Origin of the sequence: Streptomyces sp. NPDC001315 (genome assembly GCF_042896175.1) — a bacterium.
GTDB lineage: Bacteria > Actinomycetota > Actinomycetes > Streptomycetales > Streptomycetaceae > Streptomyces.
On record NZ_JBIAWZ010000005.1, the window covers coordinates 55886 to 171228 of the forward strand.

The window sequence follows — 115343 nt, forward strand, 5'->3', positions numbered from 1 at the left end:
TCGCCTCCGTGACCGAAAGAAGGACGCCGATGTCCCTCACCGCCGCCGCACCCGGCCGTGCCTGGCTGTCCGCGCAGGACTGCGACCTCGACGCCTTCCGCGCGCTCGTCGAGCGGACCACCGACCTCGCCGCCTACCCGTACGCCGCCGCCGTGGAGCGGAACGTCCTTCTCTATGACAGTGAGCGGCTGCGCGAGGCCGAAGAACCCCGGGAGGTGCAGGCGGAGCTGGTCCGCGCCCTCGACGAGGGTCCGGGCGTCGTCGTCTTCCGGGGTGCCTTCGCGGACCCGGCGGTCGTCGACCGGGCGACGGCCGCGTTCGACGCCCTGATCGCCGAGCAGCGCGCCTCGGGCGCGGGCGGCGGCGACCATTTCGCCCGGCCGGGCGCGAACGACCGGGTGTGGAACGCGCTGGAGAAGGCGGCCCTGTACGACGCGGAGGTGTTCGCCGACTACTACGCCAACGACATCCTGGCGCTGGTCTCGGCTGCCTGGCTCGGCCCCGGCTACCAGGTCACCTCGCAGGTCAACGTGGTCAACCCGGGCGGCGCCGCCCAGACCGTGCACCGGGACTACCACCTGGGCTTCCTCACCGACGAGGCCGCGGCCGCGTACCCCGCGCATGTGCACCGCCTCTCCCCCGTGCTCACCCTTCAGGGCGCGGTCGCCCACTGCGACATGCCGGTCGAGTCCGGCCCGACGATGTACCTGCCGTACTCGCAGCGGTACGAGCCGGGCTACCTGGCGTGGCGGCGCCCGGAATTCCAGGCGTACTTCGAGGCCCACCACGTGCAGCTGCCGCTGGCGAAGGGCGACGCCGCCTTCTTCAACCCCGCGCTGTTCCACGCGGCCGGCACCAACCGCACGGCGGACGTCCGGCGCATGGCCAACCTGCTCCAGGTCTCGTCCGCGTTCGGGCGCGCGATGGAGACGGTGGACCGGGAGGCGGTGGCGAACGCCGTCTTCCCGGTGCTGCTGAAGCGCCGGGCCGAAGGCGTGGGCCAGGAGTGGCTGGAGAACGTGGTCGCGGCGAGCGCCGAGGGTTACCCCTTCCCGACCAACCTCGACAGCGACCCGCCGGTCGACGGCCTCGCCCCGCCCTCGCAGGCGGACGTCCTACGGCGGGCCGTGCGCGAGGAGTGGACCCCGCAGACGCTCCGCGCGCAGCTGCGGGCCGGTGCACAGCGACGCGAGAGCTGAGGAACGACGACATGGGACTTCTTGACGACAAGGTCGTCCTGGTCAACGGTGGCAGCCAGGGCGTGGGCGCGGCGGTCGCGCGCGCCGCGGTCCGTGAGGGGGCGGTCGTGGCCGTCACCGGGCGGCGCCCGAAGCCCGGTGAGGCGTTGGTGGCCGAGCTGACGGCGGCCGGCGGCAAGGCCCAGTACGTACGCGCCGACCTCGCGGACGCCGAGCAGGCGAAGGCCTCCGTGGCCGAGGTGGTGGCCACGTACGGTCGCGTCGACTGCCTCGTCAACTCGGCGGGGCTCACCTCCCGGGGCACCTTGCTGGACACGACGCCGGAGCTGTTCGACGCGCACATCGCGATCAACCTCAAGGGGCCGTTCTTCGCGATGCAGGCGGCGGTCGCGGACATGGTGGAGCGCGGGGAGCCCGGCACGATCGTCAACATCATCACCTCCTCGGCGCACGGCGGACAGCCGTTCCTGGCGCCGTACGTGGCCGCCAAGGCCGGGCTCGCCGGACTCACCCGCAACGCCGCGCACGCCCACCGCTGGGACCGGATCCGGATCAACGGCCTGAACATCGGCTGGACCGCGACCGAGGGCGAGGACGCGACGCAGCGCGCGTTCCACGGCGCGGGCGACGACTGGCGCGAAGTGGCGGCGGCCCGGCTGCCGATGGGCAGGCTGGGCCGGCCGGACGAGATCGCCGACTTCGTGGTGCTGCTGCTGTCCGACCGGTCCGGCGTGGTCACCGGTTCGGTGATCGACTGGGACCAGAACGTCCTCGGCGGCCTCGACTGAGCGCTCCGCCGGAAGCGCGATGCCGAACCCGCGAGCTGGTGGGGACCGGCCGCGCCCACGCGGCGCAGCCGCATATCGACACAGCCCCACGGCCCTTTACGGGGCGCGATACCGCACCGGACTTCGTCAAGGCTGCTCAGACGTCCTCGCTCTCCCCTCCCTCTCCCCTCGCAGGACCCGCACCGCCCGCATCGTCCCCACCCAAGGAGCACCCACCCTCATGCGCATCGGAATCCTCGGCCTCGGCCGCATCGGCGCCTTCCACGCCGAGACCCTCTCCGGACTGGACGCCGTCGAGTCGCTCGTCGTCGCCGACCCGTTCGCCCAGGCCGCCAAGACGGCGGCCGAGCGGTTCGGCGCCGACGTCGCGGACTCGCCCGAGGCGGTGCTCGCCGCCGGGGTGGACGGCATCGTGGTGGCGGCGGCGACCGACGCCCACCCCGCCCTGATCGTGGCCGCCGTGGAGGCCGGCGTCCCCGTCTTCTGCGAGAAGCCCGTCGCCCGCACCATGCGGGAGGGGGTCGAGGTGCTGAAGGCGGTCGAGGGCAGTGCCGTCCCGATCCAGATCGGCTTCAACCGCCGCTTCGACGCCGGCTTCGTCGCCGCCCGCGCGGCCGTCGGGGCCGGCGAGCTCGGCAAGCTGCACACGGTCCGGTCGACCACGCTGGACCCGGCGCCGCCGCCGGCCGCGTACATCGCCGCCTCCGGAGGCATCTTCCGTGACTGTTCCGTGCACGACTTCGACATCATCCGCTGGGTGACGGGCCGCGAGGTGAGCGAGGTGTACGCGGTCGGCGGCAACCGTGGTGCCGACTTCATCAGGGAGGCGGGCGACGCCGACACCACCGGCGCGGTCCTCACCCTGGACGACGGCACGATCGCGGTCGTCTCCAACAGCCGCCACAACGCCCGCGGTTACGACGTCCGCATGGAGCTGCACGGCTTCGAGGACTCCATCGCCGTCGGTCTCGACGACAAGCTGCCGCTGCGCTCCGTCGAACCGGGCGTGACCTTCCCGGCCGGCACGCCGCACGACTTCTTCATGGACCGCTTCACCGACGCCTACCGCGCCGAACTCACCGCGTTCACCGAGGTCGTCGCCGGCACCCGGACGTCCCCGTGCACGGTCGCGGACGCCCTGGAGGCGGGCTGGATCGCGGAGGCGTGCACGCTGTCGCTGCACGAGCACCGGCCGGTGCGGATCGACGAGGTGCGGTCGGTCTGACGGCCGGCTTCCCGAGGGGCGGACCCGCAGGTCCCGCCCCTCGGGTGCCGCCGCCTCGCCTCACAGGCAGTAGCGGACGAGCCACTCGTCCGGGTCGTAGTTGTCCCGCGCCGGGTCCGGCAGGGTGGCCGGCCGCTCTTCGACCGTGTCCTGCGGGCGGATCCGCTCCGGCAGGGCGCCGAACCTCGCCCGCCGCAGGGCCTCGGCGGTCTCCGGTGCCTTCTCGTCGTGCTCCGTGTGCGCCAACGCGTCCTCCCCCTTGTGGTGTTCACCTCGGTGGCCGTGCACGGAGGTGTCCCTCCCTCATGTAACGCGCTTCACCTGCCCGCGGGTTCCGCCGGCAGGTTGAAGACATGGTCCGGGGAGACGATCTTCGTGATCGCGTCACCGAGGACGGTGCTGGGCTCCGAGCCCTTGTAGTCGATGTCGGTGTTCAGCAGCACGACCAGCGTCGCCTGCGCCGACGGCAGGTAGACGGTGAGGGACTCGTAGCCCGGCAGTGAGCCGTTGTGGCCGATCCAGCCCTGGACGTCGAAGATGCCCAGGCCGTAGCCGGCGCCCGGGATCGTCGTCGGGGGCGTGATCAGCCGCTGCTTCTGGGTGACGGGGCTGATGAGGGCGTCGCCGTCGGGCAGGATGCCCGTGGCGACCGTGCGGGCCCAGATCCGCAGGTCGTCCAGGGTGGAGATCATCGCGCCGGCGGACCAGGCCCAGGAGGGGTTCGGAACTGTTGCCCCTTGACCGTGTACGAGTGCGCTTTGGCGAGCATGGGTGAGCGTCGGCTTCGGCAGTCGAGTTTTCGGGCGGGTTTCCGGTCGATGGGAACGGGAGTTTGTCTGTCGAATGCGTGACCTTTGTGGGCGGGGCTCGTTGAGCGGGGTGACGGGATGGCGCAGCGCGTGGGTGGGGGTGACGGGGGTGGGCGGGTTGCGGGAGGTGGCAGCGTCGTTCGTGGTGCCCGGCCCGGCGGGGGTGGCCATCCGGGCCCGGTTGCGGGTGTCGGGGTCGGATGCGGCGGTGCTGGCCGAGACGGGGGTGTTCCTCGGCTCGCTGGCCGCGGGTGATCTCGCGGTGCGGTCCCGGCAGGGGCTGGAGCATGCTGCGGCCGCGTGGGCGGTGCGCAAGCGGGAGCTGACCGGGCTCTGTTCGGCGCGGTGGGCGGGCAGTATCACCAAGGCCACGCACGACCAGTGGGCGCTGGCCCGGCGGGGGCAGGCGGCGGAGATGGCGTGGCTGCGGGGGCAGATCACGTCGATCGAGGCCCGGCTGGCGCGTCCGCTGGGCGCGAAGGCGGACAAGCGGGCGGGGCTGGCGCGGGGGTACGGGTCGCGGGCGGAGTGGCATGCCAAGTCCCGCCGCCTGCACGCGCTCCGGTCCCGGCTGGCCCGGGTGGAGGCCAACTGGGCGGCGGGCCGGGTCCATGTGGTGCGTGGCGGGAAGAAGCTCGCGCACTCGCGCCACCACCTGGATGCGGCCGGGCTGAGCCGGGACGCCTGGGGGGAGCGGTGGCGGGCAGCACGGATGTTCCTGGCCGCGGACGGGGAGTCCGGCAAACGCTTCGGCAACGAGACGATCCGCATCACCGACACCGGACAGCTCTCCCTCAGACTCCCCGCCGCGCTGGCGCACCTGGCCAACGCCCCGCACGGCCGGTACGTGCTCGATGCGACCGTGCAGTTCACGCACCGGGGTGCGGAGTGGCTGGACCGGATCAGCAACAATCGGGCGGTCGCCTACCGCATCCACCACGACGTCCTGCGGGGCCGCTGGTACGTGACCGCCTCCTGGCAGCGCACCCCCACCCCGGCCCTGCCGCTTCAGGCCGCTCTGGCCCGGGGAGTGGTCGCGGTCGACATGAACGACGACCACCTGGCCGCCTGGCGGCTGGATGAGCACGGCAACCCGGTGGGCGAGCCCCGCCGCTTCTTCTACGACCTGACCGGCTCCGCCCAGCACCGCGACGCGCAGATCCGCCACGCCCTCACCAGGCTGCTGCACCACACCCACGCCACCGGCGCCGTGGCCATCGCCGTCGAGGACCTGGACTTCACCGACGGCCGGTGCCGGGAGAAGCACGGCCGCAACAAACGCTTCCGCCGCCTGATCTCCCGCTTCCCCACCGCCAGGCTGCGGGCGCGGCTGGTGGCGATGGCCGCCGAACAGGGCATCACCATCGTCGCGGTCGATCCCGCCTACACCTCCCGGTGGGGCGCCCAGCACTGGCAGAAGCCCCTCACCACCAGCAACCGACAGGTTTCCCGGCACGATGCGGCCAGCATCGCGATCGGGCGACGCGCCCTCGGACACCCGATCCGGCGACGGACGGCACCGCCCCCTGCTCACCAGAGCGATGAACAGGGGCATCGGACCGCCCAGGCCGAACCGGGAACCCGCAGGCGTGAGGAACCCCGCCCCCGCATCCCCGGACCACGGACGAGATCCGTGCCGCCCGGCAGCGGAGCGAAAGCGGGCAACCAGCGTGCCCAACACCGTTCGGGGCACACGGCTGAGCACGAGTCCTGGCAACAGGACTCACTCCCACTCAGTCTCTAGGAACGGTTCCAGTCGGCCGTGTCCTCGATCTTCCCGGTCGCGGTCTGGTCCGTGTATCCCTGGGCGTGCGGGGAGGGGAACTCCGCACCGGTCGGGAAGAGACTGTGGTCCATGCCGGCCGGCTGGAGGACGTGGTCGTGGATGTAGTCCTCGATCTTCTGCCCGGACAGCTTCTCGACGACCAGGCCGAGCAGGATCAGGTTGGTGTTGCTGTAGGAGAACTTCTCGCCCGGCGGGAACAGCACGGGGTGCCTGAACGCGTAGTCGAGCAGCTGCTGCGGGGTGAAGTGCCCTTGCGGATCGGAGGTGAGCACCTTGAAGAAGTCCTCGTCCTCGGAGTAGTTGAACAGGCCGCTGCGCATCCCGGCCAGCTCGCGCAGCGTGATCCTGTCTCCGTCGGGCACGCCGTCGACGTACTTGTCGATCGTGTCGTCGAGCCCGGCCTGCCCCTGGTCGACCAGCTGCAGCAGCGCGGTGACGGTGAAGGTCTTGGTCTCGCTGCCGATCCGCATGTACAGGTCGGTCGACATCCTCCGGCCGTTGCTCTTGTCGGCGACGCCGAAGCACTTCACGTACTCCCCCTTGTCGGGCGTCCACAGCCCGACGATCACCCCGGGGATGTTCGCCTCCCGCATGACGTGCTGCACGGCCGTATCCAACTGCCGCTGGACGGTGGAGGTGAGTTCGCGGACGTCGTTCCCGGAGGGTGGATCGGCGGCGGTTGCGGCGGACGTTGCGGCGCCCGCCGCGGGCAGCGGCACGGCGAGGGCTGCCCCGGCCGCGGCCGGCCCCATCAGCATCCCCACCGCCGTGACGAGGACGGCCCCCCTGCGCAGTCGTGTGCACGCGTGCGTCATGGGCTCGCTCCCGCGTGAGGAGACATGAAGACGGATCCGCCCAGTCGTCGCGCCATGGGGGCAGAGGCCGGACGCCCCCGCACCGACCAGCATAGGAGCGGCCGCGCGCCACCGCCTGTCGACGGCCCCGCAACCACCAACAGGGGAGCGCCGCGACGCCGCCCGTCGACGGCGCACGGCGCTCCTACCCGCGCGCTCGCCCGTTCACGCCCCGCACGACCGCAGGAGCAGGCGGGTGCGCACCGCGATGGGCAGTGGCTTGTCCGGCTCGCACGGGTACATGTCCTGGAGGGCCGAGCCGACCCGGATTCGGGCGAGGGAAGGGACATCGGCCATGTCAAGACGTCCCTTCGGAGGAGGCCGGTGCGGGTGCGGTGAGGTCCTCCGCTTCGGGCAGCTCCTCGACGTCGACACCGCGGACCTGCGCCAACTCGTGCTTCAATGCGGCAAGTTCGGCGCCACCGGCCATGTGGTTGGTGAGTTCCTCGAGGCTGACCTCGCTGCGGTCGGCGCTGAGTTCCATGGTGCCCAGCCGCAGGACGCTGAAGTGGTCGCCGACCATGTAGGCGTGGTGGGGGTTGTGGGTGATGAAGATGACGCCGAGGCCGCGGTCACGGGCGGCGGCGATGTACTTGAGGACCACGCCGGACTGCTTGACGCCGAGGGCGGCCGTCGGCTCGTCCAGGATGAGGACACGGGCACCGAAGTAGACGGCGCGGGCGATCGCCACGCACTGGCGCTGGCCGCCCGAGAGCGTGCCGATGGGCTGTTCCAGGTCGTCGAGGACGATGCCCATGTTGCGCAGTTCCTCGTCGGCGGTCTGCCGCATGCGTTCGATGTCGAGGCGGCGCAGCGGCCAGGGGCCCTTGGTCATCTCGGAGCCGAGGAAGAAGTTGCGCCACACCGGCATCAGCGGGACCGTCGCCAGGTCCTGGTAGACGGTGGCGATGCCCTTGTCGAGGGCCTCACGCGGGGTGCTGAAGCGCACTGGCGTGCCGTCGACGAGGAAGTCACCCTCGGTGTGCTGGTGCAGACCCGAAATGATCTTGATGAGGGTGGACTTGCCGGCGCCGTTGTCGCCCAGGACGCAGGTCACCCGGCTGGGGTGGACCGTCAGGTCGACTCCGTGCAGGGCGCGGATGTTGCCGTAGGACTTGCCGGCGTTGCGGAGTTCGACGACGGGGGCGTCCGCCTGGGGGGCCGTGTCCTCGAGGACGGCTCCGTGCGTGCCGGTTCCGTTGCTTGTCATGGGGTTCACCTCCGGGTCGCCGTGCGGCGGACCCACAGATTGACGAGGGCGGCGACGAGGAGCATCACGCCGAGGAACGCCTTGAACCAGTCGGGGTTCCAGTTGGCGTAGACGATGCCCTGGTTGACCATGCCGAAGATGAAGGCGCCGATGACGGGACCGATCGCGGAGCCGTAGCCGCCGGTGAGGAGACAGCCGCCGATGACCGCGGCGATGATGTAGAGGAACTCGTTGCCGACGCCCTCGCCGGACTGCACGGTGTTGAACGAGAACAGCAGGTGCATGCCGACGAACCAGGCGCCGGCGCCCACCCCCATGAACAGGGCGATCTTGGTGAAGCTGACGGGCACGCCGACCGCGCGGGCGCTGTCCTTGTCGCCGCCGACCGCGAAGATCCAGTTGCCGAACTTGGTGCGCAGCAGCAGCCAGGTCGCGGCCACCGCGAACACCAGCCAGTAGACGATGGTGATCTTGAAGTTCACCCCGCCGATGGTGAACTCGGAGGCGAAGATCTTCTTGGCCTGGTCGAAGCCGTCCATGTCCGCGATCGAGTCGCTGGCGACGTTACCGGTGAAGATCTTGGTGACGGCGAGGTTGGCGCCCTGGAGGATCAGGAACGAGCCCAGGGTGACCAGGAAGCTGGGCAGTCCGGTCTTGATCAGCAGCCAGCCGTTGAAGGCGCCGACGCCGAGGGAGACGATCAGGGCCACGATCACCCCGGTCCATACGTTCACCGAGAGCTGGAAGCTCAGGATGGCCGCGGTCAGCGCGGAGGTGGTGACCGCGACGCCGGCGGACAGGTCGAACTCGCCGCCGATCATCAGCAGGGCCACCGGCAGCGTCATGATGCCCATGACGGAGGCCTGGTAGAGCACGGTGGACAGGGCACCCGCGTCACGGAAGGAGGGGGCCGCCACGAAGAAGAAGACGTACACGCCGATCGCGGCGATGAGTGCGCCCACCTCCGGGCGGGCGAGCAGCCGGCGCCACAGCGAGCGCTGGGCGGTGCGCCCGTCCTTCCGGCCGGCCGGCGAGGCCGGCGACGAGGAACTCGCCGCCGGTGCCGTTGCTTGGGTCATCTCAGCTCACCGGGTGCCCTTCGCCGCGAACTCGGCGATCTTGTCGACGTTGGACTTGTCGACGAAGGCCGGTCCGGTCAGCACCGGCTGCTCCCCGCCGCCGCTGTAGTTGCCGTTGTTCTTGTAGAGCCACAGGGAGTCGACCGCCAGGTAGCCCTGGAGGTAGGGCTGCTGGTCGACGGCGAACTCGATGCTGCCGTCCTTGACGCCCGCGACCAGTTGCTTGTTGAGGTCGAAGGTGGCGACCTTTGCCTTGCTGCCCGCGTCGGACACCGACTGCACCGCCGTCAGCGCGAACGGCGCGCCGAGCGTGACGACATGGTCGATGCCGCTGTCCTGCTTGAGCTTGGCGGTGATCGTCGACTTCACCGAGGGCATGTCGGTGCCGTTGACGTAGAGGGTCTCGGTGGTGCCCTTGAAGGTCTTCTTCACGCCGTCGCAGCGCTGGGTCAGACCGACGTTGCCCTGCTCGTGGATCACGCAGACGATCTTCTTGGCGCCGGTCGCGTTCAGTTTGCCGCCGAACGCCTCGCCCGCGACGCTCTCGTCCTGGCCGAAGAACTCCAGCAGCCCGAGGGACTTCCAGTCGCTCAGACCGGAGTTGAGGCCCACCACGGGTATGCCGGCCTGTGCCGCCTTGCCCACGACGTCCTTCATGGCGTCGGGCTTGGCCAGGGTGATCGCGATGCCGTCGACCTTCTGGTCGATCGCGTTCTGGACCAGGTTGGCCTGGTTGCCGGCGTTCGGGTCGCTGGAGTAGACGAGCTTGACGTTGTCCTTGGCGGCGGCCGCCTGGGCGCCCTTGCGGACGGTGTCCCAGAAGGTGTCGCCGGGCGGGGCGTGAGTGACGAGCGCGACCGTCATACGGGGCGTGGTGGCCTTGCCCGCGGAAGCGTCGTCCCCGCCTTCCTCGGCCTTCTTGCCGCCGGAGCTGCTGGAACAGCCTGCGAGGGTCAGAGCTGCCGCGGCGGCCAGGGCCACCACGGGGGCCAGCCTGCGGGAGCGGACATGCGACGAGCGATCCATCTTTCCTGCACCTCACTGTGCGACGGGGGACCGACGGGAAAGGGGAGTGGATCCACGAAGATCCGGGGCCCGGGACCGGGCCGTGGGAACGGCTGTTGCGTTGGGACCGGATCCAATCCCGTGGCGCGCTCGCTGTCAATACTTTGTTAAGACATCATTTCACAACAAGGTCCGAATGTAAGTACAAATTATTGACAGTCCCGGGCGCCGGCGCCTACACCTGGGAGGCGACCCGATCAAGACTCGCCCGTCGCGATCGATCTACCCGCTGCGGCCGGGCGTACCCCTGAGCGATTGGAGGCGCCCGGTGCTCGACTCCCTGCACTTCGTCCTGGACCGCACCAGCCCGGTTCCGCTGTACTACCAACTCGCACAGCAACTGGAGGCGGCGATCGAGCACGGGGCCCTCGCCCCGGGCAACCTGCTGGGCAACGAGATCGACCTCTCCGTACGCCTCGGACTGTCCCGGCCCACGGTCCGCCAGGCCATCCAGTCCCTGGTCGACAAGGGGCTGCTGGTCCGCCGGCGCGGCGTGGGCACCCAGGTGGTGCACAGCCAGGTCAGGCGCCCGCTGGAGCTCAGCAGTCTCTACGACGACCTGGAGGCGGCCGGACAGGAGCCGACCACCGAGGTGGTGCGCGACGAGGCGGTCCCGGCGGCAGCCGACGTGGCCGCCGCCCTCGGTATCGTGGAGGGCGCCGAGGTCACGGTCCTGGAGCGACTGCGCCGCACGCACGGCCGGCCGGTGGCGTTCCTGTGCAACTACCTGCCGGCCGGCCTCCTGGGACTCGACGAAAGCAGGCTGGAGTCGACCGGCCTGTACCGGACGATGCGCTCCGCCGGCATCACCCTGCACAGCGCCCGCCAGACCATCGGCGCCCGCTCCGCCACCGCCGAGGAGGCCGCCCGCCTCGACGAGAAGGCCGGGGCTGCGCTGCTGACCATGACGCGCACGGCGTACGACGACACCGGGCGGGCCGTCGAGTACGGCACCCACATCTACCGCGCGTCCCGGTACGCGTTCGACTTCCAGTTGCTGGTCAGGCCGTAGCCCCGTCGGTGAACAGAGTTCCCTCGACGGCAAGGTGGCCCTCACACACCGCCGCCACCGCCTCCTGCTGAACGCCCTTCCGGCTACCCGTCGCCCCCGGGCTGGGCCCGGGCCCTGGCGGAGCTGGCCAGGCCGAGTCGGGCGAGGAACTGCTCCAGCGTGAACGCCGCCATGCCCAGCGCCACAGCGTTGCCGGGGACCCGGGACGCCTCGACGGTGAGGTCGGGCAGTGAGCCGGGAAGCACATGGCCGGGGAGTTCGTCGCGTACCGCGGGGACGAGCCATTCGGCCAGTGCGTCGGACGTCCAGCCGGTGAGGGTGATCATCGGAATGTTGAGCAGGTTGACGAGGTCGCCGAGGGCCGCGCCGAGGTAGCGCGCGGTGCGGCCGACGAGATCGCTCAGCGTCGGATCGCCTGCCGCCAGGCCGTCGGCGACCGCCTTGACGAAGTCGCGCTGCCCCGACTGACGGAGCGCGGGATGTTCCGGGGCTGTCTCGGTCAGCGTCATCTCGAGTCCATGGACTCCGAGGTACGCCTCCACACAGCCGCGCCGACCGCAGCGGCACTGCCTGCCGTCCAACTGCAGGAGCGTATGGCCCCATTCACCCGCGTTGTTGGTGACGCCGCGGAGCAGTGATCCCTCGATCGCGATGCCGGCGCCGACGCCGGTGCCGAGGTTGACGACGGCCATGCTGTCGACGACGCGCCCGCCGCCGAACCACATCTCGGAAAGGATCACGGCCTTGAGCGGGTTGTCGACGTACACGGGGATCCGCAGGCGCTTCTCCAGCAGTTCCTCGATGTGGACATCGTGCCAGTCCCAGTTCGGCGCGAAGACCGAGACACCGGCGTTGGGGTGGACGTGGCCCGGCATGCTGACCCCGACGCCGACGATGTGTGCGCACTCGGTTCCGCTGGCCTCGACCGCCGATTCGATGGCACGGACGATGCCGTCGACCACGTAGGACTGGCCGTTCTCGTGCTCGTCGAGGGCGACCTCGCCGTGGCCGAGTACGCCGAGCGCGAGGTCGTACACCGTGGCGTCGACGTAGGTCTCGGCTACGTCGACGCCGACGATACGGCCGCGGTCGGGATTGATGGTGAGCCGCTCGTAGGGCCGTCCCACGGTGTTGCGTTCCACGGTGGCGATGTGCAGCACGCCCTCGGACAGGAACTCGGTGACCAGTGTCGCCACGGTCGCCGGGCTGAGCGCGGTGCGCCGGGCGAGCTCCTGCCGAGTCGACGGCCCGACGTCGAACAGTGCGTGCAGAACTTCGAAGCGGTTCTCACTACGAAGATCACGAGCCGTACGGCGCGCCACCGTTTCCCCCTCACAGGTCGGTCGTCAGCCGGTCCTCAATCGGTCTCCGACTTCAGCCACAGGGTACGTAGCTCTGACTCGCCCTGCCCTTGCACGCCCTGAACGAACAGAGTCAGACCGGACCATCCCGGCGGAATGCAGAGTGAATCCGGGTCACCGCCCGAGAAGGCCGGCCGCTCACCGACCCAGGTCCGGCCGACGCGCTCCGCGCCGGCCCATCCGGTCGCACGGATCCGCGATCCGTCGAGGCACAGCCGGCCGATCCGCGCACCCCCCTTGACGCCGACACCCCCCAGAGTTTTTTATCGATACAAAACCCCGTCACACAGGAGTACTTTCGTGCCCGAAGCCACCGCGGTCATCAACCTCGACATCCCGGGGCCGACGATCAGCCGCCACCTCTACGGCCACTTCGCCGAGCACCTCGGACGCTGCATCTACGGAGGTTTCTGGGTCGGCGAGGACTCGCCCCTGCCCAACGAGGGCGGCATCCGCCTCGACGTGGTGGAGGCGCTGCGCGCCCTGGACATCCCCAACCTGCGCTGGCCCGGCGGCTGTTTCGCCGACGAGTACCACTGGCAGGACGGCATCGGCCCGCGCGAGACGCGCCCCCGCATGGTCAACACGCACTGGGGCAACGTCGAGGAGAACAACCACTTCGGCACCCACGAGTTCATGGCCCTGTGCGAACTGCTCGGCGCCGAGCCGTACATCAGCGGCAACGTCGGCAGCGGCACCGTCCGCGAGATGAGCGAGTGGGTCGAGTACCTCACCCGCGACGGCGACAGCCCCATGGTGCGCCTGCGCAAGGCCAACGGGCGCGAGGAGCCCTGGCGCGTGAAGTACTGGGGTATCGGCAACGAGACGTGGGGCTGCGGCGGCAACATGCGCGCCGAGTACTCCGCCGACCTGGCCCGCCAGTACGCCACGTACTGCCGCGACCACGGTGACAACAAGCTCTACCGCATCGCCTCGGGCGCGTCCGACGACGACTACAAGTGGACCGAGACGCTGATGCAGCAGATCAGTTGCTTCGGCTGCGAGGCCACGCCGAAGAACTTCTTCCAAGGCCTCTCCATCCACCACTACACGATGTCGGGCCCCTGGGAGGCAAAGGGCAGCGCCACCGCCTTCGGCACGGACGACTACTACCGGACGATGCTGTCGGCCAAGGACACCGACCGCATCCTCACCGGCCACTCCACGGTCATGGACCTCTACGACCGGGGTCGCACGGTCGGCCTCGTCCTCGACGAGTGGGGCACCTGGTGGGACGTGGAGCCGGGCACCAACCCGGGCTTCCTGTACCAGCAGAACACACTGCGCGACGCACTCGTGGCCAGTACGCACTTCGACATCTTCCACAAGCACGCGGCGCGCCTGCACATGGCCAACATCGCCCAGACCGTGAACGTCCTGCAGGCCATGGTCCTCACCGACCCGGACACCGACGCGCTGGTCCTGACGCCGACGTACCACGTGTTCGAGATGAACAAGGGCCACCACGACGCCACCTCGCTCGCCGTCCACGTACGCACCGACAACGCCCGCCGCCGGGTGGGGGACGCCGACCTGGACACCGTCTCCGCCTCCGCCAGCGTCAAGGACGGAACGGTCCTGATCTCGCTGACCAACCTGGACGCCGAAGAACCCGTCGACCTCACGCTCGACCTGCGCGGCGCCACGATCGGCGAGCCGGAGGCCCGGCTGCTGACCGCCGACCGGATCCCGGCCCACAACACCCCACAGGAGCCCGCAGCGGTCGCCCCGCGCGCCTTCGACGGGGTGAAGACCACCGGCCAGGGCCTTGCTCTCACGCTGCCGCCGCACTCGTTCCTCACGCTCCGGGCTCCGCTGGCCTGACCACCCCATCGCCTCCAGGCCTCGCACGCCTCCACCCAGAAACGGACCGTCCATGGCCCCCGTCCGTCCCCTGCCCGAACGCTCACTGCGCCCGCCCATGGGCTGGAACAGCTGGGACTGCTACGGCACCACCGTCACCGAGGACGAGGTCCTCGCCAACGCGGCCTTCCTGCACGACCATCTGCTGGCCCACGGCTGGGACACGGTCGTCGTGGACATCCAGTGGTACGAGCCCACGGCCCGCGCCCACGGCTACAACCCGGACGCCCCGCTGCTCCTGGACGCCTACGGGCGACAGCTGCCCGCGCCGAACCGGTTTCCCTCGGCAGCCGACGGCGCGGGCTTCGGCCCGCTGGCCGAGCGGGTGCACGCGCTGGGCCTGCGCTTCGGCCTGCACATCATGCGCGGCATCCCACGCCGTGCCGTCGCCGCCCGACTGCCCGTGGCCGGCACCGAGTTCACCGCCGACGAGATCGCCGACACCGGCTCCGTCTGCCCCTGGAACACCGACAACTACGGCCTGAACCACGACCACCCGGGCGCCCAGGCCTACTACGACGCGCAAGTCGCCCAATTCGCCGCCTGGGGCGTCGACTTCGTCAAGGCCGACGACATGCTCTTCCCGTACCACGAACGGGAGATCGAGGCGTATGCCCGCGCGATCGCCCGCTCCGGGCGGCCGATCGAACTGAGCCTGTCGCCGGGCACGGACGTCTCCGTCGCCCACCTCGACCACCTGCGCACCAACGCCACCATGTGGCGCGTCTGCGACGATCTGTGGGACCGGTGGGAGGACGTCGAGGCGCAGTTCGCCCGCATGGCGCGTTGGGCCCCCTGGCAGGGCGCACAGGGCTGGGCGGACGCCGACATGCTGCCCCTGGGGCACATCGGCATCCGGGCCGAACGCGGCGCCGACCGGCTGTGTGCCCTCACCCACGCCGAGCAGGTCAGTCTGCTCACGCTGTGGTTCATGGCCCGCTCCCCCCTGATGATGGGCGGCGACCTGCCCACCACCCCGCCCGAGACGATCGAGCTGCTGTCCAACGAGGAGGCCCTCGCCGTCCTGTGGCACAGCACCGACAACCGCGAAGTGCTGCGCGAGGACGACCTGGTGCTGTGGACCGCCCGCGACACCGACGGCCGTACCCGCTACGCCGCCGTGTTCAACCTCGCCGACACCCCCCGGCCCGTCACCGTCCCGCTCGGCTCCCTCGGCGCCCGCCCCGACGATCACACACATGAGCTGTGGACCCGCACCGACCACCCGCATGACGGCCGCCACCTCAGCGTCGACCTTCCCGTCCACGGCGCGGCCCTCTATCGGTTCACCCCACCGGCCTGAGGTCTAATGGGCCGGGGCGGATGCCGGCACCACGGCACCACGGAAGAGGGAGGGCCATGGCGACGATCCGGGACGTGGCCAAGGCGGCCGGTGTCTCCGCGATGACGGTCTCCAACGTCATCAACGCGCACCCCAGCGTTCGCCCGGCCACACGCGACAAGGTCCTCGACGCGATGGCCCGTCTCGACTACCGCGTCAACGTGGCCGCCCGCAACCTCCGCAAGGGCCGTACCGGAACCATCGGCTTCGCCGTCCCCGAGATCAACCGCCCCTACTACGGCCGGCTGGGCGCGGCCGTCATCGCCGCCGCCGAGCGCCGCGGCCTCCGGGTGAGCATCGAGCAGACCGGCGCACTGGTGGAGAACGAACTGGCGGCACTGACCAGGTCCCGCAACCGGCTCTATGACGGGCTCGTCATCAGCGCCGTCGGTCTGGGGGCGACCGACGCCGAGTGGTCCAAGGTCGACCACCCGGTGGTCGTCCTCGGCGAGCGGATGTTCAGCGGGCACGTGGACCACATCGCCATGCCCAACGTCGACGCCTCCCGCGCGGCCACCCACCATCTGATCGAGCGCGGCTGTCGGCGCATCGCGTTCCTGCGCGGAGCGGTCGGCCACGACGCCGACGTGTCGAGCCTGCGCCAGTCCGGGTACCGACAGGCCCTGGCAAGCGCGGGCCTGCCCCCTGACCCGGACCTGGAGCAGTGCGTCACCGCGTTCACCATGGATGCCGGAGCACGATGCGCCCGGCAGATGGTGTCCGACGGCCTCGACTTCGACGGTGTGTTCTGCGTGACCGATACCGTGGCCATGGGCGTGCTGCGCGGTCTGGCCGATGCCGGGGTGCGCGTACCGCACGACGTCAAGGTCATCGGCTTCGACAACGTCGACGAGAGCGCGTTCCTCGTTCCTTCTCTGTCCACGGTCGACCCGGACCACGACATGATGGCCGAGCACGCGGTCGCCCGGCTGGTCCGGCGGATCGAGCGGCCCGGACCTGCCGTGGAGCCGGAGGAACGCGTCGGCCGGTTCTCCCTCGTGGTCCGCGAGTCGACGGGCGGGCCGGCCCGGCTCGCGTGAGGGGTGCACGGGGTGCCGCCGGACTCGGCGGCACCCCGTGCGCCTTTTCGTCCGTGGCGCGTCAGCCGGAGCCCCCCCGTTCCGACCCGGCGGTTGCGGGTTCGCCACCCGGAACCGCCGGAAGGTCGCGTAAGCCCGGCGCGACCGGCTACTCGTCCTCGCTCACCAAGGCGAAGCTCAGCTGGATGTCCGGGCTGCGGGTGGGAATGACGTCCAGCCGCAGCACCCCGTCGGTGTCCGGGGACAGACCCCGGTACGCGGAGGCCTCGCGGGTCGAGGTGAACAGCCGCTGCGCCTCCACGACCGTGCCGTTGACCTCGACGCGCGCCGCGCGGTTGGCCCATGGCCACGGGTCGTACCAGCCGGCGTGGACGGTGTACGTCCGCGCCGGGTCCAGGCCCCCGAAGGTGTAGGTCAGCGTCCGGCCGGAGACCGCGTAGCGCAGTGTGGTGTACAGGTCGCCACCGGATACCTTCCGGGCGAGGGCGCCCGCGCTGGTCCAGCCCCACTGCGCGCCGGTCTCCGCGTCGCTGCCGAACGGCTGCTCCGGCGTCGAGTTGAGGACCGTGCCCTCCGTGCGGGCGGCGGTCACCATCGAGGTCCAGTCGCCCGTGGTGTCGCCGCCCGCGTTGACCACGTAGCGCAGGTTGTGCGGCACGGCGAGCACCTGGCGGGTGAACGTGCGGTCCCCGAAGTCCACCAGGGTACCGGTGACCGGGACCATGCCGGGGCGGTCGGCCTCGTCGAGGTTCCAGGTGACGCGGGAGGTGAGGGTGCGGTGGCCGGAGGCGACCCGCACCCGGTTCGGCAGGTCGGCCTGCTCGGCGGCCCCGTCCGCGCCGAGCCAGAGCTGTGCGGGGAGTTGGACGTCGACCGTGTACTGCTTCTGGTCCGCCAGGTCTGCGTCGAGTGTCCAGCTGTCGTGCCAGGTCAGCTCCATGGCGGTGCCCTCGCCGAAGCTGACGGGCAGCCAGATGTACGGGGAGTCGGCCAGGTCGCTGGGGGTCCAGCGGTCGCCCATGAAGATGAACCGGCCGCGCTTCGGCTCCACCGGAATGACGCAGGTCGACTGGGATGTGAAGGTGTCGGCGGCGCCGTCGCCGGAGATCGGGCCGCCGTGGTCCGTCCACTCGCCGAGGATGTCGGTGGCGGTGGCGTACTGGGCCGGGTTGGGTGTCCAGCCGGTGGCGCCTGACGTGATCAGGTAGTAGACATCGCCGAAGCGGAAGAGGGCCGGGGCTTCACGATGCGCGCCGATGTAGGGGCGGATGAAGTCGACGCCCTTGACCGCCTGGTCGGGCGGCGCGGACAGGTAGGTGTAGTCGGCGTCGAGCTTGGAGATGAACAGCGAGTAGTTCTCCTCGCTGGAGTAGATGATGTACGCGGTGCCGTCGTCGTCGACGAACAGGTTCATGTCGCGGGCCATGCCGGGGTTGTCCGGCTGGTAGTTGTCCTCGCCGGCCGGCGCGACGTCCAGGCGGTAGCTGTCGATCCAGCGGAAGGGGCCGTAGGGCGAGTCGGAGACGGCGACCCCGGCACGGGCCTTGGCGTACTGCGCGTTGGAGGTCCCCGACGGCCCGTCGGCGTGCACCCACATCACCCACTTACGGGTGCGGGCGTTGTAGATCACCTTGGGGCGTTCCAGGATGGCCGGATTGACGGTCGCACTGACCTGCCTGGTACCCAAGTCACGGTAGACGGCGGCCTGCTGGTCGGCGGTGCAGTCGCCGTAGAGGCCGGCGAAGTACGGATCGGTGGTGAACTGGTCGGCCGACTCCATCGCCTTCAGCGCCAGGCCCTCGTCGTGCCAGGTGTAGAGGTCCGACGAGGAGTAGACGTGCACGCCGGGGCTGTCGTAGTAGCCGTTGCTGCGGTCTTCCCCGTACCACAGGTAGCGCACACCCTTGCCGGCCTTGGCGCCCTTCGGCACGGCGAACACCTGGCCGCCGTGCGCCTGGATCACGTTCCCGGCGTCGTCCAGCCACGGCTGACCGGGAGTGAACGCCTTCGTCACGACGGCGTCGGCGGCGTCGGCCGACCCGGGGAACGCACCACCGATCCCGGCCGCGACCGCGGCCGCCCCCGTCAACCGCAGGACGGCCCGCCGGCTCACCCCGTACGCCTGCTCCGGCCTGTCTCCAACACCCATGGCGACTCCGCACTTTCGTTCGGCTCAACTCCCTGACGAGCCCGGAATCTAGTCGCCGCCCCCTATTCCCACAACGCTTTGCACAACCCTTGGATAAATCCCCTGCCAGGGAACGCACCCGCCTCTGCGGCACTTTGGGGCAGGGACGATTCCGGCACGCCTCGACGGGTGCTGAAGGACGTCAGCGAACAGCCGTATGAGGCCCACCGACACCCGGGCGGCCGCGGCCCTGGCCACCGACGCGCTGAGCATCGCCATCGGCGGCGACCGGGAGGGCGAGGAGCGGAAGAGGGCTTCCGGTCCGCTCCCAAGGATGGGAGGGGCGACTCCTGCCCGGCGGCGGACTGGTCATACCACGAGGGCGGGAAGCCATGGATCCACCCCGGGATCCGCTCCACCCGGGAGCGGGAGAAAAACAGAAAAAGGACCGTTCGAAAACGGTCCTTCACCTGCGACGTTCGATGGTTCGAACTAGTCGGGACGACAGGATTTGAACCTGCGACCCCTTGACCCCCAGTCAAGTGCGCTACCAAGCTGCGCCACGTCCCGGTGCGTCTCCCGCGGCGAACCGCGTGATCATGCGGACAGTACTTTACCCCACGCCGGGCCCTGCACCGAAGGGGGCGTCCCGCGCGGGACAATCGGAGTATGAGCAGCACATGGGGTACGGACGGCGCACGGGACCGGGACGGCGAGGGGCGGGCCCGCAGCGCCCGGCCCCGGGACGGGCTCGGACGGCCCCTGCCGTACGGCGCGGCCGGAGTGGAGCGGCAGCCGGAGGGTGTCCTGCGCACCCCCGAGCAGACCGTCACCGAGGCGCAGGCGCTGCTGGACGAGGGGAAACCGTTCCACGCGCACGAAGTCTTCGAGGACGCCTGGAAGTCCGGACCGGACCAGGAGCGGACCCTGTGGCGCGGGCTGGCGCAGCTCGCGGTGGGGCTCACGCACGCGGCCCGGGGGAACGTCACCGGCGGGGCGCGGCTGCTGCGGCGCGGGGCGGGGGCCGTCGAGGAATGGGCGTCGGGCGCCGGGGAACGGCCGTACGGGCTGGATCTCGCCGGGCTGACCGCCTGGGCCCGGGAGTTGGCGGACGAGGTGGAGAGCGGGGAGCGGACCGTGGACGCGCGGGCGCGGGCGCCTCGGCTGCGCGGGCGCGCGGCTTCATGACGTGCCTCGCTGCGGACGTGGCCCGCGCGGCGGGTCGGCGCAGGTGAGCGTGGACGCGGTGCACGCGTTGTCAGTGCCGTACGGCAGACTCGGGGCGTGCGAAGGATTCATGTCATCGGTATCGGCGCGGGCGACCCCGACCAGCTGACCCTGCAGGCGGTCAGAGCGCTGCGGAGCACGGACGTGTTCTTCATCCTCGACAAGGGCGAGGTGAAGAGCGATCTCACGCGGCTGCGCCGGGACATCCTCGACGCGCACATACCGGAGGGGACGTACCGCCTGGTTCAGGCGCGCGACCCGGAGCGGGACCGCGCCGCGGGCGGCGCCGCGTACTCCCCCGCCGTCGAGGACTGGCGCAGCGCCCGCGCCGGCATCTACGAGCGGCTGATCGCCGACGAGCTGGGCGAGGACGACAGCGGCGCGTTCCTGGTGTGGGGCGATCCGTCGCTGTACGACAGCACGATCGGGATCCTCGAGGAGGTGCTCGGCCGGGGCGACGTCGCCTTCGAGTACGACGTCGTGCCGGGCATCAGCAGTGTCTCGGCGCTCGTCGCCCGGCACCGCACGGGGCTGAACCGGGTGGCGCGTCCGGTGCAGATCACCACGGGGCGGCGGCTCGCCGAGGGGTTCCCGGAGGGCGTGGACGACGTGGTCGTGATGCTCGACGCGCACCAGGCCTTCCGGCGGTACGCCGACCAGGACATGGACATCTACTGGGGCGCCTACATAGGCACTCCGGACGAGATCCTCGCCTCGGGCCCGATCGCCGAGGCCGCCCCGCGCATCGAGCGGCTGCGCGCCGAGGCCCGCGAACGCAAGGGCTGGATCATGGACACGTATCTACTGCGCCGGAACCCGGACGCCCGATAGGCACCCGGGCGGACCGTCCCCGTATGCGTGACACGATGACGTACATGGCCCCGGCTGCCCGCCTGGATCAGGAGCGCCGAGAACCGTGACGAGGTACTGCGCGCCGTCGACCGGCTGCCGGCCTCGGTGGTCAGGGCGGGGTGAGGCCCAGCCGGTCGAGGACCCCGGCGACATCGGGGACCGTGGTGACGCCCTCCGGCAGGGCGGGACGTCGTATGACCACGACCGGCAGCCCGAGTTCACGGGCGGCCGTGAGCTTGGCCGCCGTCGCCTCTCCCCCGCTGTCCTTCGTCACCACCACGTCGACGCGGTGCGCGCGCAGCAGCGCCGACTCGTCGGCCACGGTGAACGGGCCGCGCGCCAGCAGCACCTCCGTGTCCGGCGGCATCGGCGGCTCGGGCGGTTCCACGGACCGTACGACGAAGTGGAGTTCCGTCAGCCGCGCGAAGGCCGCGAGGCCCAGCCGCCCCGTGGTCAGCAGGACCCGTCGGCCGATCCGCGGCAGCAGTTCGGCGGCCGCGTCCAGGGAGGCGACGGGGTGCCACCGATCCCCGGGGCCCGGCTGCCAGCCCGGTCGGCGCAGCACGACCAGCGGCAGCCCGGTCGCCGCCGTGGCGCGGGCCGCGTTGGCGGTGATGCCGGCGGCGAAGGGATGCGTGGCGTCGGCCACGGCGTCCACCTGGTGCTCGCGCAGCCACGCGGCGAGCCCGTCCGCCCCGCCGAACCCCCCGACGCGTACGTCCCCTTCGAGCGCCGCCGGCTGTGACACGCGTCCCGCGAGGGATGTGGTCACGCGCACCCCGGGACGCGCCGCCAGTCCGGCGGCGAGGCGGCGGGCCTCGGCGGAACCGCCGAGGACCAGGATGTGCGGGGACACGGCGAGAAGCTTACGAGGTTCCGGGGGCCGCTTCTCGCCCGCCCTCCCCTGGGCCGGGGTTGGTCTCGGCCATCTCGGTGAGCAGCGCCGCGCGCCGCCGGGGCGGCAGGGAGTCGCCGTCGACGCTGTGCATGCCCCAGGGGACGGGGCAGGGCCCGTCGTGGTCGGGGTCCGGGCACAGCACGTCGGCCAGACGGTCCATCAGCTCCTCGTGCTGGGCGGGCGTGGCGACGAGTGCGATCGACACCTGCCAGAGCCGGGGCCGCTCCGGGGAGTCTCGGGTGGTGGGGTCGTCGGACACGGTGCTGGTCCTCGCTCTTGGCAGTGGGCCGGGTGGGCCGGGTGGGGTGGTGTCCGCGGGCCGGGCAGGGCCGCGGTCGCTATCGTCCCCTCCATGGAGTCAGCGCGTGCCGTCCTCATCGACATCGACGGTGTCCTCACCGTCTCGTGGCAGCCGCTGCCGGGAGCGGTCGAGGCGTTGCGGAGGGTTCGGGACGCGGGTCTCGGTGTCGTCCTGGTGACCAACACGACGTCCCGGACGCGGGCATCGATCGCGGAGACCCTGGGGGACGCCGGGTTCCCCGTGACCGCCGAGGACGTGCTCACCGCGCCCGCCGCCACCGCCGCCCACCTCGCCGAGCGGCTGCCCGGCGCCCGCTGCGCGCTGCTGAACAGCGGTGAGATCAGGGAGGACCTCGGCGACGTCACCGTCCTCGACGACGATGACACCGACACCGTGCCGGATGTGGTGATCGTCGGGGGCGCCGGCCCCGAGTTCGACTACCGCGCCCTGAACCGGGCCTTCGGGCACCTCCAGCAGGGGGCGCGGCTGGTCGCCATGCACCGCAATCTGTACTGGCGGACGGAGCAGGGGCTGCAGCTGGACTCCGGGGCCTTCCTGCTGGGGCTGGAGGCGGCCGGGCGGACCGAGGCCGAGGTCACCGGGAAGCCGTCGCCCGCGTTCTTCGAGGCGGCGCTGGCCCGGCTCGGGGCCGGTCCCGGCGAGGCACTGATGGTGGGCGACGACATCGAGTCGGACGTACTGGCGGCCCAGCGCGCCGGGCTGACCGGGGTTCTCGTCAAGACCGGCAAGTACCTGCCGGAGACTCACCGGGACGCGAGCGGCACTCCCGACCACGTGATCGACTCCTTCGCCGACCTTCCCGCCCTGCTGGGCCTGTAGCCCACGGCCTCGGCCGGGTCTACCGAAGCAACAGCTGTACGCCGCCCACGACCGTCGCCGCGATCACCAGCCGCTCGAACAATCGCTGGTTGATCCTGTTCACAGCCCACTTGCCCAAAAATGCGCCGGGCACGACGAACACCGCGAGCGCGGCGTCGAGGAGCAGCGAGTGGCCGTCGATCAGACCCAGGCCCACGCTGAAGGGCACCTTGGAGGTGTTCACGATCAGGAAGAAGAAGGCGGACGTGCCAAGGAAGCCCAGCTTCCGGAAGCCTGCCGACAGCAGGTACATCGACATCACGGGGCCGCCCGCGTTGGCGACCATGGTCGTGAAGCCGCCGAGCACGCCGTACGAGCGGGCCTTGACCCGGCCCGCCCGGCCGGTCACCGAGTCCGGTGCCTCCGCCGCGTCGGCCCTGCGGCGCCGCCACACCGTCACCCCGGCCATCAGCAGCAGGATCGCGCCGATCGAGGTCCGTACGACACCGTCGTCGGCCCACATCAGGAACAGCGTGCCGGCGACCACCCCCGCCGCCACCGCCGGGAACAGCCGCCACAGCGTGGGCCAGTGGGCGTGCCGCCGGTAGGTGAGGACGGCGAGTACGTCCCCGGCGATCAGGACCGGCAGCAGCACACCGGTGGAGGCACGGGCGGGCAGGACCGCCGCGAAGATCGCGAGGCTGACCGTGTTGGCCCCGCTGACGGCGGTCTTGGAGAAGCCGACGAGCAGCGCCGCGGAGGCGAGCGCGGCGAACTCCCAGCCTGTTATGTGCCAGAGCGTCATCGTGTTCATGCGGGGACCGATGTTATGCGCACGCATCCCGCGACCGTAAGGACCGTCTCGCCAGGTGACCCCTGCCCCGCCCTTCCCCACATGCCCTTGCGCCCCTGCCGCCAGGGACTCCAGGCCCAGCTCGTGGACCGCCGACCGGCTCCCTGGGAAGATCCCCCGAGACCTTCACCGGCGCAGTTGGAGGAGACATGGCCGACACCCGCGAGCACGTCCTCACGGGCACCCGAGGCTCGATCGCCGTGCGCGAGTGGTCGCACCGGCGACCCCGGTACGTCGCCCTGGTGGTGCACGGCTACGGCGAGCACATCGGCCGATACGAGCAGGTGGCCGACGTCCTGACGGCGCACGGCGCGGCCGTCTTCGGGCCCGACCACCAGGGGCACGGGAGGTCGGCGGGCGAGCGCGTCGTGATCGAGGACTTCGAGGACGTGGTCAGTGATGTGCACGCCGTGGCCGAACTGGCGCGGGCGGCGTGTCCGGGCCTGCCCGTGGTCGTGGTGGGGCACTCCATGGGAGGCCTGATCGCAGCACGCTACGCACAGCGGTACGGCCACGAACTGGCCGCCCTGGTGCTGTCCGGGCCGGTGATCGGGGTGTGGGAGACGCCGGGGCGGTTGCTCGCCCACGACGAGATCCCCGACATCCCCATCAGCCCGGCAGCGCTCTCCCGCGACCCGGCGGTCGGCGCGGCGTACGCGGCGGATCCGCTGGTCTGGCACGGGCGGATGAAGCGGCCGACGCTGGAGGCTTTCGTACGGACCCTGGAGATCGTCGCCAAGGCCGGCGACGTCGGCCGCCTCCCCCTGCTGTGGCTGCACGGCGACGACGACCGGTTGGTCCCGCTCGCCGGCAGCCGGATCGGCGTCGAGCGGTTCAGCGGTGGGAACCTGACCGAGCGGATCTACCCGGGCGCCCGGCACGAGGTGTTCCACGAGACGAACAAGGCCGAGGTGTTCGCGGACCTGATCCGCTTCCTGGACGGCGTGCTCACCGGCTGGGACAGGAGCTGAGACGGCGACTCCGACATCGCCTCCGACAGCGGTCGGCCGACAGGAAGCAGCTGGGACAGTGGCCGGAAGCCGTGGCGTTTGCGCGGGTTCGCCCGGGGCACCCGCGCCCCCATGGAGTGGTTGCGCAGTGCTGCCTGCGTGGGCGAGGACCCCGAGCTGTTCTTCCCCGTGGGCTCGACCGGACCGGCCCTGCGGGACATCGCGGCCGCCAAGCGCGTCTGCGCCCGCTGCCCGGTGATCACCCCCTGCCTGGCGTTCGCGCTGAGCAGCGGACAGGCCTCGGGCGTGTGGGGCGGGACGGCCGAGGAGGAGCGTGCCGCCCTGCTCCGTACCGCCAGGGACGACGCTGCGCGGAGAGGCACCGTATGACTGTCGTCGAGCCCACCCGCGGAACCGGCATCAAGCACTGAGCCGGTTTCAAGCGCTGAGTCGGCTCAGCGCGGCCGACACCAGCGTCCGTACGCCGGGCACGAGCACCGACAGGTCGGGCGCGAACAGCGGGCTGTGGTTGCCGGGCACGGCGGCGACCTTCTCGGCGAGCTCCTCTCCCGGCGCCGCGTCCCACACGTCGGCCGGTGTCGAGGTCACGAACCAGTAGTCGTACGGCACGTCTTCGGGCGCCAGCAGGGAGAAGTCCTCGCTGCCCATCGCAGGACCGAAGTCGAACACGGTGTACGCGCCGAACAGTTCGCGGTGCACGGCCGCGATCTCCGTGTCGAGGGCCGGGTCGTTGACGGTGTTCGGATAGCCGGCCCGGACGGTGATCTCGGGCGGCACCGGGCAGCCGGCCGCCGCGCACTCGCCCTCGACGATGCGGCGGACAGCGGTGAAGATCCGCTCGCGCACCTTGGGATCCTGGGTACGCAGGTTCAGGGCGAGCCGGGCCTCTGCCGGGATGATGTTGCGTTTCGTGCCGGCGTGGAACGTGCCGACCGTCAGCACCGCCGAGTCCTTCGCCGCGACCTCGCGGGAGACGACCGTCTGCAGCCGGGTCACGATGTACGCGGCCGTCACCAGCGGGTCGACCGTCGACTCGGGGCGCGAGCCGTGGCCGCCGACGCCGTGCACGACGACGTCGATGTCGTCGGAGGCGGACATGGTCAGGCCCGGGGTGTGGGGGTAGAAGCCGGCGAGCCCGGGCGCGACGTGCTGGCCGAACACGACGTCCGGCCGTGGGAAACGCTCGTGCGCCCCGTCCGCGACCATCGCGGCCGCCCCACCACCGGACTCCTCCGCGGGCTGCCCCACCACGACCAGCGTGCCCGACCAGCGCTCCCGGGCGGCCGCGAGCGCTTCGGCGGCGCCCGCGAGCCAGGTGACGTGCAGGTCGTGGCCGCAGGCGTGCATCACGCCGTCGACGGTGGAGGCGTACTCCAGGCCGGTGGCCTCCTGCACCGGCAGCGCGTCCATGTCGCCGCGCAGCCACACCACCGGCCCGTCCCCGTTGCCGAGGACGCCGACGACGCCGGTACCGGCGACCCCCTCGGTGACCGCGTACCCGGCCGCGCGCAGCCGTCCCGCGAGCCGAGCGGCGGTGCGGTGCTCTTTGAAGGACAGTTCGGGGTGACGGTGCAAGTCCCGGTAGAAGTCCTCGAGTTCACCGGTCTTCAGCCCGGAGGTCAGCTCCAGGGCGAGGCGGGCGACGGCGGTCGGGTCGGTCATGCTGCTCCTTCTCCTCGAAGGTCCACGGGCTCACCTTGGCACAGCGAGGTGCCCGCGTCGCCACCGCGGTCGTGCAGGGTGACCAGCCGGTGACCAGCCGGCCATGCCCCCGAAGCCGTGGATGTGCTCCTCGATGGCGGCGAGCTCGCCGTCCGTCACCGTCCGCCTGCTCAGGCAACGTCACGGCCGAGCCGGGCCACCGAGCCGCCGGCCGCCGGGGCACCGCGCCCCGCGTCCCTCACGCAACCGCGACGCCTCAGCTGCCTGCGACGGGGAGGTCCAGCATGCGGGCGACGGTGCGCAGCACGCCGTTGTCGTTGTTGGACGGGGCGAGGTGCCGGGCCCGGCGGACGACCTCCGGGTGGGCGTTGGCCATGGCGAAGGACCACTCGGCGGTGTCCAGCATCTCCAGGTCGTTGAGGTAGTCGCCGAACACCATGGTCTGCGCGGGCGTGATGCCCAGGTCGTGCTGGAGCCGGCGTATGGCGGCGCCCTTGTTGGCGGTGCGGTTCATGACGTCGACCCAGTGCTCGCCGGACACGACGACCTGGTGGGTGGCGGTGAACGGCTCCAGGGCCGGTGCGGTGGTCCGCTCGGCGGATCCGAAGTCGAAAAGGGCCACCTTGATGATGTCGTCGTCGACGGCGGTGACGTCCTCGACGATCCGGTGCTCGAGGTAGTACCGGCGCACCTCGGCCAGGAAGGCCTCGTCGGTCCGCTCGACGTAGGCGGACTTCTTGCCGCACAGGACCGCGCCCATGTCGACGCCGTCGGCGACGAGCTGCCGCGTCGCCCGTACGACCCCGTGGGCGACGGCGGGATCCAGCGGGTCGGAGCTCAGCTCGACGCCGTCGCGGACGACGTACGTGCCGTTCTCCGCGATGAACACCATTCCCTCGGCCACCTCGGCGAACTGTCGTGCCAGAGTGGCGTACTGGCGTCCGCTCGCCGGGCTGAACAGCACGCCCCGCTCGCGCAGCAGCGCCAGCGTCTCCCACAGACCGTCGGGGGCCCGCTTGTCGTCGTCCAGGAGCGTGCCGTCCATGTCCGTGACGATGAGCCTGATGTCGGCACAGCCGTCCGCGACCGGGGGCTCGGACGGGGTGACGAGGGGCGCGTGCGAGTAGGGCATGTCCTGCTTTCCTGGGCGGGGGGCTGTCCTGCCACCCTACCGGGACGCTCTCCGGCGGCTCCCCCGCCCTTGATCCCCGACCTTGGTCCCCTCCCTCGATCCCCGACCTTGATCGCGGGGCCGCTCCGCCGATTCCCGGGACACGCTGATCACCAGGCGGCACAATGGCGGCGGCGTCCGCAGGTGCGATCGAGGGGGAGCGACGTGAGCAAGGGCGGCAGCCTGCCGGGCGGAGCGGACAGTCGGGTGGCGCACAACGCACGGGTCTGGAACCACTGGCTCGGCGGCCGTGACAACCACGGCGTCGACCAGCGGGTCGGCGAGCATGTGGTCACGATGTTCCCGGTGATCCGCGAGGTGGCCCGCGCGGACCGCGACTTCCTGGGCCGGGCGGTGCGCCCGACTCCCCGGACGCGGTACCGCAGTTCGGCGCGGTGGCCGTGAAACCCTGACGCTAGGTGCCGTGGCCGCCGAGCCGAGTCCGTCGAGGAGGACGTACATGACCACCCTTGCCGACCCCGTCCCGGGCGGGCGTCCCGGTGACGTCGAGCGGGCCACCGCCCTGAGCGCCGAGCTGACCGGCCGGGGCGTGCACGGAATCGTGTTGGCCTACGTCGACACCGCGGGCATCACCCGGGTGAAGACGGTCCCGACCGCGAAGCTGGCCTCCGCGACCACCTGGGGCGTCGGCATGTCACCGGTGTTCGACACCTTCCTGGCCAACGACCACATCGTCACCACCGACGTCCTCGGCTCCCCGGACGGCGACCTGCGCCTCTACCCCGACCTCGACCGGCTGGTCGTGCTGTCCGGGCAGCCCGGCTGGGCCTGGGCCCCGGTGGACCGGATCACCCAGGACGGTCAGCGGCATCCGGCGTGCAGCCGTACCCTGCTCCGCCGGATCGTCGCGGACGCCGAGCGCGACCACGGGCTCACGTTCCGGGCGGCCGTCGAGGTCGAGTGGGCGTTCGGCCTGGGGTCGGCCCCCGACGGGGAGTTCGTGCCCGCGGTCTCGGGACCGGCGTACGGCGCCGTCCGGCAGGTGGAGCTCAGCGACTGCACGGCCGACCTGCTGGCGGCGTTCGCGGCGCAGGGCGTGGAGGTCGACCAACTCCATCCCGAGTACGCGGCCGGGCAGTTCGAGGTCTCCGTGGGCGCGCTGGACCCCGTGGCGGCGGCCGACCGCAGCGTGCTGGTGCGGCAGACCATCCGGGCGGTGGCCCAGCGGCACGGGCTGCGGGTCTCCTTCGCGCCCGCGGTCTTCGCCGAGGGCGTCGGCAACGGCGGCCATGTCCACCTTTCGGCCTGGCGCGACGGGGCGAACCTGCATTCCGGCGGCGGGGGCAGATACGACATGACGGCCGGAGCGGAGTCGTTCGCGGCCGGCCTCCTCGCCCACCTGCCGGCCCTCACGGCGGTGACCGCGCCGAGCCCGGCCAGCTATCTACGGCTGAAACCGTCCCAGTGGGCGGGGGTGTTCACCGCCTGGGGCCTGGAGACCCGGGAAGCCGCGGTGCGCGTCATCAGGGGTACGGAGGGACAGCGCGCCCAGCAGGCCAACCTCGAGGTGAAGCCGGTGGACCTGGCCGCCAACCCCTACCTCGCCCTCGGCGCGCTGATCGCCGCCGGACTGGACGGCCTGACGGCGGGCGCGGCGCTGCCCGAGGAAATCACCGGGGACCCGGCACGGCTCGGCACCGAGGAGGCGGCGGCCCGGAGCGTGCGCCGCCTGCCGGTCTCGCTGGCGGAGGCGGTCGCCGCGTTCCGCGAGGACGAGGTGCTGCGCACGGCGCTGGGACCGGTCCTGGCCGACGCGGTGATCGCCGTCCGCCAGGGGGAGATCGCGGCCGTCGACGGACTGGACGACGCACAGCTGGCGGCGGCCTACCGGTGGAAGTACTGACATGAGCGCGTCCGCAGGCCCGGTCCACGAGGCACTCACCGCCCTGCCGCTGACGGACCATCACTGCCATGGCGTGGTCACCGCGGACCCGGCCCCGGCCGTCTTCGAGTCACTGCTCACCGAGGGCGCGGCGTGGCCCGGCATCACCCCCTTCGACACCCCCGTCGGCGTGGCCGTACGCCGCCACTGCGCACCCCTGCTGGACCTGCCGCGGCACGCCCCCGCCGAGGCGTACCTGCGACGCCGGTCCGAGCTGGGCGCGCACGAGGTGAACCGCCGTTTCCTGACGGCCGCGCGCACGGACGTGTTCTGCGTCGACACGGGCTTCGCCCCCCACCCCCTCACCACGCCGGCCCAGCTCGCCGGGTCCGCGGGTGCCGGCGCGGTCGCGTACGAGGTCGTACGGCTGGAGAGCGTCGCCGAGGCCGTGGCGGCGAGGGGGGTGGAGCCGGACAGGTACGCGGAGGCGTTCCGGGCGGCCGCGGAGGTGGCCGTGCGGCGCCCGGGCGTGGTGGCGGTGAAGTCGGTGGCCGCGTACCGCACGGGTTTCGACCTGGACCCCGCGCGGCCCGCGGCCACGGAGGTCAGGGACGCGGCCCGTCGTTGGTCGGTGCGGGGTGGCCGGCTGGCCGACCCCGTCCTCGTCCGGCACCTGCTCTGGACCGCCGTCGACCTCGGCCTCCCCCTCCAGCTGCACACCGGCTTCGGCGACAACGACATCCGGATGCACAAGGTGGACCCCACCCAGCTGACCGACTGGCTCCACCTGACCTCCGGCACCATCCCGGTGCTGCTCCTGCACTGCTGGCCCTACCAGCGCCAGGCCGGCTACCTGGCCGCGGTGTTCGAGCAGGTGTACCTGGACGTGGGCCTCACCCTCCACCACGTCGGACCGGCCCGGGCGCGGGCGGTCCTGGAGGAGGCGCTGGAGATCACACCGCCGCGCAAACTGCTGTACAGCTCGGACGCCTACGGTGTGGCCGAGTTCTACTGGCTCGGCGCGCTGGCGTTCCGCCGAGGCCTGGCCGAGCTGCTCCAGGGCCGGGTGGACGCCGACGAACTGAGCCTGCCCGACGCGCTGCGGTTCGCGCGGTGGGCGGGAGCGGACAACGCCCGCCGGGTCTACCGGCTTTCCGACAGCCACTGAAAGTATGATCAAGCAATGTCTGACATGACCGAAACCACGCCCGGTTGGCTGAGTTCCGACGACCTCGAACAGGCGCGTGCCCGCATGCCGATCCTGTACGTCGAGGCCGTGCCCGTCCGCGTCGACGACAGCGGAGAAGTCACCAGCATCGGACTGCTGCTGCGCATCGGGCCGGACGGGAACGTCAGCCGCACTCTGGTCTCCGGCCGGGTCCTGCACCACGAGCGCGTCCGCGACGCCCTCCTGCGCCACCTGGAGAAGGACCTCGGCCCGGTGGCACTGCCCCGGGTACCGACGTCGCTGCAGCCCTTCACGGTCGCCGAGTACTTCCCGACGCAGGGCATCACGCCGTACCACGACCCCCGCCAGCACGCGGTGTCCCTCGCCTACATCGTCCCGGTGAGCGGCGATTGCCGCCCCCGCCAGGACGCCCTCGACCTGGTCTGGTTCAGTCCCCAGGAGGCGGTGTCACCGGCGGTGCAGAGCGAGATGCCGGGCGGCCACGGCTTCCTGCTGAGGCAGGCGCTGGCACACGTGGGCCTGTCGGCGTCCTGACCGGCACACGTCCCGGCCCGCGAACCGGCAGTCGCCACCGCCCGGCTCCAGGAGGAACCGTGAAGAAGGACCACGGGTGACGGCGACCGACAGAGCCACCACCACCGGCTCCGTCGAAGACGGGGGCGGCAATGCGGCTGACTCCCACGGCGGCCTCGTGTTCTTCGCAGGCCGGACCCGACACCTGGTCCGCGGCCAGGAGGACATGATCACCGACATCGCCCTCGGCCTGGCCGCGGCGCGCGCCACCGACACCGACGCCGCCACCACCGCTGTCGCCACCACCTGAGGCGGCGTGCGCCACGGCGGGCCGGACCGGTGGAGGGACCGGTCCGGCCCGGACCACCGTCACTGGTCGGGGATGCCGGTGCCGCTGAGGGCGGGGACGGTGTCTTCCGGGCGGGTGAGGGAACACGCGCCGGTCCGGAACTGGTCGAGTTTGTCGATGATGGTCTGGCCGACGGGGGTGTGGCCCCAGATGCTGATGCCCTGGTGGGTGGTGGGCTGCCAGGTGGTCTCGTCGATGACGAGGGGGTTCCAGCCGACCTCCCACTCGAAGCCCGATGGGGTGCGGGCGTAGTAGGACAGTTCCTTGTCGTTGGTGTGGTGGCGTTCGTTGGCGCGCAGGAAGCGGATCCTGAGTTCGACGCCGCTGACGGTCTCTTCAGGCGAACTCCGCGCCACCCGTCTCGCGCGCGACACCCGGCCGCCGCGTTCCCACGATGCGCAGCGCGATGTCGCCGTACTGATAGGCGAGTCGGTCGACGGAGAACTCGCCGCCCTCATGGAACCAGCTGGCCACACCCATGCCCATGTCGAGGATCGAGTACGAGGCGATTCTGGCCGACTGCACGTCGAAGGCGCCCTCGGCCGCCCCCCGCTCGATGAGTTCACGGAAGCGGCGCTCGTAGTCGCTGCGCCGGCTGAGCACCCGGTCCTGATCGGGCTGTTCCAGGCTGCCGATTTCGCGGTTTCCCACGAAGGCCTCGAGACGGTGGCGCGCGTGGTAGCGAATGTGCGCCTCCACCGAGCGGCGCAGCTGCTCGCGCACATCGTCGGCGCCGGCGACGGCCGCCGCGTTGTCCGCGATGAGCTGCTCCATCGTGCCGATCATGATCTCGGCCAGCAACTCGTGCTTGGAAGCCACGTGTTTGTAGAGGCTCGGGCCGCGGATGCCGACGGCGGCTCCGATGTCGGCCATGGTGGTGGACCGGTAGCCCTGCGCGGCGAACAGCCGCAGCGCGGCCTGCCGGATGGCCGACCGTCGGTCGGCCGTGGGTGCGCCCTCCGGTCGGCCCGGCCGGTGCGCCCGCTCGTACGGCCCGCCCTGGTCTGCGCTCACACCCACCCCTGAAGCTACCGATGATTAGCTGATTCCATCTCTACGGACTGGACACTATAGCCCAGCCCCTTGACACAGCACCTCCCTCACCCCTGTGATGGCTAATGCTCATTAGCCAAACTCGGGAGTGAACGTGTCCATCGGGTTCGAGATCGACGAGAGGGTTGCCGGCATCGCGCGGCGCACCACGGAGTTCGTACGAGATGTGGTGATACCCGAGGAGCAGGCGTGCGACGGGAACGTCCATGCCGGGCCGGAGCCGCTGCGGCGGCGGCTGCAGGAGGCGGCCCGGGCGGCGGGAGTGTTCGCCCCGCATGTCGGCACGGAATGGGGTGGGCTCGGGCTGGACCTGTGCGGGCAGGCGGTGGTGTTCGAAGCCGCCGGGTACTCGCTGCTGGGGCCGCTGGCGCTCAACTGCGCGGCGCCCGACGAGGGCAACATGCACCTGCTCGAGGTGGTGGCGACCGAGGAGCAGAAGAAGCGGTATCTGGGCCCGCTGGCCACCGGTGAGGTGCGCTCCTGCTTCGCCATGACCGAGCCGGCGCCGGGCGCCGGATCCGATCCGCGTGCGCTCGCCACGGCCGCGACGAGGATCGAGGGCGGCTGGCGCATCGACGGCCGCAAGTGGTTCATCAGCGGAGCCGACGGTGCGGGCTTCGCCATCTGCATGGCCCGCACCAGTGGCGGCCCCGGCGACGCGGGGGGAGCGACGATGTTCCTCGTCGACGCCGACAACCCGGGCATGAAGATCGTCCGGAATATCGACACGCTGGACCAGGGCCTGTTCGGTGGGCACAGCGAGATCGTCTTCGAGGGCTGCGAGGTCGCCGACAGCGCCGTGTTGGGCGAGGTGGACCAGGGCTTCAGGTATGCGCAGGTGCGCCTCGGACCCGCGCGCATGACCCACTGCATGCGCTGGCTCGGGGTGGCGCGCAGGGCGCAGGACATCGCCCTCGAACGTGCGGCGGACCGCTCCGCCTTCGGCAGGCCGCTGGCCGAACTGGGCATGGTGCAGCAACTGTTGGCCGACTCCGAGATAGACATCGAGACCAGCCGGGCCGTGCTGTGGCGGGCCTGCTGGGAACTTGACCAGGGCCGCTCGGCCGCCCAGCACACCTCGATCGCCAAGACGTACGTGTCCGAGGCGGTGAACCGAGTCGTCGACCGGGCCGTTCAGGTGTGCGGCGCGCTCGGCATCTCGGGAGACGCCCCGCTGTCGCGCCTGTATCGCGAGGTGCGGCCCTTCCGTATCTACGACGGCCCTTCCGAGACCCACCGCTGGGCGATCGCCAAGCGCGCGGTGCGGGCGGCGCGAGAGCGCAGGGCCGCACAGTGACCACATCCCAGACGACCGTCGTCGGCGTCGATGTACCCGCGCTGCAGCGCTACTTCGAGCGCCACGTACCCGAGTGCGCGGGCCCTTTGAGGATCGAGCCGCTGCACGGCGGGCGCTCCAATCTCACCTACACCGTGACCGACGGGACGCACCGGTGGGTACTGCGCCGACCGCCGTTGGGAGTGCTGACGCCCACCGCGCACGACATGGACCGTGAGTACCGCGTCGTCGCGGCGCTCGGCGGCACCGGCGTGCCCGTCGCGCCGGCCGTGCTGTCCTGCACGGACGCCGAGGTGATCGGCGCGCCCTTCTGCGTCGTCGGCTTCGTGGAGGGCGCGGTGCTGCGCGACGGCGACGAGGCCGCCGCACTGTCGCCGGCCGACGCCCGGCGCGCCGCCGAAGCGCTCGTGGACACCCTGGTGGCACTGCACTCGGTCGAGGCCGCCGACGTCGGGCTCGGCGAGTTCGGCCGCCCCGACGGCTATCTGGAACGCCAGGTGCGACGGTGGCGCGGGCAGTGGGACAAGGTCGCCACCCGGGCGCTGCCCGAGCTCGGCGAGCTGCACGAGGGGCTCGCCCGCGCCCTGCCCGCGAGCGGCGCCCCCGCGATCGTGCACGGCGACTACCGCCTCGACAACACCCTCCTGGCGCCCGGCGACTTCGGGCGGATCGCGGCGATCGTCGACTGGGAGATGGCCACGCTCGGTGATCCTCTCGCCGACCTTGGAATGCTGCTCATGTACTGGGATCCGACCTGTGAACCGGTGCTCGGCGCGCGTCACGTCCCGACGGCCAACCCCGGATTTCCCTCGGGCCGCGAACTGGCCGAGCGGTACGCCGCGAAGTCCGGCCGGGACATCGCGGCCCTGGCCTGGTACCAGGCGCTGGGCTGCTTCAAGCTCGCCGTCATCGCCGAGGGCATCCATGCCCGCTACCTCGCCGGAAAGACGGTCGGCACCGGCTTCGAGCGCGTCGGCTCCGCGGTACCGGCGTTGCTGCGCTCGGGCTTGGAGCTGCTGGCATGAACACCGACACCGTGACCACCGGCCCACTGAACGAAGGAGAGCGTGTGCGAGACCGACTGTCCGGACAGATCGCCCTGGTCACCGGCGCGACCGGTGGTATAGGAGACGCCGTCACGCGCCGACTGGCCGCCGAGGGCGCCGCAGTGGTGGTGACCGATGTGGACGCCGGCCGCTGCGAGGAGCTGGCGAAAGAGCTGACGGCCGACGGGGCGCGCGCGCTGGGTCTCGCACTCGACGTCAGCGACGAGGAGGCGTGGCGCGGCGCGGTGGAGCGGGCGGTCGCCGAGCTGGGTGGCCTGTCGGTGCTCGTCAACAACGCGGGCATCGCCGAGATGAGGACCGTGGAGACGGAGACCCAGGAGTCCTGGGACAAGGTCATCTCGGTCACCCAGACCGGTGTCTGGCTCGGCATGAAGCACGGCGGTCCCGCGATCGAGCGCTCCGGTGGCGGCTCGATCGTCAACATCGCCTCGATCTTCGGTACGGTCGGCGGCTTCGGCGGCCAGTTCTCGTACCACGCCGCGAAAGGCGCGGTCCGGCTGATGACGAAGAACGCCGCACTGCACTGGGCGACACGCGGCGTCCGCGTCAACTCGATCCACCCCGGCTTCATCGAGACGCCCCTGTCTCGCGAACTGTGGCGCGGCACGCCCCGGCACACGGCGATGGTCGAGGGCACCCCCATGGCACGGCTGGGCAGGCCCGACGAGGTGGCGGGGGCGGTGGCGTTCCTCGCTTCGCAGGACGCGAGCTTCGTCACCGGATCCGAGTTGTACGTGGACGGGGGCTGGACGGCGCGCTGACAGGAGGGGGGCGCGGCGATGGCCGCGCCCCCCTTTTTCTGTCTGTCTGCGCGGTGTCACCGCATGTTTTGCCTGTATGTGTGGTGACACCACACGTTTCGTCTGTATGTGCGGTGTCACCGCACGCGCGTGTACTGGTTCACCCCGCCCGCGAACGCCACCGTGACTCGTCCCCGCAGCACCAGGACGTCCAGGTGTGCGGCCGTCTCGTTGACCGCGAGCATCTGGTTGAAGGCGCTGAGCTCGCCGAACGGCACTTCACGGCGTGTCCAGCCCAGCTTGCGCGCGACCGCGTGGGCGTCGAGTGTGCCCTCACCCAGCGCCGTCAGGCTCTGGGCCAGCCGGTTGTCGTGGTGCGTGAGCAGCTCGGCGACTCGGGTGTGCGCGCTGTCGGCGACCGGCCCGTGCGCGGGCAGCAGGCGGGTGTCGGCGTACCGGGTCATGAGCCGTAGCGAGTCCAGATAGTCGGCGAGTGGCCGTCCGCCGGGTTCGGCCAGTTCGAAGCCGATGGACGGGGTGATGTGCGGCAGGACATGGTCCCCGGAGAACAGCAGTCCGCGCTGTTCGTCCAGAAAGACCACGTGCCCCTTGGTGTGTCCGGGCGTCGGTACGACGCGCAGCTCACTGTCGCCGAAGCGAAGGGTCTCGGCTCCCAGCCAGCGATCGGGAGCCTCCCAGACAGTGGGATCGTAGCCGCCGTGGTCCATCGCCTGGATACGGTCGGCCAGTTCACCCGCGCCCGCCCTGCGCAGCGTCTCCAGTGGCCCGGCGGGTTCGTCGCTGCGCAGCCGGTCGAGCATTTCCAGGCCCGGCCGTTCGCCCGCGCCGAGGTAGACGCGCGAGCCCAGCAGCCGGCGCAGCTCGACGGCGTTCGTGTAGTGGTCGCGGTGGATGTGGGTGACCAGGATGTGGCTGATGTCGCCGAGGTCGCGGCCGATGGCGGCCATGGCTTCCTCGAGTGCCTTGCGCGCCTCGGGAATCGCCCAGCCGCCGTCGATCATGACGACGCCGTCGTCGTCCGCCAGGTCCTCCAGCAGATAGACATTGACGGCGTGCAGTCCATCGTTGGGCAGCGGCAGGGGAACGCGGTGCACCCCCGGTTGCACGGTCTGGACTCCGGCTGCGGCCCATGGGCCCTGATCGAACCGCGCTGTCATGACTCTCCCTTGCTGGCTGATGTGCCACGGTGGTTCGGGCCGCGAGGGGCACGCGTGCGTGCGGCCCGCGGGGGCGCCCTGCGTCTGTGCCCTGGGATCAGGCCGGGTCGGGAGTGCGAGCGCGCAGCCGGTGGACCAGATCGCGAGCCCCGGACCGGTCGAGCTTGCCGACCTTGGTCTGGGGCAACTCCTCGATGTCGTACACGAATTCGGGCCACTTGGCCTTGGACAGCCCGACGCTCTCCAGATGGCCGGTGACCTCCGCCAGGTCGATACCGCCGCCGTCCTCGGTGACGACCAGCAGCGCGACACGTTCGCCGAGCAACTCGTCCGAGACGGCCGCGACGCAGGCCCTGGCCACGCGTGGATAGCTGGCGACCGCCCGCTCTATCTCGGTGATGTCGATGTTGCGGCCGCCGCGGATGATGACGTCCTTCTCGCGGCCCATGATGCTGATGGTGCCGTCCTCGTGGGTCATCAGCAGGTCGCCGGTGGGGAAGTAGCCGTCCGCCGTCAGCGCCGGCGGCTCGACCCTGCCGTCGCGGGCGTAGCCGAGGAAGAGGGAGGGGCCCCGTACCTGCGCCGCGCCGGGCACGCCCGGTCCGGCTTCGGATCCGTCGGGGGCGAGCGCGCGGAGGTCCGTGCCGGGGAACGGGCGGCCGTCCCTGCCGAGCCGTGTCTCCTCCGGGTCGTCGGGGCTGGGCGAGGTGTGGCCGAGGCACTCCGACATGCCGAAGACGCGGAGGATCTTGGTTCCCAGGGACTGTTCGGCGCGCGCCAGGGCGCCGCGGTCCATCGGGCCGCCGCCCACGGTGATCGCGTGGACTCCCGCGAGGATGCCCGAGCCGGCTGCCTCCGCGCCCATCTGCAGCGCCATCGTCGGTACGCACATGGTCCAGCGGACCTCGGTGTCAGCCATCCGCCGCAGCGCGACGGCCCGGTCCCACTTCCCCGTCAGAACAAGTGGACCGCCCAGCAGAAGCGAGAGGTAGACGCCGAAGCAGTACGCGGCCGTCGAGGACAGCGGGACGATCGCGGCCACCGCGTCGCCGCGGTTCAGGCCATTGATCTCGATGGTTCGCTCGCCGGCGTAGCGCAGGGCCTCCTCGGACTGCACGACGCCCTTGGGCCGCCCGGTCGACCCGGAGGTCAGTCCGATGAGTACGCCACCCGACCAGCGCGCCCCCTCACTCCGCTCGGGCGCGGACTGACAGGTCCAACCGTCGAGCACCGTGCCGTTCGCCCGGCCCGGCAGCAGCTCGGGCACCGCCCACTCGTCCATCGCCGAGGGCTCGGCGACGACGGCGTCCGGCCGGATGTCCTCGAAGGCCGCGGCGAACTCGGCGCGTGTGGTGTGCCGGTTGACCACCGCGAGGGTCCCGCCGCTCAGGCCCACGGCGAGGCTGCCGGCGACGGTACGCCATGAGTTGTCGGCCTGGAGCATGACGGTTCCGCCTGCGCCGTCGGCCGCTTCGGGGAACATCACCTCGGCCATCCGGGTCGCCTCGGCGAGCAACTCGCGCGCGGTATGGCTGCCCGCGTCGTCGATGACGGCGACGAAGTCCGCCTGCTCGGCCCTTCGTTGGAACTCCCGCACTACCTGTCGCATCCCGCTTCCTCGCTCCGCTGTGCCGAACTCCGTACTGAACCCTGTACTGAACCTGCTGTGAACGGCTGAGCCGATCGCCGTGCTGAGGCTGATGTGCATCCCGTGCCGATGGCCGCACCGACGGCCGTACCGATGACACGGGGACCGGTCGATTCGGCCGTGTCAGGCCGTGAACATCTCCGCCTCGTGGCCCATCACCGCGATGCGGCGGCCCTTCATGTCCCCGACCTGTGCGACCGCTTCGGCCCACTCCGGGCTCGAAAGGGCCTTCTTCAGGTCCTCCGGGGAATCGAAGCCCAGCACGGAGATCCCGTCCCAGCCCTCGGAGCGCTTTTCCAGGGCCTGGTCGATCGCGGTGTGCCGCCAGGCGCGAAGCCCTGGCAGGCGGTAGGTCAGCTCCGCGTGGTCGCCGCGCCACCAGTCGATGAACTGCTCGTGCGTCCACTCCGGGGGCCGGGCTGCCAGCAGAACGAGGTTGTACATGACTCTCCTCCGTACGTGGTGATGTGCAACGGAACGTGTTCAGTCGAAGCGGATCTCGGACGACCGGCCGATCAGCAGACGCTTCAGCCGGCCGTTTTCGTCCACCCGCCCGGCAGCGACGAAACTCGCCTCGGGAACGCCTGCGCGCCGCACCTCCCCGAGGAAGAGTTCGTCCTGGCCGAGGGTGGTCGCGGAGAGCAGATGATGGGTGCGGGTGCCCCTCTCGCGCTGTTCGAGATAGCCGACGAGCGCGGCGCGGTCCCCGGCGAAGTCGGTCGCTTTGCCGTCGCCGGTGGAGAACAGGATGGAGAGCGAGAAATCGTCGCTGATCAGGTCGAGGATCCTGTTCGGCTCGTCACTGTCGAGGATCTCGAACCATGCGGTGAGGAAGGGGGCGGGGGCGGCGGCGGTGGATGTGTCAGTCATATCGGCTCCCGGTGAATGGTGTGATGGGCGTATGCGCGGCGCGGCTACTCCGGCTGGTCGATGAGGTCGTACGTCGTGGTGAAGTACGACTGGTAGCGCGCCATCTGCCCGTCGGGGGTGACAACGGCGGCCGACAGGAAGGACCCGACGGCCTTCCCGGACTCCCTCACCACTCCGTACACGGTCTCCAGATCGCCGTCGCGGCTGTGCCGGAGGATGTCGTGCACCCTCTCGAAGGCGTTGCGGCCCGCGATGTAGTCGGCGAACTCGTCCTTGGACCATCCCGTCGCCTCGCGGCCCGGCAGTGCGATGTGGAAACGGAAGTCCGGTACGAGGAGTTCGAGCGCCTGCTCCGGGTGGTCGCTGTCCATACGTGCCATGTAGTCGCGCAACACGCTGGCCATGGGCGGTCCTTTCACTGGTCGGACGGGCTGCCGGCGAGCCGGGCGGATGTCCGGCGCGGCGGCTGACCGGGCGGATGCCGGTCGTGGGCAATGGGCGATGTCAGTCGCGGGCGGGCGGGGTGAAGAAGTCACCCAGCGACTCCCAACGGCCGTTCCTGGCCACGATCTTCTGTACGTCGCGGGTGCCCAGGTGACGGTCGGCGGAGTAGGTGAGCACCGGCCCCACGCCCGTGTCCACGTCGCGCGCGTTCTGGTAGGCCCGGGTCAGCGACGCGGCGGTGACCGGCCCGTCGATGGTCTCTGCGACCTCCACGAACGCCTTGGCCGCTTCCCAGCCCCACAAGGTGATGAAGTCGGCGGGCTGTTCGGGCTCGTACTTCGCCATCGCCCTGCGGAACTCCTTGATGGCCAGGTCGTCGTCGTTCGGCGACTTGACCAGCTGCACCGACTTGAGGCCTTCGGCCGCCTTGCCGGCCAGCGTCAGCGTGGACTGTGCCGCCACGGGTGCGTAGCCGTACGTGGGGGCGTCCAGTCCTTGCAGTTTGGCTTCCTTCAGGTAGGCCGCGGCTTCCGAGGCTTGCAGGATCAGGACGACGGCGTCGGGCCGCTGGGCCTTCACCTTGCTGATCACCGGGCTGTAGTCGGTGGTCGCGAGCTTGACCTTCAGGCGTTTCACCTGGACGGACGGATCGGCGTTGCGGGCAGCGGGGCGGACCTGCTTGGCGACGTTCACGAAAGCCGCCGGGTCGCTGTGCACGACCAGCACCTTCTTCGCTCCGTCGCGCACCACCCAGTCCCCCAGCGCGGCCGCCTGGTCCTCGTACAGGGTCTGCAGCCCGAACAGTCCGTCGCGGGCCGGCTGGTACCAGGACGCGTCTCCGCCGAGCGTGTTGAGGATCGGCACCTTCGACTGCTCGAGCACGAAGGGGAACGTGGCCTGGGTCTGGGACGTGCCGTTCGCGGCGACGATGGCCACGACCCCGTCCTGGTCGACGAGCCGACGGGCGATCTGGACCGTCTGCTGCGGGTCGGCGGCGCTGTCCTTGGCGATCCACTTGATCCTGCGGCCGTTGATCCCGCCCTGTGCGTTGACGGACTTGAAGTACGCCTCGACACCCGCCCTCTCGGGAACCCCGAAAGTGGCCTGTGCTCCAGTGAGCGGTAGCCACGCACCGATTTTGATGACCTTGTCGTCCCCTGCCGCCGAGGGGCCTCCGGTGCCGCAGGCACTCGCCACCAAGGCGAGCACGGCGGCGAGTGCGGCGAAGATCGCGCGTGTCGTGCGTCGTCGCATGACCCCTCCTCAGATCAACCTGAGTTAAGTTCAATTCAGTTCGGATTTTAATCCTGGGGAAACACACCTGGCAATGGCTGGTTACGTTCTCGATCACTGCGAAGTCGCACGGGGCAACAGAGCGGCCCCCTGACGGACAACCGTCCGTCAGGGGGCCGCGAAGTACAGCTCCGCTCAGCGCGTCAGGAGGCGACCATCCGCACACAGGCGCCCTCGACCAGCTCACTGATCTCCGAAAGCGGCGTCGGTCCGGACGGCCGGTACCACCGCCACACGCTGACGATCAGACCGAGCACACTCGCACCCAGCAGCTGCGCGTCCCGCAGTGGAAAGGCGCCCTGGGACATGCCCTTCACCAGCAGGTTCGTCCAGTCCCTCTCGACGACCTGGACCAGCTGGCGGGCCGCGACCCGCTCGGCCTCCTCGCGCTTGGACCGGCGCGCTCCGGAGAGCAGGTCCATGTGGTTCTGCAGAATGCGCATCTGCAGGACCTCCTGCGGGGAGACGTCGTACGCCGCGCGCACCGCCACCCGCAGCGCCTCGACCGGTTCCTCGGTGTCCTTCGTCGCCTCGACAAACCGGTCGTGCGAGCGCTGCAGTTCGAGCCGCATGATGGTCAGCAGACAGTGGGTCTTCGACTCGAAGTAGTGGTAAAGGGCGGTTTGCCCGATGCCGACCCGCTCCGCCACGGTGGACCACTTGGTGGCCTCGAAACCGGCCTCGCCGAAGCAGTCCACGGCGGCCGTGAGAATGGCCGCACGCTTGGACCGCGGTCCCGCCTCCGGTTCAACGATCCTCGTCATGACCTCTCTCCTGGCCGTCACTGAGCGTGTCCATACCCGAGAGTAAACCCGAGTTGAACTCAGTTGCCAATCGGATGCGACAGAGACGCGTCAGAGACTTTCGAGCACGGTCGCGTTGGCCATGCCGCCGCCCTCACACATCGTCTGCAGACCGTAGCGCCCACCGGTCCTGCGCAGCTGGTGAACGAGCGTGGTCATGAGCCGGGCACCCGTGGCGCCGAGCGGATGTCCGAGCGCGATGGCGCCGCCGAAGGCGTTGACCCGCTCCCGAGCGGCGCCGATCTCCTTCTGCCAGGCGAGGACGACCGAGGCGAAGGCCTCGTTGATCTCGACCAGGTCGATCTGGTCGATCGAAAGACCGGCCTTGTCGAGGACCTTCTCGGTGGCGGGGATCGGACCGGTCAGCATGTGGATCGGGTCGGAGCCGACCACGGCCATGGTGTGCACGCGCGCGAGCGGGGTCAGACCGTGGCGACGTACCGCCTCCTCGGAGGCGATCAGCAGGGCGGCGGCGCCGTCGGAGATCTGACTGGAGACGGCGGCGGTCAGCCGGCCGTCCTCGGTGAGCGTCTTCAGGCCTGCCATCTTCTCCAGCGTGGTGTCGGCGCGCGGGCCCTCGTCGGCCGTGAGCCCGAAGGCCGGGGCGATCTCGTCGTCGAAGGCGCCGTCGGCCTGAGCGGCGAGGGCCCGCTGGTGGCTGCCGAGCGCGAACCGCTCCATGCCCTCGCGGGAGATGCCCCACTTCTCGGCGATCAGCTCGGCCCCCCGGAACTGCGAGACCTCCTGCTCACCGAAGTGCTCGCGCCAGCCGTCCCCCGCGTACGGACTGCCCATACCGGCCTGTTCGCCGACGAACATCGGGCTGGCGATGGGCACCAGGCTCATCACCTCGACGCCACCGGCGACCACCAGGTCGGCCGCACCGGAGCCGACCGCCTGGGCGGCGAAGTGCACGGCCTGCTGGGAGGAGCCGCACTGCCGGTCGATGGTGGTGCCGGGTACGTGCTGGGGCAGTCCTGCCGACAGCCATGCGGTGCGTGCGAGGTTTCCGGTCTGTGCGCCGATCTGGCTGACGCAGCCGAAGTACACGTCGTCGACGGCGCCGGGGTCGACGCCCGTGCGCTCCAGCAGGGCGCGCAGCACATGTGCGCCGAGATCGGCGGGGTGCACGCTGCTGAGCGTGCCCTTGCGGCGGCCGACCGGGGTGCGGACGGCTCCGACGATGAATGCTTCCGACACGGTGGGCTCCATGGGTTCGGGGTACGGGATCAGGTCCTGGGCGAAAAGCGCGTGAACTCGGGCGCCCGCTTTCCGAGGAAGGCGGCGACGCCCTCATGCCCCTCGTCGGAGGCCGCCGCGGCGGCCAGCGCACGGGCCTCCCGGTCGAGGTGCGGGCCGCGGTCCGAGGTCAGACCGGAGGCGACGAGCCGGCGGGTGGCGCCGAAGGCGGCGGTGGGGCCGCGACGCAGAGCCTCGGCCGTCTGCGCGGCCTCGGCGGCCAGTTGGTCGGTTGCGACGACCCGGCTGACCAGTCCGATGGACGCGGCTTCCGTGGCCGGTATCCGCCGGTTCGTCAGCAGCAGGTCCAGGGCCCGCTTGGGTCCGATGAGGCGGGGCAGCGACCAGCTCACTCCGGCGTCCGGGGAGTAGCCGATGCCGGTGTAGGCGGCGGTGAACGAGGCGTTGTCGGCGGCGAGGGTCACATCGGCGGCCGCGGCCAGGCCGATGCCCGCCCCCGCCACGGCTCCCTGCACGGCGGCCACCATGGGCGCGTCGAGCGCGGCGAACATACGCAAGGCGTCGTGCAGCGCGTCGGTGACCGCGATGAGGTGCTTCTCCAGCGCCTCACCGGAGAGCCGGGAGAACTCCCTCAGGTCGCCGCCGACACAGAAGGACTTCCCCTCGCCGGTGAGCAGCACGGCCCGGACGGCTTCGCGCTCGCAGACCCGTGCCGCGTCCAGCAGTCCGCGCGCCGTCTCCAGGTCGATGGCGTTGCCCGCCGCGCCCCGGCGCAGGGTGACGCGAGCGAGGCCGCCGTCCTGGATCTCGAGGCCCACGCTCATCGCGCCGTCCATCCGCCGTCGACGGTCAGGACCTGTCCGGTGCAGTACGAGGAGGCGTCCGAGGCGAGGTACAGCAGGGCACCGTCGAGCTCGTGGCCGTCGCCGCCGCGCCGCAGCAGGGTGTTGCGCTCGACCCAGCGGCTGGAGCGCTCGTCGCCGAAGAGGTCCGCGGTCATCTCGGTGCGGAACCAGCCCGGGGCGAGTGCGTTGACCCGGGTTCCGCCGCGCCCCCACTGACCGGCCAACTCACGGGTCAGCCCGATCAGTCCGGCCTTGGAGGCGGAGTAGCTCGCGCCGCCGAGGGGGGCGGCGGAGACCAGGCCGAGGATGGAGGAGACGTTGATGATGCTCTTGCCCGAGGCGGGGGCCTCGGCGGGGGCGGGTGCCTCGGCGGTGAGCCGGGCGAGGTGGAAGGGTGCGGTGAGGTTGACGCCGAGCACGTCGGCGAAGGCGTCCGAGGACTCGTCCTCGGCACGTGTCTCGCCGGAGGTGGCCGCGTTGTTGACCAGGATGTCTATGCGGCCGGTGGTGGTCAGGGCCGTATCGGCCAGCCTCGTGCGATCGGCCTCCAGCGAGACGTCACAGGCGACCGGGTGGATACGCGCGTCGGAGTCGGCGAGTTCCTTCAGCCGGTCGATGCGGCGCGCCGCGGCGAACACGGTGGCGCCGGCCTGTGCGAGGACAGCTGCGAAGCGTGCGCCGAGCCCGGCGGAGGCGCCGGTGACGATCGCCGTCCGGCCCTTCAGCGAGAACAGCTCGGAGGCGGGTCGAGGCGCGCTCACTCGTCCACCCCGATCGGCAGGGCGGTCGCGCCGCCGTCGAGCACCAGCGTCTGGCCGGTCATCCAGGAGGAGGCGTCGGAGGCCAGGAACAGCGCGGCGTTCGCCACGTCCTCCACCGTGCCGAGGCGCCGCATCGGCAGCTTGGCGGTGAGGATGGGCTCACGGACCTCCCACACCGCACGCGCCAGTTCGGTCTTGATCAGCCCCGGGGCAATGGCGTTCACCCGTGCCCGCGGCCCGAGTTCGTAGGCGAGCTGCCGGGTCATATGGAGCATGGCGGCCTTGGTGGCGTTGTAGTAGCCGATGTGCGGGTCGACGATCAGACCGCCGACGGAGGCGATGTTGATCACCGCTCCCCCGTGCTCGGCCATCCACGCCCGCCAGGCACCGCGGGTCCAGGCGATCATGCCGTACTGGTTGACGCGGACGGTCTTCTCCGCGCGCGGCAGGTCCAGGTCGAGCAGATCGCCGTTGTAGGGGTTGGTCGCCGCGTTGTTGACCAGGATGTCGACCTGGCCGAAACGGGTCATGGTCTCGTCGATGCAGGCCTCGGCCTGGTCGGGTTCGCCGGCGTTGGCCACGACCGTGTGGATGTCGCCGTCGCCCTTGACGCGCAGCAACTCCTCGCGCGCCTCGGCGAGTCCGGCCGCCTTGCGGGCGGCGATCACGACGTGCGCGCCCGCCGCTCGGTAGGCGGCGGCGATGCCGAGGCCGATGCCGCGGGATCCGCCGGTGATGACGGCGACCTTGCCGTCGAGGGTGTTGGCGCTCACGCTGCCCCTGCCTTCGTGTCGGTCGTCCGGTGCTTGGTCGTAGGGTCGTTCTTCTTGTACTTGGCGAGCTCCTGGCGGGCCACCGTGCGCAGATGCACCTCGTCGGGGCCGTCGGCGATGCGCAGCGCCCGCGTGATGGCGTACAACCGGGCCAGTACGGTGTCGTCGCTGACCCCCGCCGCGCCGTGCGCCTGCACCGCGCGGTCGACGACCTTGTGAGCGACCTCCAGCGCCGCCACCTTGATCGCGGCGACCTCCATACGGGCGGCGGCGTTGCCGACGGTGTCCATCAGCCAGGCCGACTTGAGAACGAGGAGGCGCAGCTGCTCGATCTCGATACGGCTGCGGGCGATCCACTCGCGCACCACGCCCCGGTCGGCGAGCGGCCCGCCGAAGGCGACGCGCTCGGTGGCGCGTTCGCACATCAGCTGCAGGGCGCGCTCGGCGAAGCCGACGGCGCGCATCGCGTAGTGCATGCGTCCGGGGCCGAGCCGCCCCTGGGCGAGTGCGAAGCCCTCCCCCTCGCCGCCGAGGATGTTGTCCACCGGTACGCGCACGTTCTCGAAGAGCACCTCACCGTGCCCGCACCGGTCGGTGTAGCCGAACATGGGCAGGTCGCGCAGGACCGTGACGCCCGGGGTGTCACGGGGGATGAGCAGCATGCTCTGCTGCCGGTAGGTGGGCGCCTCGGGGTCTGTCTTGCCCATCAGGATGATCAGCTTGCAGTCGGGGTCGAGGATCCCGGAGGTGTACCACTTGCGGCCGTTGACGACGTAGTGGTCGCCGTCGCGGGTGATGCGGGTCTGGATGTTGCGGGCGTCGGAGCTGGCCACCTCGGGTTCGGTCATCGCGAAGCAGGAGCGGATCTCGGCCTCCAGCAGGGGCCGCAGCCAGCGTTCCTGCTGCTCGGGCGTGCCGTACAGCGCGAGCAGCTCCATGTTGCCGGTGTCGGGCGCCGAGCAGTTGAACACCTCGGGGCCGATGATCGAGCGGCCCGCCAGCTCCATGAGCGGCGCGTACTCGAGGTTGGTGAGTCCCGCGCCCCAGTCGCCGTGCGCCATGAAGAGGTTCCACAGGCCCTCGGCGCGCGCCTTCTCCTTCAGCTCGGTCATCACCGGCGGCAACGCGTGCGGGTCGTCCGCCTCGGCCAGCTGCCGGTCGTAGACGGCCTCCGCAGGAAGGACGTGCTGCTCCATGAACGACCGCATACGGTCCTGGAGTTCACTCGCCCGCGGCGAGAATCCGAAATCCACGATTGCTCCTCTTCGCCGGCGACTGGCTCGGCGTACGTCCCATGTGCTGTGGCGTGTGCGGTCGGCCCGCTGGCGGGGTCGGTCCGCTCGTGTCCGCTCGTGTGGTCGGTCTGGTCGTGTGGTCGGACCGGATCAGCCGAGGATGTCGCGCGCCGTGCGGATCATCGCGGCGATGGTGGGCGGCAGTCGCTCCTGGTCCGGGTCGTGGTGCTTGCCCTCGCGGTGCCGGCGCAGGTTGTGGCCCATGATCGCGGCCATCTTCATGCGGCCCAGCGCCCGGAACCAGTCCATGGCGGGCAGTGCGGGCCGGCCGTCGAGGTAGGCGTCCAGCAGTTCGGCCTCGGTGGGCAGGCCGGGCACCGCGCGACCCAGCCGCGGGAAGTTGCGGTGGTCGGCGAAGAGCAGGAACCAGCCGAGGTCGATGCGCGGATCGCCGACGCTCCAGATCTCCCAGTCGACGACGGCGACGGCGCGCTCGCCGACACACAGCACGTTGCCGAGCCGGAAGTCGCCGTGCAACAGCACCGGGGGGAGGTCGCCGGGCACGTCCTCGGCAAGACGCTTCAGCAACTCCTCACCTCCCGGGCGCAGTTCTGCCGGTACGGCGTGCATGGTGCGGCTCCACCGATCCAGCTCACCGGCCGCGTCGAGCGGTTCCGGCGCGTCGAGCCCCGGCGTACGGACGTCGGTCTCGTGCAGCCGCCGGAGCACGGAGGCGATCTCCAGCATCCGTGTCCGCGCCGTCGCGGGGGGCACCTCGGGCTCGTCGAGCACCGGCTCGACGGCCTCCCCGGCGGCGAAGTCCATCGCGAACCAGGCAGGCTGCGCCTCGTCGAAGGCGGCGACGCCCGGAACCGGCACTGTTGATCCGGCGAGCGCGCCCAGTACCCGCGCCTGTCGCAGCACGTCGTTGCGCCCGATGGGCCGCTGCCCCGGAGGCACCGCCTTGACGACGTACCTCGCGTCCCCCGCGGTGACCGAGTACGTCAGCCCCGAGTGGCCGCCCGGCAGGGTCTTCAACTCCCCGATCGACGCCCCGGGATGTCGAGTGGCGAGACGGTCGCGGACCCGCACGGCCAGCTCCGACACCTGGGTGGCCGTGCTCATCGGACGGGCTCCTTGGGCAGGCCGAGCACGCGCTCGGCGAGGATGTTGTGCTGGATCTCGTCGGTGCCGCCGGCGATGCTGTAGCCGGGCGCGCCCAGCAGATGCTCCGTCCAGGCGTACGTGCCCCACTCCCCCGTATCGGCGACGAGGCGCGGACCGAGCAGCTCCGACACCAGATCGCTGGTGCGCCGCATGGTCTCGGTGGCGTAGAGCTTGCCGACCGAGGCTTCCGCGCCGGGCTCGCGTCCGGCGACGAGGGCGCCGGTCACCCGCAGTCCGATGAGCCGCTGTACGAGGGCGCGCACGTAGAGGTCGGCGGCCTGCTGCTGTTCGCCTCCGGTGAGCCGGCGGGGCAGGTTCCTGGCCAGGTCCAGCGCCCGGTCGGCGTTGTCCAGTCCGAGGTTGCCGGAGTCGAGCCGTTCGGCGGCCAGCACACTGAGCGTGACCCGCCAGCCCTCGCCGACCGGTCCGAGCCGGTCGGTGTCGGGCACGACCACGCCGTCGAGGTAGACCTCGTTGAAGCTGGCGCCACCGGTCATCTGCTGGATGGGCCGTACGGTCACGCCCGGCGAGTCCATGCGCACCAGGAAGACGGTGATGCCGGCGTGCTTGCGTACGTCCGGGTCGGTGCGGCACACCGCTACGCCCCAGGTCGCGACCGTGGCCCCGGAGGTCCACACCTTGTGCCCCTGCAGCACCCAGTTGTCGCCGTCGCGCACCGCCTTCGTGCGCACCGCGGCGAGGTCCGAGCCCGCCTCGGTCTCCGAGAACAGCTGGCAGGCCAGCTCGTCGGTGCGCAGCATGGGCCGCAGCCAGCGCCGCTTCTGCTCCTCAGTACCCCAGATGCCGATCGCGGGGGCGACGAGCTGCTGCGTCACCGGGAAGATCTCGGTGCGGTGCGGCACGTCGAAGGCCGCTTCCTCGGAGCGGTAGAGCTGCTCGTAGTACGCGGGCAGGCCACGTCCCCCGTACGCCGCCTGCCAGTTGAGCGCACCCCACCCCTGGTCGTAGCGAGTGCGTTCCCACTCCTGGGTGCGGGCGGTGTGCTCGCGCTCCTGTTGCTCGGTCCAGTTCTCGAACACGGCGACGGAGTCGGAGCCGCTGCCCCACTCCCCGTCGGCGGCGCGCGGCCGGGTGGCCGTGGCCAGCCACTGGCGGGCCTGCGCACGGAACTCCCCGGGTTCCGGGATACCGCTCATCTCTTCCTGCACCTCCGTTCAGCGGGACAGCACCGTGCAGGCGCTCACGCCCGGTGCGCCGTACACATGGGTGAAGCCGACCCTGGGTTCTCCGGGAACCTGGCGTTCGCCGGCCCGGCCGCGCAGCTGCTGGACGACCTCGTAGACCTGGCGCAGGCCCGAGGCGCCGATGGGTTCGCCGTTGGCGATGCAGCCGCCGTCGGTGTTGACCGGCAGCGTGCCGCCGATCTCCGTGACACCGGAGGCGATCAGCCGCTCCTGCTCGCCGTCCTCGCAGAACCCGCACTCGGCCATGTGCATGACCTCGGCGCCGCTCTCGGTGTCCTGCAGCTGACAGACGTCGACGTCGCCGGGGCCGACCCCGGCCTCCTCGAAGGCGGCGGCCGAGGCGTCGCGGCTGACGCTGGTCAGCTCGCCGCCGGGGATCCAGGGGCTGAACACCTCGAACGAACCGAAGCGCCGGGTGCGTACCGCCGCCGAACGCAGCGTGACCGACGGGCCGTCCAGGGTGCGGGCGACCTCGGGCGAGCAGAGCACCAGCGCGGCCGCGCCCGCCCCCGGGGAGCAGAACATGTAGCGGGTCAGCGGGTCGCTGACCATGCCGGAGTCCAGGATCTCCGCGGCGGACACCGGCTTGCGTCGCCACGCCTCGGGGGTCAGGCCACCGTTGCGGTACGCCTTCTCCGCGACCAGCGCGAGAGTCCCCGGGGTGATCCCGTGGTCGTGCATATAGCGCTGGATCTTCATGCCGAAGAACTGCGTGGTGACCATCAGCCCGTCGCTGCCGTACTCCTCGCCCAGGCCCCAGTCCTCAGGTCGTGGGTCGAAGGCGCCGCGCGGGTGCTTGTCGAAGCCGACGGCGAGGACGACGTCCGCCATGCCGGAGCGGATGGCGTTCACGGCGGAGATCAGTGCGCTGCCGCCGGTGGCACAGCCGTTCTTGACGTTCACGAACGGCAGTCCGGTCAGGCCGAGTTGGGCCACCAGGGTGTCGGCGAGTCCGGCGCTGTCGCTGCCGCCGAACGCGGCCCGCACCCGCGACCACTCGATCCCGGCGTCCGCCAGCGCGGCGTGCACCGCGCTGACGGCCAGCTGTCGGCCGCTCGCCTCCGACCGGCCGAACGGGGTGCGCCCGGCGCCGCAGATCAGGACGTCGGTGCTCATGAGCCCTCCTCGCGGTTGGTCGTGGGGCGGGCCCGGGGCACCCCGTCTCCGGCGGTCACCGTGAGGGGCATGCCGATCCGGACCTCGTCGATGTCGTCGACCTCGAGTACGGCCGCCACCCGTACGCCTTCTTCCAGCTCGACGTAGCCGAGCGCGAACGGCTCGAAGCCGCCGGGCGGGACCTGGTACGGCGGTGACTTGGGCGCGTACCGCTGGATGGTCCAGGTCCACAGCGTGCCCGCGCCCTCGAGTACCGCCGGGTCGGCCGGCCCCCCGCAGCGTGGGCACGCGTGGTCCGCGGGGTAGACGGCCACCGAGCAGCCTGAGCAGCGTGAGCCCTGGAGCCCGGCGGCCGGACTCCGCGGATGCGTGGTCATCCGGATCAGCGCCCCTGCCACTTCGGTTCACGCTTCTCCAGGAACGCCGAGACACCCTCGGCGGCGTCCTCCGAGTTGAGCGCCACGCCCACAGCGAGGTGCTCCATCACCATCAGCGACTGGGTGTCGGCGTCCAGGCTGCGGTCGATCGTCATCTTGGTGAGCCACATCGTGAACGGGCTCTTGTCGGTGAGGTCACCGATGAAGTCCTCGACCGTCTCGTCCAGCTTGTCGGCCGGCGCGGACTTGTTGATCAGGCCGAACTCGGCGGCCTCGACGCCCGAGAGCAGCTTGCCGGTGAGCATCAGCTCCTTGGTCTTGCGGATGCCGATCATGCGCGGCACCCGGTAGATCGGACCCGCGCCGCCGAACAGCGAACGGCGGATGTGGAAGTCGCCGATCTTGGCGTCGTCCGCGGCGATCGCGAAGTCGCAGGAGATCATGATCTCGAAGCCGCCCGCGGTGACGTAGCCCTCCAGGACCGCGACCGAGGGGGTCTTCATCGAGTAGAGGCGGTCGCACACCTTCGCGGACTTCACCGCGACATCGATGGCGTTCGACTTGCCGACGAAGTCGGCCTTCAGGCTGTCGAGGTCGAAGCCCGAGCAGAAGGTGTTGCCGCGGCCGCGGAAGACCAGGACGCGCAGCTCGGGGTCCTCGTCGACCTCGGTGATGATCTCGTCGAGCCGGTCCAGGATCGGCACCGTGACGCAGTTCTTCTTCCAGGGGCGGTTGAGCCAGACACGGGCGACATGGCCGTCGCGCTCGAACTGGATCTCGTCTTCCACTGCCATCTCTGATCCCTCCGGTTCAAACTGAACTGAATTCACTACGAGTTTGGGGAGCTGGTGATCCACTGTCAAGCCTCAGATCGAAATTGGTTCAGCGGAACGCACCCGCCCTCGCCCCAGGTCAACTCCCGCTGTCCGCCGGGATGTCGACGAGGACCTTGACCCGTCGCCCGTCACGGACGTCGTGCAGCCCCGCGAGGGTGTCGCCGAGCGGGATGTGGTCGAGCCAGCCGTCCGTCGGGTAGTGCCCGGCGGCCATGTGCTCGATGACCCGCTCGAAGACGCCGTCGGGGTACGCCTCGGAGCCGAGCAGGGCGAGTTCGGCCAGGCGCACGACGGAGGCGTCGATGGCGACGGGGCCCGAGTACAGGGCCACCATCACGACCGGCGCCCGGGCGGCCACCGAGCGGATGGCCGCGTTCAGCGCCTCCGGCCGCCCCGCGCACTCGATGGCGGCGTCCACTCCCCGGCCCCGGGTATGGCTCATCACCTCCTCGACCACGTCGACCGCACCGGGGTCGAGCACGCGGGCGCCGTGCCGTTCGGCCGCCGCCCGGCGGGACGGCGAGGGCTCCACCACGAGCACGTCGTGGACACCGTGCGCCTTGAGCGCGAACAACGCACCCATGCCGACCGCGCCGGCGCCCACCACCAGGGCGCTGCCGCCGGCGCGCACACAGGCCCGCTCGACGGCGTTCAGGCCCACCGCCATGGGCTCGACCAGGGCGCCCTGTTCGAGCGACAGGCCATCGGGCAGCCGATGCAGGGAGTCGGCCGGCACGACCACGTACTGGGCCAGTCCGCCGCCGGGAGCGGTCACCCCGATCGCGGCCAAGGACGCGCACAGATGGGACAGTCCGGCCGTACAGCGTGCGCACACCCCGCAGGTCCGGATCGGCCGTACGCAGACCCGGTCGCCGGGTGCGACCCGGTCCACTTCGTCACCGCAGGCCACCACGGTTCCGGCGAACTCGTGTCCCAGGGTCTGCGGCAGGGTGGCACCCGTCAGCGGGTTGGGCTCGTGCGTGGCACGTGGCGTCTCGAAGTACTCGTGCACATCGGTGCCGCAGATCCCCGCGTACGCCACGCGGATCTTCACCTCGCCCGGCCCCGGCTCGGGTTCGGGCATCTCCTCGATCCGCAGATCCTTGGCTCCGTACAGCCTGGCGGCCAGCATCGCTCCTCCTCGGGGTCGCTGTCCTGCAACACCCTTGAGACTGCCACCAAACTGAATTGACTTCAATGCGTATGCTTGAGTCCCGCACCTACTTCGGTTCAGTATGGAGGGGGTCTGCGCACGTCTGCTCGGACCGGCCTCGTCCGCCGGCCTCTCCTTGCCAGACCCTCGGCTTCGACCCGGTCCAACCCGTATCCGCCCCCTGTCGACGCGGGCAGGGCGCAGTCTGGAGTGCACATGTCCATCGGCAACTCCGCGGCGCGGTCGTACCGCGCTCAGCATCCCGTCCGCTTTGTGACTGCCTCCAGCCTCTTCGACGGCCATGACGCCTCGATCAACATCATGCGGCGCATCCTGCAGGCCCAGGGCGCCGAGGTGATCCACCTCGGGCACAACCGCTCCGTGAGCGAGGTCGTGGACGCCGCGCTGGAGGAGGACGTCCAAGGCGTGGCCGTCAGCTCCTATCAGGGCGGTCACATCGAATACTTCGAGTACCTGATGGAGCTGTTGCGAGAGCGCGGCGCCGGGCATGTGCGCGTTTTCGGCGGTGGTGGCGGGGTGATCGTGCCGCAGGAGATCGAGCGGCTCTCGCGGGCCGGCGTACGGATCTTCTCGCCGGACGACGGGCAGCGGCTTGGCCTGGTCGGCATGATCCAGGCGATGATCGAAGCGTGCGACACCGCGCCGTGGGAGGACGCGCCCGCCGGGGTCGAGGCGGTGCTGGCCGGGGAACGCCCGGCGCTGGCACGGCTGTTGTCCGGAGCCGCGGCCGGGACGCTGTCGGCCGCCGACCTGCGGGCACTGGAGAAGACAGCCGCGGCGCGCCAGGTGCCGGTGCTCGGCATCACCGGCACCGGCGGTTCCGGCAAGTCCTCGCTCACCGACGAGCTCGTCCGCAGGCTGCGCACCGACCAGCGGGACACCCTGCGGGTGGCGGTGCTGGCCGTGGACCCGACGCGCAGGCGCGGCGGCGGCGCCCTGCTCGGCGACCGCATCCGGATGAACTCCCTGGACGGCGAGCGGATCTTCTTCCGCTCACTGGCCACTCGCGGCAACAGCGAACTGCCCGAAGGGCTCGGCGAGTCGATCACCGCCTGCAAGGCGGCCGGCTACGACCTGGTCATCGTCGAGACACCCGGCATCGGCCAGGGAGACGCGGCGATCGTGCCCTACGCGGATGTGTCGCTGTACGTCATGACGCCCGAGTTCGGCGCGGCCTCCCAGCTCGAGAAGATCGACATGCTGGACTTCGCGGACGTCGTCGCCATCAACAAGTTCGAGCGGCGCGGCGCCCAGGACGCACTGCGCGACGTCGGCCGCCAACTCGTCCGCAACCGGGAAGCGTTCGGCTCCCGCCCCGACGACATGCCGGTGTTCGGCACCAGCGCCGCGACCTTCCACGACGACGGCGTCACCGCGCTCTACCAGCACCTGCGCGATCTCCTCAGTGAGCGCGGCCTGACGACCCGGCCCGGCGCCCTGTCCGAGGTGTCGGTTCGTCACTCCAGCGGCGCGGCACAGATCGTGCCCCCGTCCCGGGCGCGCTATCTGGCCGACATCGCCGGGACGGTGCGCACGTACCACGCGCACACCCTCGACCAGGCCGAGGCCGCACGACGGGTGCAGCGGCTGGCCGCGGTCCGCGACGAACTGGCGGGCCTGCCGGCGCCGACCGCCGACGTCGACCGGCTGCTCACCGAGGCCCGGGAGGGGCTCGACGACGAGTCCCGGCGCGCGCTGAAGCAGTGGCCCGAGACCGTACAGGCATACTCCGGCGACGAGTTGGTGTTCACCGTGCGGGGCCGGGAGCTGCGCACCCGCCTGGTGCGCGAGTCGCTGTCCGGCAGCCGGATCCCCCGGGTCGCGCTGCCGCGGTACGCCGACGACGGGGAGCTGCTGCGGTTCCTGCGGGCGGAGAATCTGCCGGGCTCGTTCCCCTTCACGGCAGGGGTGTTCCCCTTCAAGCGGGAGGGCGAGGACCCGGCCCGGATGTTCGCCGGGGAAGGCGACCCGTTCCGTACCAACCGCCGCTTCAAGCTCCTGTCCCAGGGCGGCGAGGCGACCCGCCTGTCCACGGCCTTCGACTCCGTCACTCTCTACGGCCGCGACCCCGACCGGCGCCCCGACATCTACGGCAAGGTCGGCACCTCGGGTGTCTCGGTGGCGACGCTGGAGGACATGAAGGCGCTGTACGACGGCTTCGACCTGGTCGCGCCCACCACCTCGGTCTCCATGACGATCAACGGTCCGGCGCCGACGATCCTCGCGTTCTTCCTGAACACCGCCATCGACCAGAGGCTCGACGCGTACGCCGCCGAGCACGGCCAGGCGCCCGACCCCGAGCAGGCGAGGGACATCCGGGCCGAGGTGCTGCGCAGCGTACGCGGCACGGTCCAGGCCGACATCCTCAAGGAGGACCAGGGCCAGAACACCTGCCTGTTCTCCACGGAGTTCAGCCTGCGGATGATGGGCGACATCCAGGAGTGGTTCATCGAGCAGGACGTACGCAACTTCTACTCGGTCTCCATCTCCGGCTATCACATCGCCGAAGCCGGGGCGAACCCGATCAGCCAGCTCGCGTTCACGCTCGCCAACGGGTTCACGTACGTCGAGTCGTATCTGGCGCGTGGCATGCGCATCGACGACTTCGCGCCGAACCTGTCGTTCTTCTTCTCCAACGGCATGGACCCGGAGTACTCGGTGCTCGGCCGGGTCGCCCGCCGGATCTGGGCGGTGGCGATGCGCGACCGCTACGGGGCGAACGAGCGCAGCCAGAAACTGAAGTACCACGTGCAGACCTCCGGCCGGTCCCTGCACGCCCAGGAGATGGACTTCAACGACATCCGCACCACGCTGCAGGCCCTCATCGCGCTCTACGACAACTGCAACAGCCTGCACACCAACGCCTACGACGAGGCGGTCACCACTCCCACCGAGGAGTCCGTGCGCCGGGCCCTGGCCATCCAGCTGATCATCAACCGGGAGTGGGGCCTGGCGATGAACGAGAACCCGCTGCAGGGCTCGTACATCATCGACGAACTCACCGACCTGCTGGAGGAGGCGGTGCTGACCGAGTTCGAGCGGATCAGCGAGCGTGGCGGTGTGCTCGGCGCGATGGAGACCGGCTACCAGCGGGGCCGGATCCAGGACGAGTCGATGCTGTACGAGGAGCGCAAGCACGACGGAACACTGCCGATCATCGGCGTCAACACCTTCCGCAACCCCCACGCCGAGGACGGGCAGGGCGCGCCCGTCGTCGAACTCGCCCGCGCCACCGAGCAGGAGAAGCAGTCCCAGCTCGCCCGCGTCCACGACTTCCAGGACCGCCACGAGGACGCGGCCCGCGTCGCCCTCGCCGACCTCAAGCGCGCCGCGACCAGCGGGGAGAACGTCTTCGCCGTGCTGATGGACGCCGCGCGCGTCTGCTCACTGCAGCAGATCACGGAGGCGTTCTTCGAGGTGGGCGGCGCCTACCGGCGCAACGTCTGACCCAGCCGCTCGTCCGGCTCCTTCGACCCACATATCAGGAAGGACCTTCATGTCTGACATCTCACGCCTCGGCGTGGTCGGCTGCGGCCTCATGGGCTCCGGCATCGCCGAGGTCGCCGCGCTGCGCGGCCTCGATGTCACCGTCGCCGAGTCGACCCCCGAGCTGGCGGCCGCCGGACGCGACCGTGTCACCGCGTCCCTCGACCGCGGGCTGCGGCGCGGCAAGCTCACGGAGACCGACCGCGACCAGGCTCTCGCCCGGCTCTCCTTCACCCACGACCTCGGGGAGCTGGCGGACCGGCAGTTCGTCATCGAGGCCGTCGCCGAGAACCGGGAGGTGAAGCTCGAGATCTTCCGTCAGCTGGACAAGGTGGTCACCGACCCGGACGCCGTCCTCGCCACCAACACCTCCTCGATCCCCGTCGTCGACGTCGCCGTCGCGACCGGCCGGGCCTCCCAGGTCGTGGGCCTGCACTTCTTCAACCCCGTACCGGTACAGAAACTGGTCGAGGTGATCCCCGCCCTCACCACCAGCGCCGACACCGTGGCCCGCGCCCGCGCCTTCGCCGTCGAACGGCTCGGCAAGGAGGTCATCCAGGCGCCCGACCGCTCGGGCTTCGTGGTCAACGCGCTGCTGGTGCCGTATCTGCTCGCCGCGATCCGCATGGTCGAGTCCGGCGCGGCCCGCCCCGAGGACGTCGACCGCGGTATGGAGCTGGGCTGCGCCCACCCGATGGGTCCGCTGCGACTGCTCGACCTGATCGGCCTGGACACGGCGCAGGCCGTCGCCGAGTCGATGTACGAGGAGTTCAAGGAGCCGCTGTACGCCGCTCCCCCGCTGCTGCAGCGGATGGTCGCCGCGGGTCACCTGGGCCGCAAGAGCGGTCGCGGGTTCTACGCGTACGACGCCTGACCGCACTCTCCCACCCTCGGCGAGCCGGCCGGACATCCGACGGCCGGCTCGCTGCGACACACCTGGAGGCACTGATGTGGCCGACGCACCCACCCTCGGCCGAGCTGGCCGCGCAGTACCGTGCCTGTGGCGCATGGCGGGATCGCCCGCTCGGCCGGTACCTGGAGCGCGCCGCCGCTGTGTGGCCGGGCGCGCTCGCCGTGGTCGACAGTGACCGCCGGCTCACTTTCGCCGAAGTCGACCGGCAGGCGACGGCGCTGGCCGCGGCCCTGCACAGGCGCGGCATCGGGCAGGACGACGTCGTCTCGTTCCAACTGCCCAACGTGGCCGAGGCGGTCGTGCTTTTTCAGGCGATCATGAAGGTGGGGGCCGTCGCCAACCCGATCGTTCCCATCTACCGCGGGCATGAGCTCCGCTTCATCCTCGGCCAGGCACGAACGAAGATCGTGTTCGTGCCCGGCCGTCACCGCGACTTCGACTACCCGGGCCTCTACCGGAGTCTGCGCGAGGACCTTCCCGACCTACGGGAGGTCGTGGTCGTCGGTGACGGCACAGGCGGGGAAGAGGCCCTCTCCTGGGAGGAGTTCCTGGACTCGGCCGGGCCGGATCCGGCGGCCACCGTACTCGCGCTGCCCGAGCCCGATCCCGATCAGGTGTGCCTGCTGCTCTACACGTCTGGGACGACCGCGGATCCCAAGGGCGCGCTCCACAGCCACAACACGCTGGTGTTCGAGAACTTCTCCATGATCGACCAGTTCGCGCTCAACGAACGCGACGTGATCTTCAACCCGTCCCCGGTCACCCATGTCACGGGGGTGAACTGCGCCCTGATCCTGCCGTTCCTGCTCGGCGCCCCGTGGTCCTGAACGACCTGTGGGATCCGCAGCTCGCGTTGCGCCGGATCACCAGCGCCGGGGCCAGCTTCATGATCTTCTCGACGCCGTTCCTGACCGATCTGCTCGGTGCCGCCGAGGCGGCGGAGGTCACGACGCCGACGATCCGCTACATCGTCTGCGGCGGAGCGGACATTCCCGATGACCTCGCCCGCCGCGCCACGGATCGGCTCGGTGTGGTGACCCGTATGTACGGGGCGACGGAAGGCCCCTCGGTGACCGCGGCCACTCGTTGGGACCCGTCCGAGGTCCGCGTCCGCACCGACGGTGTGCCCCTGCCCCCTACCGAGGTCAGGGTCTCGGACGGGGCCGGCGGGCCGGCTGGGCCCGGCGTCCTCGGGGAGGTGCTGTGGCGCGGTCCCGACACCTGCCTCGGTTACCTGGACGGCCGGCTGAACGGGGCCGCGTTCACCCCGGACGGCTGGTTCCGCAGCGGCGACCTGGCCCGGTTCGACGCGCACGGCGCCCTGCGCATCGAGGGGCGGATCAAGGACATCATCAACCGTTCCGGGGAGAAGATCAGCGTCCACGAAGTGGAGAACCTGCTCAGCGAGCATCCTGCCGTCGCCGAGGTCGCCGTCGTCGCGGGGCCCGACAGCCGGACGGGCGAGCGGGGCTGCGCGTTCGTGGTGCCCCACCAGGGCTGGGACCTGACGCTCGGTCACATCAGCGAGCATCTGACCGCCCGTGAGGTGGCGACCCGCAAGATCCCGGAGAGCCTCTTCATCGTCGACGCTCTTCCGTACACCGTGAGCGGCAAGATCAAGAAGTTCGCTCTCCGGGACTGGCTGCGCGACCGGGGAACGACCGCGCAGCAGACGGCGGGGCTGACGGTCCGCGCCGTCTACGAGCGGTGAGCGCAGGAAACAGACGCGTGGCCCTGTCAGCCGTTCAGAAACGGCTGACAGGGCCATCAGCTGATCACAGGGGCCTGGCCGCCACCGCCTCCGCGGCCGCGCGTCCCTCCGCGACGGCGTGGGCGATGCGGCGCGGTACGACGCAGTCGCCGACGGCGCGGACGGTCTGGCCGTCGGCCGGAGTGAAGTCCGGGCGGTGCGGGCGGCGTTCGCCGACGGTCACCAGGACGTCGGCGGCGAGGCGTGTCTGATGGCCGTCCATGACGTTGCGCAGGTGCAGTTCGCCGGCCGTGGTGGCGGTCACGGTGTTCATCGCGACGATACGCAGAGGTGCGCCGGTGATCCGGTTCATCAGCTGGGTGCGGTTCTCCGGTGACAGGCCCGTCGCGAATCCGTTGCCGGGGGTGATGACCGTGACCTCGCGGGCTCCGGCCGCCAGCGCGCTCTCGACGGCGCTGATGCCCTGCCACCAGCCGAAGCCGTCGTCGAGGACGGCGACCCTGGGCGCGCTCGGCACGACATCGGCACACCGGTTGAGGAAGTCCGTGCTGGTGAGCGTCCGGAGCTCGCCCGGCACGGGGACGACGGCCTCCTCGGCTCCGGTGGCGAGCACGACCTGGGAGTACTCCGCCAGTTCGGCGGACGTGGGCGACGTACCCAGCAGAACGCGTACGCCGAGGTCGGTGAGCTGGTCGCGCTGGTAGTCGACGAGCTTCTGCCAGCCGCAGCGGTGCGCGGCGAGGCCGGCGAGGCGTGCTTGGCCGCCCACTTCCCGGGCCCGGTCGAAGACGACCACCTCGTTGCCGGTGCGGGCGAGCGCCATCGCGCACTCCATGCCCGCGGGGCCCGCGCCCAGGACGGCGACGGGGCCGGTGCGGCCCCCCGGCCGGGTCAGCAGCAGCGGGACGGCCGGGCGGGACGTGGCTCCGGGCGGGCCGAGCTCGGGGTTCACCGAGCACGACCCGGTGGGCTCGAAGGTCCGGCAGCCTTCGTTGCAGCCCGTGCAGGGGCGCACGGAGCGTTCGTCGCCGGCGATCACTTTGCGGGCGAAGTCCGGGTCGGCGATGAACGGCCGTGCCATTCCCACCAGATCGGCCCCCGAGTCCAACGCCTGCTCGATGTCGGCCGTGGACCGGAACCCCTGGCTGACCAGCAACGGCAACGCGATCGCCGTACGCAGCCGGGCCACGGACTCCAGCAGCGGCGGGCGGGTGGTGGCCATGCCCGGGACGTAGGTGTTGCGGACGCCGGTGGTGACGTTGACGTACGTGAAGGGCGACGCGGCGCTCAGGCGCGGGAGCAGCTCGATCAGGTCGTCCAGGCCGAGTCCGGAGTTTTCACCGGGCTCCACCGACACCCGTACGCCGATGGGGAGTTCACCGATCTCGGTGCGGATGGCGTCGATCACCTGGGCGAGCAGGGCGATCCGGTCGCCGTACTCGTCGTCGCGGGTGTTGTTGACGCGGGAGAGGAACTGCGCGAGCAGGTAGCCGTGGCCCGCGTGCAGCTCGACGCCGTGAAAGCCGGCCTGCACGCTGTTGGCCGCGGAGATACGGAACGCGTCGACGACACGGCGTACTTCTTCGGTGCTCAGCGCATGGGGCGCGGTCGCCTCACGGGGAGAGCGGACGGCCGCGGCGGAGACCGGCGCGTAGTAGGTGCCCGCGCCCAGGGTCTCCCGGCCGAGGTGGACCAGCTGTGCGATGGCCACGGCGCCGCCGTCGGTGATGGCCTCGGCCCGGCGGCGTACGGCGTCCTTGATCTCGGGGCGCCACGCCTCGGTCAGGTAACGCAGCGGCAGTGTCGACTCGGGGGCCACGGCGGTACCACCGGTGATCACCATGCCGGCGCCGCCCTGTGCCAGACGCCGCCAGTAGGACGCGTCGGTCTCGGTGGGGGCGCCGTCGGCCACGGCGGCGGTGGCGTGGGCTGTGGCGACGAGGCGGTTGCGGAGGGTGAGACCGCCGAGGGTGAACGGCGCGGCGAGGGTGGGTGAGGTCAGGTGCGTCATGCGGCTCTCTCTATGGTTCAGGCGGCGGATCGGGCGGCGAGACCGATGAGTTCGGCAAGTCGGACCCGGTGCTGGTCCGCCGTGCCGAACAGCACCTCACTGCTGCGTGCCCGGCGGACGTACAGGTGTGCCGGGTGCTCCCAGGTGAAACCGATCCCGCCGTGCAGCTGGACGTACTCGGCCGTCGCCAGGCGGAAGGTCTCGGAGCAGACCGCGGCGGCGGCGCTCGCGGCCACCGGCAGCTGCGGCGACGCGATGGCCACGCAGGCGGTCGCGTACGCGGATGCCGAGCGGGCCGCCTCCAGCGCGACCAGTACGTCGGCCAGCCGGTGCTTGACCGCCTGGAAGGAGCCGATGGGGCGTCCGAACTGGTGGCGCTGCGCGACGAATTCGGCCGTGGCGTCCAGTGCGTGGCCGCTGCCGCCGACCTGCTCGACAGCGAGCGCGGCCCGCCCGGCGTCGAGGGTCGCCGTCACCTGACCCGACTCGCCCACGGGTGTGGCGGGTGCGCCACGGAACTCCAGCAGTGCCTGGCGGCGCGTCTCGTCCAGGACGCGGCGCGGTGTCCGCAGGCAGGTGTCCCCGGTCGGCTCGCACGCGAACAGCCGTACGCCGTCGGGCGTTCGGGCCCGTACCACGATCAGCTCCGCGCCCGCGCCGTCGAGCACGAAGTCCGCCGCACCGCGCAACACCCAGCCCGCTCCGCCGTGCTCGGCACTGATGCCGGGCTCGTCGTCGTGGAAGCCGGCCACGGTGGCGGTGAGCGTGCCGTCCGCGATCCGTGGCAGGTAGCGTTCACACGCCTGCCGGTCGCCGCTGCCGAGCAGGGCGTGTGCGGCGAGGACCACGGTGGGCAGCAGCGGTGCGCAGTACAGCGCCCGCCCGGACTCCTCCAGCGCCACGGCGAGTTCGGCGAAGGTGAAACCCGATCCGCCGTACTCCTCGGGAATCGCCAGCCCGTGCACGCCGATCTCGCCCGCGAGCCGCGCCCACAGCGCCTCGTCGTATCCGCGCGGGGTGGCCAGATGCTTGCGGACGTCCTCGGGGCCGGACACTTCGGTGAAGAAGTCCCGCAGGACGGTGCGCAGTTCCCGCTGTTCCTCGGACTCGGACAGCAGTTGGGGATCGATCTCGGGGTGAGGACGGTGCATGGGGTCTCCAAGGCAGGAAACTGAGCGAACGGTGTTGGTTGGCGCCCTTGCCGCCCGGGCGCGGCCACACGGCGAGGAAACGGGTCAGCGCGCCCCGGGCCCGGTTCCGTGCGGAATGTTTTCGGTGACCGCCTGCGGCTGCCTCGTGCGCATGGCCTGCGAGGGTCCGGTCAGGGACGGTGTGTCATCTCGGTGGCGGTCTTCGCGGCTGTCAGTCCGAAGACGAGGGCCGAGGCGAGTCCGCCCGCGTAGGCGCGGTGCCACAGACCGCCGGTGTCCGATCCGGCGGCGAGGAGCCCTTCAAGTGGCCGGCCGTCTTCGCGCAGCACGCGGGCCCGGTCGTCGATCCGTACGCCGTGGAACGGGAAGGTGATGGCCGGCACCGTCTCGATGACGTAGTACGGCGGTTCGTCCAGCGGCAGGCGGTCCAGCTTCCGGCCGGGCGTCGGCTCCGCCCCGGCCGAGGCATGCTCGTTGAACAGCTTGACGGCGTTGCGGACGGTCTCGCCCCCGTAGCCCCATTCCTCGGGCAGGTAGGCCAGCTCGTCCAGGTCTTCGGCCAGTCCGACCCGGCCGCCTCGCTTGCTCGCCAGGGCGAACTTGTCGACGGCGACGGCGCCTTCGACGTACGAGCCGACGATCCAGTCGCGGAACACGCGGGCGTCCGCGATGAGAAGACCACGGCTTTCGGGCTGCTCCAGCAGCGCCATGGCGGTGAGGTGGTCGCCGAGCGTCTCGTCGGTGAACCGCTCGCCGCGCAGATTGAACAGGAGCGCGTGTTCGCTGTAATAGAGCGACATGTCGACGAAGTCAGCCGGGTCGGCGAAGGGAATTCCGCTGGGAATGAGGTGGCCGTAGAAGCCGGCGTCTTCCTGGCTGGTGCCGGCGCCGGCCTCGGTGGCCAGTCGGTAACCGCCGCCGCGGCTGTGCGGGTTGGAGCGGAGTTGCATGCGGTCGGCGTGCGGGTGCACATGTGCGCTGCGCAGGGCGAGGTCGCCTTGGAATCCGCCGGTCGCGATGAGCGTGGTGCGGGCCCGCACCTGCCTGCGCGTGCCGTCGGCCGCCCTCAGGTCCGCTCCGGTCACGATGCCCTGCTCGACCACCAGCCGTTCGGTGTCGGTCTCGAGCAGCAGCTCGCCACCGCCCTCCAGGACGAGTCGTCGACAGGTGTCGACGTAGTGGTTGGTGTCGAACTGGTGCCCGCGGCCGAAGCTGAGGACACGCTGGGCGTCCTTCGCCTCCACGCCGATGGAGCGGATCCAGGAGACGCCGTCGGCGAACCGGTCCACCAGCGCGCGCTTGAGCGCGTTGTCTCCGCGCGGATTGTGCTCGTCCATGACGTCATGACTGGGGGCGGTCCACGCGTAACCGGCGAAGCGTGCGGAGCCGCCGACGTCCCTGCCGATCTCGACGATCGCAACGGACAGGCCGTCGCGAGCGGCGCGGGCGCCGGCGGTCAGCCCCGCCATTCCCGCGCCGATGATCAGCAGATCGACAGCTTCTGTGTGCACGCGGCTCTCCTCCGGTCTAGGGGTCGGCTGTCCCGTCAGGTGCGCTGGCGTTCATCCGCCCACCAGTCAGCAAAACCGAATCCAATTCAAAGCGCAAGACTCCCGCGCCGGACTCATGACATACAGCCCTGGCTGCGCACGTCACTGGAATGAGAGGCGAGATGAACCATGCATGCACGGCTTCTTGACGCCACTTCAGTTCAGTTCCTACCTCGAGCGCTCACCAGGGTCAACAAGTTGCACACTACAGATACCGAGTCGGTGTCAGCCCGTCGCGACAACTCGCGCGATCGCCCGCGTGACGGATGCGCAGCAAGAGCTCCGAACAGAGCACGAGCCGGGTGCCCATGCTGTTCGGAGCTCCAAGGCCGCTCACGGCGGAGCGCCGTGAGCGGCCTTGCCGCGTCTGCACGCGCCACAGTCGTGCCCGGACCCCGGCCGAAGGCGCCGTTGATTGTCGATCCGCGACGCGAGTCGGCCGGGCGGTGGGCCTCAGCTCTGTGCGGCGGCCACGGGAGCGTCGTCCTGACCGTCGAAGTAGGCCTGCTCGGCTCGGGCGAGGAACAGCGGGTCGGCGGGCTCACCACGGACGGCGATGCCGCCCTCGTGCAGCACGACCACCTCGTGGCAGGTGGACGCGGCGCGGCCGAGCGACTGCTCCAGCACAACGACCGTCATGCCCTCACGGGCAAGTCGGCCCAGGCGGGCGTACACCTCGTCGACCATCGCCGGGGACAGACCGAGCGCCGGTTCGTCGACGATCAAGAGGTCGGGCCGCGCCATCAGGGCCCGGGCGATCGCCAGGATCTGCTGCTCGCCTCCGGAGAGCCCGGCAGCGGGTACGCCCATCCGCTCTCGCAACCGAGGCGGCAGCCACTCGGCGGTCTCCGCCAGCCGCGCCCGCAGATCCGCTCCCTTGATGCCCGAGGCGTACGCGGCGACCTCCAGGTTCTCCCGCAGGGAGAGCGTCTTGAACAGTGCGCGGCCCTCGGGCACCAGGGCGCTGCGCAGCTCTTCGCCGACTGCACGCCGGCCGCGGGTGGGCGGGAGCGTACCGTGCAGGATCTGGCCCAGCGTGCTCTTGCCCGCGCCGTTGGCGCCGACGATGCCGACCACACTGCCCTGGGCGATCGTCAGGTCGACCCCGCGCAGAGCGGTGACCCCGCCGTAGGCGTGGTGCACACCGTCGAGGTGCACGGCGGCACGCTCGGTGCCGTCCCGGCTCGGGAGTTCGTCCCTGGCGCCGCCCTCACCCAGGTAGGAGGAACGCACCCGGGGATCCTCAAGGATCTTGCCGGGGCTGCCCTCGCCGATCGGCCGGCCGAAGTCGAAGGCCACCACGCGGTGGGCGACGGCGAACAGGTCGTCGAGGACATGGTCGATGATCACGACGGCGGTGCCGCGCTGCTGCTGCCGTACGATCTGCCGCGCCAGCAGGGTGCGTTCACCGGCATCCAGACCGCCGAACGGCTCGTCCAGGACGAGCAGTCGGGGCTCCTCGGCGAGCGCCCTGGCCAGATCGAGGCGTTTGTGCAGGCCGAACGGCAACTCGCCCGGGTAGCGGTCCGCGACGTGCGCCAGGCCCACTTGCTCCAGGAGCTCAGCCGCTCTGGCCCGGTTGTGCGCGGTGACACGGCGACGGGTGCACAGCACGTTCTCCAGGACGGTCAGCTCGGGGAACGTCTCGGCATGCTGGAAGGTGCGGCCGATGCCGAGCCGGCGGCGGGCGGTGGCGCGGCTCTTCAGCAGGGGTGTGCCGCCGTACTGCGCGCTGCCCGCGACCCGCCCGCCCCCGACGAGCCCGGACAGGACGTTCAGCAGCGTCGTTTTGCCCGCACCGTTGGGGCCGATGATCGCGAGGGTCTCGCCTGCCCGTACGGACATCGAGGCACCTTCGAGTGCCTTGAGGCCACCGAAGGTGACCGCCACCTCGTCAAGCCGCAGCAGCTCAGGAGCGGTTGCCTCCGGTGCGGGCACGGGGCGTGGCGACTCCTCGGGCGGCTCCACGGGAGCCGGGGGCTGCGACGTGGGACGCCGCAGCAACCGGCGGCCCGTCCGCCCGAGGAAGACCACCACTCCGCCCGGCAGGAACAGCAGCGCGGCGATGAGCACGACTCCTTGGAGGATCGGCTGCGGCACCCCCGCGTTCTCGGCGGCCGTGGGCACCCAGGTCAGGTACGCGCCACCGACGACAGCGCCCAGCAGCGTGCCCGGGCCGCCGAGCACGCACGCGGCGATCAGCGAGATCGCCAGTGCCAGTGAGAACGGTTCCGGGCTGACGAAGCCGACGACCAGAGCCAGCAGTACACCCGCCAGCGCGGCGAACGCGGCGCTCACCGCGAAGGCCAGCGCCGATTGGGCCTCCGGCGCGATGCCGATCGACCGGGCCGCCATCGGGTGGGACTGGGCCGCGACCAACCGCATCCGCAGGGAGCTGGGCCGGGCCAGCGCGGCCACCGCCAGCGCGATCCCGGCCCCGCCCACCGCGAGGTACTGAGCCTGCGTGCCGGCACTGGCGATGGTGCCGAGCCCCAGGGCGCTGTCCAGCTTCGCCATCCCAATGCCCTGGTCACCGCCGGTCACGCTGGTCCACTGCCCCATCACCTCCAGCGACACCATGGTGAACGCGAGCGTCAGCAGGGCCACGTACAGCATCGAGAACCGCGCGCCGGCGGCCCCCAGAAACATCCCGAAGGCCGCGCTGCACGCCACCGCGCCGAACACCACGACTTCCAGCGACCAGCCGTGCGTACTGCCGTACGCCGCGAAGTAGGCGCCCATGGCGAAGAACGCGGGATGGGCGATCGACCAGATGCCGGCCCAGCCCGCGAGCAGACCGACCGAGAGGACGAGCACGGTGTAGACCGCCGCGAGCCCTACGGAGTACGCCTGATACGGCGGGATGGCCCCGGCGGCCAGCACGGCGATGAGTGCGGCCGCGGCCAGTGGCCCGAGCGCCGCCTTGGCGAGGGTGGAACGACTGACGACAGACATGGACCGCTCCCTCAGACTCGCTGGAACGTGCGCACACCGAACAACCCCTGCGGGCGGATCAGCAGCACGAGGATGGTGAACGAGAACACGAAGGTGTCCCGGTAGCCGGCCGAGACATAGCTCGCCGCCAGGTTGTCCAGCACACCGACCGTCAGTCCACCGATGACGGCGCCGTACATGCTGGTCAGGCCCCCGAGGAAGATCCCGGCGAAGGCACGGAACAGCGGTGCGCTGAGCACCGTCGGCACCAGTCCGGCCCGCGGCGCGTAGAGGAAGGCGGCGAGCGCGGCGAGACCGAGCCCGAGCGCCCAGGCGATCCGGGCGATGCGCTGCGAACCGAGGCCGAGGATCCGCGCGGTGTCGGCGGACTCGGCGACGGCGCGCATGGCGGAGCCGATGGTCGTGCGTCCGAAGAGATAGGCCACCAACGCCATCGCGACGGCCGCCACGGCGATGGTGAGCAGGCTCTGCGTCGGTATCGCCGAGCCTCCCAGCGAGACGGATCCCTCCATCAGGCTCGGGAAGAGCCGCGGCTGGTCGTCCCAGATCGTACTGATGACGCTCTCCGTGATGAGCGAGAGGCCCATGGTCATGACGAGCGCCGAGAGCAACTCTCCCTGCGCGAGTGGCCTGATCACCGTTTCACGGGCGGCCAGGCCGACCGCCGCGGTCACCACGATGGCGACCACGGCGGCGAGTAGCAGCGGCAGTCCTCTGTCGTACAGCGTCAACGCCGCGTACAGCCCGACGGTCGCCAAGCCGGCGAGCGCGAAGTTCACCACGTCCGTCGCCCGATAAATGATCACTAGTCCGAGGCCCATCAGGCCGTACACCGCACCGCTGGCGAGACCGCTCACCAGGACGAGCAGAAACTGATCCACGTCGACCGTCTCCTCGCGCCGGTCGCCCGAGCGCCCGGCGCCTCAGCGCTCCATCCGAGCGCATGGCAAACTGAACTCAATTCGTGAACCGTAAGCATCGGGACCCGGGCGGGCAATACCCGTGCACGAGTTGATTCGGGCGCCGTTGGCCACGGCGAGGCAGGGCCCGCCAAGGAAGGCCCGCCCCGCCGGGCCCGGTCCGAAACCGCCCCCACCGTGACTGCGGGCTCGAACCGGGCAAGGCCGTACCGGGCCGGACCGGTGACCGATCAGGCCGTGAATCGGCCGCCGTTGGCGAGCAGCACCGCCCCGACCAGATTCGCCGCACCGTCGCTCGCCAGGAACAGGGCGATGTCGGCGATCTCCTCGGGCGTCGCATAGGGACGCACCCTCGGATCGGCGAAACCGGTGCGCAGCGCGGCGGGCGTACGCGCCGCCATGCCTGTCTCGGTCGGGCCGGGTGCCACCACGTTCACTCGGATCCCGGACGCGATGACTTCCTTGGCCACGGCCTGACTCAGCGCGTGCACACCCGCCTTGGAGGCGGCGTAATGGGGATAGCCCACAGGCGTGTCGAAGACCGACGAGGAGCCGATGACCACGATCGCACCCGCCTTGACCGGCCGCATGGCCCGCACCGCCGCGCGCAGCACATGGAAGGTTCCGTCCAGGTTGACCCGCATGACGCGCCGCCAGGCCGCGTCGCCGAGCCGGTCGGTGACCTCCGGCGCGCGGCCCTCCGTCACCGCGTCCGCGATCACCTGCTTGACCTCCGGGTCATCGACTCCGGCAGCGTGCACCACGACGTCGAGCCGCCCGTGTTCCCGCACTACGTCCTCGACGGCCGCGTCGACCGCTTCCGCGTCCGCCACGTCGAGCGAGACGGGCCGGCCATCGGGCAACTCCTTGGCGACAGCTGTCGCCGCTTCGCCGTTCACGTCGGCCAGTACGACCGTTCGCGCCCCCTCGGCGGCCAGTTGCCTGGCGATCGCCGCACCCATGCCCGAGCCGGCCCCTGTCACCATCGCGACCTTGCCCTCGAATCGGCCCTGTCGTGCATCGCCGCTCATCCTGCGACTCCTTCTCCGTGAAAGCCTTTACTGAACTGACTTCGTCTCTGTTACCGTGATCACCAATGAACCGGCAAGAGGTGGGACGGTGAAGATGAAGGCGATGCGGCTGACAGCGTGGGGAGGCGAACCGGCGCTCTGCGAAGTCGAGAGGCCGATCCCCCGCGAGGCGGAAGTACTGGTCCGGGTGGAAGCCGCCGGACTCTGCCACTCCGATCTGCATGTCGTGGACGCGGCCGCGGGTGAACTCCCCTACCGGGCGCCGTTCACCCTCGGCCACGAGGTCGCCGGGCACGTCGCGGCCCTCGGCCCCGATGCCGACGGACCTGCGGTGGGTGAGCGCGTCGCGCTCTACGGTCCCTGGGGTTGCGGAGGCTGCGCCCGCTGCGCCGTCGGCCGGGACAACTACTGCGACCGGCGCGGCGACCTCGACTGGCACGGGGTCGGACTCGGCCGGGACGGCGGGATGGCCGAGTACGTGCTGGTTCCGTCCGCCCGCCAACTGGTGCCGATCGGCGATCTGTCGGCCGCCCAGGCGGCACCGCTCTGCGACGCGGGCCTGACCTCGTACCACACCGTCGCCGGAATGCGGCACGCCCTGGGCGAGGGCACCACCGCCGTGGTCATCGGCGTCGGAGGGCTCGGACACCTGGCGGTCCAGATCCTGCGCGCCACCACCCCGAGCCGCGTTTTCGCGGTCGACGTCCGCGAGGAGGCCCTGGCACTCGCAGAACAGTCCGGCGCGCATGGCGGCACCCTGATGCGGTCGGACACCGCCCGGGTGCTGAAGGCGCGGACCGGCGGCTTGGGAGTGGACGCGGTACTCGACTTCGTCGGCACCACGGCGACCCTCGAACTCGCCACCGAGGTCCTGCGCTCCGGTGGCGAACTCGCGCTGGTCGGCAGCGGCGGCGGTCAGCTGACGGTACGCAAGCCTGGCTTCCTCCCCCCGGGCTTGCGGGTCTCGCTGCCGTTCTGGGGTACCCGGCCCGAGCTCACCGAGGTCATCGCCCTCGCCCGCTCGGGGGCGCTCCACGTCGAGACGGAGCAGTTCCCGCTGTCCGTGGCACGGGAGGCCTTCGGCCGACTGCGCGGGGGCCAGGTGCGGGGGCGGCCTGTGCTGGTACCTGCCTGAGGGGTGTCGGCCTCGACCCGTGCACGGACCCGGGTACGTTGCCGCCCCTGGAGGCAACAGAGAATCTGCAGAAAATTCCGGCAGGCATCCCTCCGACGGACGATGAACGCGCCGCGGTCGACGACGGCCGAGCCGCCTTGGACCAACTCCTGGAACGGCTCACCGACGTCCCCACCCCCGCCGGGCCAACACCTCGCCGGCCGAGCAACGGTGGCCGCGGCCTTGGGTGCTAGCCAGTCATGTCGGCGGTCTCGGCCGTGCTGGTGACCTGTTGCTGCGGAAGCGCGCCCGCCGGCGGCGCCTGCCGCACGGCCCGGTTGGCAGTGGTGAGAAGGGCCAGGACGAGCAGCCATGCTCCGCAGAGCCAGACCAGCGGCTTGGCACCGAGTGTGGTGATCAGCGCGCCGCCTGCGAGCGTGCCGATCGACAAGGCTCCCGTGGTGAGCGTGGAGACCGCGCTCATCGCTCGGCCCCGCAGCTCATCGGGGGTGATGGCCAGTTGGTGGGTGGTCATGGCCACCGCGTACACCGGAGCCACCAGCGACTCGGCGGCCGCCACCGCCGCGAGCAGCAGCGGGTTGGGCGCGAGAGCGTACAGCGGGAACATCAATGCCTCCAGCCACAGCATCACCACGGCGATCCGGCCCAGCGGAAAGCGGCGCGCGGCCCTGTCCGAGACCAGCGCCCCCGCCATGGCACCGACCGCCGCGCCGCTGAAGATGACGCCGATCCACAGCGGCGAGGCACCCACCTGCCGGGCGAGCGTGATGATCAACAGGTAACCGGCGCCGTAACGCACCTTGTCAGCGGCCGAAACCAGCGTGAGGAAGCGGATGACCGGCTGGCGCCATAGCCAGCCGAGCCCCTCTCGGATCTCGATGGTGAGTCGGGACGCCGTCCGCACGCCCTGCCGGTCCAGCTGGAATCGGGCACGCATCAAACGCAGCGATGCCGCGGACACCGCAAAGGAAACAGCGTTGACGGCGAACGGCACGGTCCGGCCGAGGGCGTAGAGCGCACCAGCGAGTGAAGCCCCGAAGATGCCCACCGCGCCGGCGGCGGACTGCGAGTAGCCGAGCGCAGCGGACAGCCGGCGCGGACCGACCACGTTGGGCAGCGCCGCTGTGTTCGCCACCTGGAAGAGAGTGGTCAGGATCCCGGCAAGCACGCCTGTCGCATACAGCTGGGGCATGGTGAGCCTGTTCAGCCACAGCGCGACGGCGACGCCGGCCGTGAGCACGGCCCGGCCGAGCTCACACCAGATCATGGTGGCCTTACGGTCCCACCGGTCGACGAGGGCGCCGGCGATCAGCCCGAACGCCAAGAAGGAAGCGGTACCGAGGCCGAGTACGAACCCGGCTTGAGTGGCCGACCCGGTGAGGGCCAGCACGATCAGCGGCAGAGCCATGAATTGCGCCTGGTCACCGACAGCCGAGACCAACTGGCCGCTCAGCAGCAGCGAGAAGTCCCGGTTCCGGAACAGGCCGGTACCGCGAAGAGTATTCATCAATTTACGCTCCGTGACAGCTCAAGGACACAAGGGTGACGTCGAAGCTGGTGTCCGAACTAAGAAACACGGGGCGTAAGAGACATGCGCGGACCGTACCCAGGGCCTGGGCCGGGCTGCAATCGTTTTTGTGCGGGCGGCCCCGCCGAGACGCGCCTCGGCGGGGCACATGTGTCAGTGCACGACCAGAATGATGAGCGACCTGAACGAGCGACTGACGCGCGACCTTCAGGCCGTTGGTTACCGCGGACCCGGCGCCCATACGACGGTGACGACTGAGCGGGCGGGCAGCTTCGCCGTCAGGTGCCCGTCGGAGACCTGCGCGAGGCCGTCCACCGTGGCGACGTCGTGGTCGCCGTTGGTCAGATAGGCGGTGGCCTCGTGCCCCTTGGCGGCCTTCAGGGCCAGATCCGTGGTGATGGGCTCCGTACTGGTGTTGATGAGGACGGCGACGTCGCTTCCGTCCGTGTTGCGGTAGGCCGAGGCGAGCACCGCGTCGTCGCCGGAGGCGGCGTCCACCCGTACCGCGCCGGGCCGGATGAACCTGCTGTACGCGGCCATCGCCCGCAACCGCGTGGAGACCGCGTAGCTGTCGCCGTCCATGCGGATGAGGGCGCCGGTGTTGCCGATGGACGCGCCGAGCCAGAACAGGAAGGCGGAGGCGTCGGCGTCGGCGAGCGTGGTGTGGATGTTCTCGGCCCAGGCGAGCCCGGCGGCGTTCGTGCCGTCGTCCCACTGGCTCGGCCACACCCCGCTGCCCGCCCACTCCGACATCCACACAGGCTTCGCGCTGTCGATCAGCGGGCTGGTGGGCGCGGACGCGTAGCCGTGGGCGCTGTACGCGCTGACCTCCTTCTCGGCGGCCGGGTCGGCGGCGATGGCCGCTGCGTAGGCCTTGCCCTGGTCCCAGCCGAAGCTGTCACAGCAGTACAGCTTGGTGCCGGGGGCCTCGGCGCGCAGCACCGGGCCGATCACCTTCACCGCGTCGCCGGCCTGCTCGGGGGTGGACAGCATGGAGGCGTAAGTCGCCTTCCAGTCGGGCTCGTTGGTGAAGTTCAGGTCGGTGATGCGGATGCCTTCCTGCTTGTAGAACTTCACGTACTGGGCCAGGTACTTGCCGTACGCGGTGCGCCAGTCGCCGCTCGCGCAGTCGGTGCCGACGACGCCGCACAGCGAGCCGCCGTTCGCGTCGGAGCCGGTGGTCTTCATGTAGCCGGGGGCGCTCCACGCGTCCGCGACGAAGCGCTTCACTCCGTACTTCTTGGCCTGTTGGGCGAGCCAGAGCTGGCCGCCGTCGTTGCCGTCCCACTCGTACGTCAGCGGATCGTCGGGGCTCGCGGGGGCGGTGGGGGCGATGGTCTTCATGTGGTCGTACACCTCGTCCGCGGAGGAGCCGATGCCGAGCCGCAGCATGCTGAGGCCCGCGCCGTCCTTCGGCGAGAAGAGCAGCTTGACGATCTCGTCGCCCTTCTCGGCGGACAGGCCGTTGAGGCCGTGGATGACGGCGGCGCGCTGGAACGCCTCCGAGACGCCGAACCCGTCGATGCGCTGGTGGCGCGCGGAGAAGTCGATGCTTCCCCCAGCGGTGCCGGCACTGGCCGATGCGCCCGGCAGGGCGAGCGCGGCAGCGGTCAGGGCCATGACAGAGGCGAACAGGCCAAGACGGCGATGTCTGAGCTTTGACGGCATCCGTGTACTCCCGTGATTCCAGGCGCGGGTGAAGTCACCACCCCTGTTGGCGCGTTGGGGCAGGGGAACGGCCGGGTCGAGCCGGTCGTGCCTCCAGTACGGTCGTCACCGCCGTCCCATCTGTCAAGGCACTTAACAAATTCAGGTTCGTCGTCGAACAGGGCGGCCCGACCCAGGGTTTCGAAGTCCCGCGCGGGGCGGCAGCCCGCAGTGGGCGCCGGTCACCGGCCGGTCACGGCCGGCGCTCCGGATGGCGTGCCGCGCGCGGGATTCCGGGGCTGAAGCCGCCTCGCGGCCGGGCATCTCGGATCTCCGTCTCATGTGGCACCGGACGGAACCGGCAGGTGATACGAGACCGCCGGACGAGCTCAGCCGCCGCGGCGCACCTGAGCCGCCCTGCGGGCCTCGGCGAGTTTACGGGCCTCACTGGACTTGCGGGACTTGCCGCCGGTACCGCGGGAGACGTCCTTGCTGGTGCCGAGGCCGCGGAAGGGGGCGTTGGTGTTCTTGGGGCGGGGGGCGGCGGGGCCGCCGTCGAGCGGGTTGCCGGAGGGGGCCTTGGCCCCGGTGATCCGGCTCAGTTCCGCCTCGCCCGAGCGCACCTTCGTGGTGTTCGCCCGGACGCCGGCCTCGGCCAGCACCCGGCTCATCTCGCGGCGCTGGCCCGACAGCACCAGCGTGACGACGCTGCCGGACTCACCGGCCCGTGCGGTGCGGCCCGCGCGGTGCAGATAGTCCTTGGGGTCGGTGGGCGGGTCGACGTTCACCACGAGATCGAGGTCGTCGACGTGCAGGCCACGGGCCGCCACATTGGTCGCCACCAGGACGGTGATCCGGCCGTTCTTGAACTGCGCGAGAGTCCGTGTCCGCTGCGGCTGTGACTTGCCGCTGTGCAGGGCCTCGGCGTGCACTCCGCTGGCCCGCAGATGCCGGGTGAGCTGGTCGACGGCGTGCTTGGTGTCCAGGAACAGCAGTACGCGGCCGTCGCGGGCGGCGATCTCGGTGGTGACGGCGTACCGGTCGGGGCCGTGGACGACCAGCACATGGTGGTCCATCGTCGTGACCGCGCCCGCGGAAGGGTCGACCGAGTGGACGACGGGGTCGTGGAGGTAGCGGCGGACCAGGTCGTCGACGTCACGGTCCAGGGTGGCGGAGAACAGCATCCGCTGGCCGTCCGAGTGCACCTGGTCGAGCGCCTCGGTGACCTGGGGCAGGAAGCCCATGTCGCACATCTGGTCGGCTTCGTCGAGCACGGTGACGCGTACCCGGCCCAGGCGGCAGGCCCTGCGGTCGATGAGGTCGTGCAGGCGACCGGGAGTGGCGACGACGACTTCGGCCCCTTCGCGCAGCACAGCGGCCTGTCGGCCGATCGACACGCCCCCGACGACCGTGGCCATCCGCAGCCGAAGAGCGTCGGCGTACGGCCCGAGCGCCTCGGTGACCTGTTGGGCCAGCTCCCGGGTGGGCACCAGGATCAGAGCGAGAGGCTGCTTCGGCTCCGCGCGCCGCCCTGCCGTCCGTGCGAGCAGTGGCAGACCGAAGGCAAGTGTCTTGCCCGATCCGGTGCGCCCGCGGCCCAGGACATCCCGGCCCGCCAGAGCACTGGGCAGCGTGGCCGCCTGGATCGGGAAGGGCTCGTGCACGCCTCGCTCGGCGAGCGTTCGCAGCACCTCGGCCGGCAGTTCCAGGTCGGCGAAGGAGGCGACCGCGGGCAGCACCGGGGTGGGGTCGCCATGTCGGCCGTGGGCGTGGTCCGGGTGGTTCATCAAGAGCCTTCCGCAGGCGGAACGTACCGAGGAAGGCCCGGCAGGAACGGACGGCCGGTGAACAGCGGGAGCCGAACCAGCGGAACCCGGCCGTCCCGGCCGTGCAAAAGACTGAGACTAACACGCGCGGGGCGTCCCCGCCGTGTCGAGGCGTGGTCCGCGCACGGTGGCCGGTGCGCGTCGCCCACGATCCGGTCCGCCCTCCCCCCGCGCCCAGCTCGTCGGTGGCCACGGACATCGGCGGGGCCCAGGCCGCAATGACGTCCGTCATTGTCGGGGATGTCTGTCCTGTGCGGCACCGGTTGCCCCGGCATCCAGCGTCTCCAGCAGGACGTCGACGACTTCGTCCACCTCTGCCTCGGCCAGGTCCTCGAACGCCCCGGAATGACGGGCGAGCAGCACACCGGCGACTGCCGCCACCAGGATGTCGGCCCGCAGTCCGGGCCGGTCCTGGCCCTCGCGGGCGAAGCGGGTGCGCAGCGGCTCCACGAGGCGGGCCCGCAGGGCCGCGCGGGTGGCGTCCTGCGCTGCCTCATCGCTCAGCGGCTGAACGGCGACCCTCAGCAGTGGAACCGGCCCTCGCCGCTCCGCGCGTGCGGCGACCTCGCGCAGGCGGGGTTCGGTGAGCAGGTCGTCCGGTGCGCTGTCACCGTGTTCGGCGCGCAGCACCGCCACGTACAGCAGCGGCTTGCTTCCGAAGTAGCGGGCGATCAGCGCGGGGTCGACGCCGGCCCGTTCGCCGATCTCGCGGATGGTGGTGCGGTCGTAGCCACGCTCGGAGAACAGTTCGGTCGCCGCCCGCAGCAGCGCCTCGCGGCTGCGGGCGGAGCTCCGGCGTTGGCCCGGTCCTGCCCCGGTCACCGGCGGCTCGGCTCGGGTCGCGCCCGGTCGCTCGCCGTGGCGAGCGTGCCCTGCCCCGCGGCGACGACGGACGACCGCGCGCCTGCCCGGGTGAGCGCCACGGCGAGAATGCCGGTGACGACGAAGGCGACACAGCCGGCGAGGCCCGCGTCGCGGTATCCGCCGTTGGTCGGCAGCGCCGCGCCAGGGGCGGTAGAGGCCTGCAGGATCACCGCGCTCAGCGCACTGCCGGTCGAGTATCCGATGTACTTCACGACCTGATTGAAACTCATCGCGCTGCCCGTCTCCTCCGCGGGTACGCCGCCGACGATCAGGCCGGGCGTGACGGCGAAGGTCACCCCCACGCCGAGTCCGGCGAGCGCCATCATCGCGCCGATGCCCCACAGGCTGGAGCGGGCCAGCAGGAAGCAGACCAGAGCGCCGAGCGAGAGTACGCAGCCCAGCGGCAGCATGCGGGCGGGTGTCGCCGCTCGGCCCATCATCCGCACCAGCCGGCCGGTGACCAGGCTGGCCGCGGAGAACGGTACGAGCAGCAGGCCGGTGACGACGATGGACGCGCCGAAGCCGTAACCTGCGGACTCGGGCGTCTGAACGTAGCGGGTGACCAGGGAGATCAGCAGGTACGTGCCGACTCCGCCGACCATCGTGGTCAGGTTGGCGACGAGGACGCCACGGTCCTTGACGAGCCGAATCCGCACCAGCGGGTGCGTGGCGCGCAGCGAGTGCAGTACCCATCCGGCGAGCAGGACGACCGCGGCGGCGGCGACCGCCAGCAGCCGCGCCGAACCCCAGCCCCACCGCTCCCCCTCGGCCAGTGTCACCAGGAGGGCCGCCATGCCGCCGGCCAGCAGCAGCGCGCCGGGGACATCCATCGCGGTGGTGGGCCGGCTCGGCGGTGCGGGCACGACGATCACGGTGGCGGTGAGCGCGGCGGCGGCCATGGCGGCCGCGAACCAGAATCCGGCGTACATGCCGAGGTACTGGGCGAACAGGCCGGTGATCGGATACCCCAGACCAATGCCGGCCGCGGTGGTCAGGGAGAGGGTGGCTACCGCCGACCGCGCCTTCGGCGAGGGCAGCGCGTCGCGCGCGGTGGCGATGGCGAGCGGCACGAGCCCCATGCCGACACCCTGCAGCGCCCGCCCCACCAGGAGGCAGGCGAACCCGAGCGGAAGGGCCGCCAGAAGACTGCCCGCCAGGACGACCGTGAGTCCGGCAAGGATCACTTTCTTGCGGTGCGGACCGTCGCCGAGGCGCCCCATGACAGGTGTGGCGATGGCTCCGACCAGCATCGTCACCGTCAGCGCCCACTGCGCGGTGGAGAGGGAGACCTGGTCCTCGGCGGCGATGGTCGGGATGAGCGGTGCGCCAAGGCTGCTGACGACGGCGACGAGCATGCCGAGCGATACGAGAACGGGCACGAGGGCCCGTGGGTGGCGGAGCGTGGGCGCCGATGCGGCGGAGTCGTCGGGCATGTGCGTCGATATGGAGGGCGGCAAGAGAGTTCCCGTTCATGTCATCAAGCGATGTCATTCAATGATGACATGCGACAGGAGCCGCTCCGGGCGTCTCGCTCACTGCGTGTGTCCCACAGACGGCACCGGTCTTCGTCGCTCTGGGCACGCAAGACCGGTGCCGACTGCCAACGGGGGGATCAGTTGAACCGGGCCGCGCCTATCCGGCATCGGCCCCGATGTTCGGTGTGCTGGGAATGGTCGTGCCGTAGTAGTCCGCACCTCCGTTGCCGGAGACGGCCGTACCGGCCTGGCGGGCCGGGGAGGCGGACGTGAGCGTGTAGGCCTGCGGGCAGGGCTGCGGTCCGGTGCCCGAGGTCGGCGACCACGAGCAGGTGCCGCCCGCGCCCGGCGAGGTGAACAGCGGGTCGCCCCACACCGCACCCGACTCCAGACCGGCCGCCGTCCACGCGGCGAAGTCGCTGTAGGTGGTGCCGTTCCAGCGCCAACCGCCGGTGTTCGTCCCGTAGTACAGGTTGTTCGACAGCGTCATGCCGGTCTGCCCGTAGGGGTTGTAGTACATCTGGCCGGTCTTGCCGTACGTGCCCTTGTTCGCCATGTGGCAGATGTTGTCCTTGATCTGCGACCCACTGGCCCACGTGCCGGAGGCGTAGCCGAACAGGAAGCACGCGCTCGCGCCGGTCTTCTTGTTCGCGCTCTGGTCGTGGTTGGTGAAGAAGGTGTTGCCGTAGATCGACAGCGCGTTCTTCGGTGCGCTGGGCACCACGTCGAACAGGCCGCCCTGGACGTTCGCCCAGTCGTCGTTCTCGGAGATGTTGTAGCGGTAGGTGTTCGGCCCCCACACCCTCGAACTGGCGGTCGAGGTGTAGGCCAGGTAGCCGCTGCCCGCGTTGTCGTGGGTGTAGTTGTACTCCACCACCGAGTTGGTGGTGCCGCCGTCGAGGTCGATGGCGTCCCAGTCGCAGCCGGCCGTGTAGGCCGGCGACGGCTGCACGTTGTACACCTCGTTGTTGCGGATCGTCACATCATTCGAGGTGTACGTCATGATGCCGCTGGCGCCGCCGCACGAGGTCACGTTCGCCCCGATGTCATGGACCACGTTGTGCTCGATGACCGCACCGTCCCAGCCGTTCCCGGTCAGCGCGGCCCCGGTGCTCTGGGCCGCCATACCCAGGTCGTAGACGGTGTTACCGGTGACCCGTACGTCGGTGATGTTGACCCCCGAGCCCCAGCCGTAGATGCCAGGACCGGAATTCGAGGTCACCTTGGTGCCGTGCAGCTTGTTGTCGAGGATCTCCACATCGTCCAACGGCCCGTTGTTGCCGTTGACCGCGTAGCCCAGGACCATGATCTGACCGCCGAAGGTACTGCTGCTGCCACTGGGCGTCGCGAACCCGGAGATGTCCGAATCCGTCACCTTCAGGCCCGTGGTCGCCGTCGACGACGTCTGGTTTTCCAGCAGTACCCCGGCCGCGGTCGTGGTGCCGTTGACCAGCGTCAGGTTGTTCAGCTCGAAGCCGCTCACGGCATCCGCGGTGACCGCCGCCGAGTAGTCCCCCGTGCAGGCCGACTTCAGCGTGGCCTTTCCGGTGCCGTACGACGTCACCTTGAACGGCGTGGACGCCGACGACACCGGCACGTTCGTCGAGTTGAAGACCAGGCAGCCAGAGAACCACTCCTGCCCCTGGAACGCGACGGTGCTGCCCTCCGGGAACGTGAATCCGTTGACCTTGCCGACCGACTTCCATGCCTGGTCCGGCGACGTACCGCTGTTGCTGTCACTGCCGTACGGCGACACGTAGTACGTGGTGGTGGCGGCGTGCGCGGTGCCCGTGGCGGCACCCGCCAGCAGCAGTCCCAGCATTGCCTGGGCCACCACGGCCGCACAGATTCTTGCTCTCATGCTTCTCCCCACCGCGTGACCATGACGACGCACGGACACGCGGCTGACGACTCCTGGATGAGGCATGCCTCGACCGACCACGCACGGCACTTCCGACGTGGCGTCCAGGCGATGTGGATCGAAGAGCGGGTGAGGGGAATCTCCTCGGTGCATCGCTCCCTTCGGCGGACGGCTTCGTCGTCCGGGTCGAGCCGGTCCGTGCGGTGCGGGCCTGGTCCCCTTTCGGCCGGCACCGGGTCATCGTGGTCAGGTGACCAGGAGGGTGCGCCGGAGCTGAGTCTGTGAGCTGTTACCGATGTGGATGTGGATCTCGCCCGGCTCCACGGTGAACACGCCGTGCGGCTCGTTGGTCCAGTAGCCGATGTCGTCGCCGCCCAGGGTGAAGCGGACCTCACGTTCCTCCCCCGCCGCCAGCCGGACCCGCTGGAAGCCGCGGAGTCGGCGGACCGGCTGGACGATGGTCGCGGCGGGGTCCTGGATGTAGAGCTGGACCACCTCCTCGCCCTCCCGCTCACCGGTGTTGCGCACCGGGACGGCCACTTCGACCGGTGCGCCCGCCTGCAACTCCACCGACGCGATCCGCTCACGGCTCAGTTGTGGCTCACCCACCTCGAAGGTGGTGTAGCTCAGGCCGTAGCCGAAGGGGAACGCCGGGCCGTCGGCCACATCGAGGTACTTCGAGACGTACTTCACGTCGGGCTCGGCCGGGTTGTACGGACGGCCGGTGCGCTCGTGGTTGTAGTAGAGCGGGACCTGGCCCACCGCACGAGGGAACGTCACCGGGAGCTTGCCGCCCGGAACGACGGCGCCGGTCAGGACATCCGCCACGGCGGGGCCGGCCTCGATGCCGGGGTGCCAGGCCATCAAGATCGCCGCCACCTTGTCCGCCCAGCCGCCGATGGTCAGCGGGCGGCCCCCGACCAGCACCACCACACACGGTGTGCCGGTCGCGGCCACCGCGTCGATCAGCTGCTCCTGGGCGCCGGGCAGGCCCAGTTCGCTGCGCACGGCCGCCTCCCCGCTGATCGCGGACGGCTCGCCGACCACCAGCACCACCGCATCGGCAGCCTCGGCGGCGGCCACCGCCTCCGCGATACCCGTGGTGTCGGTCCCTTCCGCTGTCACCCCGAGCGCGTGGCGAATGTCGGTGTCCGGCAGCGCTGCCCGCAGCCCGGTCAGTACCGGGGTCGCCTCGGGCGCGCCCGGCAGCGTCCAGGTGCCCAACAGGTCGACGGAGTCGGCGAACGGACCGACGACCGCCAGCGAACCCACGCCCGACGCGTCCAGAGGCAGGGCAGCGTTCTCGTTCTTCAGCAGCACCATGCACCGCCCGGCCGCCTCGCGCGCCGCGGCCCGCGCTTGGGCCGTCGGCGTCGTCAGTGCCGCGGCCGCCTCCACGTAGGGGCGCTCGAAGAGGCCCAGCCGCAGCTTCAGCCGCAGCACCCGGGACACCGCGTCATCCAGCCGCTCCTGAGTCAGTTCCCCCGAGGCCAGCAGGTCACGGCCATGCTCGACGAAGGTGGTGGAGACCATCTCCATGTCGACTCCGGCGGTCAGTGACCGCCGGGCTGCCTCGGCCTCGTCCGCCGCGCTGCCGTGCGTGATCAGTTCCAGGACGCCGGTCCAGTCACTGACCACCACACCGTCGAAGCCCCACGACTCCTTGAGGATGTCTGTCAGGGTGTGCTCGTTGGCGTGGGCCGGGACGCCGTTGATGGTGTTGAAGGCGGCCATGACGGTGGCGGCGCCGGCGTCGACGGCAGCCTTGAACGGGGGCAGGTAGAGGTTGCGCAGGCGCTGCTCGGACACGTCGACGGTGTTGTAGTCGCGGCCGCCCTCCGCACCGCCGTAGGCGACGAAGTGCTTGGCGCAGGCGGCGATCCGGTCCTCGGCAGACAGGTCGTCACCCTGGTAGCCGCGCACCTTGGCCACCGCGTAAGCGGTGGCCAGACAGGGGTCCTCGCCGATGCTCTCCGCGATCCGGCCCCACCGCGGTTCCCGGGTCACATCCATCATCGGAGAGAACGTCCAGTGGATCCCGTTGGACCGCGCCTCACGCGCGGACACCTCTGCGTCCGCGACCGTCACCGCCGGGTCGAAGGCGGCGGCCTGGGCCAGCGGAATCGGGAACGTGGTGTGAAAACCGTGGATCACGTCCAGGCCGAAGACCAGGGGGATCCCGAGGCGGGACTCCTCTACGGCGATGCGCTGCAGCGCGTTGCTCGCCTCGGCACCGACGACATTGAGCACCGAGCCGAGCAGGCCCTTGCGGGCGGCAGCCTCGGCGGCCGCGGTGTCGCCACCACCCGGCCCGGTGTCCCAGGCCCAGGCCAGCTGCTGCAGCTGACCGAGCTTCTCCTCGACGGTCATCCGTCCCAGGAGTTCCTCTGTACGGGACTCGTGGTCATCGCCGCTCATGGCGGATTCCTCTCAGATGCGGATCGGGCCCGCGTCCCCGGCGGTCAGGTGCCGGGGACGCGGGAGCTGAACCGGCCGTCACGGTACGGCCGTTGAGGGGTGGCGGACCTTCAGTAGTGGTGCGGACGGGAGCGGATCTCCTCCGGCCAGGCGAGCTGGATGCCGAGGGTGCGACTGAGCAGCCGCTGGTAGTCGGCCAGTTGGTTCCGGTCGGAGCGGACCTTGCGGGGCGGCAGGGTCCGGTCGAGGCAGAACCCGGCGAGGGCGCCGACGGCCTCGCCGATGGCCCACTCCACAGGGTGCAGTCGGTAGCAGCCGTTGGTGACGTGGGTGGTGCCGATGTTCTTGTTGGCGGGCAGGAGGTTGTCGACGCGTACGGGGATCAGTGCACCCAGGGGGATCTGGAACGGGTAGGACTCGATGTCGATGTACGACCGGCCCGCGGTGCTGGGGTGCAGGTCGATGCGGTAACTGCCGAGGCCCACGCTGTCGTGGAACACCGCACCGCCTGCGGCCGGCGGGCGGGCCTCGACGCCCACATGCTGCTCGAGAACGGTGAATTCCGCTTTGATGCGGCGCGATTCACGGATGTACGGCGTCTTCGCCAGCCCGTCCGAGGTGCCCGTCACGTCGGGCCGCAACCGCAGGCCCGGCCAGCCGGTGCCGCCGTCGGGGCGGGGGGCCTCGGTCTGCAGCCAGTACAGGAAGGACTGTGACAGATCGCGGCTGGCTTCGAGTGCCGCTTGTCGCCGCTGGGCGTCGACGCCGAGCAGCGGCGCCTCCCAGTAGTCGATCTGCGGCCAGTTGACCACGGTGACGTCGGAGGCGAAGGCACCGGCCGCGAACTGTTCGCGGGCCAGGACGCGGCGGAACTGCCACAGGTCGAAGTGCTCGCCCGCCGCCCGGTCGGCGCCCATCAGTGCCCACGTGCGCTGCTGGAGCGTGATGGGCTCGACGTCGGTGAAGGAGAGCTGCGAACCGGGCCAGAACGGGGCGACGGTGCTGCGCCAGTGGTCGTAGGAGGCGGGCCGGTCGATCACGTGCTCCTCGCCCGGCCGGTGGTCCAGGGCGAAGCACCAGGACACGGCCTGTTGGTCGAGGGGGTCGGCGGTCTCGGGGGCGTGCGGCTCCCCGGTCTCGTCGCGCCCTTCCGCGCCGATCACGTGTTCCACACCGGCCAGTTCGAGGAGGTCGCCGAGTTCGGTGGCGTCGGCGACGTAGTCGGCCTGGACGGTGATCTCGCGTTCGCCATGCCGACCGGCCAGCGTGACCGCCTCGATGCGGTCGCCGTCGGTGTGTGCGGCGACCGGCTCGTATCCGGTCAGGACGGTGAGCGCGCCGGAGGACCGCCACGGGGCGAGCATCTCTTCGAGGACGGCGGCGGCCACCCGCGGTTCGTGGCACATCCGGCTGACGACGCCGAGCCCGGGGTCGAGCAGCGGGTCCTGTGCGGCATCGGGCCTGAGGGGATAGTTGCGGCGGTAGTAGTCGCGTACACGGCGGCGCAGTTCGGTGTAGCCGGGCGGGGCGGCCGGTCCTTCGATCCAGGGATGTTCGTCGGGCGGTACGGCCTGTGCGGTGAGTTGCCCGCCGAGCCAGTCGGTGGCCTCGGTGAGCACCACCGTGCGGCCGAGCCGGGCGGCGGTGAGCGCTGCGGCCACGCCACCGAGGCCGCCGCCGACGACGAGGACCTCGGTTCGTATGTCTGTCATGAGTTCGGGGTTCCTTCTGCCGGCTCTACCGGTCGCAGTGGTCGGTCATATCGGTGTCGGGGCAGCCAGGACCGACGAACGGCGCCGCTCGTGTGCCGGCGCGTCCGGAGTTGTCGGGTGTTGCGGGTTGTTTCGGGCTCAGTCGCGCGCGTCCGCGATGGTGGTGCCGGGAATCAGCGGGCAGGGCACCAGCAGGCTGCCGGTGCGCAGATCGGGGTCGTCGAGCATGGCCTGCAGTCGGTCCACGGCGAGTCGGCCGATCTCGACGCGGGGAATGACCAGGGAGTCCCACTGTCCGGACAGGTCCGCGGGCGCCGCCTCCAGCACGGCGACGGACACGTCGTCGGGGATCTTCCGTCCACGCCCGGCCAGTTGCTCGCACAGGGACTCCGCGAGCTGCACGGACTCCACCACGATCGCGGTCACCGCGCCGCGCGCCACTTCGTCGAGCCAGGCCCCTTCGATGCCTTCGGCACCGTGGAATCCCGGAGAGGTGTCGGTCAGACCGTGCCGCTCGACGGCCTCCGCGTAACCGAGGCGACGGTCCTCGTACGGCTCCATCCGCAGCCACTCACGGACATAGCCGAGCCGTCGATGGCCGTGCTGCACCAGCCGTTCGACGATCTGTCCGGTCGCCGAGCGGTAGTCGGGGACGATCTGCGGGATCTGTGCGCCGGGCACGTCGCGGCGGCCGATGTGGACGAAGGGATAGCCCTCGTACCACAGGCGGGCCAGCTCACCGCGGTCGCTGGCGACACCGAACAGGATGCTGCCGTCGGCGAGGTTGAGCCGATTGGTGCCGTCCTTGTAGATCCGGCGTTCGCCGTCGGTTCCGGACCCGGTCGAGGTGAACAGGACCAGGTCGAAGCCGGTCTCCTCGGCCCGCTCCTCGATCCCGAGGAGGAACTCGAAGTAGAAGTCCTCGTGCGCGCGGGGGAAGACCCGCTCGAAGGTGTGCACACCCAGCAGGTTGTTGCGCTGCTTGCGCATGGCCCGGGCCGCCGGATTGGCGACGTAGCCCAGTTCTCGCACGGCCTCGAAGACGCGCTGCCGCGTCTCTTCCGGAATGCGCGCGGTCGCCGCGTTGCCACTGATCACCCGGGACACCGCCGACTGGGACACCCCGGCAAGACGTGCCACGTCCGCTTGGCTGGGCGCCTTGTCACGCCGTCGTGCTGTCACAGTGCTCCCTGCGATGTCTCGCGCCGGGCGGCGGCCGCCGCGGCGTGTGTCGTCTCGGCCAGTTCCCCGGCCCGGCCCTTGACGTGCAACCAGCACATCGTCCAGTGCCCCTCGCCCAACTCGGTGCGCGGCGGGGCTTCCGCGGTGCACTCTGGCATCGCGAAGGGGCAGCGGGGGTGGAACCGGCAGCCCGTGGGCGGGTCGATCAGGCTGGGCGGCTCACCCAGCTCGTCGGCGCCCGCGAAGAGTGCTGCGCGATCCTCCACTGCGCGCTCGGGGTCCGGAGAGGACTCGATGAGCAGTTTGGTGTATGGGTGCTGCGGGGACGCGATCACCTCTTCCTTGGGGCCGGACTCCACCATCTGCCCTGCGTACATCACGGCGATCTCGTCGCACAGGTAGCGCGCGCCTGCGATGTCGTGCGTGATGTAGAGCAAAGCCAGGCCGTCCTCCGTGCGCAGTCGCTGCAGGAGGTTGAGCATCTCCAGCCGGATCGACACGTCCAGCATGGAGATCGGTTCGTCGCCGAGCAGGACCTTGGGCTCCACGGCGAGCGCGCGGGCGATGACTACGCGCTGGCGCTGTCCGCCGGAGAGTTCATGGGGGAACTTCGCCGCGAAGTCCTCGGCCGGGGTGAGACTGACCCGTTCGAGGAGTTCGGTGATCCGCTGCTCTCGCCCCTGGGACGTCAGGTGCGGTTGGTGCAGGCGCAGCGCGCGGTCGAGGTTGTAGCGGACACGGTGCAGCGGGTTCAGCGATCCGAAGGGGTCCTGGAAGATCAGCTGCACCTCGGAGTGGTAGGTGCGCTGTGCCCGCCGGTTGCCGCTCACGGTCTCGCCCCGGAGCACGATCTCGCCCTGGGTCGGTTCGTGGAAGCGGGCCAGCATGCGGGCCAGAGTGGTCTTGCCGCTGCCGCTCTCCCCCACCAGCGCCAGGATCTGACCGGGCTTCAGACGGACGGTGGCATCTTCGACGGCGCGGACGACGGACGTGCCGCCGAGGGGACCGCGGACGGTGAAGTGCTTGGAGACGTCCCGTGCTTCCAGAACGTACTCCGGCGCGTCGGCCTCGGATGCCTTGTCGCGCAGGACCTTGCTCACAGGATCCCGCCTTTCGTCTCGCCGCTGTCGATCGCGGCCTCGGTCTCGTTGAGCAGGCAGGCCGCATCGTGCCCTGCCTGCGGCCCTATGGGCAGCAGGGCCGGCAGCCGTTCCTCGCAGCCCTGCATCCGTTGCGCGCAGCGCGGGTGGAAGGGGCAGCCGACCGGTGGGCGGCGCAGGTCGGGCGGGGTGCCGGGGATGCCGCGCAAGGTGCGCAGTGGGGCGTGCAACGGCGGGAAGGAGTCGCGCAGGCCTTGGGTGTAGGGGTGCTTCGGAGCGCTGTAGAGGGCCGCCGCCTCGCCCACCTCGACGATGCGGCCGGCGTACATGATGGCGATACGGTCCGCCAGTTCCAGCAGCAGCGACAGGTCGTGGGTGACGAAGACGACCGCGAATCCCCATTCGCGGCGCAATCGCAGGACTTGGGCAAGGATCTGGCGCTGCATCACCACGTCGACGGCTGTCGTCGGCTCGTCCATCACCACCAGCTCGGGCCCGCAGGCCAGGGCCAGGGCGATGGCGGCGCGCTGGCGCATGCCGCCGGAGAGCTGGTGAGGGTAGTCGCGGACGCGGTCGGCGGATATGCCGACCAGGGCGAGGAGTTCAGCGGCCCGCGTCCAGGCGGCCCGCTTGCTCAGCGAGCGGTCGCGGGCCCGCAGGACGTCGGCGAACTGGGCGCCGATCCGCATCACCGGGTTGAGCGCGTCCATCGCCGACTGCAGCACGATGGACAGGGCGGTCCACCGGTAGCGGCGCATCTGCTTGCCGTCGAGCGCGGCGAGGTCGACGGGCGGGGCGCCGTCGCGGCCGTGGAAGAGGATCTCCCCGGCGGTGGTGACGGCGGGTGGACGCTGCAGCCGGGTCAGGGCGGTGATCAGCGTCGACTTCCCGGAGCCCGACTCCCCCGCCACGCCGAGGATCTCCCCCCGGCGCAGCGTGAAGGAGACGTCGGAGCAGGCGCGTACGGGAACGCTGCCGGTGGCGTACTCGACGGACAGGCCACGTACCTCGAGGACGGCCTGCGCGGCCGGGGCCTTGGACGGCCTGTGCTGCTCGGCCTGTACGGTCATCGGGGTCCACCTCCGGACGGAACTGTCATCGAGCGCGTCGGCCCGGGGCACAGGGCGATCACGCCGCACCACCCGCTCGCGCGAGCCGCTTGGCGCGCCGCGCCGAGACGGGGCGGGCCACGCGCAGCTTGGGGTTGGCGATTTCGTCGACGCCGAAGTTGACCAAGGCACAGGCCGTACCGATCAGGGCGATGCACAGGCCGGGCGGGACGAACCACCACCACAGGCCGCGCAGTACGGCGCTCTGCGCCTGTGCCGACTGGATCATCGTGCCCCAACTGATCGTCGAGGAGTCGGAGATGCCGAGGAAGGCGAGTCCCGCCTCGGCCATCACCGCGCCGATCATCGCGTGCAGGAACATCGACGCGATGAGCCCGGTCAGATGGGGCAGCACTTCGGCGAAGACCAGCCGGCGGCCTCGCTCGCCGAGCATCCGCATGGCCCGTACGAAGTCGCGGTTGGCGATGCTGAGCGATTGGGCGCGCAGGGTGCGGGCCCCACCGGACCAGCCGAAGAAGCCGATGATCAGGGCGATGGTGGTGATCCCTGTGCCCTCCAGGTAGCCGGCCACGATGAGGATGAGCGGCAGCACGGGCAGGACGAGGAACAGGTTCGTCAGGAAGTTCAGGGCGGAGTCCACCTTGCCGCCGTAGTACCCGGCCGGTACGCCGACCAGGATCGCCATCGCCGTGCCGACCACCGCGCCGAGCACCCCGACGTACATCGAACCGCGGGCGCCTGCGACGACCTGGGCGAGGACGTCCTGCCCGAACTGGTTGGTGCCCAGCAGGTGGTCGCCGCTGGGCGGCTGGGCGATGACACTGGTGTCGTTCTCGCCCGGGTCGAGGCCCAGCAGGCTGTCCACCAGCCAGGGCCCGAACACGGCGAGCAGGCAGAAGAACGCCAGGATGCCGAGGCCTGTGCGGACCTTCCGGCTGGTGAGGAATGCGGTGCTCACGGCCCGTCACCCTCCTTCTCTGATGCGCGGGTCGAGCAGGGCGTACACCGAGTCGGCCAGCAGGTTGGCCAGCAGGACGGTCAGCATGATGAGGAAGAAGACCCCTTGCATGACCGGGTAGTCGCGCTGCTGGAGCGAGGTGAAGAGCAGATAGCCGACACCCGGGTAGTTGAAGACGACTTCGGTCAGCAGTGCGCCGCCGACGACGTGACCGAGGGCGAGAGCGAAGCCGGTGAAGTTCGGCAGGACGGCGTTGCGGGCCGCGTAGCGGAGCATCACCCTGCGGTTGGACAGGCCCTTGGCCTGGGCGAGAAGAACGTAGTCCTCGCGCACGGTGGTGACCGTCATGTTGCGCATGCCGAGGAGCCAGCCGCCGAAGGCGGAGAAGACGATGGTGGTGGCGGGCAGCACCCCGTAGTGCAGCACGCTGACCAGGAACGACGGGGAGAAGCTGATCGGGACGTCGGCGTCGTATCCGCCGGACAGCGGGAACCAGCCCAGCTGGAAGCCGAACAGCCACAGCGCGATGAGCGCCATCCAGAAGTACGGGATGGCCGAGACGAAGGTGGTGAGCGGGCTGACCACGGCGTCGAAACGGCTGCCCGCCTTCCAGCCCGCCACCGCGCCGATCCCGGTGCCCAGGACGAACGCGAGCACCGTGGTCGAGCCGACGAGGAGCAGGGTCCAGGGCAGCCCCTGCCATACCAAGTCGCTGACGGGCACGGGGAAGTTGCTGACCGAGATGCCGAGATCGAAGTGCGCCAGCTGACCCAGGTAATCGATGTACTGGCGGCCCAGGTTGGCGTCCGGGTTGCCGAAGACCTTGTGGATCGACTCCAGGGCGCTCGGTGACAGTTGTTGGCCGCTGACGCGCTGGAGCTTCTCGACGACCGCGGACGACGGGTCGCCGGGCATCAGCCGGGGCAGGAAGAAGTTCAACGTGATCGCCGACCAGGCCGCCGCCAGATAGAAGCCCAGGCGGCGGACCAGGAACCCCCAGCGGCGGGGCGCCCTGGCCCGACGCGCGGCGGGCGCGGTGACGGTCACTGTGGTCACCGCGGTCACTTGGTGGCCTGCTTCAGCTTCAGGAGGGTGAGCGTGGCGTCGGGGCCGGCTCCGGGGAACGGCACATAGGAGTAGTGGTCGGGGGTGGGCCAGCCGGTCCAGTGCTCACTGTTGATCAGGACGAACCAGTAGCTGGCGTAGATGGGGCTGAACGGCACCTGCTCGGCGACGATCTTCTGCATTGCCTCCCCGGCGCTCTTCGTCTCGGCCGGGTCGTTCGAGCCCTGCAGCGCGCGGATCGCGGTGTCGGTGGTCTTGTCCTTCCACCGGCCGTAGTTGGTGACCGCCGTCTCTCCCAGCGGCCGGTAGGCGACGCTGCTCAGAGCGCTGTAGAGTCCGGCGACCCCCGCTCCGCCCGTAGTGCTGATGGTGAGGTCGAAGTCGGCGCGCTGCTGCTGGTCGAGCAGGTTGGCGCTGGGGGCACCCACCGACTTCACCTTGATCCCGAGGTGCTTCTGCCAGCTGCGGGTCATGATGTTGGCGTAGGCGTCCCAGCCGTAGTCCTGGTTGAAGGAGAGCTTCGGGGTGTAGGACTTGCCGTCCTTCACCAGCTTGCCGTCCTTGACTTCGAAGCCGCTGAGCGTGAGTTCCTTCTGGGCCGCCGCGGCATCGACCCTTTGCACCTTGTTCCGGTACTCGGGGAGGATCTCGTTCCCGTAGACCTGGTCCACAAGTCCCGTGGGTCCGGCCTCGGTTCCGGGACGCTGGAGTGTGGCGACGATGTCCTTGCGCGGGATCGTCATCGCGAGTGCGCGCCGCAGGTGGACGTTGTCGAAGGGGGCCTGGGCGGTGTTGAAGAAGAGAGAGTAGGCGCCGCCGGTCGCGTACCTCTGGTACATGTGGTGCTTGGGGTCCTTGGCGACATACTCCTGTTCGCCGCCGTTCCAGCCGCTGAGCGCCCAGTCCACGTCGCCGCGCAGCAGCTGGGCTCGTATGGAGTCGCCGCTGGTCGGGATGACCTTGAGCTGCTTCAGGGCGAAGTCACCGCCCCAATAGTCGTCCCTGGCACGGAGGGTGACCTGCTGAGCCGCGAACCGCTCCAGGGCGAAGCCACCGGTACCCACCGGATCCGGATTGGTCCAGGTCTTGAGGTCCTTTCCCTCCCAGATGTGCTTGGGCACGACCGGGAGCAGCACGTTTGCGAGCTGATTCAGCTCGCTGAACGCGGCTTTCGCCCAGTGCACCGTGACGGTGGTGGCGTCCTTCTTGGCGACGCGGTCATAGGTGGTGCCACCGGTGTTGAAGGAGGCGTCCCTCAGCGGGATGCTCAGCGAGAACACCACGTCGTCGGCGGTCATCGGCTTGCCGTCCGAGAACGTCACGTCGTCGCGCAGCTTCACCGTGAGCGTCGTGCCGGTCTCGTCGAACTCCAGGCTCTTGGCCAGCCACGGCTTGACCTTCGCGCCGTCGCTGAAGTCGATTCGCGCCAGCGGCTCGTAGATCAGCTCGATGCTGGGGGCCTTCTGCACGGCGGGGCCGAATACGTTGAAGTTGCGGACGAACGTCGTCCCGCCGTCGGTCTTGCCGAATACGAGTGCCCTCGCCGACGCGCCGCCCGCCCCGGACGCACCGGTGCCGGCCGTGCAGGCAGTCGCACCGAGGGGAATCGCGACGGCCGCCGCGGCGGTGCGCGCTAGGAAGACTCTTCTCGTGGGCATGGCTGACTCCTGGCTCCTCGTAAGGGCTGGGCGGTGCACGAAAGAGTGGCTCATACGTATGAGCATCCACGGAAGGAGATCCCGGGTCTCTGCTTCTACGTATGACCACGGAACGTACGGACGTTGCGGGGAGGCGTCAAGGGTGTGACGGGAATGTTTTCAGGCCGTTGACAGCCCCGTGCGGCCAGCCTAGGTTGAGCGCGCTCACGGTGCCCACCGTCAACTGTCGCCTGCAGCACCCGCATTGGACATCGCGACGGGACATCGTGCACGCCCCGCTCCTCCCGCCGGCGTCCAGTCGTCGATCCCGCACGCCCTCGTGGATCAGCCGCCCGGTGCCCGGGCCGGTGACGGAGGGGTACTACGGCGCCCCGTCGACCCCGCACTTCGCTGCTCAGAGCTCAGGAGCTTCCCCATGCCGCGATCCGACCGGCCGCACCTCGCATGGAACCGAGTCCCACGCCCCGCCTACGGCGCCGACTACAACCCGGAGCAGTGGTCCAGGGCGACCTGGAAAGACGATGTCCGCCTGATGCGCGAGGCCAACGTCAACCTGGTGACCCTCGGTGTCTTCGCCTGGTCCTGGATCGAACCCGCCCCGGACGCCTTCGACTTCTCCGGCCTGGACCAGGTCATCGCCCTCCTGCACGAGTCGGGCATCGCCGTCGACCTGGCCACGCCGACCGCCGCACCGCCGCTCTGGTTCTCCCACGCGCACCCCGAATCACTGCCGGTCACCGTCGACGGACGCACGCTCGCGCCCGGCTCCCGTCAGGCGTACTGCCCCTCGTCCTCCGCCTACCGGGAACGCGCCGCACTGGTCACCCGGCGCCTCGCCGAACGCTATGGCGACCACCCGGCCGTGGTGATGTGGCACATCAACAACGAGTACGCCAACGGGAACCCGCACTGCTGGTGCGACATCTCCGCCGACGCCTTCCGCACCTGGCTGCGCACCACGTACGGAGACGACCTCGACGCCCTCAACGACCGTTGGGGATCCGCCGTTTGGGGCATGCGCTACAGCGACTGGGCACAGGTCGCTCCGCCGCGATCCAGCACCAGCAGCCTCTCGCCGGGGCGGTGGCTGGACTTCTATCGCTTCAGCGACGCCGAGCATCTGGCCTGCTTCCGCGCCGAGCGCGACATCGTGCGCGCCCACTCCTCCGGCCGCCCGGTCACCACCAACTTCATGGCGAGCTCGCTTCGCTGGAGCGACTACTGGCGCTGGGCACGCGAGGTCGACATCGTCTCGAACGACCACTATCTCCCCTCCGAGGATCCGGACCGCGCCGCCGACCTCGCCTTCGCCGCCGACCTCACCCGCTCTCTCGCGGCCGGGCAGCCCTGGATGCTCATGGAGCACTCCACCTCCGCCGTGCAATGGCAGCCCCGCAACATCGCCAAAACCCCCGGGGAGATGGCCCGCAATACGCTCACCCATCTCGCCCGCGGCGCGGACGGCGCCCTGTTCTTCCAGTGGCGCCAGTCCGCGTACGGCCCGGAGAAGTGGCATTCGGCCATGCTTCCCCACGGCGGGGAGGACACCAGGATCTGGCGGGAGACCAAAGCGCTCGGCGCCACCGTGGCCGCCCTCGCCGACATCGCCGGCACCACGTGTCCGCCGGCCGACATCGCCCTGCTGCTCGACTACGAAGCCATGTGGGCCCTCCAACTGCCCCACCGCCCCAGCAGCGACATGACGTACACCGGCGTTCTGCGCGACTGGCACCGCGCCCTGTGGGAGCTCGGGTTCTCCTGCGACCTGGTGTCCGGCCCCCGGGAACCCGGAGAACAGCGCCTGCTGCTGGTGCCCTCGCTCTACGCCCTGTCGGCCGACACGGCCCGGGCGCTGGAGGACTACGCGGCCCGCGGCGGCCACCTGGTCGTCGGGCCGTTCAGCGGGGTGGCCGACCCGCATGACCGCATCCATCCCGGCCCGTATCCGGGTGTGCTGCGCGACCTGCTCGGCCTGCGCGTGGACGAGTACCTTCCGCTCCCGGCCGGGGCTGCGGTCGAGCTGGACGACGGATCGACCGGCCGGCTGTGGGCCGAGCATGTGCTGCCCAACCCGGGAACGGAGGTGGAGAGCCGGTTCGCCGACGGCCCCGCGCAGGGCGGCCCGGCCATCCTCCGCCACGGCACCACCCGTTACCTGGCCACCCGCCCGGACTTCGCCTCCCTCCTGCGGCTCCTTCCCCGATGGGCCGCACAGGCAGGCTGCGCGAGTCCGGTCCGGGGCGCAGGACATGGAGTGGAAGTCACCCGCCGAACCGCGCCCGACGGCAGGACGTGGCTCTTCGCCGTGAACCACACCGATCACCTGGCGCAGGTAGCCACGACAGGAGTCGACGTCCTGTCGGCCACCCGTTCGCCGGGCGTCCTCACCATTGCCGCAGGCGAAGTCGCCGTGGTGGCGGAGGACCCCCAGTAACTTCGCGCTTTTCTTCCCTTCCATCGAAACATGAGGTGGCCCATGAAGGTCCGTCCGTTGACGGTGGAGCGCCGCCTCGATGAGGCCATGGAGGAGCGACGTGCCGCCCCTGACCTCGGGGTACCCCGGCGCGACAGCATCACGCTGTGACTGGGGGTATCGAACACACAGCCCGACAAGGATCTTGCCCCTCTGTTCCGCCCGTCGCGGCCCGCTGACCCTCTCCTTTGCCAGCAGTGCGGATGCGATAAATCATCCGGCCTGATCACAATTGATCACTGTCTCTGGCCGTACCCACCGCTCGTCCCGATATCTTCACGCAGACAGGGCAGGGGCGGCATCATGATCCGTCATGCTGCTCCGCCTGGCCTGCCTCGCCGCGACCAACACCTTCGCGCTCCGGCGCCTGCTCCCGATGCGCGACCGCAGCAAAGACACCGGAGCGTCACACAGCGTGATCGACACCTACGGATGCCGGCAGAGGGCACAACCGGCCACCGCTCGGGACCCGCGCCGCGTACGCCGGCTGCCATGACGACGCACGACGAGCGCCAGCGGCCCGGCCCTCACGACGCCGAGCCGGGGCGGGAGTCGGCTGCCGGGGCCACGCACCGGCAGCGCCGGGCGCCCGAGGCACGGCAGCTGCCGCAGCGGCTGGAGGAACTGCGCGGCCCGTGCGCAGGCGTTGTCGAGCTGCCGCTGCACGTGGCGTGGTCTGGACTGCGCGCCTACGACCTCGCGGACGAGAAACTTCTCCTCGGCCTCTACCGAACCGTCCTGACCAGCGGCTTCCACGACGACTGCACGACATTCCTGAACGCCGACCTGCTCCGCGCGCACTGGCCCCGGCTGCGCCGCATGATCGGCCGCGGCGTCCGCACACATCCGGCGCCTCCACGAGGTCGTCCGCCGACTCCGCTCCCCCGCCCCGCCCGCCTTCAGCACCACCGTGAACAAGCTCCAGGCCGACCGTGCGACCACACTGCGACCACCACGCCCCGGGACGCACGAAAGGCCGCCTTCCCATTTCTGAAAAGACGGCCTCCGACCTGCGAAAAGCAGAGTCGGGACGACAGGATTTGAACCTGCGACCCCTTGACCCCCAGTCAAGTGCGCTACCAAGCTGCGCCACGTCCCGGTGCCTTCTGACCTGGGGTTTCCCCTGGCCGAACGCGCATGGAAACAATACCGCACTCAGGTCGGTGGTCGCGCACTCGTTTATCCGGAGCCCTTGACCTGAAGTTTGGTTGAGGTTGAATCATCGTTCGCATGACGATCACCAGGGAAGACAGCCGGACGTACGGATACGCGGACCTGTCGCGGCTGATGGGGCTGATGACCGGCGACGAGAAGCACGGGCCGGCGGCGACATCCACGCTGGACGTGCTGTGGGTGCTCTACGACCGGGTGCTGCGGGTCACCGCGGAGGGGATGGACGACCCGGCGCGGGACCGGTTCCTGCTCTCCAAGGGGCACGGGCCGATGGCGTACTACGCGGTCCTGGCCGCCAAGGGCTTCGTGCCGGTGGACCGGCTGGGCGGCTTCGGCTCCTACGACTCGCCGCTCGGGCACCATCCCGACCGGGTGCTGGTGCCGGGGGTCGAGATCGGTAGCGGGTCGCTGGGGCACGGGCTGCCGATCGCCGTGGGGACGGCGCTGGGGCTGCGGGCGCAGGGGCTCGACGAGCCCCGGGTGTGGGTGCTGGTCGGGGATGCCGAGCTGGACGAGGGCAGCAATCACGAGGCGATCGCCTTCGCCGGGCCCGCCGGGCTCGAACGGCTGCACACGGTCGTCGTCGACAACTCCTCCGCCAGCCACTCCCGGCCCGGCGGGATCGCCGCGCGGTTCGAGGCCGCGGGCTGGTCCGCGGTGACCGTCGACGGCCGTGACCATGAGGCGTTGTACGACGCGTTCACCGCGTCGCATCCGGGACGCCCGCATGTCGTGGTGGCCCGGGTCGAGCCGAAGCACTCCTGAAGCACCCCCTCCCTCTGCCGCGATCTGCACAATTCTGCGGCGATATACGGCGATATACGGCGCTCCGCCACGAAAGGAAACGAAGTATCCATGGACACCATGCGCGACCGCTTCGCCCCCGTCCTCTCCCGGCTGCTCGACGAGGATCCGCGGGTCGCGGTCGTCCTCGCCGAGATCGGCAGGGACGGCTTCGCGGAAGCGGCACACAGGCACCCGGACCGGGTGATCAACGTCGGCATCCGGGAGCAACTGCTGATCGGCGCGGGCGCCGGCCTGGCACTGACCGGACTGCGGCCCGTGCTGCACACCTTCGCGAGCTTCCTCGTCGAGCGGCCCTTCGAGCAGGTCAAGCTGGACCTCGGACACCAGGGCGTGGGCGCGGTGCTGGTCAGCGCGGCCGCGTCCTTCGACTGGCCCGCGGGCGGGTACACGCACATGGCTCCCGGTGACGTGGCTCTCCTCGACACCCTGGACGGCTGGACGGTGCATGTGCCGGGACATCCCGACGAGGCCGAGACCCTGCTGCGCCACGCGGTGGCCGCGGGCGACGACAAGGTGTACGTACGGCTGTCCGTCCAGGCCAACGCCCAGGCGCTGCCCGTCGACGGGAAGCGGTTCCGGACCGTGCGCGAGGGTCGCTCCGGCGTGGTCGTCGCCGTAGGGCCCATGCTCGACGCCGTGCTGGCCGCCACGGAGGGCCTCGACGTCACCGTGCTGTACGCCACGACCGTACGGCCCTTCGACTCGGCCGCCCTGCGGCGCGCCACCGAGGGCGCCGGAGCGGATGTCGTCCTGGTCGAGCCGTATCTGGCGGGCACGTCGTCGGCCGCCGCGAACGACGCCCTCGCCGATGTGCCCCATCGTGTCCTGGGCCTGGGCGTGGGCCGCCGCGAGCTGCGGCGATACGGGACCGTCGAGGAGCACGTGGCCGCGCACGGGCTCGACGCGAGGTCGCTCAGGGAGCGGATCGTGGACTTCGTGGGGGACGGGCGGGTGGCGGTGCGCGGGTGAGCGCCGAAGCGCCAGAGCGCCGGCCGACGACCGACGACCGACGACCGACGGCATGGGGACGGCGCCTGCGGCGGCCCGGCAAGGGCGTGGTGCTCATCCGAGAAGCAGGCACGTCCACCGGGCCGGAGCCGGTCCGCCGCGCTCGGAGCGAGACGGCTGCCGCGTTCACGCCACGCGGCCATGCGGCACTGACAACACCCGCGGCTTTTCAGTCCGTTGCCGGCCGTCCCAGCTCGGGATACGCCTCCAGCAGCCGGGGCGGGGCCGCCTGGCGCCAGGAGTCGGCGAGGATGTCACGCAGTTCGTCCTCGTCCTCGAGCGCGGCGAGCCGGGTCCGCACCCAGGCGAACTGTGCCTCGTGGTCGGCGATCCAGAACTTCCCGGGCTCGGCGAGGACCAGCTCGTCGCGCTCCTCCTTGGGGCAGCGCACGGCGATGGACGTCTCGTCCTCGGGCAGCGTGGCGAACATCTTCCCCGCTACCCGGAACGTGGGCATGTTCCAGGCGATCTTCTCCGTGGTGTCCGGCAGGGACAGGGCGATACGGCGTACGTCTTCGGCATCCGGCATGAGTCGCACCGTAGCCGCCGGCACCGACAGTCACCCCGCGGTGGCCGCCTCGCCCACGTGTTTGTAGTAGAGCGTGGTCGGCCGCAGCACCCCGTCGGGACTGGCCGCGTAGTCGGGGATCACCCCGGCCCTGGTCCAGCCGGCGGAGCGGTAGAGGTGCTCGGCGGCGCTGTCGGTCTCCGTGTCGAGGTGCAGCAGGGTGATGCCGGCCCCGGTGGCCGCCTCCTCGGCGGTGGTCAGGAGCCCGCGGGCGAGGCCCCGGCCGCGGGCGTCCCGGTGGACCATCAGCTTGACGAGTTCGGCGCGGTGGCGGCTGTTGGGCTTGTCGGGGAAGGCCAGGGTGACGGTGCCGACCACACGTCCCGCGTCCCGCGCGACCCACACCGCGAGCTGCCCGGCGGCCACGCCTGCGGCCCGCTCCCGCCACCAGGCCACGGCCTCCGCGTGGTCGAGCGGTGCGAGGAAGCCGATCGAGGCACCGCCGTGCACGGTGTCGGCCAGCAGGTCGGCCAACTCCTCGACGAGGGACAGCACCTGGGGCGCGTCGAGTCGCGTCACGGTCGCCGTCACGGCAGCACCACCGCCAGCACATAGCGCGCGTCCACGGCACCCGGGCACCGGAACCGCGTCGGCCCCCACACCCGCAGCCGCAGACAGTCGCCGGTGTCGAGGTGATGGGAGATGTCCTGCGCGGTCACCTCCAGGGCCCCTTCCAGCACCCAGATGTGCTGTTCCAGGCCGGGCACGGGCGGGCGGTCGTAGGCGATGTCGGCGCCCGCGGCGAGCCGTCCCTCGACCAGTTCGCCGCGCAGTCCGGCGTGCGGCGGGGACACGGACCGTCGTACGAACCCGGAGGCCCGGTCCTCCCACACCGGCTGCCCGGCGGCCCGTACCAGCAGGGCGGGCTCCGCCTCCACCTCGCTGAGCAACTGGGACATGGTCCGCCCGTACACGGCGCACAGGCGGTTGAGCAGCGAGGCGGTCGGGCTGATCTCCGCCCGCTCGGCCCGGGACAGCGTCGAGCGGCTCACTCCGCTACGTTCCGCCAACTCCCCCAGCGACCAGCCGCGTTCGGCCCGCAGCTCGGCCAGCCGGGCACCGAGCCGGACGTCGACGTCGTGCTCGCCGCCGATTCCGTTCACGTCACTCACCCCCTGTTTCATATCAGGGACGCTATCCCAGATACGACACGAAGGGGAAGCGCTACGGCTGGGCCGCCTCGCCCAGCGCGTCCAGCACCGGACGGATCAGGGGGTGTCCCTCGGCTCCCCGGCGCACGGCCGCGAAGACCCGGCGGGTGGGAGCCACACCGTCCACGGGGCGGACCAGCACTCCGGTCAGGTCCATGCCGCTCAGCGCCGAGCGCGGGACCAGGGCCACGCCGGCGTCGGCCGAGGCCAGGGCCACCACCGCGCGGAAATCGTCCGAGGAGTGTTCAAGGCGGGGCTGGAAGCCGGCGTTCTCGCAGGCCAGGACGACCACATCGTGGCAGGGGTTGCCGGGGTAGGGGCCGATCCAGGGGTCCTTGGCCAGCTCCGCAAGGGGGACCTCGGCGGTGTCGGCGAGGCGGTGGGTGACCGGAACGACCGCGTCGAAGGGCTCGGCGTACAGCGGGACATGGGTCAGCCGGGGGTCGTCGGCGGACGGGGCCCCGCGGTACTCGACGGCGACGGCCACGTCGACCTGTCGGTCCAGGACCATCGGCAGGCTGGCGTCGCCCTCCGCGTCCTGGACGCGGATGCGGATGCCGGGCGCCGACTCGGCGAGGCGGGCCACCGCGGGCGCGACGACGTGGGCGATGCCGGTGGCGAAGGCGGCGACGGTGACCGTCCCGGCCGCGCCGGAGCTGTAGGCGGCCAGTTCCGCCTCCGCCCGCTCCAGCTGGGCGAGGACCGCATTGGTGTGGCTGAGCAGGATCTCGCCCGCCGGGGTCAGTCGTACGCCCTTCGCGCCGCGTTCGACCAGGCGGTGGCCCGTCTCCTGTTCCAGCGCCGTGAGCTGCTGGGAGACCGCCGAGGGGGTGAGATACAGCGCGGCGGCAGCCGCCGTCACCGTACGGTGGTCGGCCACCGCACGGAGGATGTGGAGCCGCCGCGCTTCGATCATGGGGCGATTCTCTCAAATGCCCCCTGTGCCCCTGTCCAGGTGCTCCTGCGCCCCCGCTCAGGCCTCCAGCTCGGCCCGCGCCGCCACGAAGGCGTCGACCGCTCGGTTCACGTCGCTCGTGGAGTGCGCGGCGGACAGCTGGACGCGGATGCGCGCCTGGCCCTGCGGGACGACCGGGTACGAGAAGCCGATCACGTACACGCCGCGCTCCAGCAGCAGCTCCGCCAGGCGGGCCGCCCTCGCCGCGTCGCCGATCATCACGGGCGCGATGGCGTGGTCGCCGGGGAGGACGTCGAAGCCCTCCTCGGTCATCCGGCGGCGGAACAGGGCCGTGTTCTCCGCGAGCCGGATGCGCAGGTCGGCCGCCGACTCCAGCAGGTCGAGGACCTTCAGGGAGGCCGCCGCGATGACCGGGGCGAGGGTGTTGGAGAAGAGATACGGGCGGGAGCGCTGACGCAGCAGGGCGACGATCTCCGCCCGGGCGGCCACGTAGCCGCCGGAGGCGCCGCCGAGGGCCTTGCCGAGGGTACCGGTGATGATGTCGACGCGGTCCATGACGCCGTGCAGTTCGGGGGTGCCGCGGCCGCCGGGGCCGACGAAGCCGACCGCGTGGGAGTCGTCGACCATGACCATGGCGTCGTGACGGTCGGCGAGGTCGCAGATCTCGCGCAGCGGTGCGACATAGCCGTCCATGGAGAAGACGCCGTCGGTGACGATGAGCTTGCGGCGCGCGCCGCCCTCGGTGGCCTCCTTCAACTGCCGCTCCAGGTCCGCCAGATCACGGTTGGCGTAGCGGAAGCGGCGGGCCTTGGACAGGCGGATTCCGTCGATGATCGAGGCGTGGTTGAGGGCATCGGAGATCACCGCGTCCTCGGGGCCGAGCAGGGTCTCGAAGACACCGCCGTTGGCGTCGAAGCAGGAGGAGTACAGGATCGTGTCCTCCTGGCCGAGGAACGCGGACAGCCGCGCCTCCAGCTCCTTGTGCACCTCCTGCGTACCGCAGATGAAGCGCACGGACGCCATGCCGTAGCCCCAGCGGTCGAGCGCCTCGTGGGCGGCGGCGACGACCTCCGGGTGGTCGGCGAGGCCGAGGTAGTTGTTCGCGCAGAAGTTGAGGACCTCGCCGGGGCGGCCGCCCGCGGTGACGGCGACGGTCGCGGACTGCGGGGTGCCGATCACGCGCTCGGGCTTGTGCAGGCCGGCGGCGCGGATCTCGTCGAGGGTGGCGCGCAGGTCGTCGCGCACGGAGTCGAACATGGGGAAGCTCCTAGAAATGCAGCTGACTGCGGGTGACTTACGCGGTCCAGTCGAGGATGACCTTGCCGCCGCGGCCGCTCGCCGCGTCGGCGAACGCCGCCTCGAAGTCTCGGTAGCCGTACCGGCCGGTGATCACGGGGGCGAGGTCGAGGCCGCCTTCCAGCAGCACCGACATGGCGTACCAGGTCTCGAACATCTCGCGGCCGTAGATGCCCTTGATCGTGATCATCGAGGTGACGATCCGGGCCCAGTCGACCGGGAACTCCTGGGACGGCAGTCCGAGCATGGCGATCCGGCCGCCGTGCGTCATGTTGGCGATCATGTCGCGCATGGCCTCGGGGCGACCGGACATCTCCAGGCCGATGTCGAAGCCCTCGCGCAGGCCGAGGGTGCGCTGTCCGTCGGCGATGGTGGCGTCGGAGACGTTCAGCGCGAGGCTCACGCCGATCTTGCGGGCGAGGTCCAGGCGGTCCTCGCTGACATCCGTGACGACGACGTTGCGGGCGCCCGCGTGCCGGGCCACCGCCGCCGCCATCAGGCCGATCGGGCCGGCACCGGTGATCAGTACGTCCTCGCCGACCAGCGGGAAGGACAGCGCGGTGTGCACGGCGTTGCCGAACGGGTCGAAGATCGCGGCGACGTCGAGGTCGACGGGGACGCGGTGCACCCAGACGTTGGCGGCGGGCAGCGTCACGTACTCGGCGAACGCTCCGTCGCGGCCGACGCCCAGACCGACGGTGGCCCGGCACAGATGGCGGCGGCCGGCCAGGCAGTTGCGGCACTTGCCGCACACCAGGTGCCCCTCGCCGCTGACGCGGTCACCGGCCTTGATGTCGGTGACGTCACGGCCGGTCCCGACGACCTCGCCGACGAACTCGTGCCCGACCACGAGCGGGGTGCGGATGGCCTGCTGCGCCCAGCCGTCCCAGGCCCGGATGTGCAGGTCGGTGCCGCAGATGCCGGTCCGCAGGACCTTGATCAGTACGTCGCCGGGCCCGACTGCGGGCTCCGGGACGTCCGTGAGCCACAGCCCGGGCTCTGCCTTCTCCTTGACCAGCGCCTTCAACGCTACGGCTCCTGTGGGTGAGGTCCCGGCCGCGGGCATGCCGAAGAGGCCCGCATCCGGGGAGAGGAGTGGAATCGCGTAGCAATCTGCCGTATCGCGGCGCCCGGGTCCATCGAGGTTTTCTTAAGCGGCGCCACAGCTTTCCTTCACGCCGGTCCGCTCCGCCCGCTCGATCCGCGCCGTCGACTCGATCCGCCTTGTCCGCCCCGCCCGCCCTGTCCGCGCCTGTCCGCGCCGCCCGCTCAAAGCGGGAGCCCGTCCTCCTCGCATCGTTCGAGCCGTGCCGCAAGCTCGGCGGCTGTCGACTTGACGGTCTCCAGCCCGGTCCTCCCCCAGGGCCGGGGCGCCACGTCGGCCACGCACACCGTGCCCAGCACCATCCCGGTGGTGTCGATCAGCGGGGCGCCCAGATAGGAGTGGATGCCGTACTCGTAGACGATCGGGTTGCCGGCGAATCGCGGGTAGTCGCGGACGTCCTCGAGGACCAACGCCTTGTGCCGGACGACGACATGGGGGCAGTAGCCGTGGTCGCGCGGCAGCCAGCGGCCCACCTCGGGCTTGCCGCCCGGCACGGCCGGACGGGCCCCCGGAAGGTGCAGGCCGGCGAAGAACTGCCGCTGCTCGTCTATGAAGTTGACCATGGCATACGGCGCCCCGGTGAACTCGGCGAGGCGGTCCGCGAAGGCGTCGAGCACGGGTTCGGGCCGCTCCCCCAGTCCCAGTCGGCGCAGCCGCCGGGCGCGGGCTGGGGCCTCCTTGTCCTCGGGGGTGAGCAGCAGTCGACCGGCGGGGCGCGGTGGGTCGTAGCTCATGGCCGGACTCCGGTCGGCTGGGCGTAGGTCATATATGGGCTCCGTGAACGGTGTTCGGGGGTCACATGTGGGCGCCGCGGCTGGGCTCGGGGGCGGCCGGGGCGTGGGCGATGAGGTGGCGTACGAGGGTCAGCAGGGTCTGGACCCCCGAGACGGAGATGCGGGCGTCGCAGCGGACGACGGGGATCCCGGGGTCGAGGTCGAGGGCGGCGCGGACCTCTCCTGCGTCGTAGCGGTGGGCTCCGTCGAACTCGTTGATCGCCACGATGAAGCCGAGGCCGCGTTCCTCGAAGAAGTCGACGGCCGCGAAGCACTCCTCCAGGCGGCGGGTGTCGGCGAGGACGACCGCGCCGAGCGCGCCCTCGGAGAGCTCGTCCCACATGAACCAGAACCGTTCCTGTCCGGGCGTACCGAACAGGTAGAGGACGTGTTCCGGGTCGAGGGTGATGCGGCCGAAGTCCATCGCCACGGTCGTCTCGACCTTGTTCTCGATGCCGTCGAGGTTGTCGGTCGCGGCGCTGACGGTGGTGAGCAGCTCCTCCGTGCTGAGCGGCGCGATCTCGCTCACGGCGCCGACAAAGGTCGTCTTGCCGACCCCGAACCCGCCCGCCACCAGGATCTTCAGCGCGGTGGGGAAGGGGTCGGAGCCGTCCTCGTAGTCAGAGCTGTCGTCGTAGTCCATCGAGCACTGCCTCCAGAAGAGCCCGGTCGGTGGGGTTGTGGTGGAACTCGGGTGGCTTGGTGGTGAGCACCCCGCAGTCGACCAGGTCGGACAGGAGCACCTTGGTGACCGCCGCCGGCAGCTTCAGATGGGCGGCGACCTCGGCGACCGAGACGGGCAGGCGGGAGAGGGCGAGGGCCTGCGCGTGCTCGGGGCCGAGATAGCCGAGGGGGGTGACTCCGGTGGCCCTCACCTGCGACATGAGGTCGAGCGCGATGGTGGGCTCGGTGCGGCCGTTGCTGACCGTGAAAGGGCGCACCAGGCGTCCGGCCGCGTCGTCGAGCCAGGGCTCGTCGCCGGCCGCCGCCACGTTCAACGCCTCATCACCGGGGGTTCGCCGGTGTGCTGCCGGGGTGCGGTCACCAGGTACGGGCGGACGCTCTTGACCAGCATCGCCATCTCGTAGCCGAGTACCGCCGCGTCGGCCTCGCGGCCGGCGAGCACCGCGAGACAGGTGCCGGAGCCGGCGGTGGTCACGAACAGCAGCGTCGAGTCGAGTTCGACGACCACCTGCCGTACGTCACCGCCGTCGCCGAAGCGGGCGCCGGCGCTGCGCCCCAGGGAGTACAGGCCGGAGGCCAGGGCGGCCATGTGGTCGGCGCTGTCGTGGTCGAGGCCGTGGACGGACTTCACGAGGCCGTCGCAGGAGAGGAGAACCGCACTGGTGGTGTGCGGTACGCGCTGCACGAGGCCGCTCATCAGCCAGTCGAGATCGGACACGTGACTGGTCGGCGCATCGCTCGCCATGGTGGATCGACTCCTAGGGGTACGAAGGTCTGTGGGAGCGGTGGGGGTGGGGGTGGGCGCGGGGGTGGTCATCCGGCTGATGTGCTCCCGTCGTGCCGGGCGGGGTGGTGGTCGGGTCCGGGCGCGGGCCGGCTGTCACGCTCGCCGTGTGCCTCGGGGGAAACGGGCGCGTGTGCGGGGCGCGCCTGCGGTATGGGGGCGGTGTCCAAGAAGGGCGGTGGTACGGGTACGTCGGCGGGGGGCAGCATCGGCACAAGGGGAAGGTCGGTGAGTGACGCGTCCGCCGGCGGCGCCGACTCCAGGCTCTGCTGAGCCTCGGCCAGGCCGACGCCCCGCTGGAAGGCGGCCATCAGGCCGGGGTCGTGTCCTACGACGTCCTCGGCGGCGGGGCGCGGCGCGGGACCGCCGCGCAGTTGGGGTGCGATGTGCTCCTGGGCGCGGCGGCGGGGCAGTTGGGGCTTGCCCATGGTGCCGCGCACGGCGCCGTTGCGCGGGACGGGGAGCCCGACCGTGTTCTCCGCGACGGTCCGCCGTTCGTCGGGCCGGATACCGGGCACGGCTGAGGCGGGGTTGGGCCGTTCACCTCGGGGGACGCGCACGGGGAGGGGGGCTGGGCCGGTGTTCGGGGCCGGCGGGGCGGAGGGGCTGCCGTCGTACGACAGCGAGTCGAGACCTCCGGCGTTCGGCAGCGGGCCGGGGCCTCCGGCGCGGGACGGTGTACCGGGGACGACGTCCGGGTTCGACACCGACCTGGGGCCGTCGGCGTTCGGGGTCGACAGCGAGCCGGGCCCGGCCTCGTTCGGCCGGCCGAACGAGGCCGGGCCGACGGTGTTCTGGAGCGAGGCCGGCCCTGCGGTGTCGGGAAGCGAAGCCGGTTCAGTGCTGTTAGGAAGCGAAGCCGCAGCGGCGCCGTTCGCCGTCGGAGCCGCGCCGCCGCCGCTCGCCGCCGTCGGTGCCACGCCGTCACTGCCCGGCATCGGGATCACGCCGCCGCCGTTCGGCGTCAAGGCCGATCCGCTGCCGCTCGGCATGAAGTCCGGTCCGTGTCCGCTGCCGCTCGACACGAAGCCCGGTCCGTGTCCGCTGCCGCTCGACGTGGCGGACGTTTCGGAGCCGTTCGCCACGAACGCCGAACCGGCGCCGCCCGGCATCGGGACCGGGCCACCGATGCCCGCCGCCCCGACGGAACCTACACCTCCGGATACCGGAACCGAACCGCCGATACCCGACACGGGAACCGGACCGCCCACACCCGCCGACGAAGCCGAGCCACCGCCCCCCGGCACCGGAACCGAGCCGCCGAGGCCCGACACCGGAACCGAGGCGCCGAGGCCCGACACCGGGACCGAACCACGTCCGTCCGACACGGGTACCGGACGGCCGGCGCCCGCCGGCGAGGCCGACCCGCCGCCGTCCGTCATGGGCGCCGGACCGCCGCCGCCACCCGGCATCGCAACTGGCCCACCGCCGTTCGCCGGAGCGGCCGGACCCCGGTCGCCACGCTGCCGACGGTGGTGCCGTACGCCGGACGGAGCCGGGGGTGGGAGGTGCCGTCCGGTCTCCGAGGCGGCGCCGGACTGCGGTGCGGCCCCGGGCTGCGGTGCGGTTGATCCGCGTGTGCCGCCCGCCGGGTCCTGCGGCTGCGGTACGGCTCCGGCGACGCCCGGCATCGCGCCCAGCAACCCCTGCGGCACGACCAGAACGGCCTGCACCCCGCCGTAGATGTTGGTCTGGAGGCGGACCCTGATGCCGTGCCGGCGGGCGAGCTGGGAGACCACGAACAGCCCGATGCGGCCGTCGGCCAGCAGCCGGGCGACGTTGACCTGGTCGGGGTCGGCCAACAGGGCGTTCATCCTGCTCTGTTCCTCGACGGGCATGCCGAGCCCGCGGTCCTCGACCTCGACGGCGAGCCCGGAGGTGACCAGGTTGGCGCGCAGCAGCACCTGAGTGTGCGGAGCGGAGAACACCGTCGCGTTCTCGACGAGTTCGGCCAGCAGATGGATGACGTCGGCGACGGCGTGGCCGCGCAGCTCGCCGTCGATCGGCGGGACGAGCTTGACCCTCGAGTACTGCTCGACCTCGGCGATCGCGGAGCGCAGCACTTCCGTCATGGAGACCGGGTTGCTCCACTGCCGGCGCGAGACCGCTCCGCCGAGCACGGCGAGGTTCTCGGCGTGGCGGCGGATACGGGTGGCGAGGTGGTCGACGTGGAAGAGGCCCTTGAGCAGATCCGGGTCCTCGATCTCGTTCTCCAGCTCGTCGAGGATCGAGATCTCTCGGTGCACCAGCGACTGAAGCCGCCGGGCGAGGTTGACGAAGACCTCGAGCTTCTGTTCGCTACCCGTCTGGCTGGACAGTTGGGCGGCCTGCACGACGGCGGTGACGGCGCCGTCGTGCGCGCGGGCCAGGTCCGCGGCGAGCAGTTCGAAGTCGTCGGCGTCCTCGGGCGGGCCGCCGCGCGGCTTGCGCTGGGGCGCGCTCTCGCCCCGGCGCAGCGCCTCGACCACGGCACGCAGATCCGCCTCGCCACGTGCGCTGCTGCGGCGCAGTGCGCCGACGCGGTCGCTCACCGACCTGGCGGCACGGTCGGCGGCCACCGAGGCGATCAGGATGCCGACCAGGGTGACCGCGAGCGCTCCGGCGAGCACGGCCCACAGGGTGAGGCTCTGTCGTGCTCCGGTGGAGCGGACGGTGAACAGGACCGCCGCGCACGCACTGAGGGCGACCGCGACCGGCGGCAGCACGGCGATGCGCAGGAGTTGTGGCCGTATGTGGGTCTCGGGCAGCGGAGGGGCGGTGCGGGCGACCGGCCGCCCGTGCCGCCCGCCGCCACCCTCACGGCGGTCTGCGCGTGCGGCCGGTGCGCGGAGGTGAGACATCGGTGTCCTCGTGCTGGTCCGTCGGGCCTGGTTGCTCGCGCGTGGTGCGCGGCTCAGGCATGCGCCATCGCGGTGTCGACCGAGAGAGCCGAGTGATTCGGCCCTGCGTCGCCCGACGGACACTCACAGTAGTCGCCGATGCATCATGTGCGGTGGGCAGTTGACAAAGTCTCACGCACAGCGTCCCACTCTGGTATGAGACCTCGTACGACAGACCGATAAGCCCCTCATACCCCCCGCCCCCGAAGGGCACTTGAAGGGGGATTCAACGCTCACACTCGATCAGAAATTGTCACTGCCGGTGATGTGCACGGGGCGAAAACGGCCGGCTGACCACCGAGTCGGGTCGCGCCCAACCCGGGACGGACGCCCGCTACTCCCCCGCGAGCACCGGCTCCGGCCCGGACGACACCACCGGCGGCCACGCCGGCCAGCCCCCGACCGGAGGCTTCGCCACGGCGCGCCACCACGGTGTCGCGGGCGGCGCGTCGGTCGGCTCGAAGGGCTCGCCGGCCCGCGGTGCCGCCAGTGTCACACCGGCCTTGTGCGTGGCACGCATCGTGCCCTCGCCGGGCTCCGCCCACGGATGCGGCGCAAGGTTGAAGGTCGCCCAGTGGATCGGCAGCATGGCGCCCACGGCGGGATCCCCGCCCTGGAGATCGAGATGCGCCCGGACGCCTTCCTCCGGGGTCATGTGGATGTCGGGCCAGAACTCCGAATAGGCGCCGATCTGGATCATCGTGGCGTCGAACGGGCCGTGCTCCGCGCCGATGTCCTTGAAGCCCTCGAAGTAGCCCGTGTCGCCGCTGTGGTAGATCCGGTGCTCCTCGCCGGCCACGGCCCAGGAGGCCCAGAGCGTGTGCTGGGTGTTGCGCAGGCCGCGTCCGCAGAAGTGGCGCGCCGGAGTGGCGGTCAGGGTGAGACCGCCGATCCGGGTCGACTCGTTCCAGTCCAGCTCGCGCAGCCGGTCCGCGGACACGCCCCAGTGCTCGAGGTGGGCACCGACGCCGAGCGGCACGGCGAACCGGGTGTCCGTGCCGGCCAGCGCCTTGATCGTGGGCATGTCGAGGTGGTCGTAGTGGTCGTGCGAGATGACGACGACGTCGACCGGGCCGAGGGCGGCCAGCGGCAGGGGCACCGGGTGCAGCCGCTTGGGCCCGGCGAAGGCGAACGGGGAACAGCGCTCGCCCCAGACCGGGTCGAACAGCACCCGGTGGCCGTCGATCTCGGCGAGCACGCTGGAGTGTCCCATCCAGGTGAGCCGCAGCCCGGTGGCCGGCGGCCGGGCGAGGTCGGCGAGGGTGGTTGCGTGCACCGGGATGGTGCCGTTCGGGGCGCGGTGGGACTTGGCCTCCTTGTCGAAGTAGATCTTCGCGAAGGCCGACGCCGAGCCCGCGGGCCGGATCCGGGAGGTACCGCCGGGGTTCTGGAAGACCCCGTCCTTGAAGTGGGGTGATCGGCGGATGCGCGCCAGGCGCTCACCGCTCGGGTCCGCGCCGAAGGCGTCGGGCTGCAGCGCGCGGAGCCCGAGGCTCGGGGAACGGAAACCGGTCACGGCACCTCCAGGTGGAGTCGGGGCGTTCCATTATGGTCGGCCCCTCCGACAACACCGGACCGCGGCCTTCCCTTCCCCCGAGGCCGCACCGTCCTCCCTCCCGTCCACCGCTCCGCGGAGAGCCGCGTTGACAGGCCGCGACAGCCCTTCCGATACTGACCGACGATTCAGTAACTTCGGTAACCCGCTCCCCAGGAGTCCGCATGACCTCCCCTCTGCTCTCGCTCACCTGGACCGACGACGTCACCGGCCGCCAGGGTTTCCTGGTCGTCGACCGGCTGGTGCGCGGCGTGTCCAGCGGCGGGCTGCGGATGCGGGCGGGCTGCACGCTGGAGGAGATCGCCGGACTCGCCCGCGGCATGACCATGAAGGAGGCGCTGCACTACAACCCCGAGGGCCGCTACGTCCCCCTGGGCGGCGCCAAGGGCGGCATCGACTGCGATCCCCGGGACCCGGAGGCGTACGGCCTGCTGGTGCGCTATCTGCGAGCCGTACGGCCGTACGTCGAGAGCTTCTGGACCACCGGCGAGGACCTCGGCCTCACCCAGGACCTGGTGGACAAGGCCGCGGGCGAGGCGGGTCTGGTCTCCTCGATCCAGGCCGTGTATCCGCTGCTCGACGACGAGGCCGCGGCCCGGCAGCGGCTCGCGGACGCGTTCGCGGTCGAGGTGGACGGCATCGGTCTCGACGAACTCGTCGGCGGCTGCGGGGTCGCCGAGTCGGTGCTCGTGGCCCTGGACCGGGCGGGTGTGCCGTACCGGGGGACGCGGGTCGCCGTGCAGGGCCTGGGCACCATGGGCGGCGCCACGGCCCGCTTCCTCGCGCGCGCGGGCCTGACGGTGGTGGCCGTCGCCGACATCAAGGGCACGATCGCCAACCCGGCGGGGCTCGACGTCGATGCGCTGCTCGCGGGGCGGGACGCGTACGGCACCGTGGACCGCGCCGTACTGCGCCCCGGTGACAGTGAACTGCCGGGTGACGCCTGGCTGTCCGCCGACGCGGAGGTGTTGGTGCCGGCGGCCGTCTCGTACGCGATCGACACCGCCGACCAGGAGCGGATCACGGCCCGCTGGATCGTCGAGGCGGCCAACATGCCCGTCCTCCCCGAGGCGGAGAAGCTGCTGGCCGCGCGCGGGGTGACCGTACTGCCGGACGTGGTGGTCAACTCCGGGACGAACGCCTGGTGGTGGTGGACCCTCTTCGGTGACATCGGGCCGACCGCGGACGAGGCGTTCGCGTACACGCGCCGTTCGATGCGCGCCCTGGTCGACCTGGTGCTGGCCCGCGCGCAGGCCGACGGCACGACGCCGCGGGGCGCCGCGCACGCCATCGTCGCGGACCGGCTGCCGGTGATCGCCGAGCGGTTCGGCCGGTACCGGTGAGCGGGGTCACCAGCGCCGGCCCACTAGGGTGACCGCGTGGCGAGAGTGCGGTTGAGCGTGGCGGAGCGGCGCGAGGAGTTGCTGCGGGCCGCCGTCGAGCAGATCGAGGCGCGGGGTGTGGCGGCGGTCAGGATCGCCGACGTGGCCTCGGTCCTCGGTGTGAGCAACGCGCTGGTGCTCTATCACTTCTCGACGAAGGAGAAGCTGGTCGCCGCCGCGTTCACGCACGCGGCCGAGGAGGACCTGGCTCAGCTGCGCAAGCTGCTCGGCCGCCGGACGACCGCGGTACGGCGGCTGCGGTCGGCCGTGCGCTGGTACGCCCCCACGGGGCAGGCCAAGGGCTGGCGGCTGTGGATCGAGGGCTGGGCGGTGGCGCTGCGCGAGCCCGCTCTCCGGGGCGTCACGCGGGACCTCGACCGGCAGTGGAAGGCGGCGATCGCCGCGGTCATCGCGGACGGTGTGGCCGCCGGCGAGTTCGCCTGCCCGGACCCCACCGGCACGGCCCTGCGTCTGACGGCGCTGCTCGACGGGCTCGCCGTACAGCTGACGTCCTACGCCGGTGCCGTGTCCCGGGCACGCGCACTGGAGTGGGTGGACGAGGCGCTGGCCCGGGAACTGGGGCTCGCGCGGGAGGCGTTGACGGCGTGACGGCCTGTCCGGCCGATCATGCCGCAGACGCGGGGGCCGGGCGTACATCCGCGACTTGATCGGCCGGACGGGCCCTGGCACGGGGCCGGCCGGCCGCCCGACCCCACACCCGATGCCCGTACGCCGCCCCCTCAGGCGACGGCCGCGATTCGCTCCTTGATGTCGTCCGGGGACAGTTTGCCCTTGGCGGTCACATGGTCGCCCGAGGACTCCCCGCGCAGTCGGCGGCCGATCCACGGGACGAGGTACTCGCGCGCCCAGTGGACGTCGTCGCGCCGCACCTCGAGGGTGCCGCGCGGCGGGAGCGCCGGCCAGGGCTGCTCCGGGTCGGCCGGCACGTCCAGGCCGAGGACCTGGCCCGCGCGCAGCGCCACGCGCGTGTGCCCCTCGGGCGAGAGGTGGAGCCGGTCGCCGTCCCAGGCCCGGCGGTCCTGGATGGACTTCAGCGACCACAGGTCGAGCACCGGACAGCCGTACCGGTCCGCGATGGCCCGCACATGCCCGTTGTAGGTCGCGATCTTGCCCCGCAGATGCTTGAGCAGGGGAACGCCACGGGTGTCGAAGCCGGTCGTCACCATGACCGTGCCCGACACGGCGGCCAGCGCGGCGATCGCGCGCTCGAACCGCTCGGCCACCTCGTCGGGATCCGTCCCGGGCCGGATGATGTCGTTGCCGCCCGCGCAGAAGGAGACCATCTCCGGCGCGAGTTCGACGGCCTGCGGAAGCTGGTCGGCCACGATCTGGTCGAGCAGCTTGCCGCGTACCGCGAGGTTCGCGTACTTGAAGTCGCCCTCGGGCCGTCGGTCCGCGAGCAGTACCGCGAACCGGTCGGCCCAGCCGACGAACGCCCCGTCGGGACCGGGGTCGCCGACGCCCTCGGTGAAGCTGTCCCCCACCGCCACGTACGACCCGATCACTGATCTGCTGTCACTCTTCGAATCGTCTGCCACGTCGGCCCATGATTCACCTTCGAATGTGACCTACGCGACCGTAGGAAGGGGTTGACGTGCGGTGAGATAAGCCACTCTTAAAGACTTTCCCAATCAGGGAATAAGGGCGTGGTCAGGAGCGTCGAGGCAGTGCCCACACCCGGAAGTCGCGGATGCGGAAGTGGCTCCACGTGGTCCGGAAGGCGAAGTGACCGCTCGTGTACGGCTCCGGGTCGGTGTAGTCGAAGACGAGCTGCCCGTTGTTCCACCACTGGACCGTCGAGCCGTCCGAGACGACGCGGACGTGGTTCGGCTCGTTCGCGGTGAGCAGCGGCTCGGTGTAGTCGTAGATCAGCGGGCGCACCCCCGCCTCACCGACGTAGCGGCGCAGGCGGGTCGTGGTGTTGGTGTTGGCGCCGTAGCCGGCGTAGTACGTCGTGAGGTAGTCGTACTCGGCCAGCGCCCCGCCGCGCTGCGTGGCGAAGAGGTCGTCCGGGGAGCGGACGTCGGTGGCGTTCCAGAAGTTGTTGAGGTCCGAGACACGGTCGTTGACGCCACCCTCCGACACCGGTGTGGCGGTGTACTCGATGGCGTACGGGCCTTCGAGGCGCTGCTTGAACCAGATCGACGCGCCGCTCGGCACGTCGATCTCCAGGATGCCGCGGGAGGCGGTGACGGTGCCGCCGTCCTGGAGTTCGGTGACCCACTGGCCGAGGCCGTGGCGGAAGTCGTCGTGGGCGATGAGGCGGCGGTGCCTGGGTGCGGCGCTCGCGGTCCCCGCGGGGGCGAGGGCCGCCAGGGCGGCGCCTGCGGCCAGGGCGCCGAAGGCTCTACGCGTGGTCGTCACGGGAAAGGGCTCCTTCTTCAGTGGTGATGGCCGGCCTCGGGATCCTGCGGGTCTCGGTGCCGAGGTAGTAGTTCGTGTACGTCGACTGCAGATAGCCGCGCACGGTCCAGCCGAGGCGGTACTCGGGGTTCTGGGCGAGTGTGTAGATGCGGGTCTTCGTCGGCTCGTCCGTGGTGTACAGGCGCAGCGCGGTGTGGTCGCCGGTCTCGGCGAGGATCTCCTCGCGCCAGTCGCCGAGAAGGTCGCCGTAGAACGGGGTGGCGTTGCGCGCGCCGGAGACGACTCCGGCCGGGTCGAAGAGCTTCGTGCTGGCCTCGGTGGCCGGGTCCCACTTCTCGACGTGCGTGTAGTCGAGGAGTTCGGAGGCCTTGTCGCCGTCCCACGCCGTCGACGACGTAGCGCAGGGTGCCGTCGCTGTTGACGACGTAGTTGCCGTCGGCGATCTCGTTGCTGCCGTCCTGGTCGACGTCGACGGTGCGGATCTGGTGGAAGCTGGTCGCGCCGCTGCCCACGAGGATCCCCGCGGCCGGCGCCACGCTCAGGCAGGTGCGTCGGTCGACGCTGGGCACGGGGACCTCCGAAGAGCATAGAAAGCGCTTACATCGCTACGGAGATCACTTTGGCCCCACCCTGCCGCCACTGTCGAGACCCTGGACACCACTGCCACAAAATCGCAATACAGTGATCATGAACGCGCAAAATCGCACATGCTGAAGGCCGGACCCCGGGGATCGAGGTCCGGCCTTCAGCGGAGTGGGGAGCAGGCGCCGGACGATGCGGGAAGCCGGCGTCAGACGCCCACGCCGTGCGAGCGGAGGCAGGCGACCGGGTCGACGTCCGAGCCGCAGTCCGGCGTGGTCCGGATCTCGAAGCGCAGGCGCGGGCCGGTCACATTGTCGGTTCAATTTCCCGAAAAGGCAGGTGAATCACGTGAGCATGACGGGCGACACACGGTCACCGGTACGACGCTCCTCACGCGCCCCCTTCAGCTTCCTTCATTCCAGAGCGAGTTCGAACGAAGGCTGCAATTCGGGCATACGACTCAGACGCGACGCAGGCGGATAACTGTCGCATCGAGGTCACCGCGCAACCGTGTACGCAACCCGTGATGCAGCAGTACCGCACCGCGGTGAACTTCGCCCGTTTCGAGGCATTCATACGATGCTGCCGGGTCGAGGCCGCGCAGCCGCAGCGCCGGCACGGGCTCGCCGTACCGCTGCGCCTGGAGGCAGGCGAGGACGACGGTCTCGCCCCCATGGACGTACTGCACGGCGCTCAGTCCGCCCTGCGGGGGCCGCAGCCGGTAGAGGTCGCCGCGCTGCACCAGCGGCCGGATCTCCTTGTAGAGGCCGACCCAGTCGCGCGCCTCGGCGAGTTCCTCCTCGGTCCACCGGGTGAGGTCTCCGCCGACGCCGAGCACCCCGGCCATGGCGCTCACGAACCGGAACCGCAGCGAGCTCACCCGGCCGTTGAGCTGGACGTTGGGGCTGTCGGTGACCCAGGCGGCCATGACCCGCGCGGGGTGGACCTGACTGAAACCGTGCTGGATGGAGAGCCGGTCGAGCGGGTCGGTGTTGTCGGAGGTCCACACCTGGTCCGTACGGCTCATGACCCCGAGGTCGATCCGGCCGCCACCGCCCGAGCAGGACTCGAAGGCGACGCCGGGGTGGGCCGCCCGGAGCCGGTCCAACAGGGCGTACAAGGCACGCACGTGGTCGACCCACAGGCGCTGCGGATACGCCTCACCGGGCCAGCCGGCATCGGTGAAGGAGCGGTTGAAGTCCCACTTCACGTAGTCGATCGGGGCGCTGGTCAACAGCGTGTCGAGCCGCTCCCAGAGGTACTCCTGGACGTCCTCGCGCGCGAGGTTCAGCACGAGCTGATTGCGGAGCTCCGTCCGCTTTCGTCCCGGCTGGTACTGCACCCAGTCAGGGTGCGCCCGGTACAGGTCACTGTCCGGATTGACCATCTCGGGCTCGACCCAGATGCCGAACTGCATGCCGAGGGCGTGCACGTCGTCGGCGAGGGGCTTGAGGCCGGCCGGGAAGCGGTCGGGGTTGGGCGTCCAGTCGCCGAGCCCGGCCCGGTCGCTGGTGCGTGCGCCGAACCAGCCGTCGTCGACCACGAACAGCTCGACACCGATCTCCGCGGCCCGCCGCGCGAGGGCCCGCTGCTGCTCCTCGGAGATGTCGAACTGCGTGGCCTCCCAGGAGTTGAAGAGCACGGGCCGGTCCCGGTCGGCCCCAGGGATGACGTACGTCCGCTGGTAGGCGTGCCAGGCGCGGCTGGCACCGCCGAAGCCGCCGTCGCTCCACAGGCCTGCGAACACGGGCGTGGTGAAGGACTCCCCCGCCGCCAGCCGCAGCAGGCCCGAGTCGTCGTACCCCGCGCCGCCGGTGATCTGCACGCGCGCGTCCGGGAGTTGCGCCACGGCGATCCGCCAGGTCCCCGACCAGCCGAGCGCGCAGCCGTAGACCTCGCCGCGCTCCTCGGTGGCGTCGGTGTCGAGGGCGACCCACGGCAGGTGCTGGTGTCCGGTGTGGCCGCGACGGCTGCCGATGACCTTCTCACCGTAGGTGAGGTACGACTGCGTCAGCCGGGACTCGGCGGCCCAGCGGCCGTGCAGCTGGGACAGGCGCCAGCCGTCGCGGTCGGGCAGGGTCCAGGTGGCGGAGTCGGCGCGCAGCAGCTCCAGGGGGGCGGGGCCCTGGTTGTCCACGGTCACCCAGCGCTCGACCACGTCGTCACGCATCCGGTAGTGCAGCGTGACGGCCGCCCCCGCGTCACGGAACCGCAGCCTCAGCTCGTCCCCCTCGGTCTCGTACGCCTCGAAGCCCCACTCGGTGCCCCGCCGCTCGTCGGTACGCACGGACAGGGCGGGCCGGACGAAACGGGGGCCGCCCTCGACCGGGTACTCCTCACGTCCGTCGAGCGGGGACTCGAAGGACGAGAGGTCCGGCAACGGGCGGGTCGCGAGGGACTCCGCGTCGGCGAGCGCGATTCTGGGGCCCCAGTGCAGGTGCAGGAGCTCGTCGTCCCCGGTGAGGTGGACGGCGTAGCTGCTCAGCGGCCCCGACAGCAGCCACGTACGGCCGTTTTCCGCGATCTCCAGCATGAGGCCTCACAGTTTCGAACAGATGCGAACAAGCGCGAACAGGACTTGGCAAGCCCCAACATCATCAAGGGCCCGGGGCCTTCCGGGCAATTCCTGTGGACAACTCGTTGCGTCGGCATGCCGTCTCCACTTCGCCCTGTGGACAACTCGTTGCCCCAGGAATCCATGTCGTATGGTCGACAGCGGATCCCCGTCGGCCACCCGCCGAGCCGCGTCGGCGGGGGCGAGCGGGAGGAGCCCCCCTTGACGCAGCAGGTCCCGTCGACCGAACCCGAGCTGGCCGGAGTGCGCAACTTCCGTGACGTGGGCGGACTGCCGACCGTCGACGGGCGGCGGGTGCGGCACGGTGTGCTGTTCCGCAGCGGCCACCTCGCGCACGCGACCGACGAGGACGCGGCGTTCCTGTCCTCTCTGGGGTTGCACACCGTCTTCGACTTCCGCAACGCGGCGGACCAGAAGCTGGAGGGCCCGGACGTCGAGCTCCCCGGCGTGCGCAATGTGAACCTGCCGCTGTCGGACCCGGCCGACGGCTCCGAGTTCTGGAAGATGGTCCGCGACGGCGAGATCGACCAACTGCGCGCGATCCTCGGCGAGGGCAAGGCCGCGCACCGGATGATCACGTCCTACCGCACGATCGTCAAGGAGCGCACGGACGAGCACTCCCGGGTGCTGCACTCGCTGGCCGAGGACAGCGTTCCCGCCCTGATGCACTGCGCGGCGGGCAAGGACCGCGCCGGCCTGTCCATAGCCGTGACGCTGCTCGCCGTGGGCGTGGAGCGCGAGGCGATCCTCGCCGACTATCTGGAGTCCAACGCCAAGCACCGCCGCTACAAGGTGCGCCGCAGCGACTCGTCCTCGGCGGGCTACTCCCCCGAGGTCATGGAGCTGCTCAGCCCCCTGTTCGACGCGCGGGCGGAGTACCTGACGGCGGCCGTCGAGACCATCGAGGAGACGTGGGGCGGCGTCGACGCCTACCTGGAGCAGGGACTCCGGCTGACACCGCAGACCCGGGAGCGGCTGCGCGACCGGCTGCTCGACTGAGGCCTGTCGCGTCACCGCACCGCTGTCTCCTGCCTGCCGCGCCGCGCACCGCCGGGTCCTGCCGATGGGCTGCCTACTGGTTGGCGCCGACCTCGAAGAGCAGCCAGATGAAGGCCGCGAGGACATGCCCCACGGCGATGTAGATGATCAGCCGGATCCAGAGGGTGCGGGGGAACTTCTCCTCCATGTCGCTCATGGCGTCTCTCCAATGGTGGGGCCGAGGCACAGGGTGGCCGTCGGGCTCTGCAGCAGGGTGTGGACGAACAGGAGCTCGACCCCGTCGGGCTCCTGTGCGGCGATGCGGTGCGGGGTCAGCGAGTCGAAGTGCGCACTGTCGCCCGGCCCCAGCAGGTGCGTGGCGTCGCCCAGGCGCAGCCGCAACCGCCCGGTGAGGACGTACAGCCACTCCTCGCCGGGGTGCACGCGCACGATGTCGCCCTGAGAGCCGTACGGGACGTGCACGCGCAGTGCCTGCATTCCGCGCCCGGGCGAACCGGCCTGCCAGTACGTCCAGCCGCCCGCCGCGGTCG

The 115343-nt window shown here is 70.9% G+C and carries 101 protein-coding genes, 2 tRNA genes and 5 pseudogenes (1 of these 108 cut by a window edge); 33 read left to right on the forward strand and 75 right to left on the reverse strand.

The annotated features are described in order from the left end of the window. Window positions 1-29 precede the first annotated feature (29 nt). The 3 genes from ACFY16_RS16330 (at window position 30) to ACFY16_RS16340 (ending at window position 3212) form a co-directional block, all read left to right on the forward strand. Window positions 30-1199: a phytanoyl-CoA dioxygenase family protein gene (locus ACFY16_RS16330; RefSeq protein ID WP_390647786.1), complete on the forward strand. Its 1170-nt coding sequence runs from the start codon at window positions 30-32 to the stop codon at window positions 1197-1199. Window positions 1200-1210: 11 nt separating this feature from the next. Continuing rightward, window positions 1211-1987, forward strand: a complete 777-nt coding sequence (locus ACFY16_RS16335; protein WP_390647787.1) for an SDR family oxidoreductase — start codon at window positions 1211-1213, stop codon at window positions 1985-1987. 220 nt (window positions 1988-2207) lie between these two features. Then, window positions 2208-3212 (forward strand): Gfo/Idh/MocA family oxidoreductase, encoded by a 1005-nt coding sequence (locus tag ACFY16_RS16340; protein WP_390647788.1) that lies wholly within the window; start codon window positions 2208-2210, stop codon window positions 3210-3212. Between the two features lie 60 nt (window positions 3213-3272). Here the strand turns inward: ACFY16_RS16340 and ACFY16_RS16345 are convergent, their stop codons facing one another. Next, window positions 3273-3458: a hypothetical protein gene (locus tag ACFY16_RS16345; RefSeq protein ID WP_390648183.1), complete on the reverse strand. Its 186-nt coding sequence runs from the start codon at window positions 3456-3458 to the stop codon at window positions 3273-3275. 71 nt (window positions 3459-3529) lie between these two features. Continuing rightward, complete coding sequence (locus tag ACFY16_RS16350; protein ID WP_390647789.1) at window positions 3530-4192, reverse strand: serine hydrolase; 663 nt, start codon at window positions 4190-4192, stop codon at window positions 3530-3532. Between ACFY16_RS16350 and ACFY16_RS16355 the strand changes: the two genes are divergently transcribed. Then, window positions 4149-5765 (forward strand): IS200/IS605 family accessory protein TnpB-related protein, encoded by a 1617-nt coding sequence (locus ACFY16_RS16355; protein WP_390647790.1) that lies wholly within the window; start codon window positions 4149-4151, stop codon window positions 5763-5765. The two genes, ACFY16_RS16350 and ACFY16_RS16355, sit on opposite strands and share 44 nt — an antisense overlap. Here the strand turns inward: ACFY16_RS16355 and ACFY16_RS16360 are convergent. The 5 genes and pseudogenes from ACFY16_RS16360 to ACFY16_RS16380 all read right to left on the reverse strand — a co-directional run. Then, window positions 5765-6622: pseudogene (locus ACFY16_RS16360) on the reverse strand (serine hydrolase domain-containing protein); the annotation flags it as partial. The gene ACFY16_RS16355 and the pseudogene ACFY16_RS16360 overlap by 1 nt on opposite strands. Before the next feature lie 204 nt (window positions 6623-6826). Beyond that, window positions 6827-6958 carry a hypothetical protein gene (locus ACFY16_RS16365; protein ID WP_390648202.1) on the reverse strand — a complete coding sequence of 44 codons (132 nt, stop codon included), beginning with the start codon at window positions 6956-6958 and terminating at the stop codon, window positions 6827-6829. 1 nt (window position 6959) lies between these two features. Next, window positions 6960-7871, reverse strand: a complete 912-nt coding sequence (locus ACFY16_RS16370) for an ATP-binding cassette domain-containing protein (protein WP_390647791.1) — start codon at window positions 7869-7871, stop codon at window positions 6960-6962. 5 nt (window positions 7872-7876) lie between these two features. After that, complete coding sequence (locus tag ACFY16_RS16375; protein WP_390647792.1) at window positions 7877-8950, reverse strand: ABC transporter permease; 1074 nt, start codon at window positions 8948-8950, stop codon at window positions 7877-7879. A gap of 6 nt (window positions 8951-8956) precedes the next feature. Then, window positions 8957-9976 (reverse strand): sugar ABC transporter substrate-binding protein, encoded by a 1020-nt coding sequence (locus ACFY16_RS16380; RefSeq protein WP_390647793.1) that lies wholly within the window; start codon window positions 9974-9976, stop codon window positions 8957-8959. A gap of 307 nt (window positions 9977-10283) precedes the next feature. On the opposite strand from ACFY16_RS16380, the gene ACFY16_RS16385 reads away from it, so the two are divergent. After that, window positions 10284-11027, forward strand: a complete 744-nt coding sequence (locus tag ACFY16_RS16385; RefSeq protein ID WP_390647794.1) for a GntR family transcriptional regulator — start codon at window positions 10284-10286, stop codon at window positions 11025-11027. Between the two features lie 83 nt (window positions 11028-11110). Here the strand turns inward: ACFY16_RS16385 and ACFY16_RS16390 are convergent, their stop codons facing one another. Beyond that, window positions 11111-12349, reverse strand: coding sequence for an ROK family transcriptional regulator (locus tag ACFY16_RS16390; protein WP_390647795.1), 1239 nt, complete (start codon window positions 12347-12349; stop codon window positions 11111-11113). Between the two features lie 339 nt (window positions 12350-12688). Between ACFY16_RS16390 and ACFY16_RS16395 the strand changes: the two genes are divergently transcribed. The 3 genes from ACFY16_RS16395 to ACFY16_RS16405 are packed head-to-tail and all read left to right on the forward strand — an operon-like array spanning window position 12689 to window position 16633. Further along, the gene (locus ACFY16_RS16395) at window positions 12689-14212 is read left to right on the forward strand and encodes an alpha-N-arabinofuranosidase (protein WP_390647796.1); all 1524 of its coding nucleotides are present in this window, start codon (window positions 12689-12691) and stop codon (window positions 14210-14212) included. A gap of 52 nt (window positions 14213-14264) precedes the next feature. Next, on the forward strand, window positions 14265-15554 hold the full coding sequence (locus ACFY16_RS16400; protein ID WP_390647797.1) for a glycoside hydrolase family 27 protein: 1290 nt from the start codon (window positions 14265-14267) through the stop codon (window positions 15552-15554). A 56-nt stretch (window positions 15555-15610) separates the two neighbouring features. Further along, window positions 15611-16633, forward strand: a complete 1023-nt coding sequence (locus ACFY16_RS16405; RefSeq protein ID WP_390647798.1) for a LacI family DNA-binding transcriptional regulator — start codon at window positions 15611-15613, stop codon at window positions 16631-16633. 148 nt (window positions 16634-16781) lie between these two features. On the opposite strand, the gene ACFY16_RS16410 is transcribed toward ACFY16_RS16405, so the two are convergent. Both ACFY16_RS16410 and ACFY16_RS16415 read right to left on the reverse strand, forming a co-directional pair. After that, window positions 16782-18782, reverse strand: coding sequence for a glycoside hydrolase family 43 protein (locus ACFY16_RS16410; RefSeq protein ID WP_390647799.1), 2001 nt, complete (start codon window positions 18780-18782; stop codon window positions 16782-16784). Window positions 18783-19257: 475 nt separating this feature from the next. Further along, a tRNA-Pro gene (locus tag ACFY16_RS16415) sits at window positions 19258-19331 on the reverse strand. 99 nt (window positions 19332-19430) lie between these two features. On the opposite strand from ACFY16_RS16415, the gene ACFY16_RS16420 reads away from it, so the two are divergent. Together ACFY16_RS16420 and cobF are read left to right on the forward strand one after the other, a co-directional pair. Further along, complete coding sequence (locus tag ACFY16_RS16420; protein ID WP_390647800.1) at window positions 19431-19949, forward strand: DUF309 domain-containing protein; 519 nt, start codon at window positions 19431-19433, stop codon at window positions 19947-19949. 96 nt (window positions 19950-20045) lie between these two features. Further along, a complete protein-coding gene (gene cobF, locus ACFY16_RS16425; RefSeq protein ID WP_390647801.1) occupies window positions 20046-20819 on the forward strand; it encodes a precorrin-6A synthase (deacetylating) in 774 nt (257 codons plus the stop codon). 130 nt (window positions 20820-20949) lie between these two features. On the opposite strand, the gene ACFY16_RS16430 is transcribed toward cobF, so the two are convergent. Continuing rightward, complete coding sequence (locus ACFY16_RS16430; protein WP_390647802.1) at window positions 20950-21696, reverse strand: cobalt-precorrin-6A reductase; 747 nt, start codon at window positions 21694-21696, stop codon at window positions 20950-20952. A gap of 10 nt (window positions 21697-21706) precedes the next feature. Beyond that, on the reverse strand, window positions 21707-21997 hold the full coding sequence (locus ACFY16_RS16435; RefSeq protein WP_390647803.1) for a hypothetical protein: 291 nt from the start codon (window positions 21995-21997) through the stop codon (window positions 21707-21709). A gap of 93 nt (window positions 21998-22090) precedes the next feature. On the opposite strand from ACFY16_RS16435, the gene ACFY16_RS16440 reads away from it, so the two are divergent. After that, the gene (locus tag ACFY16_RS16440) at window positions 22091-22879 is read left to right on the forward strand and encodes an HAD-IIA family hydrolase (protein WP_390647804.1); all 789 of its coding nucleotides are present in this window, start codon (window positions 22091-22093) and stop codon (window positions 22877-22879) included. 19 nt (window positions 22880-22898) lie between these two features. On the opposite strand, the gene ACFY16_RS16445 is transcribed toward ACFY16_RS16440, so the two are convergent. After that, on the reverse strand, window positions 22899-23672 hold the full coding sequence (locus ACFY16_RS16445; RefSeq protein WP_390647805.1) for a sulfite exporter TauE/SafE family protein: 774 nt from the start codon (window positions 23670-23672) through the stop codon (window positions 22899-22901). Between the two features lie 188 nt (window positions 23673-23860). On the opposite strand from ACFY16_RS16445, the gene ACFY16_RS16450 reads away from it, so the two are divergent. Both ACFY16_RS16450 and ACFY16_RS16455 read left to right on the forward strand, forming a co-directional pair. Beyond that, the gene (locus ACFY16_RS16450; protein WP_390647806.1) at window positions 23861-24682 is read left to right on the forward strand and encodes an alpha/beta hydrolase; all 822 of its coding nucleotides are present in this window, start codon (window positions 23861-23863) and stop codon (window positions 24680-24682) included. 111 nt (window positions 24683-24793) lie between these two features. Next, entirely contained in the window at window positions 24794-25051 is a 258-nt protein-coding gene (locus tag ACFY16_RS16455; protein ID WP_390647807.1) for a WhiB family transcriptional regulator, read from the forward strand. A 48-nt stretch (window positions 25052-25099) separates the two neighbouring features. Here ACFY16_RS16455 and ACFY16_RS16460 read toward each other — a convergent pair whose 3' ends face one another. Together ACFY16_RS16460 and ACFY16_RS16465 are read right to left on the reverse strand one after the other, a co-directional pair. Further along, window positions 25100-26344, reverse strand: coding sequence for an amidohydrolase (locus ACFY16_RS16460; RefSeq protein ID WP_390647808.1), 1245 nt, complete (start codon window positions 26342-26344; stop codon window positions 25100-25102). Window positions 26345-26600: 256 nt separating this feature from the next. Continuing rightward, complete coding sequence (locus tag ACFY16_RS16465; RefSeq protein ID WP_390647809.1) at window positions 26601-27476, reverse strand: Cof-type HAD-IIB family hydrolase; 876 nt, start codon at window positions 27474-27476, stop codon at window positions 26601-26603. A gap of 204 nt (window positions 27477-27680) precedes the next feature. Here ACFY16_RS16465 and ACFY16_RS16470 point away from each other — a divergent pair. The 5 genes and pseudogenes from ACFY16_RS16470 to ACFY16_RS16490 form a co-directional block, all read left to right on the forward strand. Next, a pseudogene (locus ACFY16_RS16470) lies at window positions 27681-27875 on the forward strand (SAM-dependent methyltransferase); the annotation flags it as partial. A 100-nt stretch (window positions 27876-27975) separates the two neighbouring features. Further along, on the forward strand, window positions 27976-29379 hold the full coding sequence (locus ACFY16_RS16475; protein ID WP_390647810.1) for a glutamine synthetase family protein: 1404 nt from the start codon (window positions 27976-27978) through the stop codon (window positions 29377-29379). A 1-nt stretch (window position 29380) separates the two neighbouring features. Next, complete coding sequence (locus ACFY16_RS16480) at window positions 29381-30526, forward strand: amidohydrolase family protein (RefSeq protein ID WP_390647811.1); 1146 nt, start codon at window positions 29381-29383, stop codon at window positions 30524-30526. A gap of 24 nt (window positions 30527-30550) precedes the next feature. Further along, complete coding sequence (locus tag ACFY16_RS16485) at window positions 30551-31081, forward strand: NUDIX hydrolase family protein (RefSeq protein WP_351138158.1); 531 nt, start codon at window positions 30551-30553, stop codon at window positions 31079-31081. 76 nt (window positions 31082-31157) lie between these two features. Then, entirely contained in the window at window positions 31158-31370 is a 213-nt protein-coding gene (locus tag ACFY16_RS16490) for a hypothetical protein (RefSeq protein ID WP_390647812.1), read from the forward strand. Window positions 31371-31429: 59 nt separating this feature from the next. Here ACFY16_RS16490 and ACFY16_RS16495 read toward each other — a convergent pair. Both ACFY16_RS16495 and ACFY16_RS16500 read right to left on the reverse strand, forming a co-directional pair. After that, a pseudogene (locus ACFY16_RS16495) lies at window positions 31430-31747 on the reverse strand (extradiol ring-cleavage dioxygenase); the annotation flags it as partial. After that, entirely contained in the window at window positions 31746-32423 is a 678-nt protein-coding gene (locus tag ACFY16_RS16500; RefSeq protein ID WP_390647813.1) for a TetR/AcrR family transcriptional regulator, read from the reverse strand. The pseudogene ACFY16_RS16495 and the gene ACFY16_RS16500, both read right to left, overlap by 2 nt. Before the next feature lie 133 nt (window positions 32424-32556). Here ACFY16_RS16500 and ACFY16_RS16505 point away from each other — a divergent pair, with 133 nt between their 5' ends. Genes ACFY16_RS16505 through ACFY16_RS16515 form a run of 3 tightly spaced genes read left to right on the forward strand, consistent with a single transcriptional unit; the run spans window position 32557 to window position 35587 of the window. Next, a complete protein-coding gene (locus ACFY16_RS16505; protein WP_390647814.1) occupies window positions 32557-33759 on the forward strand; it encodes an acyl-CoA dehydrogenase family protein in 1203 nt (400 codons plus the stop codon). Next, the gene (locus ACFY16_RS16510; protein WP_390647815.1) at window positions 33756-34784 is read left to right on the forward strand and encodes a phosphotransferase family protein; all 1029 of its coding nucleotides are present in this window, start codon (window positions 33756-33758) and stop codon (window positions 34782-34784) included. Before ACFY16_RS16505 ends, ACFY16_RS16510 begins: the two co-directional genes overlap by 4 nt. 44 nt (window positions 34785-34828) lie before the next feature. Next, window positions 34829-35587 (forward strand): SDR family NAD(P)-dependent oxidoreductase, encoded by a 759-nt coding sequence (locus ACFY16_RS16515; RefSeq protein WP_390647816.1) that lies wholly within the window; start codon window positions 34829-34831, stop codon window positions 35585-35587. Window positions 35588-35703: 116 nt separating this feature from the next. Here the strand turns inward: ACFY16_RS16515 and ACFY16_RS16520 are convergent, their stop codons facing one another. From ACFY16_RS16520 to ACFY16_RS16605, 18 genes are all read right to left on the reverse strand, one after another. Next, window positions 35704-36744: an MBL fold metallo-hydrolase gene (locus tag ACFY16_RS16520; protein ID WP_390647817.1), complete on the reverse strand. Its 1041-nt coding sequence runs from the start codon at window positions 36742-36744 to the stop codon at window positions 35704-35706. A 97-nt stretch (window positions 36745-36841) separates the two neighbouring features. Then, window positions 36842-38353 carry a class I adenylate-forming enzyme family protein gene (locus ACFY16_RS16525; protein ID WP_390647818.1) on the reverse strand — a complete coding sequence of 504 codons (1512 nt, stop codon included), beginning with the start codon at window positions 38351-38353 and terminating at the stop codon, window positions 36842-36844. A gap of 162 nt (window positions 38354-38515) precedes the next feature. Beyond that, window positions 38516-38836: an EthD domain-containing protein gene (locus ACFY16_RS16530; protein WP_390647819.1), complete on the reverse strand. Its 321-nt coding sequence runs from the start codon at window positions 38834-38836 to the stop codon at window positions 38516-38518. A gap of 39 nt (window positions 38837-38875) precedes the next feature. Then, entirely contained in the window at window positions 38876-39262 is a 387-nt protein-coding gene (locus ACFY16_RS16535) for a hypothetical protein (RefSeq protein WP_390647820.1), read from the reverse strand. A gap of 44 nt (window positions 39263-39306) precedes the next feature. Beyond that, window positions 39307-39666: a nuclear transport factor 2 family protein gene (locus tag ACFY16_RS16540; protein WP_390647821.1), complete on the reverse strand. Its 360-nt coding sequence runs from the start codon at window positions 39664-39666 to the stop codon at window positions 39307-39309. Between the two features lie 100 nt (window positions 39667-39766). Continuing rightward, a complete protein-coding gene (locus tag ACFY16_RS16545; protein ID WP_390647822.1) occupies window positions 39767-40960 on the reverse strand; it encodes an ABC transporter substrate-binding protein in 1194 nt (397 codons plus the stop codon). 182 nt (window positions 40961-41142) lie between these two features. Further along, window positions 41143-41763: a TetR/AcrR family transcriptional regulator gene (locus ACFY16_RS16550; protein ID WP_390647823.1), complete on the reverse strand. Its 621-nt coding sequence runs from the start codon at window positions 41761-41763 to the stop codon at window positions 41143-41145. A 90-nt stretch (window positions 41764-41853) separates the two neighbouring features. Beyond that, complete coding sequence (locus ACFY16_RS16555) at window positions 41854-43002, reverse strand: acetyl-CoA C-acetyltransferase (protein WP_390647824.1); 1149 nt, start codon at window positions 43000-43002, stop codon at window positions 41854-41856. A gap of 29 nt (window positions 43003-43031) precedes the next feature. After that, a complete protein-coding gene (locus tag ACFY16_RS16560; protein WP_390647825.1) occupies window positions 43032-43826 on the reverse strand; it encodes an enoyl-CoA hydratase/isomerase family protein in 795 nt (264 codons plus the stop codon). Then, window positions 43823-44608, reverse strand: coding sequence for an SDR family NAD(P)-dependent oxidoreductase (locus ACFY16_RS16565; protein WP_390647826.1), 786 nt, complete (start codon window positions 44606-44608; stop codon window positions 43823-43825). The genes ACFY16_RS16560 and ACFY16_RS16565 overlap by 4 nt, the downstream gene beginning before the upstream one ends. Further along, a complete protein-coding gene (locus ACFY16_RS16570) occupies window positions 44605-45381 on the reverse strand; it encodes an SDR family oxidoreductase (protein WP_390647827.1) in 777 nt (258 codons plus the stop codon). The genes ACFY16_RS16565 and ACFY16_RS16570 overlap by 4 nt, the downstream gene beginning before the upstream one ends. Then, a complete protein-coding gene (locus ACFY16_RS16575; RefSeq protein WP_390647828.1) occupies window positions 45378-46634 on the reverse strand; it encodes an acyl-CoA dehydrogenase family protein in 1257 nt (418 codons plus the stop codon). The genes ACFY16_RS16570 and ACFY16_RS16575 overlap by 4 nt, the downstream gene beginning before the upstream one ends. Before the next feature lie 132 nt (window positions 46635-46766). Beyond that, a complete protein-coding gene (locus tag ACFY16_RS16580) occupies window positions 46767-47741 on the reverse strand; it encodes a phosphotransferase family protein (protein WP_390647829.1) in 975 nt (324 codons plus the stop codon). Beyond that, window positions 47738-48940: an acyl-CoA dehydrogenase family protein gene (locus ACFY16_RS16585; RefSeq protein WP_390647830.1), complete on the reverse strand. Its 1203-nt coding sequence runs from the start codon at window positions 48938-48940 to the stop codon at window positions 47738-47740. Before ACFY16_RS16585 ends, ACFY16_RS16580 begins: the two co-directional genes overlap by 4 nt. A gap of 18 nt (window positions 48941-48958) precedes the next feature. After that, window positions 48959-50104 carry a thiolase family protein gene (locus ACFY16_RS16590; RefSeq protein WP_390647831.1) on the reverse strand — a complete coding sequence of 382 codons (1146 nt, stop codon included), beginning with the start codon at window positions 50102-50104 and terminating at the stop codon, window positions 48959-48961. Continuing rightward, entirely contained in the window at window positions 50101-50481 is a 381-nt protein-coding gene (locus ACFY16_RS16595; RefSeq protein ID WP_390647832.1) for a Zn-ribbon domain-containing OB-fold protein, read from the reverse strand. The genes ACFY16_RS16590 and ACFY16_RS16595 overlap by 4 nt, the downstream gene beginning before the upstream one ends. 5 nt (window positions 50482-50486) lie before the next feature. Further along, window positions 50487-51275 (reverse strand): enoyl-CoA hydratase/isomerase family protein, encoded by a 789-nt coding sequence (locus ACFY16_RS16600; protein WP_390647833.1) that lies wholly within the window; start codon window positions 51273-51275, stop codon window positions 50487-50489. Between the two features lie 118 nt (window positions 51276-51393). Further along, entirely contained in the window at window positions 51394-52449 is a 1056-nt protein-coding gene (locus tag ACFY16_RS16605) for an alcohol dehydrogenase catalytic domain-containing protein (RefSeq protein ID WP_390647834.1), read from the reverse strand. Between the two features lie 237 nt (window positions 52450-52686). Between ACFY16_RS16605 and icmF the strand changes: the two genes are divergently transcribed. From icmF to ACFY16_RS16625, 4 genes are all read left to right on the forward strand, one after another. Further along, on the forward strand, window positions 52687-55938 hold the full coding sequence (gene icmF / locus ACFY16_RS16610) for a fused isobutyryl-CoA mutase/GTPase IcmF (protein ID WP_390647835.1): 3252 nt from the start codon (window positions 52687-52689) through the stop codon (window positions 55936-55938). Window positions 55939-55987: 49 nt separating this feature from the next. Then, on the forward strand, window positions 55988-56851 hold the full coding sequence (locus ACFY16_RS16615; RefSeq protein WP_390647836.1) for a 3-hydroxybutyryl-CoA dehydrogenase: 864 nt from the start codon (window positions 55988-55990) through the stop codon (window positions 56849-56851). Window positions 56852-56925: 74 nt separating this feature from the next. Then, window positions 56926-57717 (forward strand): AMP-binding protein, encoded by a 792-nt coding sequence (locus ACFY16_RS16620; RefSeq protein ID WP_390647837.1) that lies wholly within the window; start codon window positions 56926-56928, stop codon window positions 57715-57717. Then, window positions 57708-58601 (forward strand): AMP-binding protein, encoded by an 894-nt coding sequence (locus ACFY16_RS16625; RefSeq protein ID WP_390647838.1) that lies wholly within the window; start codon window positions 57708-57710, stop codon window positions 58599-58601. The genes ACFY16_RS16620 and ACFY16_RS16625 overlap by 10 nt, the downstream gene beginning before the upstream one ends. 64 nt (window positions 58602-58665) lie before the next feature. Here ACFY16_RS16625 and ACFY16_RS16630 read toward each other — a convergent pair whose 3' ends face one another. The 6 genes from ACFY16_RS16630 to ACFY16_RS16655 form a co-directional block, all read right to left on the reverse strand. Beyond that, complete coding sequence (locus tag ACFY16_RS16630) at window positions 58666-60612, reverse strand: FAD-dependent oxidoreductase (protein ID WP_390647839.1); 1947 nt, start codon at window positions 60610-60612, stop codon at window positions 58666-58668. 17 nt (window positions 60613-60629) lie between these two features. Beyond that, on the reverse strand, window positions 60630-61763 hold the full coding sequence (locus ACFY16_RS16635; RefSeq protein ID WP_390647840.1) for an acyl-CoA dehydrogenase family protein: 1134 nt from the start codon (window positions 61761-61763) through the stop codon (window positions 60630-60632). Between the two features lie 170 nt (window positions 61764-61933). Next, window positions 61934-63274 (reverse strand): FAD-binding protein, encoded by a 1341-nt coding sequence (locus ACFY16_RS16640; protein ID WP_390647841.1) that lies wholly within the window; start codon window positions 63272-63274, stop codon window positions 61934-61936. A gap of 492 nt (window positions 63275-63766) precedes the next feature. Next, window positions 63767-66268 carry an ATP-binding cassette domain-containing protein gene (locus tag ACFY16_RS16645; protein WP_390647842.1) on the reverse strand — a complete coding sequence of 834 codons (2502 nt, stop codon included), beginning with the start codon at window positions 66266-66268 and terminating at the stop codon, window positions 63767-63769. An 11-nt stretch (window positions 66269-66279) separates the two neighbouring features. Further along, on the reverse strand, window positions 66280-67149 hold the full coding sequence (locus ACFY16_RS16650; protein WP_390647843.1) for a branched-chain amino acid ABC transporter permease: 870 nt from the start codon (window positions 67147-67149) through the stop codon (window positions 66280-66282). Between the two features lie 269 nt (window positions 67150-67418). Next, window positions 67419-68219 (reverse strand): SDR family NAD(P)-dependent oxidoreductase, encoded by an 801-nt coding sequence (locus ACFY16_RS16655; protein WP_390647844.1) that lies wholly within the window; start codon window positions 68217-68219, stop codon window positions 67419-67421. 94 nt (window positions 68220-68313) lie between these two features. Here ACFY16_RS16655 and ACFY16_RS16660 point away from each other — a divergent pair, with 94 nt between their 5' ends. Then, the gene (locus ACFY16_RS16660; RefSeq protein WP_390648184.1) at window positions 68314-69354 is read left to right on the forward strand and encodes an NAD(P)-dependent alcohol dehydrogenase; all 1041 of its coding nucleotides are present in this window, start codon (window positions 68314-68316) and stop codon (window positions 69352-69354) included. Between the two features lie 229 nt (window positions 69355-69583). Here the strand turns inward: ACFY16_RS16660 and ACFY16_RS16665 are convergent, their stop codons facing one another. The 14 genes from ACFY16_RS16665 to ACFY16_RS16730 all read right to left on the reverse strand — a co-directional run bounded on the left by ACFY16_RS16665 (window position 69584) and on the right by ACFY16_RS16730 (window position 89718). Beyond that, window positions 69584-70861 (reverse strand): MFS transporter, encoded by a 1278-nt coding sequence (locus ACFY16_RS16665; protein WP_390647845.1) that lies wholly within the window; start codon window positions 70859-70861, stop codon window positions 69584-69586. Between the two features lie 240 nt (window positions 70862-71101). Further along, window positions 71102-72502, reverse strand: coding sequence for a glycoside hydrolase (locus ACFY16_RS16670; protein WP_390647846.1), 1401 nt, complete (start codon window positions 72500-72502; stop codon window positions 71102-71104). A gap of 416 nt (window positions 72503-72918) precedes the next feature. Next, window positions 72919-74316 carry a DEAD/DEAH box helicase gene (locus ACFY16_RS16675; RefSeq protein WP_390647847.1) on the reverse strand — a complete coding sequence of 466 codons (1398 nt, stop codon included), beginning with the start codon at window positions 74314-74316 and terminating at the stop codon, window positions 72919-72921. A 267-nt stretch (window positions 74317-74583) separates the two neighbouring features. Continuing rightward, entirely contained in the window at window positions 74584-75177 is a 594-nt protein-coding gene (locus tag ACFY16_RS16680; protein ID WP_390647848.1) for a TetR family transcriptional regulator, read from the reverse strand. Further along, complete coding sequence (locus ACFY16_RS16685) at window positions 75174-76652, reverse strand: MFS transporter (RefSeq protein ID WP_390647849.1); 1479 nt, start codon at window positions 76650-76652, stop codon at window positions 75174-75176. The genes ACFY16_RS16680 and ACFY16_RS16685 overlap by 4 nt, the downstream gene beginning before the upstream one ends. A gap of 199 nt (window positions 76653-76851) precedes the next feature. Beyond that, window positions 76852-78555 carry a right-handed parallel beta-helix repeat-containing protein gene (locus ACFY16_RS16690; protein WP_390647850.1) on the reverse strand — a complete coding sequence of 568 codons (1704 nt, stop codon included), beginning with the start codon at window positions 78553-78555 and terminating at the stop codon, window positions 76852-76854. Between the two features lie 246 nt (window positions 78556-78801). Beyond that, window positions 78802-80973: a beta-glucosidase BglX gene (gene bglX / locus ACFY16_RS16695; protein ID WP_390647851.1), complete on the reverse strand. Its 2172-nt coding sequence runs from the start codon at window positions 80971-80973 to the stop codon at window positions 78802-78804. Window positions 80974-81083: 110 nt separating this feature from the next. Continuing rightward, the gene (locus ACFY16_RS16700) at window positions 81084-82685 is read right to left on the reverse strand and encodes an FAD-dependent oxidoreductase (RefSeq protein WP_390647852.1); all 1602 of its coding nucleotides are present in this window, start codon (window positions 82683-82685) and stop codon (window positions 81084-81086) included. A 138-nt stretch (window positions 82686-82823) separates the two neighbouring features. After that, window positions 82824-83825, reverse strand: a complete 1002-nt coding sequence (locus ACFY16_RS16705) for a LacI family DNA-binding transcriptional regulator (RefSeq protein WP_390647853.1) — start codon at window positions 83823-83825, stop codon at window positions 82824-82826. Between the two features lie 38 nt (window positions 83826-83863). Next, the gene (locus ACFY16_RS16710; RefSeq protein WP_390647854.1) at window positions 83864-84967 is read right to left on the reverse strand and encodes an ABC transporter ATP-binding protein; all 1104 of its coding nucleotides are present in this window, start codon (window positions 84965-84967) and stop codon (window positions 83864-83866) included. Next, complete coding sequence (locus ACFY16_RS16715) at window positions 84964-86037, reverse strand: ABC transporter ATP-binding protein (RefSeq protein WP_390647855.1); 1074 nt, start codon at window positions 86035-86037, stop codon at window positions 84964-84966. Before ACFY16_RS16715 ends, ACFY16_RS16710 begins: the two co-directional genes overlap by 4 nt. Window positions 86038-86095: 58 nt before the next feature. Next, entirely contained in the window at window positions 86096-86995 is a 900-nt protein-coding gene (locus ACFY16_RS16720; RefSeq protein ID WP_390647856.1) for an ABC transporter permease, read from the reverse strand. 6 nt (window positions 86996-87001) lie between these two features. Then, window positions 87002-88042: an ABC transporter permease gene (locus ACFY16_RS16725; RefSeq protein ID WP_390648185.1), complete on the reverse strand. Its 1041-nt coding sequence runs from the start codon at window positions 88040-88042 to the stop codon at window positions 87002-87004. A gap of 14 nt (window positions 88043-88056) precedes the next feature. Then, the gene (locus ACFY16_RS16730; RefSeq protein ID WP_390647857.1) at window positions 88057-89718 is read right to left on the reverse strand and encodes an ABC transporter substrate-binding protein; all 1662 of its coding nucleotides are present in this window, start codon (window positions 89716-89718) and stop codon (window positions 88057-88059) included. Between the two features lie 415 nt (window positions 89719-90133). Here ACFY16_RS16730 and ACFY16_RS16735 point away from each other — a divergent pair, with 415 nt between their 5' ends. Further along, a complete protein-coding gene (locus ACFY16_RS16735) occupies window positions 90134-92152 on the forward strand; it encodes a beta-galactosidase (RefSeq protein WP_390647858.1) in 2019 nt (672 codons plus the stop codon). Between the two features lie 531 nt (window positions 92153-92683). Continuing rightward, window positions 92684-93235, forward strand: a complete 552-nt coding sequence (locus tag ACFY16_RS16740) for a transcriptional regulator (RefSeq protein WP_390647859.1) — start codon at window positions 92684-92686, stop codon at window positions 93233-93235. Here the strand turns inward: ACFY16_RS16740 and ACFY16_RS16745 are convergent. Further along, window positions 93217-93290 (reverse strand) — tRNA-Pro (locus ACFY16_RS16745). The two genes, ACFY16_RS16740 and ACFY16_RS16745, sit on opposite strands and share 19 nt — an antisense overlap. A gap of 131 nt (window positions 93291-93421) precedes the next feature. Between ACFY16_RS16745 and ACFY16_RS16750 the strand changes: the two genes are divergently transcribed. Continuing rightward, window positions 93422-94129: a transketolase gene (locus tag ACFY16_RS16750; protein ID WP_390647860.1), complete on the forward strand. Its 708-nt coding sequence runs from the start codon at window positions 93422-93424 to the stop codon at window positions 94127-94129. A 90-nt stretch (window positions 94130-94219) separates the two neighbouring features. Beyond that, complete coding sequence (locus tag ACFY16_RS16755; RefSeq protein ID WP_390647861.1) at window positions 94220-95140, forward strand: transketolase family protein; 921 nt, start codon at window positions 94220-94222, stop codon at window positions 95138-95140. A 208-nt stretch (window positions 95141-95348) separates the two neighbouring features. On the opposite strand, the gene ACFY16_RS16760 is transcribed toward ACFY16_RS16755, so the two are convergent. The 12 genes from ACFY16_RS16760 to ACFY16_RS16815 all read right to left on the reverse strand — a co-directional run bounded on the left by ACFY16_RS16760 (window position 95349) and on the right by ACFY16_RS16815 (window position 106851). Further along, the gene (locus tag ACFY16_RS16760; RefSeq protein ID WP_390647862.1) at window positions 95349-95708 is read right to left on the reverse strand and encodes an MmcQ/YjbR family DNA-binding protein; all 360 of its coding nucleotides are present in this window, start codon (window positions 95706-95708) and stop codon (window positions 95349-95351) included. A gap of 30 nt (window positions 95709-95738) precedes the next feature. Further along, the gene (locus ACFY16_RS16765) at window positions 95739-96278 is read right to left on the reverse strand and encodes a GNAT family N-acetyltransferase (RefSeq protein WP_390647863.1); all 540 of its coding nucleotides are present in this window, start codon (window positions 96276-96278) and stop codon (window positions 95739-95741) included. Next, window positions 96275-96871 (reverse strand): helix-turn-helix domain-containing protein, encoded by a 597-nt coding sequence (locus ACFY16_RS16770; protein WP_390647864.1) that lies wholly within the window; start codon window positions 96869-96871, stop codon window positions 96275-96277. Before ACFY16_RS16770 ends, ACFY16_RS16765 begins: the two co-directional genes overlap by 4 nt. A 40-nt stretch (window positions 96872-96911) precedes the next feature. After that, window positions 96912-97814, reverse strand: coding sequence for a LysR family transcriptional regulator (locus tag ACFY16_RS16775; RefSeq protein ID WP_390647865.1), 903 nt, complete (start codon window positions 97812-97814; stop codon window positions 96912-96914). Window positions 97815-97871: 57 nt separating this feature from the next. Further along, window positions 97872-99071: a glycine C-acetyltransferase gene (locus tag ACFY16_RS16780; RefSeq protein WP_390647866.1), complete on the reverse strand. Its 1200-nt coding sequence runs from the start codon at window positions 99069-99071 to the stop codon at window positions 97872-97874. 37 nt (window positions 99072-99108) lie between these two features. Further along, window positions 99109-100137 carry an L-threonine 3-dehydrogenase gene (gene tdh / locus ACFY16_RS16785; RefSeq protein WP_390647867.1) on the reverse strand — a complete coding sequence of 343 codons (1029 nt, stop codon included), beginning with the start codon at window positions 100135-100137 and terminating at the stop codon, window positions 99109-99111. A gap of 242 nt (window positions 100138-100379) precedes the next feature. Beyond that, window positions 100380-100949, reverse strand: coding sequence for a GAF domain-containing protein (locus ACFY16_RS16790; RefSeq protein ID WP_390647868.1), 570 nt, complete (start codon window positions 100947-100949; stop codon window positions 100380-100382). A gap of 61 nt (window positions 100950-101010) precedes the next feature. Next, window positions 101011-101631: an ATP/GTP-binding protein gene (locus ACFY16_RS16795; RefSeq protein ID WP_390647869.1), complete on the reverse strand. Its 621-nt coding sequence runs from the start codon at window positions 101629-101631 to the stop codon at window positions 101011-101013. After that, window positions 101609-101980 carry a DUF742 domain-containing protein gene (locus ACFY16_RS16800; protein WP_390647870.1) on the reverse strand — a complete coding sequence of 124 codons (372 nt, stop codon included), beginning with the start codon at window positions 101978-101980 and terminating at the stop codon, window positions 101609-101611. Before ACFY16_RS16800 ends, ACFY16_RS16795 begins: the two co-directional genes overlap by 23 nt. A 2-nt stretch (window positions 101981-101982) precedes the next feature. After that, complete coding sequence (locus ACFY16_RS16805) at window positions 101983-102417, reverse strand: roadblock/LC7 domain-containing protein (RefSeq protein ID WP_390647871.1); 435 nt, start codon at window positions 102415-102417, stop codon at window positions 101983-101985. A 68-nt stretch (window positions 102418-102485) separates the two neighbouring features. After that, complete coding sequence (locus tag ACFY16_RS16810; RefSeq protein WP_390647872.1) at window positions 102486-105296, reverse strand: ATP-binding protein; 2811 nt, start codon at window positions 105294-105296, stop codon at window positions 102486-102488. 373 nt (window positions 105297-105669) lie between these two features. Next, window positions 105670-106851, reverse strand: coding sequence for an MBL fold metallo-hydrolase (locus ACFY16_RS16815; protein ID WP_390647873.1), 1182 nt, complete (start codon window positions 106849-106851; stop codon window positions 105670-105672). Between the two features lie 203 nt (window positions 106852-107054). Between ACFY16_RS16815 and ACFY16_RS16820 the strand changes: the two genes are divergently transcribed. Together ACFY16_RS16820 and ACFY16_RS16825 are read left to right on the forward strand one after the other, a co-directional pair. After that, the gene (locus tag ACFY16_RS16820) at window positions 107055-108233 is read left to right on the forward strand and encodes a Glu/Leu/Phe/Val dehydrogenase dimerization domain-containing protein (protein ID WP_390647874.1); all 1179 of its coding nucleotides are present in this window, start codon (window positions 107055-107057) and stop codon (window positions 108231-108233) included. A gap of 36 nt (window positions 108234-108269) precedes the next feature. After that, window positions 108270-108881 carry a TetR/AcrR family transcriptional regulator gene (locus tag ACFY16_RS16825; RefSeq protein WP_390647875.1) on the forward strand — a complete coding sequence of 204 codons (612 nt, stop codon included), beginning with the start codon at window positions 108270-108272 and terminating at the stop codon, window positions 108879-108881. Window positions 108882-109012: 131 nt separating this feature from the next. On the opposite strand, the gene ACFY16_RS16830 is transcribed toward ACFY16_RS16825, so the two are convergent. From ACFY16_RS16830 to ACFY16_RS16850, 5 genes and pseudogenes are all read right to left on the reverse strand, one after another. Continuing rightward, window positions 109013-109798 (reverse strand): SGNH/GDSL hydrolase family protein, encoded by a 786-nt coding sequence (locus tag ACFY16_RS16830; protein ID WP_390648186.1) that lies wholly within the window; start codon window positions 109796-109798, stop codon window positions 109013-109015. A 145-nt stretch (window positions 109799-109943) separates the two neighbouring features. Further along, window positions 109944-110657: a DUF6250 domain-containing protein gene (locus ACFY16_RS16835; protein ID WP_390647876.1), complete on the reverse strand. Its 714-nt coding sequence runs from the start codon at window positions 110655-110657 to the stop codon at window positions 109944-109946. After that, window positions 110641-111015: pseudogene (locus ACFY16_RS16840) on the reverse strand (hypothetical protein); the annotation flags it as partial. The gene ACFY16_RS16835 and the pseudogene ACFY16_RS16840, both read right to left, overlap by 17 nt. 432 nt (window positions 111016-111447) lie before the next feature. Beyond that, window positions 111448-111558: pseudogene (locus ACFY16_RS16845) on the reverse strand (peptidase); the annotation flags it as partial. 141 nt (window positions 111559-111699) lie between these two features. Next, complete coding sequence (locus ACFY16_RS16850; RefSeq protein ID WP_390647877.1) at window positions 111700-113772, reverse strand: alpha-galactosidase; 2073 nt, start codon at window positions 113770-113772, stop codon at window positions 111700-111702. Window positions 113773-114015: 243 nt separating this feature from the next. Between ACFY16_RS16850 and ACFY16_RS16855 the strand changes: the two genes are divergently transcribed. Continuing rightward, entirely contained in the window at window positions 114016-114813 is a 798-nt protein-coding gene (locus ACFY16_RS16855) for a tyrosine-protein phosphatase (RefSeq protein WP_390647878.1), read from the forward strand. 73 nt (window positions 114814-114886) lie between these two features. Here the strand turns inward: ACFY16_RS16855 and ACFY16_RS16860 are convergent, their stop codons facing one another. After that, entirely contained in the window at window positions 114887-115009 is a 123-nt protein-coding gene (locus tag ACFY16_RS16860; RefSeq protein WP_390647879.1) for a DUF6126 family protein, read from the reverse strand. Next, window positions 115006-115343 carry the 3' portion of a helix-turn-helix domain-containing protein gene (locus ACFY16_RS16865; RefSeq protein ID WP_390647880.1) on the reverse strand. The gene runs 316 nt beyond the window's last position, so only the last 338 of its 654 coding nucleotides appear in the window; its start codon lies off the right edge, out of view; it ends in the stop codon at window positions 115006-115008. The genes ACFY16_RS16860 and ACFY16_RS16865 overlap by 4 nt, the downstream gene beginning before the upstream one ends.

Coding starts and splice junctions, on each gene's coding strand:
- ACFY16_RS16820 (WP_390647874.1), top strand. CDS start 107,055: ATGACCTCCCCTCTGCTCTCGCTCACCTGGACCGACGACGTCACCGGC.
- ACFY16_RS16530 (WP_390647819.1), bottom strand. CDS start 38,836: ATGTACAACCTCGTTCTGCTGGCAGCCCGGCCCCCGGAGTGGACGCAC.
- ACFY16_RS16370 (WP_390647791.1), bottom strand. CDS start 7,871: ATGACAAGCAACGGAACCGGCACGCACGGAGCCGTCCTCGAGGACACG.
- ACFY16_RS16715 (WP_390647855.1), bottom strand. CDS start 86,037: ATGACCGTACAGGCCGAGCAGCACAGGCCGTCCAAGGCCCCGGCCGCG.
- ACFY16_RS16330 (WP_390647786.1), top strand. CDS start 30: ATGTCCCTCACCGCCGCCGCACCCGGCCGTGCCTGGCTGTCCGCGCAG.
- ACFY16_RS16790 (WP_390647868.1), bottom strand. CDS start 100,949: ATGAGCTACGACCCACCGCGCCCCGCCGGTCGACTGCTGCTCACCCCC.
- ACFY16_RS16735 (WP_390647858.1), top strand. CDS start 90,134: ATGCCGCGATCCGACCGGCCGCACCTCGCATGGAACCGAGTCCCACGC.
- ACFY16_RS16810 (WP_390647872.1), bottom strand. CDS start 105,296: ATGTCTCACCTCCGCGCACCGGCCGCACGCGCAGACCGCCGTGAGGGT.
- ACFY16_RS16605 (WP_390647834.1), bottom strand. CDS start 52,449: ATGCTGGCCGCCAGGCTGTACGGAGCCAAGGATCTGCGGATCGAGGAG.
- ACFY16_RS16775 (WP_390647865.1), bottom strand. CDS start 97,814: ATGATCGAAGCGCGGCGGCTCCACATCCTCCGTGCGGTGGCCGACCAC.
- icmF (WP_390647835.1), top strand. CDS start 52,687: ATGTCCATCGGCAACTCCGCGGCGCGGTCGTACCGCGCTCAGCATCCC.
- ACFY16_RS16690 (WP_390647850.1), bottom strand. CDS start 78,555: ATGAGAGCAAGAATCTGTGCGGCCGTGGTGGCCCAGGCAATGCTGGGA.
- ACFY16_RS16635 (WP_390647840.1), bottom strand. CDS start 61,763: ATGCACCGTCCTCACCCCGAGATCGATCCCCAACTGCTGTCCGAGTCC.
- ACFY16_RS16655 (WP_390647844.1), bottom strand. CDS start 68,219: ATGAGCGGCGATGCACGACAGGGCCGATTCGAGGGCAAGGTCGCGATG.
- ACFY16_RS16730 (WP_390647857.1), bottom strand. CDS start 89,718: ATGCCCACGAGAAGAGTCTTCCTAGCGCGCACCGCCGCGGCGGCCGTC.
- ACFY16_RS16460 (WP_390647808.1), bottom strand. CDS start 26,344: ATGACCGACCCGACCGCCGTCGCCCGCCTCGCCCTGGAGCTGACCTCC.
- ACFY16_RS16525 (WP_390647818.1), bottom strand. CDS start 38,353: ATGCGACAGGTAGTGCGGGAGTTCCAACGAAGGGCCGAGCAGGCGGAC.
- ACFY16_RS16375 (WP_390647792.1), bottom strand. CDS start 8,950: ATGACCCAAGCAACGGCACCGGCGGCGAGTTCCTCGTCGCCGGCCTCG.
- ACFY16_RS16445 (WP_390647805.1), bottom strand. CDS start 23,672: ATGAACACGATGACGCTCTGGCACATAACAGGCTGGGAGTTCGCCGCG.
- ACFY16_RS16675 (WP_390647847.1), bottom strand. CDS start 74,316: ATGAACCACCCGGACCACGCCCACGGCCGACATGGCGACCCCACCCCG.
- ACFY16_RS16400 (WP_390647797.1), top strand. CDS start 14,265: ATGGCCCCCGTCCGTCCCCTGCCCGAACGCTCACTGCGCCCGCCCATG.
- ACFY16_RS16410 (WP_390647799.1), bottom strand. CDS start 18,782: ATGGGTGTTGGAGACAGGCCGGAGCAGGCGTACGGGGTGAGCCGGCGG.
- ACFY16_RS16770 (WP_390647864.1), bottom strand. CDS start 96,871: ATGAAACAGGGGGTGAGTGACGTGAACGGAATCGGCGGCGAGCACGAC.
- ACFY16_RS16615 (WP_390647836.1), top strand. CDS start 55,988: ATGTCTGACATCTCACGCCTCGGCGTGGTCGGCTGCGGCCTCATGGGC.
- ACFY16_RS16540 (WP_390647821.1), bottom strand. CDS start 39,666: ATGGCCAGCGTGTTGCGCGACTACATGGCACGTATGGACAGCGACCAC.
- ACFY16_RS16755 (WP_390647861.1), top strand. CDS start 94,220: ATGGACACCATGCGCGACCGCTTCGCCCCCGTCCTCTCCCGGCTGCTC.
- ACFY16_RS16475 (WP_390647810.1), top strand. CDS start 27,976: ATGACCACCCTTGCCGACCCCGTCCCGGGCGGGCGTCCCGGTGACGTC.
- ACFY16_RS16560 (WP_390647825.1), bottom strand. CDS start 43,826: ATGAGCGTGGGCCTCGAGATCCAGGACGGCGGCCTCGCTCGCGTCACC.
- ACFY16_RS16520 (WP_390647817.1), bottom strand. CDS start 36,744: ATGACAGCGCGGTTCGATCAGGGCCCATGGGCCGCAGCCGGAGTCCAG.
- ACFY16_RS16740 (WP_390647859.1), top strand. CDS start 92,684: ATGACGACGCACGACGAGCGCCAGCGGCCCGGCCCTCACGACGCCGAG.
- ACFY16_RS16420 (WP_390647800.1), top strand. CDS start 19,431: ATGAGCAGCACATGGGGTACGGACGGCGCACGGGACCGGGACGGCGAG.
- ACFY16_RS16365 (WP_390648202.1), bottom strand. CDS start 6,958: ATGGCCGATGTCCCTTCCCTCGCCCGAATCCGGGTCGGCTCGGCCCTC.
- ACFY16_RS16440 (WP_390647804.1), top strand. CDS start 22,091: ATGGAGTCAGCGCGTGCCGTCCTCATCGACATCGACGGTGTCCTCACC.
- ACFY16_RS16455 (WP_390647807.1), top strand. CDS start 24,794: ATGGAGTGGTTGCGCAGTGCTGCCTGCGTGGGCGAGGACCCCGAGCTG.
- ACFY16_RS16450 (WP_390647806.1), top strand. CDS start 23,861: ATGGCCGACACCCGCGAGCACGTCCTCACGGGCACCCGAGGCTCGATC.
- ACFY16_RS16805 (WP_390647871.1), bottom strand. CDS start 102,417: ATGGCGAGCGATGCGCCGACCAGTCACGTGTCCGATCTCGACTGGCTG.
- ACFY16_RS16665 (WP_390647845.1), bottom strand. CDS start 70,861: ATGAATACTCTTCGCGGTACCGGCCTGTTCCGGAACCGGGACTTCTCG.
- ACFY16_RS16780 (WP_390647866.1), bottom strand. CDS start 99,071: ATGTTCGACTCCGTGCGCGACGACCTGCGCGCCACCCTCGACGAGATC.
- ACFY16_RS16550 (WP_390647823.1), bottom strand. CDS start 41,763: ATGACGAGGATCGTTGAACCGGAGGCGGGACCGCGGTCCAAGCGTGCG.
- ACFY16_RS16545 (WP_390647822.1), bottom strand. CDS start 40,960: ATGCGACGACGCACGACACGCGCGATCTTCGCCGCACTCGCCGCCGTG.
- ACFY16_RS16860 (WP_390647879.1), bottom strand. CDS start 115,009: ATGAGCGACATGGAGGAGAAGTTCCCCCGCACCCTCTGGATCCGGCTG.
- ACFY16_RS16750 (WP_390647860.1), top strand. CDS start 93,422: ATGACGATCACCAGGGAAGACAGCCGGACGTACGGATACGCGGACCTG.
- ACFY16_RS16660 (WP_390648184.1), top strand. CDS start 68,314: ATGAAGGCGATGCGGCTGACAGCGTGGGGAGGCGAACCGGCGCTCTGC.
- ACFY16_RS16585 (WP_390647830.1), bottom strand. CDS start 48,940: ATGAGCGGTATCCCGGAACCCGGGGAGTTCCGTGCGCAGGCCCGCCAG.
- ACFY16_RS16670 (WP_390647846.1), bottom strand. CDS start 72,502: ATGGCCCTGACCGCTGCCGCGCTCGCCCTGCCGGGCGCATCGGCCAGT.
- ACFY16_RS16340 (WP_390647788.1), top strand. CDS start 2,208: ATGCGCATCGGAATCCTCGGCCTCGGCCGCATCGGCGCCTTCCACGCC.
- ACFY16_RS16760 (WP_390647862.1), bottom strand. CDS start 95,708: ATGCCGGATGCCGAAGACGTACGCCGTATCGCCCTGTCCCTGCCGGAC.
- ACFY16_RS16405 (WP_390647798.1), top strand. CDS start 15,611: ATGGCGACGATCCGGGACGTGGCCAAGGCGGCCGGTGTCTCCGCGATG.
- bglX (WP_390647851.1), bottom strand. CDS start 80,973: ATGAGCGGCGATGACCACGAGTCCCGTACAGAGGAACTCCTGGGACGG.
- ACFY16_RS16350 (WP_390647789.1), bottom strand. CDS start 4,192: ATGGCCACCCCCGCCGGGCCGGGCACCACGAACGACGCTGCCACCTCC.
- ACFY16_RS16600 (WP_390647833.1), bottom strand. CDS start 51,275: ATGGCAGTGGAAGACGAGATCCAGTTCGAGCGCGACGGCCATGTCGCC.
- ACFY16_RS16700 (WP_390647852.1), bottom strand. CDS start 82,685: ATGACAGACATACGAACCGAGGTCCTCGTCGTCGGCGGCGGCCTCGGT.
- ACFY16_RS16480 (WP_390647811.1), top strand. CDS start 29,381: ATGAGCGCGTCCGCAGGCCCGGTCCACGAGGCACTCACCGCCCTGCCG.
- ACFY16_RS16620 (WP_390647837.1), top strand. CDS start 56,926: ATGTGGCCGACGCACCCACCCTCGGCCGAGCTGGCCGCGCAGTACCGT.
- ACFY16_RS16485 (WP_351138158.1), top strand. CDS start 30,551: ATGACCGAAACCACGCCCGGTTGGCTGAGTTCCGACGACCTCGAACAG.
- ACFY16_RS16595 (WP_390647832.1), bottom strand. CDS start 50,481: ATGACCACGCATCCGCGGAGTCCGGCCGCCGGGCTCCAGGGCTCACGC.
- ACFY16_RS16685 (WP_390647849.1), bottom strand. CDS start 76,652: ATGCCCGACGACTCCGCCGCATCGGCGCCCACGCTCCGCCACCCACGG.
- ACFY16_RS16850 (WP_390647877.1), bottom strand. CDS start 113,772: ATGCTGGAGATCGCGGAAAACGGCCGTACGTGGCTGCTGTCGGGGCCG.
- ACFY16_RS16630 (WP_390647839.1), bottom strand. CDS start 60,612: ATGACGCACCTGACCTCACCCACCCTCGCCGCGCCGTTCACCCTCGGC.
- ACFY16_RS16465 (WP_390647809.1), bottom strand. CDS start 27,476: ATGCCCTACTCGCACGCGCCCCTCGTCACCCCGTCCGAGCCCCCGGTC.
- ACFY16_RS16380 (WP_390647793.1), bottom strand. CDS start 9,976: ATGGATCGCTCGTCGCATGTCCGCTCCCGCAGGCTGGCCCCCGTGGTG.
- ACFY16_RS16335 (WP_390647787.1), top strand. CDS start 1,211: ATGGGACTTCTTGACGACAAGGTCGTCCTGGTCAACGGTGGCAGCCAG.
- ACFY16_RS16590 (WP_390647831.1), bottom strand. CDS start 50,104: ATGAGCACCGACGTCCTGATCTGCGGCGCCGGGCGCACCCCGTTCGGC.
- ACFY16_RS16645 (WP_390647842.1), bottom strand. CDS start 66,268: ATGTCTGTCGTCAGTCGTTCCACCCTCGCCAAGGCGGCGCTCGGGCCA.
- ACFY16_RS16580 (WP_390647829.1), bottom strand. CDS start 47,741: ATGAGCACGGCCACCCAGGTGTCGGAGCTGGCCGTGCGGGTCCGCGAC.
- ACFY16_RS16535 (WP_390647820.1), bottom strand. CDS start 39,262: ATGACTGACACATCCACCGCCGCCGCCCCCGCCCCCTTCCTCACCGCA.
- ACFY16_RS16795 (WP_390647869.1), bottom strand. CDS start 101,631: ATGGACTACGACGACAGCTCTGACTACGAGGACGGCTCCGACCCCTTC.